The sequence below is a fragment of the Paenibacillus sp. LS1 genome, assembly GCF_026013365.1.
Lineage (GTDB): Bacteria > Bacillota > Bacilli > Paenibacillales > Paenibacillaceae > Paenibacillus.
This window is the reverse complement of sequence record NZ_JAPDOE010000004.1, coordinates 1-115,343: the sequence shown is the minus strand read 5'-3', so window position 1 is coordinate 115,343 and position 115,343 is coordinate 1. Positions and strand designations below refer to the sequence as shown.

Here is a 115,343-nt window from a genome sequence, read left to right as displayed (position 1 = left end):
GAAGTGGAATTGCCAGAGATCTCTGCATATGCTTACGGCGTGGAGCTCCCTCAAGCAGACCGAATGGCTCTCATCGTCGGATGTGATGCCGAAGTCGGCCATGAATCCAACTTGAATACTCGTATGGAATCTATTGTTGAATCACTACAATCGATGGTCGCAGATCACGTCGGAGTCGCTCCCGCAATCGGGATCGGCAACAGCTACAATTCTCCATCGCAGCTGAACCAATCATACATCGAGGCATCGACCGCACTGGAAGCATCCATGCTGCACGGACAAGGCAGCAGTACCTTCTTCAACGCGCTTTCCGGTTCTAGTGAACCGGATTCTTCCTTCTGGGTCCCTAAAGATGTACTGCTGAAGCTGGTTCAGAGCTTAAAACAGGGTAGCTATGATGTGGCGGTTCAGATGGTGTCGACCGCGTTAGACAACCTGAAAGCCGAAATGCCGTCGGTACCACTGCTACGTTGCATCTGCTTTGATATTCTGAATACCATGCTAAAAACCGCCTCGGAGCTTGGAATGCATCATGTGGTTAATCAACTCCCAAGAATCACATCCTATGACTCACTGGAGGATTTGGAGAAAAAACTGACAGGTCTTGCCGCCGAAATCTGCGCCCATGTCGAGGCAAAGAGCGAAACGGAAGAAAGCTCCATGATGAATGAAATCGTTGCTTATATTGATGCCAACTTCTCGGATTATGACCTCAGTCTCGGTACGATCTCATCTAAATTCACGATCTCTTCATCGTATTTCAGCCGTTCCTTCAAAGAAAAGATCGGTATGAATTTTACCCAATACATTTGGCAGAAAAGGATGGATGAAGTCATCCGACTACTGCTGCATACTACCGATCCGTTAAAAGATATCATCACGCGTGTCGGTTACCTGGATACACCAAACTTCATCCGCAAATTCAAGAAAGAGACGGGTTATACCCCAGGGCAATACCGTAAAATGCACCGTCCCAACGGCTCCGCCGATTCCCCGGATGATGATGACGAGGAATGTATTGGCTAAATGGAGCTATCGTCTCTGTGATGGTTACATCTCAGAACAGTAAACAGTGTATATGAGAGCGAATAACATGTGCCAGATTCAATAGACCAAAATAACGCAAACAAGGGGCCGTCCTATAAGTCATGAGCATGACTATAGGACGGCCCCTTCGTATGTTTTTAGTCCATATACATCATCTGACCCGTCGGCTCCCTGAGGTGTTTATCCTATTTTCCCAGCCGGAAGATCCTGCAGCCCTTGATGTATAGCACCCAGTAGACGGCGGGTCGGATCACAGCCGTACTCCCAGAACATGATTCCGGCCAGACCTTGTTCCTTTACGTAATCACATTTGCATTGGATCGACTCTTCATCATCATAAGATATTAGGCTGGACCCATTAAACAGAAAAGGTGCACAGGCTTCTTCATCCCAATAACGAGTGTAACCATTCTGGTTAATGTACTTCGCTTCCAGCTCGGCAAATGACGGACCGTAGCCGCCTGTGCTGCCAGCCATTTGATGGAGCCCGTGGTTTTGATCAGGAACTTCAGTCCAGATCCGGGAATAAAACGCAGCACCGATCACAATTTTCTCCTTCGGAACACCAGCGCGAACAAAAAGGTTCACAGAAGCATCCGTACTGATTCGAAACAAATCTCCTGTTGGCGTGTACAGATTCGTATGGTGCCCGGTCAGAATCTGAAAACCACCGCGCATGTCATAGGTCATCAACTGGACGTAGTCCAGGTACTGCTGCACCTCAGCCATCTCTGTACCGTCTACGTAGTATTGGTCAGCCCCTGCCGCAATGGTGAGCAGATAATGACGACCTTCCTCGGCTCCCTTGGCATCCAGTGACTCCCGCATCGTCTTGAGTAACAACGTAAAATTCCGTTTATCATCAGGACTGGATGCGATACCAGCTTCACCATAACAAGGATACTCCCAGTCCAGATCAATCCCCTCAAAAGGGTATTCCTCCAGTACCCGGACCGCAGATGCAGCCATGCTTTCCCTCCCCGCCCGGGTTGAGGCAGCCTCTGAGAAACCGCCAGCGCTCCATCCGCCAACAGACAGCAGTACCGTAAGATTCGGATGCTCCCGCTTCATGTTCCGGATAACGTGACCGTTCTTTAAATGCTCGATGGTGATTTCATCATTCTTAACATGTCCGAAGGCTACGTTCAGATGTGTTAACTTCAACAGATCCTCATGTGTCATGTTGGAAAGAACTGAATCCACGGCATAACCTACAGCAATATATTTCGTCATTCTCTTCACTCCGATCCGTTCGATGATTGAGATATCGCAGCAGCAATCTGCAGGGCTTCCTTCCCTGTACCGATCTTGTACCCGGAAGCCAAATACCGAATTTGATGCTGAGCATCCAGCACGAACAGATGCGGATAACCCGCTTCGTAAGCCGCAGGCTTTGAAATGAAACCCGACAAGGAAGCATAACTGGAATCTCGTACAAAAACCGTGCGTACAGGCAGCTTTGGATAACCAGCAGGGTCAAAGGCAGCGTTCCATTCCACATCTCCGATCATGAGTACGATTGGTATACCCAGCTTATCCAGTGGCTCTGCCAGCTCGCAAAGTTCACGAAGCAGATGTTTGGTCGGTTCACGCTCCGGTTCAATCCAGGCAGCAATGGCACCCTCGGATCCCAGAAGTTCCTCCAGCTCTACCTCTGAACCATTCAGACGAGTCAGTATGCTTCCTGGTACCAGTTTACCCAGTACAGGAATATCAACCTCAGTCTCGCGATAAGTCAATACAACCTCAGTTGTATCTCCGGTGTTCACGGTAAAGTAAACGAAGCGCACTTTTACGGTTCCATCTTTCAGGCGAATGCCTGTCGTTAAGCGATAAACGCCTGGTTCAACCTCATATGGCTCGCTATAGACATCCGCACTGCCATAAGGATAAATCAACGTCTTGTAGACACCATCTTCCAGACGGGCAAACGAGAAATTTTCGAAATAAGATGCTTCAGGTGTATCCTGCGAAGCCTTTATATCCCTACAAAGTTGGAGCATTCCCCAGCTTGTGCTCTCCTGAGTTTGAGTTGAAGTGAGACTAAACGCATCCTCCCAGCCTCTGTCACTTAGGTACTGTGGTTTCTGTGCACTCGGATGTAATCGTGCCGGAATACCCAAACTGCGGCATACAGCCACAAACAAAATATCCAGCGACTGAGCATCGCCCTTCATCAGACTAAACGTCCCGATCGGATTCCCTTTGCCTTTTAGATTAGGAAGATCTTCATAGTATTCGTATTCCTGTTCCAGCATTTGGAGAAGCATCGCAGGATTTTCCCTAAACGCTGCTGCTTTGTCAGCCGAAAAGGCATTCTGGAATACGCCTCGATAAGGAACCAGCATCTCATAGGAAATCCGCGGACACAGGATGTATCTCACAAACGTACCTTCAGACCATGATCCTTGTTGCGAGAGCGCACCGACTAGATGATCATCCAGCGTCTGGCGAAAGGTATCAGTTAAATCTTTTTCATTCATCGACTCCAGCAACCGGAGCGGCCATTCACCGTATGAATTGGAACATTCCTCTAGGAAAGCTGCAATTTCACAACTGTTCCCCCTTGCTTTCTCGAGAATAGCCCATACACGTACTGAGGGCAGTCCGACCACTTTAGCCAGCGAGACCGCTTCCTCCTCACCCAGGAATGTGTCCTCATACTCGCTCCGGGTCTGCGCCCCTTCCTCCAGACGACGATTGTGAATCTGGATCTTCTCTTCCGGTAATGCAATCACTACCTCTCCCTCCCCTTCCGGAGGAGGAACTATATCAAAATCTGTGATCCCTGTGGGCTGCTCTGACGAGTCCAATACAAGTTCTACAAGCTCGCTTTCCTGAGCCTTGAATAGGATTTCACTCCACTTGCCGCCACTGACCGCACGAATCAAAAGGTCGCCATAACCTGTCTTAAAAGCAGCTTCCCCTTGTGCGTCCGTGCTAATTTCGGCAATCGGATAGAATTCAGCCGAATTGTACAACTCAAAGCGGACGCTCGCTCCGGGTACGGGCTCTCCATGCTCATCTTTCACCTTCACACAGACTGTTCGCGTTGGCGCATAGTTCTCAAGCAAGTTGATTTCGGTAAATCCCTTCTCGGAGAGCGTAATATCCTCTGGTCCGGGATAGTCGGCATAGATCCTCGTATTAATCAGCATGGCCCTGCGGGCTGGCGGGCTGAACCATCCCTGGTTCAGACGAGCTTCCGGCTCGCATGCCCCGATGTAATACCATTGACCATCTGCCCAGGCTTCTACCCAGGCATGATTACTGTCACAGTGCGCCCAACGCGGCGTGTAGACCTGGCGAGCAGGTATACCGATGCTGCGAAGAGCGGCCACCGCCAACGTGGATTCTTCGCCGCATCGGCCACGAGCATTCCGGATCATCGTCAGCGGTGATATCGTACGCAGATCGCTGCCGATATAGGTCGCTTTCTCATGACACCAGTAATTGGTCTCCAGAATGGCATCGGCCATGGATAACTTCGTTGTCCGCTCGGCTAATTCGTCATATATCAAACCGCGGAAATCTTCAATATTTTCCGTATTTATCCGATAAGGCAACACAAAATGAAGGAACAGATGATCAGGAACGCATGCTCCCCAAGGTACACGCTTGCGGATATCCAAAGCCTGGCGCACATGGCTCAAGAACAGGTCCCCGTTATAATCAGCCATGTCGTTTACCGGCATATAGGCATATATATACTTCAATGCCCAGGTCTCTTCTTCCGTTAGCCCCTGTTGAAAGATATGAAACAACTCTGATTTGCGGGCCTCTGCAAAACGTACCTTTTCCTGAAACTTCTGCTCGATCCTCTCCAATGACTGTGCATCAAGGGAAAATACTAAGGTTTGGCTGGTCATGATTAGCTCACTCCTTCCACAGCTTTCCGTCTTCCCGAATACAGATTAAGGTAGTGCCGTCCGAGGAAGGCGTACTAATCTGAAATAAACTACGGGTTGTTTCAATTACAGGCTGACAAATCAATGATTCCTCACCCATAAGCAGCTTCAAATCCTGTGTAAATTCACCATGGGTTTCATAATAATTGCGTTCACGGTAATAAAGCCTGCGAAGCTCCCATTTAATTCGCTCGTCTTCCGGCAACTTAAACGACTGATCGGTTCCGTCATCCGAGAATACGACATAGCCCCACAACTCCGGGTAATGCATGTTGATAATACCCATAGGTGACCACACCCAGTTGTCTTCCGGATAAGGTTTGCCCGTATCTGGATTCAGCACCTTGCGGTACTCACCGTCCTGCACCTCGGTCCGCCACTCTACGCGCGAGAAGTTGACACGCCAGAACTCACCGGGTGCAGGCGGACGGTTTCCTTCGGCACACTCCTGTAGACTGGTCCAGGGTATTGCAACTTCCACGCTCCATTTCCGATTATCAGCCCCAGGATTATTCAGGTCACCATCGATATATACGGCCGTCTTGAGACCGCTGATATCCCATCCATTGACCGGAGGTCCGCCATCCCGATACGGCTTCACCAATAGCAGGTCCCATACCGTATTGAGTGCATTGATCTCGAACTCATAATATTGATGGGAATCCCCATCGGGATCGATAAAAATCTCGAAGTCATTGTCATAAAAAATAACGGAATCACGCTCAGTCAACGTAGCCCAGATCTGATCTTCAATCAGCTCGGCAGCAAAATAGAAATAGTCGTCATCCCACAGCATTTTTACCCGTGTCTGTTTCCCTGGCTTCGGACGAAGATCCCCTTCGATATCAACGAAATCATCCGTCCAAGGGGCCGCATCCCAAAATGCCTTATCCACACGGCCGTCTAAGACCAGCGGTTCCTGCGCACGATTGCATATATAATGTTTGGGAGCATACTCAATCTTGGGTTCCGGCACTCCACTTCTGTTCATGTCGCTCTCTCCAATTCGTAAGGGAGGGCATGCATCTATCAGCGCACACCCTCCCTGTAATGGTTAGTTATGGGTGACAACGGCTCCAGAGCCGCCATACATTTCCAGCTCCTCATCGAATTCGAGCTTAAGAACGGTCACCTGTTCATGTGTATCCTCCGGGGTCATCTTAATCCACGTTGTTCCCGGGATATTGAACCAAGGCACGCCCCCATGAATCTCATGATGAAGCTCTTTGCCCGAATGCAGCACGGTAATTTTCTTGATCGGATTGCAGAGACCTTTGATGCACACATTCTCTTTTGGCTCGTCATACACAAATAGGTACAATGACTTTCTGTCCTCTGATACGGTGCTTCCCCCAAAATAATAGCGAGGCATAATCCCTTCTCCCGTCCCGAAAACAGCCTCCTCATGGATCCGAATCCATGTTCCCAGCCCAAGCAGGATGTCCTCCTGCCTCTGATCGATGGTCCCGTCTTCACGCGGGCCGATATCCAGTAACATATTTCCGCCCATCGAAATACAATCACAGAACATTCGAATGATCTGATTAAGTGATTTATATTTATGATCTGTTGGCACATAACCCCAAGATGTGTTGATCGTGGTACAGAATTCCCAGAGTCCCTCTGGTCTTGTAATCGGAATGCCCTGCTCCGGCGTCTTGTAATCTCCATAACCCTGCAGACGGGAGTTGATGATGATATCCGGGTTGAAGGATTGCAGGTAATGCTTGAAGTCCGGCAGATTCCACTGCTCGGCACTTCGTTCCCAGTCCCCATCGAACCACAGCAGATCCACTTTTCCGTAATTCGTCAAAATCTCTTCCAGTTGATGGTTATTGAATTGCAGGAACTTCTGCCATTTCTCCTGATCCTGAACGCCGTCCACAGGACTTGAATGCCGGTTGACACTGCTGAGGTCCTCTGGTACTTTTCCGCCTTCATATACGCTGGGATAATCCGGGTGCGACCAATCGATCAGCGAAAAGTACATCCCCAGATGAATGCCCTTCTCCCGAATCGCTTCTGCATATTCCCTCACGATATCCCGATTCGCGGGTGTCTGTTTGACGACATTGAGGTCACTATACTGCGTATCCCATAGAGCAACACCATCATGATGCTTCGTTGTCAGCACGGCATAGCGGGCTCCAGACTTTTCAATCAAGTCCGCCCACTTCTCCGCATTGAATGCCGATGCCGTAAAACCATCCAACTGTTTCATATATTCATCATAGGATATCCTGCCATTATAGAAAGACCAGGATTCCGCAACCCCGTCTACAGCATAGATGCCATAGTGAATGAATATCCCCAGTTTGGCTTCTTCAAACCATTTCTGCATATCTGCCCACACCCTCCCCTGAGAATTCATATATGAGAAAAATCATTGAACCTAATCATTGTCCTTCTTCATGGGATATATATTGACAGACTTTTTTATTGGCCGGTATTCCAGCGGTCATATGCCCCCTGATACAGTTCGATGATACGGTCGCTGCCCATTTTCTTCAGCTGCGCAATGTATTTATCCCAGTTCTCAAGCGGTTCCTGGCCGGTCACGAACTTCGCTTCCATCTGCTTAACGTACGTATCCAGATCAGACAGTAAGGCCGTCGCTTCGCTTTGTTCTTCATTCGTCAGATAAACGTTAGGAAATGGAGCTTTTCCGATAGGTACCAACTTCTCTTGATTCTGCTGGTCAATCCACTCATCAAATTCGGTGCGAAGCCCTTTCGCTACATCCGGATCATTAATGCCCGGTGTCAAGATACCAAAGTTCGGCGTGATTTTACCCCGGTATTCCTCACGATCACCGCCGCCAGGAACAGGAAGCCACTCTTTGACATGATTTTCCTTGTCTTTGAATTGCCACAGCACGCCTTCAGGACCTTGATTGAACAGGGTCGCTCCTTCGTAACTGTATATATAGTCGATCCAGCGCATCGTCGCCTCAGGGGACGGGTTGCTGCTCGTAATAGCAAAGGTACCGCGAGCCGACATCCCCGGATGCTTGCCGTATACAGGAGAGTCTGCAACCTCGCTCTTCACGGGCGTCATCAGCGGATGTTCCGTGCTAGGTTCACCTCCGAGCGTGAAGTACGGATGGTAATCGTTGAACAGCGCAAGTTTGTTACTTTCACCTTTTGCTTTCTTCTGATCGCCTGTTTGTGAGAAGGTCTCATGATCCAGCAAATCTTCCTTCCACAAGCGGTTCATGAATGTCAGATAACCTTTGTAACCTTCTTCTTGATAAGGATAGTGAACTTTTCCGTCTTTATCGGAATAGATCCCTTCGTTGTACATTCCCCAGAAGCCGAAGAAAAACATGCGAAGATCATCCAGTTTTACAGAAGTAAGCGGAATTTCATCTTGCTGGCCATTGCCATTAGGGTCTTCTTCTTTGACACGCTTAAGATACGTATACAATTCTTCCGTAGTCTTGGGCTCATCTACATTAAGCGTCTTTAGGAATTCCCCGTTGTACCACATCGGGCCTCTGTACCACACAGCCGCCGTGTCAATGAATGGGAGTGCATACATATGCCCATCAGGCGTTGTAAATGATTTACGAACATCCGGGTTCTCATCGAGGATCTTTTTGATATTGGGCGCGTAACCTTCGTCAATGTATTTTTCCAATGGGATCAGAATCCCCTGGCTGCCATAAGTTACTTGCTCCGCTGGTTTGAGATCTGCAGCATAGAACATATCCGGCAAGTCCCCGCTCGCAAAAACCAGATTTTTCTTCGTTTCAAAGCTGTCGATCGGTGAAAGCTGGTATTCCAGCTTGATGCCTGACAGTTTCTCCATTTCTTGCAGCACAGGCATCGTGCTCCAATCAGCTACACCCGCATCCTGGGACATAACCTTCAACGTTAGCGTTTCATCTACAATGGGGAAGCCTTCTTTTTTGACCCCCTCAACCTTGGAGGTTGAGCTTCCGTCTTCATTGGTTGAACCACAAGCTGCAAGCAATGTTGCGAATAAGGTGAGACAAAGTGTAATGGATGAAGCCTTGTGAAGCTTTTTCATGACAACAACTCCCCTTGTTTAATGTGGTATATGGATTAAGATCATCCCTTAACGGAACCGATCATAACACCCTGGACAAAGTAACGCTGGAGGAATGGATAGACTGCAATGACCGGAAGGGTCGCAACAATGATGACAGCATATTTAACCAGCGCAGCGATCTCCGCTTTGGTATTCATCGCTGTTGCTGATGAGGTATCAATCGCGCCTCCCCCTTGAGCCGCCATTTCCTGAAGCACCAGAATCTGGCGCAGAAAGAGCTGCAACGGATACTTGGAGGAATCGTTCAGATAGATCATGGCACTGAAATAGCTGTTCCAGTGTCCCACTCCGTAGAAAAGCGCCATCACTGCAATGATTGGCATGGAAAGCGGGAGCACGATTTTGATGAACAACCGGGTGTTGGTACACCCATCAATATGTGCCGCTTCCTGAAGTTCCTTGGGAATGGTCGATTGGAAGAACGTACGGCATACGATAATATTCCAGATGGATGCAGCTCCTGGCAGAATAAGTGCCCACATGCTGTTGACCATGCCAAGATCCTTAACCAGTAAGTAACTCGGGACAAGCCCTCCGCTGAAGAACATCGTTACCATAAACATTGCCATGAAGAAACCTCGTCCCACAAAATCCGAGCGACTAAGCGCATAGGCTGCTGGTAGCGTGACAATCAGGTTGACGATCGTACCTACGACGGTGTAGATGACTGTATTTTTGTACCCGATCCAGATGTTGGTGTTCTCAAACACCCGGGCATAGCCTTCAAACGTTATTCCTTTTGGAAGCAGCCACATTTCACCGGAGCTTACGTATTTGGGATCACTGATTGAAGCACTGATGATGTATAGCAGCGGATACAACACAATGACGAGCGCTATCGTCAGATAGATGTAATTGCACAATAAGAATAATTTATCGCTTCTGCTTTCTTTCACTGCGGTTGACATGTGTTTTCCCCTCCTTTTACCACAGGCTGTTTTCACTGGTGCGGCGTGCAATCTGATTCACGGTAATAAGCAGAATCGCATTAACTACGGAGTTGAACAATCCCACCGCCGTAGAGAAACTGTATTGCGCATCGACCAGACCGGACCTATAAACGAATGTCGAGATGACATCGGACGAGCCCATGTTAAGCGGATTTTGCAGCAGCAAAATTTTCTCGAATCCAACGCCCAGAATACTGCCCATATTCAGAATTAACAAAATGGTAATCGTAGGGATGATCGCTGGAATGTTAATATGTAAAATCCGTTTGAACCGGCTCGCACCATCCACCACAGCTGCTTCATGCAGTTGGGGGTCCACACCCGATAGAGCGGCAAGGTATATAATGGTGCCCCAACCTGCACTTTGCCAGACTCCTGACAGCACATACACTGTCTTGAACCACGCAGGGTCCGTCAGAAATTGAGGTGCCTGAAATCCAAGGGCCTCCACCAAATTAACAATCATGCCTGACGAGGGTGACAAAAAGGTAATGATCATCCCCGACATCACGACGACCGAAATGAAATGAGGTGCATACGTGACGGTCTGCACGGTACGCTTGAAGAAGGAATCCTTTACTTCATTGAAAGCTAACGCAAGAATGATCGGCAGCGGAAATCCTATAGCCAGCTCATACAAGCTGATGCTAAGGGTATTCCATAGTAAGTCCCAGAAATAATAAGAATTGAAGAAACGGATGAAATGATCAAATCCTACCCATGGACTTCCCGTGACACCAAGTGTAGGGATAAAGTTTTTGAAAGCGATTTGTATGCCATACATCGGACCATAATGGAATATCAGAAAGTATAGAAAGGCTGGTGCGATAAAAAGATACAACTCCCAGTTTCGAATCATCCTTCTCCATAATTTATTTTTCTTGCTGTTCGGATTCGTGTTTACCGCTAAGTTTTGCGACAAGGCGGGCTTCCCATTTGGCTGCATCAGTAGTTTCCTCCTTTTCTAATGAAAATCCGGCCTTCCCACTCGATTGGTAACGCTTACATACCGAGTTTATGGTTCATTTGCGAATCCGTAAATATGCCATTTTCAATCTTCACTTCTAAAATCACGGAATATACTGTTAAAACGGGGGTTTACACTTTTGTTTCCAGCTTGTCATTGTCATTTTGGGGATGTAAAACATGTAGAATTTGACTCATTTCCTCCTACAGATGTCATTTGGAGTTTCATCACATGGACTTGGAAAGATGTAAAATCTAAACAGAGGTTAGAAAACAGGCCTTAAGTCAAAACCCACATATACTTATTGGACATGGTATTTATGTCTAAAAGCATCATACTCCAGAGAAAGACAATAAAACGTCGAACAATAATGTAATATTTTCTACCATACACATATCGCATATTACAAGCCCGTAATTGCTTGCCTTTATTCTATAATTCTCCTCTCTCTTTCGTATATATGTTGTTTTTATCTTTGCCTATAGGATACACAAAAGCTTGTAAACACTGGAGATATGGAGCTGTATATGTAGTTTTTGCACAAGGCATAGCAGCCGATATTCTTAAGATTTTTGGGAAAAGCCTATAAAAAAAGCCACTCGGGTAACTCGAATTGGCTTTATAACCTAAACAAATATTGCTTTCACTCTTCGAATACGAGAGATTTTTTTGTTAATTAACATGACATAAATAACTTATTACACTTCATACGATGTAACTTAATATATCACATTAAAGAATAGTAGTTATCTTGCAACTTGACCGAGATGAATTCGCTCCACCCTTCTTCCCGTTTCGATCACCAGGAGCCATCCGCATTCTTAGCGGTTGACAGCCTAGGTACAGCTTCCCACCTCAACTAAAAAACCCACCCTCCATGCACGCATGAAGGGTGGGTTTAAGTTAAGCTATATTCTGTTCAGGAGAATTGATTACTTCCCAGAAGGCTGAGCTTCTGCCGTATAGCCTGTTGGGATATCCGCTTCTGCAGTCACATTTGTAATGACCATTGGATACATCATGTCCGGATCAGGTTGAATAATGGAATAGAGTACGATGGCACGTCCATCCTTCTCCAATTTCACATCATCAATCTTCAGTCCATAACCAGGGTGTGGCATTTCAGCACTGAGTTTAACTTTGGTTGTTTTGTCATCAACCTTCGTCGTTGTTACTTCAGGTACAATCGCTTGTTGGCCTTCACCTGGATTGGTTGGAGTTGGCTCTGCTGAGCCGCCATTGCCGTGTTTATCCACAAATTCGAGTGCATTGAAGATCATGCTTGCAGCCTCCATACGGGTAAGCGACTGATCTGGACGGAAGTTACCGTCCTTATCCAGTTCAATGATGTTCATGTTCAGCAGGTTCTGGACTGCAGATATGGCGTCCTTACCGATTTTATTTTCGTCCTTAACAAGATTATACTTCATGATGACCGGATAATTCCCGGTTGTGTTAATTCCTTCATGCAGCAAAATAACAAACTGCTCGCGTGTCATCTTACCCTGCGGATTCACTTCTACCGGAACGGACAACCCGTTTTGCGTAGCCGCTTGAACAGCGTCAGCATACCAAGTGTCTGGACTAATTTTATCCTGAGCGGAAGACGCAGCGTATGCATTTTTCAGACCAAATGCATTCACAATCAGTTGAACACCCTGAGGCTCGGACAATGCAAGATCTGGACGGAACAGATCCGCCGTTACTCCGTTAACAATGCCTTTTGATTTCAAAGAATCCACAACCGACTTCTGCCCTTCATCCTTCACATCTGAAAAAGCGAGTACCGATGCACCTCCTGCTGTCAAAGAAACGCAGAGCGCAAGTGTTGCAGCCAATCCTTTTTTATGTTTCATTTCCTGGCACCTCCATATGATTAGTAAAGCCTATTTTTTACCTCTTCATCCCTACAGACGGGATACCCTTAGAAAATGTTTCAGTAATTTCGACAAATGGTGAATACAACACGGGAACACGACATACATCTCTTCCCCGCCGTAGCTAATCCGATCCATTTTCTTTTTGCTAACTGACTTCGTTGACATCGATTCGGATTAGCGCAAAAATAAGAATAGAGAAATCTATCGGATGACGGATAAACAACGAACTAGATCGCATACAGTAAGAGGGCACGACGCGCTAATAACAGGTGTCGGCCCTTTTCTTGACTTCACCTGCCTGAACTGACTTCACCTATAACAAAAGGAGAACAACGCTTATGTCCAAGAAAGGATTACTTCGCGGTTATGTTGTGTCGAACTGGCCTATCTATCTGGTTGCTGTTCTTCTGATCATCGCCTCCAATGTCGGGCAAGCATCCTTGCCCCGTATACTTGGCAGCTTCACGGATCAGTTGATGCAGAACACACTTCAGATGCAGACCGTCGTAAGGTACAGCCTGTCCCTTTTGGCTATTGCCATCGGGTATAATCTGCTGTTCGGTACCGGGCAATTCATGATTATGAAGCTGGGTCGACGCTTCGAATTCATGACACGTGAGCGTATATTCAGTAAGTTTTCCGAACTTAGCGAGCATTATTTCTCCAAACAGGGGAACGGAAAACTGCTCAGTTATGTCATGAATGACGTGACTTCCGTCCGTGAAGCCATATCCAACGGTGTGACACTCATGACCAATGCCACCTTCCTGCTGTTATCCTGTATTGTCATGATGCTGCTTAGCGGGATTCCGCTGACGCTTATTCTGATCAGTGTTGTTCCTTTGCTGGCGATTCCATTTCTGGTCGTGTTTTTTGGTCCTCGGATTCGCAAACGCTCTCGTGACGTACAGGAAGCTCTTGCAACCATGACGGAATCTGCAGAAGAACAGTTGGGCGGCATTCGCGTAACCAAGACGTTTGCTATTGAAGACAGTGCTCGTGCGCGCTTTGGAACTACCGTCGATGAGATCAAGAGCAAACAGCTTCGACTCGTTCGTCTGTCTTCCTTGTTTCAAGCATTGCTCCCGCTGCTGGGAGCCATCTCATTGGTCGTTTCTCTGCTTGTCGGAGGTATTATGACAATGCAAAATTCTATTACACTCGGGAGTTTTGTCGCTTTAACCTTATATCTGCGCATTATTATGGGACCGCTTCAACAGATCGGTAATGTCATTAATACCGTTCAGCGCTCGGGCGCATCCCTGGAGCGAGTGAATGACCTGCTGAGCGAAGTAGCAGATGTGCGTGAGCTTCCTGAAGCTACAGCACTCCAAACCGTACAAGAGATCACCATGGAGAATCTAACTTTCTCCTATCCTGGCAGTTCATCTCCTGCTCTCAAAAACATTCAACTGAATATCCGTGCCGGGCGAACGGTTGGGATAGTAGGCAAGACCGGCTCAGGGAAAAGCACCCTCGTTAAGCTATTGCTGCGTACATATGAACCACCTGAAGGAACAATCCGCATCAATGGTACAGACATTCGGCAATTGTCCCTTGAAAGCCTGAGATCACGCATCGCCTATGTCCCTCAGGATGGATTCCTGTTTAGCACCACCATTCGGGATAACATCGCATTTAGCGACCGGGAAGTATCGTTGGAGACAGTCGAGCATAGTGCGCGCCAAGCTATGATCTATGACAATATTGTCCGTTTTCCCGACCGCTTCAATACCCTACTTGGCGAACGAGGACTTACGCTATCTGGAGGACAACGGCAACGTACAAGTCTGGCGAGGGGATTGATCAAACAGGCGCAGCTTCTCATCCTCGATGACAGCATGAGCGCGGTTGATGCCGTCACAGAAAGTGGGATTCTGCGCAGCCTGCGTGAGATCGGCAAAGGCAAGACCACATTAATCATTTCTCACCGCATCAGCGCGGTCCGTCATGCGGACCATATTATCGTTCTGGATGAAGGACGAGTTGCTGAACAGGGAACACATGCTCAGCTGATGGCTGCCAAGGGGTTATATGCAGCAACCTACCGTTTGCAGGAGGAGGGATTACATCATGTCTAACGCTAACGCTGAACTTCGCCCAGATGAAGAGGCCGATCAAAGTAAACGAACTTCGTTTAAGGCCATGATGGCATACGCCAAACCACATAAATGGGCTTTTGCCGGTATCTTCTTCTGTTCACTGCTTGGCATATCGGCAGATCTGCTACAACCCTATCTGGTGAAGATCGCCATCGATGATCATCTGGCCGTAGGCCAGACCAGTGTCGGCTTTCTCGTTCAGCTCGCAGCCATCTTTCTCGGGCTGGCTGTCATCAGTTTTATTTTTACCTATATCCAGAATAATCTGTTGCAGCACGTGGGACAGAACATTGTATCCCGGATCAGAAAGGACCTGTTCAAGCATATCTCCAAAATGTCCATGTCCTTCTTTGACCGTTTCCATATCGGCAGCCTGGTCACGAACGTATCCAGTGATACGGAAACCATCAGTAGCTTTTTCACGCAAGTACTGCTCAGTCTGATTCGAGATGGCATGATGCTGGTACTCATTATCGTCTTTATGTTCCAGCTTGATCCGGTTCTGGCGAGTTACTCCCTGATCGTTCTGCCTGTGATTGCGGTGGTTGCGGTATTATTCCGAAGTCGACTGCGAAAAGCATATCAAAATGCTCGTATGCGTCTTTCCCGCTTGATTGCTTTTACGGCGGAAAACCTGTCCGGTATGTTCTTAATTCAAGCTTTTCATCAGGAAGAAGAACAGAAGAAACGTTTCTCGGAACAGAATGCGCTCCATCTGAAAGCCAACATCGCTCAAGCCCGCTCCAATGTCATATTCAACCGAACATTTGATATCCTTGGCAATGCGGCACTGGTCATGATGGTTTGGCTTGGAGGTCGCGCCGTACTGGGTGAGTCCCTGCAAGTTGGGGTACTGTACGCGTTTATCAGCTATATTCGCCAATTCTTTCAACCGATTAACCAGATTACGATGCAGTGGAATACATTCCAGTCTACTACCGTTTCGATGGATCGCATCTGGAACATTCTGAATACGCGACCGGAAGTTGCCGATCCCACACCCAAACTTGCATCGTCACTGGAACCTCAGAATGTAATGGGACAGATTGATTTTAATGATGTATCGTTCGGTTATCGGGCTGATCGGCCCTTGATTCAGCAGATGAACCTGCACCTCTATCCGGGTGAGATGGTAGGTATCGTGGGCACAACAGGCGCTGGCAAAAGTACATTGATCTCCCTGCTCAATCGCTTCTATGATGTAGACAAGGGCAGTATTGAGATTGATGGCACCGATATTCGCCATTTGCCACAGACCAAGCTTCATCGGATCGTGGGTCTGATTCAACAGGAACCCTTCCTGTTCTCCGGTTCCATCATTGATAATGTGAGAATGTTTCGAGAGGATATTACGCAAGAGCAGGCAATTGAGGCTTGCCGGTTTGTCGGGGCACATGCGATGATTTCACGTTTGCCTCAAGGATATGATACACATCTATCCGAACGCGGAAGCGGACTATCCGCCGGGGAGCGGCAGTTGATTTCATTTGCCCGGATCGTAGTGTTCCAGCCCCGAGTGCTCATCCTGGATGAGGCAACCGCCAATCTGGACTCACACACGGAACAGCTCGTGCAGCAGGCGCTGGAATCGGTATCCCAGGGACGCACCACCATTGTCATTGCTCATCGCCTGTCCACAGTGATGCATGCCGATCGAATTCTGGTAATGGAGAATGGCGAGATTGTGGAGGAAGGACCGCACCAGGAACTAATCGCAGCCAAAGGCGTGTATGCCGACTTATACACCCATGCGCGTGATGCAGGTAAAAATTCAGCTATATCAGGGTAATGGAACTGAGTTATAGTAAACAAAGAACGTTGAACATGCCGCTCTGCTCATGCAGGCGGCACGTTTGGCATATCGATCAGCATTGTTAATTAGGAGGAGGATCTATGCAACAACCTGAAACACCCAAGCGTAACCATCAGCAGATTCCTTACCGACGCAGCACGGCTCTATGGAAAGGGAGCCTTTGCTTCCTGTTCCTTCTCTTATGTGTAAGCCTGCTCTGGATTATCGTAGATGGACAAGCCGAACGACTGGAGACCATATACTATTCCATCGCAGCTGTACTGGGTATGTGGTTGATCGGTCCGTTGTTCTTCATGTTCCTGTCTCGACTAACCAGAACCCCCGCTGTTTTGTTGTCTTGGGATGATGAGTCTATAAGTACTGGCAAACGGAAGATTCCATGGAGCAAGATTCGCAAAGTCGAACTCGCCTCACCTGCCCGCAGCAAGTGGCTCCTGTCTGCTTCTCCCATGATCGTCCTGTATCTGAAGGATGGTACCCGTTCTCATGTCCAGACAGATCATCTGCTCAGCAAAAAAGAGCTGAACCAGGCAGTGACTTTGCTTCAGGAGACTTTGCAGGAGCAGCAGGCTCGTTGAGCATCTGGATGGATGAGGACAAGCTTCAAGCTTCCCACACATCACTGTGATTTCTCTATACCTATGGACAGGCTGACTTTGTAATTGCCGTAAGGCAGCAAGGCTTCCAGCAGTTGACCAAGCTGCTCTGTGGTGCCAGTCTGCACTCGCATCAGATAACAGCCTTCTCCGCTGACGCGATGGACTTCAACGATGTCCTTACGTTCAGCGATAAATGTACGAAAAGCGGCATGTCTGTCGCCGGAGTTCAAGAAAACCGTGACAAAGGCCTGAAGGCCGAGGCCAAGGCGTTCCGGGTTCCATTTTACCGTATACCCTTCAATTACACCCAGATCTTGCAGCTTGCGCACTCTTGCACCGACGGCCTGTCCTGTGAGGTGAACCTCTTCACCGATCTCTTTGTGAGAACGTTTGGCATCCTGAATCAGGATCTGCAAAATGCGGATATCTGTGTCATCTATCATTTCATTCATCTTGCTTCAGCAATCCTTTCACGGTGAAATTAGCGTGGCCTAATTCCATTCATCATGTTATGTACGACGTCAAACGGGTTGTATACCATATAGGGTAATACTATTCAACAACCTGAAGGAGTGCAAATATAATGAAAATTCAATTGATTCGCCATGCTACACTATGGCTGGAATACGGTGGGCTGAACATTCTCGTCGACCCGATGCTGATGGACGCCGAAGTCATGCCTGCTTTTCCGAACACCCCGAATGAGTTACGTAATCCGAGAGTGAACTTGCCCGAAACCGAAACAGACTATCTGCATCCGGATCTGATAATTGTCACACATACCCATCTGGACCATTGGGATGAAGCAGCTGCGAAACAACTTGGCAAGGACATTCCTCTAATCTGCCAGCCTGGGGACGAGAACGTATTTCTGGCAGCCGGATTCACGGATGTAACATCTGTAGATGAGAAGCATGAGCATCACTCTGTCCGATTCGCCCGCACTTCCGGGCATCATGGCACAGGTGAAATCGGTGAACGTATGGGCAAGGTGTCCGGTTTTGTACTTGAAGCAGATGGAGAACCTGTAACCTATATCGCTGGGGATACCATCTGGTGTAAAGAACCTGCTGAGGCCATTAGCCAATATGCGCCTGAAGTCATTATCGTGAATGCCGGAGGTGCGCGCTTCGTGGAGGGTGATCCCATTACAATGGACGGGCCTGACGTTGTATCCGTGAAGCGCCATGCGCCTTCTGCTCATGTCATCGCTGTGCACATGGATGCGATTAACCATTGTGTGATGTCTCGCACGGATCTCGCCACTTATCTGGCATCCGAGCAGTTGGACGGCCAGATGCTCATTCCACGCGACGGCGAGAGTTTTGAATTTTGAAGCGGAAGCGCGTACGCACCTCTGATGATTTACTTTTCCTATAAAATACAACGAAAAAAAGCTGGATGCGACGAACGCGCACCCAGCTTTTTTTGAATTCAAGGAACACGTTGAGCGGCAACATCCCTTTCGGGCATCATTCCTGCCATTGCGCTCCCACATGTCCCATCCCTTTATGCTAATCCCTTACTGCACTTTCAATCGAATCACGTTCCATGATGCTTTTGCCAAGCTCGCCGTGATCAGGGTATCGGATACAATTGCACCTCCACGATTATGAGGAGCAACGCGGTTCGGTTGTGCAGCTGTATTCGTTGCTTTGAGATCATCACTTTCCAGCACGATGTGCTCGATCACGGTACACTTCCCGAAGCTGCGCAGATCCACTTCGAGCGGAAGGGATTCTTCCAGATGGCGGTTGACTGCGAATACAGTCACTTCATCTTGCTCTTCGTTATGAACCGCAATAGCTTCCAGATAAGGAACATCTGTGATTTGTTTGGTATCGTATTTCGGAGACTGGATCAATGGCACCAATGCTGTTCCACGTCCGAAGAGGGACGTATGCATGAATGGATAGAAGATCGTCTGTCTCCATGAACCACCGCCCGTATCTGTCATGATCGGTGCAATTACGTTAACCAGTTGTGCCAGACATGCCATTTTAACCCGATCCGCATGTTTCAGCATACTGATGAGCATACAACCAACAAGCAGCGCATCCTCGTGATTGTAGATATCCTCCAGCTGTGGCGGAGCAATCTGCCAAGGGTCCATCTTCGAATCATTTTCATTGGAGTGATACCATACATTCCACTCGTCAAAGGACAGATACATCGTCTTCTTGCTGCGCTTCTTCGCTTTGATATAATCACAGGTCGCCTTCACGGTATCGATAAAACGATCCATTTCAAGCGAGCGCGCCAGGAACGTTGGCGTATCTTGCTCCTGGTTGCCGTAGTACTGGTGCAGGGACAGATACTCAACGTGGTCATACGTATGATCCAGCACCGTTGCTTCCCATTCCGGGAACGATGGCATATTCAGGTTCGAACTTCCGCAGGCTACCAGTTCAATCGTCGGGTCCGTCCACTTCATGACTTTTGCCGCTTCCACAGCTGCACGTCCATACTCTTCTGCCGTTTTGTGACCGATCTGCCACGGGCCATCCATCTCGTTACCCAAACACCATGTTTTGATCGCATGTGGCTGCTTGTATCCATGCTTGATGCGAAGATCACTATAATACGAACCTTCCGGATGGTTGCTGTACTCTACAATATTGCGTGCCGCATCGGCGCCCCGTGTTCCCAGATTGACGGCCATCATCACTTCGGAATTCGCTTGTTTCGCCCAGTCCACGAATTCGTTAAAGCCAAATTCATTGGTCTCGATCGTTCTCCAGGCCAGTTCCAATCTGCGTTTGCGTTCTGACACCGGCCCAACCGAATCTTCCCAATTGTAACCGGATACAAAATTTCCTCCAGGATAACGTACAATCGGTACGTTCAACTCCTTGACCATCTCCAGCACATCCGTGCGGAAACCCTGTTCGTTCGCGGACGGATGTCCTGGTTCATATATTCCACCGTACACGGCACGTCCGAGATGCTCAATGAATGAACCGTATAAACGCTTATCAATTACTCCAATTGTAAAATCTTTGTCTACCGTCATTTTTGCTTTTTCCATAATGAATTTCAACCCCCTAAGATTAATATAAAAATTAATTGATATTCTATGGATCAACGTTCATATTTATATTAAAATCGATTATAGCCTTAATTTCAACAGGAATTTTGCAAAATGTTATTCTTTTTACTGAATTTATGTTTAACTTAATTCTATACACGAAATTGGAGGAACACTTGTGATAAGAGCAAATACCGATGCCGAATGGCTCCCCCTATATGAAGCACTTGCCAGTGAAGTCCGTCTACAGATCATCCGCCTTGTTGCAGAGACACCTATGAATGTGAAAGACCTCGCTGCTTCACTCGGTTTGAGTAGTGCTATAGTAACCATGCATGTCCGCAAACTTCAGGATGTGGGCATTATTCAGTCCAAAATGATACGCAAAGATGGCGGCACACATAAAATGAATAGTCTTGCTGTAGACTGGATTGGCATCTCGATGCCTCAGGAAACCGGGACAGCACGAAAGCTTCATGAGGTTTCTGTACCAGTGGGGCACTACACTCATTTTGACATCTATCCCACATGTGGATTGGCTACATCTACTCAGGTCATTGGACAGTACGATGACCCTCGCTATTTTCTCGATCCCGAGCGAATGCACGCCCATATTCTATGGTTTGGTCGCGGATTCGTGGAGTACAAAATTCCAAACTATATCTTATCCGGACAACAGATCAATGCCATTGAATTGTCCCTGGAGATTGGATCAGAAGCCCCTTCGGTAAATCCGAATTGGCCCTCGGATATTACATTCATGCTTAATGGCATCCGATTGGGGGAATGGACAAGCCCTGGAGATTCAGGCAACGGGCGCGGCATGTTCACCCCGGAATGGTGGAGTGACAGTGTCAATCAATACGGCATGCTCAAGGTTCTGCGAATTACGAATGAAGGTACGTTTATCGATGGACAACACTTATCCGAGATCACACTTGCGGATATTCCGGTGGAACGCAACCAATGGACCTTGCGTCTTTCGGTGGAGGAAGATGCCCAGCATGTGGGCGGTCTGACCTTGTATGGTGAGGGATTCGGTAACTACAACCAGGATATCCTGTTCCGACTGTACTATCAGGATTGAGTTGATCAGAATAATAAATATCACAAAAACACCTTCCACTCGCCTGTCAAAGGCAGAATGGAAGGTGTTTTGTATTCATATGAACATGTGCAGAAAATCGCAGAACATCCGCGGAATATCTAAGAAGATCCTTGTTCTAACCTACAGTGCACTACCACCGAACAGGAAGCGATACTCCCAATGTTTGCCGGAGATATCACTAGTTGTTACACCACCGCCAGCGTTGGAATATGTGTGTAATACTTTTCCATCGCCCAGATAAATCCCTGTGTGCGTAATGGTTGCAGTGGATTTATTCACGCCCGAATACGATGATGCAGAACTGCCTTTATAAGACATGAAATACATCAGGTCTCCACGTTTCAGGTTTTTCCAGTTGGTCTGAACCGAACCTTTTGCTTTCACATAGGCTCCCTGTTTGCGGGAATCCGCTGGAAGTTTGATGCCCAGTGCATCGATGAAAGCCTGACGCACAAAGCTGGAACAGTCAAAAGTAGCTGTACTGTTACGACTCGCTCCGAATTCATATGGTGTACCCCAATATTTCATTCCCGCCGCAATGACTTTTTCCACAGACGCATTGCCGGTTTCCGATGTACCACTATTCGAACCCGATCCGCTCGTGCTGCCACTAATAGCTTGTGTGTATTTGGATGAAGAAGATATGTAGCCTGTCCGGTTAGCAGAATCCTTAATCTTGTACCAATCCGAACCGGATTGCTGAAGCACCGTTACCGTTTCCCCTTTAGCAACCATGCGAACAATCTTCGCAGAAGAAGTAGGTGATGTGCGTAAGTTTACGCCCCAGATTACTTTTACTTGTGAATTGTCAACAGCAGCTGCCGATACCTGTGCCGTTAGTGCTCCTGTCGTCAGACTTCCCATCAGCATCGTTGCTGTGACACTTGCCGTAATAATGGTTTTCTTCCAGTTCATGATGTCGAGTTCCCCCTGATGTTACAGAATTTTAACCTGGCTTGCTTCTCCCGGGCTTGCCCCATTGTAAACGGGCTATCCATAACGTTCATCAGTCGAAAGTCCTGTATTGATATAGGCACACTTGAGCACTAAGCATCAGGCTCTGTTCTTCATCGGCTGGTAAAAAACACTGCTGATCCCTTCTTTTTCAAAGGTTAAATTATTGTAACTATTTGATATGCTTCATTTTTCTGCGGTATACGAGCTAGGTCGATTCTCATCCAGGACATGCGTCATAAGAACTAGGTTTTAATGTTTATAATCGCAAATATGGTAAACATTACTATGGTTCATTTACCGATTAACAAGAAAAAGCCAGGGATTTCTCCCCGGCTTAACCTGTATCGTTCGTATCATTACCCTACAGCTGGTCTAATAGCTCGTTTAAGGTTCAATTCCCCATACTTTGGCGCCATCCTGATAAGCAGTCACTTTCGTCCAGGCACTGAAGGCTGTTTTGGTAGAATCAAAAGAATAATCATTGGTTTGATCAAAATTCGTCCAGTTATTTTTTGAAAAACGTCCCTGGATGATTCCGGTCTCGGCTCCCGCAGCCAAGCTGCCCGCACCCGGTTTGAATCCAATCTCCAGATACGTATCTGCCGTGCCCTTGGCCGGATCTACGGAAACAAAATGTCCTTCCACGTTACCGCTGCCAATCTGTGCATAATCACACCAGAAACTCAGATCAGCGGCACTGTCCTTCGTGAAATAATACCGGACCTTCACTTTGCTCAAATCCACAGCCGTTGTACCTGTATTCTTCACGTTAAACTGTGGTGTAATCGCATTGCCCGAAGTTCCTGAGCCACCATTACGGTATTGTACTTCGAGTGTTCCCGTTGTAACTGGAGGTGCCAATGGTGTCAACACCACTACATTCGAATTCGTCTGACCACTCGTATTGATGGCAACGACTCTGTAATTATAAGCCGTACCATTCACCGCCGTAGCATCGGTATACGTCAGTGCGGTCAAACCTGTTGCCAGATCCGCATATGCTCCACTGCCTACCGAACGTTGTACCTTATAACTTGCTGCTCCCGTCGATGCTGTCCATGTCAGTACCGCCTGAGCATTACCAGCTGTTCCCGTGAGGGTAAATACGCCTGGCACAACGATACCTGCGAGCGGTGTTGCAGATACCTGTGTCGATGGTGCAGACTCACCTACGGCATTCACCGCAGTAACGACATAATAATACGTTGTGCCGTTGGTCAAGCCTGTGTCTGTGAATGTCGATCCTGTGACCCCTGTCGCTACAGGCGTATAAGGACCACCGTTCACTTCTGCACGTTTCACGGTATACGTGGCTGCACCAGCAGCTGCGTTCCAATTCAGAACCACTTGTTCGCTTCCTCCAGTTGCTGTTACGCCAGCAGGAGCAGCGGGTACTTCCACTTCCGGACTGTCGGAATCTCCGAGAAGACGATCATACTCGCCGTACGCTGTAGCCATATCCACCTGTGACCAGAAACGGTGATACGTAAAGGTCGGTGCACCATTCTCCCATGTTTTCGTTGTCGGATTATACGACGTTTTGTACAGATTATCCAGGTAAGCCCATGCCGGATCTTGCTTGATCGCTGGACGCAGATCGGAGTATCCAATGTATACACCGTTGCCGCCTTTTGCCGGATCGGAAGGTACACCTGCTGTACCAGGAATCGTATTGCCCTGACCGAACGTTCCTGACCAGTTCGCAGGAATGTAGATCTCTTTTGCGAAGAAGCGGAAGTAGTCTTTACGCACTTCTTCCGTTACAATGCCCACGCCATCATTGTAATCCCACGCCGTATCCAGCAGTGTCTCAGCCAGATCCTTCGCTTCCTGACCTTTGGCACTGAGCGTTCCATTCTCTGCCTGGGTCCCTGCGGCAAAGAAAGTCAGCGCCTTAATGTAACTTCCCAGGACTCCTGTATCCTGTGCAGGATCTTTGGTGACCACACGGAAGTTCGGATTTTCCGTAAAGGAACTGAAGCCATTCCATTTATCCGGTTGACCTTGCCACTCCTGACTGCCTGGAATCCAGAACTCTCCTGGGGCTGGAGTTGTCGCTACCTGGGCATTCAGACCACCAAGAATCCGCCCGCCTGCTGCGTTCAGATAGTACCCTTGGGCATCCGTCACTGGACGCTCATCCACAAATACATAATCCTTGGACCAGTCGATCCACTTGGTAATGACTTTTTTGGCCATCTGGAAGTTCTCGGAACTCAGATCCCCGCTCTCGGCAAGAATATAATACATCTCAGCTACCCGCTCCAGCGACCATGCCTGGAATCCAAACCAAGTGTTGGAATCCGGGTCACGATATACTGGTGCCTCCTGATAAGCCATGTCATAGAATGTACTTACGCCCGCCGGATAGGCCTTGTATGAACCGTCCAGACTGTTCGTTGCACCTCCGCCGATCGCTCCTTCATGGGATTGCAACCATGTGTAGAACTCCAACTGACGCTTCAAAGACGCATTCCAGTCTGCCTTGGCTGTAGCTGATTTGGGAATCAAGCCACCTGCCGGATCAGACAAGGCATATGCCGCGACCGGATTCTGATAGGCCTGATGCGTATGACTCGCACCAATCCGCCAAGCCCAATCCCCACCTTGACCCAAACCACCGCCCCATGACGTATACCAGGCCATGAGATACATGTTGGAATCCTTGCCTGTACCCGGGGTTGGTGTACCATTCTTCGCACTGCCAATCTTCTGGAAGTACTTGTCGTGCATACCATAGCGCAAATAGTCACCCATCTTCTTGGCCTTATCCAGATACGCCGTATTGGTGTATCCCATCTCCTTCGCCCAGTACAACACCTGTACTGCACGTGCATCGGCATCGGTTGCATTTGTATAACGCCACTGCGCTGATGGTGCCTGCGTTTCTTTCGTAAACAGGCTCATGAAGCCCTCGTTCGGCTTACCAAATGTTTTATTATCCTGAGACGGATGCGGAATGGCTTCCCACACGGACTCCTGCTCTCCACGCTGGAACGTATTCACATAGGCAGCCGTATGGGATGGATTCAACAGGTTTCCATATCCGTACCAGTTATCCACATCCAGCAACCAGTGCATTAAGTAGGTCTGATTGTTACCATAGGCGGCCTTAAACTCCGCATCTAACGGGTCCTTCCCTGCTGCATATTGTCCATTAATAGCCGACGGATATTGATCCGGGAATGGTTTTTCCGCTGCATACGTGGCAGGGCTATTCGGATTGTAAGAACTCATGGTAGGCTGCTCTTCCTTGCCATCGCCTTCATTAACCGGAATAATGTATTTTTCCATGCTGTCCCATGCGGCTTCCAGTTTGGACCAATCTCCCGTATAGTGACCGTACATCGTCTCTAGCCATAGCCAGTAACTGTACGCCTCTGATGTCGTCATGTGCCCATAATCCGGTGCCTCGCTGAGCAGCGTTTCAATGGAGTGATACGGGATGCCCTCTGGAGAAAAATATCCGTTCGCCGGATCTTTCAACTGATCATACAATTGCAAAAACCGGGCTTCATTAATGCTGTCTGACTGAATCTCGATGGCCTGATCTGCGGCATGTGCCGTTTGTGGCCCTGCCCAGAGTCCGGTGTATCCGGTCAACATGACGGTTCCCGCCAGCATGGCTGTTAAACTTTTTTTCGCAGCTGATTTCAACATGAATATATACCTCCCTGGAATAGTGGAAATTGTATATAAGTGCGTGTTCAAAAAGAGCGGTTTTCAGTACCGAGAAGATGGGATGAAGCTAGAAATGGAGTAGCGGAGCGTAGGAAAACTACGTGAGCAACGGACATTTCAGCTGAATGCCATATTCGATGCTGATGATGCCACTAGGCATCCTTCGTAATCAAAAGCGGACTTTTTGAACAACCTCTATAAACGCTGTTGGTCTGCCCATGCTGTTCTTCGGCTTCTGATTGTACGCCAGTTACGGCTCCAAGCCCCATACTTTGGTGCTACCCTGATACCCGGTTACCTTGTTCCAAGCAGTAAAAGCCGTCTTGGTGGCGTCAAAGGAATAGTCATTACTTTGATCGAAATTGCTCCAATTATTTTTGGAAAAGCGTGCCTGGATCACGCCGGTCTCTGCTCCAGCGGCCAAACTGCCCGCTCCGGACTTGAAGCTAATCTCCAGATAGGTGTCTGCTGTACCCTTCGCTGGATTTACTGTGACAAACGTCCCTTCGATATTGGCCGTGCCCATCTGGGCATAATCACACCAGAAGGTCATATTCTCCGTACCATCCTTGGTGAAATAATATCGGATCTTCACGGTACTGAGATCAATCGCCTGTGTTCCGGTATTCTTCACGTTGAACTGCGGGGTTACCGCATTGCTCGAATTGCCAGACCCTCCGCTGCGGTACTGCACTTCGAGCGTACCCGTCGTCACCGGAGGTGCAGAAGGCGTCAGTGCCAGAACATTGGACAGCGTCTGTCCGTTCGCATTCATGGCTACAATCCGGTAATTGTACGTGGTGCCATTCACGGCTGTCGTATCGGTGTAAGTCAGCACGGACAATCCAGTTGCCACATCTGCATATGCCCCGCCTGCTACCGAACGTTGCACCTTATAACTAGTAGCGCCCGAGGCTGCTGTCCAGGTCAGGCTCGACTGCGCATTGCCAGCTGTCCCACTTAAAGTCAGCGCTCCCGGCAAAGTCGTTGCTGCTTGCGGTGTAGCCGACACCTGTATAGAATTCGAAGATTCCCCTGCTGTATTCGCAGCGGTTACCACATAATAACAAGCCTTCCCATTCGTCAGTCCCGTGTTCGTATAGGTCAATCCATTAACACCCGTCACGACAGATGTATACGGTCCTCCACTCACCTCGGAACGCTTCACCGTGTATGATTCGGCCCCAGGTGCAGCGGCCCAGGTCAAGCTAACCTGATTGCTGCCCGCCACAGCCTGCACGCCAGCAGGTGCGCCTGGAACCGTGATTGGTGTAATGCCTGGCTCCTGTCCATACACCTTCACCCCTGCATCATAGACTGGAAGGTATACGCTCTTCACAGGATTGCCAGTAGTCAACGTCTGGAACGAATGATCATTGCTTGCATTCCATGCCCCTTGTGGGCCTGTAATGCGGAATTGCACTTCTTTACGATAGTTCCCTTCCCCACCGGGATAGATCTTCGTATTACCGAAGTTCGCTGTAATGGCATAGATATGCTGGGCTGCATTGACTACAACCGGTTGGGATACCGTCGCCCCCTCCGTGTAGGAGGTCGTCACTTGCACGTCCGATACAGTACGTCCGGCAGCATACACCTCGCTCAGATCAAGGAAATACTTAAAGGACAGTTGATCTCCCATACGGGCAGGCCAAGCAGACCGATTATTAAGCTGTGCCCTGATTTCCGTATAATTGGAACCGGATGATTTGACAGCAGCCTCTACAAAGAACTCATCACCCTTCACCTCAGGTGCAGGGAAGTTCGAAAGGGGCTGATGATTCTGACCAAACAGCAGATTCATTTTGGCCAGCGCACCAGTGAATCCCGCGTTATAGTCCGTTGCCACCTCATTGCTCACATAATCCCCAATATCATCGGTATACCCGTCCGATGCATCCGGGCCACCGACCATGGCACCATACAGAATATGGCGGTGATTCGCCGGGACATCCTCATTGTTCAACCAAGAACCGTGAGCGGTCCGGTGATGCGGATGCTGGGGTGCATTTTGTCCGTACCCGACCACATAACTGCTCTGACGTGGATTATCTCCCAGAATGTAGTTCATTTGTGAGACGGCGAAATCCTGATATCTGGATTTCTTCACAGGATCACTGACCCAATCGGAGTATACAAAAGAAATAAAGGAGGCATTGGCTGCATATCGGAGTGAGCCCCACTGATCCAACCAGGCAAGACCTCCTGGCGTATACTTGACTCGTGTCCCATTAACTCCAACTGTCCAGTAATCCAGATTGCGTTCAGTCGACTGAATAAATCTCGTTGCTTCCGGCATGTTCAGACTGGACGTAATACGGGCCAGCAAAATCTGGGCACCGTAGTTTTTGTTGTCCCAGCCTTGTGTCCAGGTATATGGCCAATTGGCAGCACCTCCACTAGATGACCACTGATTGGTTGCCGCAATCGCTTTGGACAAGTAAGCGCTATCATTAGTCGCTAAATAAAGCCATGCCCCACCCCATGCCAGCTCATCATAATATCCGGACCACGAGTTATAGAACGATTGTGCATCGGTAATACAATCGGAGTATTTCCCACGGTAAGTATCTGCAAAGTGATACAACTCCTTTGCATGTTGAAGCAACTTCGCAGCATACACAGGATCATCATCGGCAAATACAATCGATGCAGCTGCCAGTGATGCCGCAGTTTCTCCCGCCAAGTCACTACCCGGACAGGAAGCATCAATCTTAAAGGCAGGTCGGTTCATCTGCATCACTTCAGCAGGTCCCCACCAGGCGTGATCCGTATTCCCCGCTCCGACTTGTCCCCATAATTCATTCGGTTTCGTATGCGCTTTCATAAAATAGTCAGTGGCCCACTTGATATTATCCTTAATCTCCTCCAGTTGCCCTGCCTGCTCATATCCTTCGCGATATTCCACGACGGACCAGGCTAGCATCGTAGCAGAATACGCCATCGGTAATCCGAATTTCACATGATCTCCGGCATCATACCATCCCCCGGTTAGATCAAAGCCTACATCAGCTCCATCCTGCATGCCCGAATTGCCACGCCATTCAACCCGATTATTCGCTGGTAATGGACCCGAACGCTGCGCCTCATAGAAATAGATGGCCTTTTGCAGTGCTTCAGCATAGTTCTGGTTTCCGGCGGCCGCATCCGCCTTACGAAGTCCTGTACCCATTGATAAACTGCCTGCCAGTAGTCCTGCCGATAACGCAATCATAGCGACTCGTCTCCACCAGCTCCCCTTCATGTTCAACTATTCATCTCCTCTTCCTGAAAATTCCGTATGCATTACTCTGAACTGCGAATGGTATCCGCTCCTTCCCATGGTGTAACTCCGTGTAACTCCCACCATTAATTACCATTATAGTCGTTTGGTTAACTTGCAATATAAGCGTTGGTGACTTCTAAAATAACATTGTTGTGACCTGCTCGGCATCATGCGACAAAAAAAGCTGCTTCTCTGACGCATATGCGCGTTAGAGAAACAACTTCTTATCGCTGCTGTAACCAACACCACAAACCAAATGGCATTTCTGACCATTCAGCCTGTGCATTCCCCACATCACCATGTGTCAGGATATCTCACTGGTTACACTTTGAATTTGTTAATTTGCTCTTGCAGTTCTTCGGCCATTTTGGATAATGAACCTGCGGATGATGCAATCTCTTCCATCGAAGCCAGCTGCTGCTGAGTTGCGGCAGATACATTATGCACACCGCCTGCTGCTTCTCCGGCAATGTTGGAGATCTGACTCACATATCCTACAACCTCAGTCGTACTCGCCGACATTTCTTCTGAACCTGCAGATACTTCCTGAATCTCACCCGCTACTTTGTTGACCGCATCCGAGATCTGCTCGAACGCTTGTCCTGCCGCAGTAACCATCTCAATTCCGGCTTCCGTCTCACTGCTGTTCACTTTAACAGCCTGAACAGCATGATCCGTATCTTTCTGAATCAATTGAACGAGATCCGTAATTCTTTGCGCAGATGTGGAAGATTCCTCAGCCAGCTTCCGTACTTCTCCCGCAACGACCGCGAAACCACGTCCATGCTCTCCTGCTCGTGCGGCTTCAATGGCTGCATTCAGTGCAAGCAGATTGGTCTGCCGGGCAATGTTGTTGATGACTTCGGTAATGGTTCCAATCTCTGCTGAACGTTCCCCCAGCCCTGTTACCAGCTCTGTCAGTGAAGCAATGGAGTTGCGAACAGAACCCATCTGTTCAACAGCTTGTTGAATGATCATATTACCTTCGGAAGATTGGTTCGCCGCATCCACAGCAGATACCGATACGCTTTGAGCAAGCTCGGCAATCTGTTCCGATCCGAGAGCCATCTCGTTCATTGCTTGTGAAGAACGCTTCACAATATCAACCTGGTCAGACGTACCTACAGCCAATTCCTCGACCGTTTCGGAGATCTGTTCCGAGGCCTGGGTATTCTGCTCTGCACTTGCAAGAAGCTCTTCCGATGAAGCAGCAACCTGTTCAGAAGTGAGGGATACCGATTCAATCATGGAGCGCAAATTGCCACTCATGGTATTGAAGGAAGTCGCCAGCGTTCCCAATTCGTCTTTGTTCTTGAGCACAATCGTCTCACCCGTCAGATCACCATTGGCGATCGCCATGGCTGCTGTGTTCATCTTTTTGATTGGACGTGAGATAATACTTGCAATGAAGAAGGCAATAAATACAGCTACCAGGAATGCAAAAATCGTCACTGCCAAAATCACATTAAATGCATTCTCGGCCAACACAACCGATTCATTCGTTGCCGCTTCCGATCCTTCATTGCTCAAGTTAATCAACTGCGCAAGTGTGTCGTTGGCTGTGTACCACATTGGGTAAGCCTCGGTATGAAGTCTGCTGGCTCCCTCATAATCATTGTCCACGCCCAATTCGATGAATGCAGGCATTTTTGCCAGATAGGCATCATAGTTGTTACTGAAACTCTCATTATATAGCTTAAGTGCTGCTTCATTGCCTCCAATGTATGTAAGCAACTGTTTGCGCTCATCCTCGATCTTGGTGAGAAGAAGCTGCAACGCTTCATTCATCTTGGTTAATTCGTCTTCGTCCTGTTCAACGATAATTGCCAGCGCCAACCGCTCTACGTCGGAGACATCACCATTCATCATCCCAAGCAAGCTTACACTCGGCATCCATGTCTGATCCACTTCATTCGCCTTGCCCGACATATTATGGATCTGGATTAACGCATAGACGCTTACAAAAACCAGCATAGCTACAACTACCAGAAAACCAGTCAGTAACTTGCCTCGAATCGTTAACTTTAATTTCCCCAACATGTTCCCCACTCCTCAAAATAATACATATTAATAGTATATCGTCACCTATCGTCATGAATTGTAGATGTCAGAATTCAATTTCTATAAATTTCATGTAACTTCGAACATAACGCAAAAGAAGTCTCCCATCTTTGGCAGAACCAGAGATAAGAGACTTCTTTATTGAACAAAACCATCACGGCTTCGCAACATATTACATCCAGACGTTAACGAAAAACACGCCGGTGTATGTTAATGAAAAAGTCGGGAATCGACTTGGTATAATTGCGGGTCGTAATCAGAATCACACTGATCAGACTGCCCAAAAGGAATCCGCTACCGCATACTCGGATGATGTAATCATCAACCAGTCCAGAAACGGAATTCGGTCTGCACACAAGATTTTTTCACATAATAAATATGCACTAACTATTTGTCAAACAATCAACCTCTTGACCGAAGTTACGAAATCAAAGAGGACATTTTGCTTTCTTTTTGTTAAACTAGTTTGGGTTACATATCAGTTCAATCATAGAAAGGTGAAGATTATGCTTAAAAAATGGTTATGGGGTACAGCCCTGACCCTGGCACTTGCTGTCACAGGTGTCATTGTATATTACGGATATTCGATTGTTCATTTTGCCAATAGCATCTCAACCGCTTCCGGGACTTCATCCAACACTTCATCTTCCGGCACAAACAGCGACTCAGACACTCCAACGACAACGATTCCCAGATGGGAGTGCCAGGAACGGGTAAACATTCTCTTGCTTGGTGGGGACTCCAGAGGTGATGATGCAGGGCGTTCGGACTCGGTCATGGTTGCTTCCATCGATCCAGTCACCAAAAAAGCCCATCTGTTCTCCGTACTGCGAGACACCTATGTCGCCATCCCCGGGCATGGCAAGAGCAGGCTCAATGCAGCCTTTTCCTACGGAGGTGCGGAGCTGACCAAACAAACCGTCAGTGATCTGCTCGGTATTCCCATTCAGCATTATGTCTACACAGACTTCACAGGTTTCATGGCACTCGTTGATGCGGTAGGCGGTATTGAGATTGATGTGGAGAAAGACATGTATTACACCAGTAAAGCAGATAAACATATGTACGACATTGATTTAAAAAAAGGATTGCAGCATATGGACGGCAAGACCGCCCTTCAATATGTTCGATTCCGTCATGATGCCACCTCGGATTTCACGCGAACCGAACGGCAGCGGATCTTCATGACCGAGCTGGCCAAGAAAATGCAGAGCACTACGTCGCTCTTCAAAATCCCGGATATCCTGGAAGCGATCGCTCCCTATATTGAGACAGACCTTAGTCCAACCCAGATGTTAAAACTCGCATCACTCGGCTTCGATATCCATGTGAACGATATCGATCAGCAGCAGATTCCACCGAACAAGCTGCTCACCAATGAACTGGTCGGCTCAGCTCAGGTACTCGGTGTCGATGTAACCAAACTCCAGTCTTATATTCAGAAACTCTTTGAAGAAGATGCCGCGTCCTCGGAGACTCCATCATCAGAGGAGCAGAACTAAAACAAGCATGAATTATATCAACAGAAAAGACGGCCGCAGCCGTCTTTTTTTGTCCTATTTTCACCATTTAATGCAGCCTTAATGTTTAACAGGTACCCTTATATGATGAACTCCGGTTCCTGGAGGGAGGATTACATGTGAAAAAACCGCGAATAGCGGAATGGACCGCACTGCGAGGCATTGCATTTCTGGCAATCGTCATGCAGCATAGTATCGCTGAGTATATCTATCGTGCTGATATTGAACAACCGGATTCCATTATGCTGACCATGATTTATCATCTGACCCGATTCGGTACACCAACGTTTGTATTTTTATCGGGTGTAATGTTGTTTTACCATCACCGTAACACCAAACCGGAATATCCTCGCTTCATTCGGAAGCGATTTGGCGATATCTATATGCCGTTTGTCGTATGGACACTTATCTATTGGCTTTCTGTACGTATTTTTACCCCTGCGTTCTGGCTTGCAGGCATACCGGACTTTCGTAGTCTTGTTCGTGAACTGTTTGTACCGCAGACGGGATATCATCTCTGGTTTGTCATTATGGTGTTTCAATTCTATATTCTGTTCCCCCTGTTCCTGGCGGGAGCAAAAGCCATTCAGAGACGTATCCAGAACGCCAAGCGTTTCACGCCCATGCAAGTCATTATGGGGCTAATTCTCTTTGCAGCCGCATTCTACGCTCTGCTAATGAAATGGTCCTACTATAATATGGGTAGCTGGACAGAAACACTGTCTGAGCCCTGGTCTACGTTGCTGCAATATCGATCCTATTCATGGATCATGTACTGGTTCTACTTTTTACTGGGTGCCGTGTGTGCCTGGTCAGTGGATAGCTGGAGGAGTTGGAGCACGAAGATATTGCCATGGACGATATGTCTGTTCATAGGGATGTACATTTGGCTTGGATACGATGTGCTGCGTGGGTCCGGGGATGTTGTTAATTTGAATATCTCTACTTATTTGAAACCAACCACATTCCTCATCATTATGGCTCAGATGCTCATGTTGTATGGTTTCCTTGTACTGATGCAGGGAAAAGATACACGGTTTCAGCGTCTGTTATCCTGGATTGGCCGCTATTCATTTGGTGGATATCTCGTTCATGCACTGGTGATCTATGCGATCGCTTACGTCACCAGACCGCTTCAACTCAGTGGATGGCATCTGCCTGTAACGTTACTCTCGTTTCTTGTAACGGTTGTTATAGCCCTTGCGATCAGTTGCACACTATCCAAACTTCCTGGCTCCCGCTTCACGGTAGGATTAATGCGTAAACCACGTTTAAGCACCCATCCATCTGCTGCTGCGGACAAAAGAAATTCACCTGACCGAACTCCGTCCCCCGGCCACACTCGTAGTCCGGGAACGAGTGAGACATTATGAATCCAAAAGAGCGTCCCCGTTGAGGAGACGCTCTTCTTTATTTCACTTCGGTTGAAGTTGATCGTCCAGGGACAGGCTCCTGAGAACCTGGGGCTGGATGCGCATTGCCCTTCTGATTCACAAACCTCTTCAGATCACCCGTCAATTGTTCCTTCAACTTGTCTACCAGCTGCGTTTCGCTAATGCCTTTTGCCTGAGCAATCTCAGCCAGGGATTTCCCTCCCTGAAGCTGCTCGTGCAGTTGAGCGGGTGTGACTCCAATAAAACGGGCAATTTCACCCTTATCTACCATGGAACGTTTGCCATGGTGGGCAAACTCACGCCGCAAATCACGAAGCGGGGTATTGATGACCTTTTTCAACTTGGTATCCATGTCCGCCTTCGTAGCTGCAGCTTGTTCCTTGGTGAGACAACCTTCGTCTACAGCTTGATCCAGACGTTGCGCCAATGTAGGCTTCAACTTCTGCAATAACTGTTCCTCACTAAGCCCCTTGCGCTCTTTGGCAATCTGGGACAACGTCTTGCCCAGCTCCATCTGTGATTTCAGATCCCGCAGGCCGATTCCAAGCAGGTCTGCCGTTTCACCAATCATAAACAAACCGTGTCCTGCCTGCATGCATGGCTTTGCTTGTTTGCCTGAGGAAGAAGCGCTAGACGCATCGTCATGTTCCTCAACTCGAAGTGCTGGATCAGCGAATGCCACATGCCCAGTTCCTGCTGTTATGACTATGGCTGCCAATCCGGCTGCCATCCATGTTTTCCATTTCATGTTCATTTTTCTGCCGCCTTTCCGATGTCGAAATCCTGTGCCTCCCTAGTTTGAGCCTAAAATCCACTTTTTTATGCCATAAAATACAAAAAGTCATCATTTTTCTCACAATTGATCACAAAAAATCCTATTTTTTTCAGTTTATTTCCGCTATACTGAGTGTAACTTCATGATCTAGTTGAACAGTCCTTAGTCACCTTATCGCAGGAAGGACGATATGTAATAATGCGGAGAGAATGGTTAGATCCGTTTAGATCCGATCTGGAGGTCGTGTTTGCTTCAGCGGAACAACTCGTACGGAAATATCCCGAACCCTTGTCAGGATATGCATTGGAACAACTTCATTCAGTTAATCCCCTGTTACGAGATTCGGGACACAGTTACATCGGGTACATCATTCCACTCTGGATGCAACACTCAGATACGCTACCTCAAGAGAAAGCACATCAGTTAAGTACAGCCTGCCTCATTCACATGTTATATTTTCTAAATCAGGACGACGTGATGGATGAACAACCTGAGGATGCCACACGGAAGTTATCTCTGGGTAATCTATACTACATGGATGCACTTCAGTCTTACTCGGGGTTATTTGAACCTTCCTCCACATTCTGGACCTATTTCAGACATTATGTCGTGGATTGGGCCGTAAGTGTTACAGGTGAGCATTCCATTGATTACTTCCAAAACAATCCCTTGTTGATTGCGCAAAAGGCTGCTCCTCTGCTTATTGGAGCTACCGGTGCACTGCTTCTGCTGAAACAGTCCGACCGGATTATCCCGGTGTGTGCTGGCATCAACATTACACTCATGACACTTCAGATGACCGATGACTTCACAGACACGCAACAAGATGCTGTGCATGGAAACTACAACAGCTACCTCTCCCACATATCCGCAGCACTGAATCATAACTATCCTGCTCATCCTCTTAGCGAACGTATACATGACAATGTATACAATACACAACTCATGAACTCTTACGTAGACATTGCATATAACTATAATCGTTCATTAACATCGTCTAACTTGGAAATATCGCATCTTGAAACGTTTAATTCTTATTTGTGCAGCACGTTGGTACAAGCTGTTCAGGAGATTACACAACGGAAGAAACGGCTCCTCCAAGGCGGGTTTCATCACTGGATCAGTGAGCAACAACTGGAATCTTGAGCATAAGGACTAAGCTGGTTCAGTTTAATTTTAAATATGAAGGGAATGTTGACGATGATGGTATCAGAGAAAACGTTGCATGAGGATATTATTGAAAAGGCCTGGACAGACGAGCACTTCAGACAACAATTGCACACCAATCCGAAGCAGGCGCTTCGTGAGGCTTTCGGTATCATAATCCCGGAGCACATTCAGGTACGTACCGTTGAGGAGCAGCAGAATGACTATGTTCTTGTCATCCCTCCCAACCCTTCCAAAGTAAATTATGATGTGAATTGCGGACCTTGGAGAAGTTAAATCGGGCGAGCTAATCTTGTAGTGTAAGAAATCAGGGGTAGGAACGAAAAAAGCCGCTGTATCTTCTGTGAGTTCGTCATTCGACGAACTCGGTAAAAGATACAACCGCTTCTGTTCCTACCCCTTTGGTGCTTGTAAAGCTAATCTGTCCTTGCATCGCTTCAACAATGCGGAAAGTCACCATCATGCCCAGACCTGTGCCTTTGATTTTATTGGAGAAATAAGGCTCGCCCAACCGGGAGAGTGCTTCCTCATCCATCCCTTCTCCGTTATCCCTGACATGCACCTTAATCATTCCATCCTGCTTATACGCCCAGATATCAATCTGGCCCTGTCCCTGCAGAGCTTCAATACTGTTCTTGATAATATTGATAAAGGCCTGTTTGAATTTCGAAGAATTGCCCCGAATATATAGATCTGGCGGAATATCGGTTGTGATTTTGCCACCTTCCAGATTAGCCATGGGTACAAGGATGCCTTCGATATGATTGAACTCATCTGAGATATTCAGCGAGATAATATGGTCAAACTCAGGTTTGGCAAAGGTAAGAAAGTCCGTAATGATGCCGGAAGCCCGATCAAGTTCCTCCAATGCAATTCGCACATACCCTTTATTTTTGTTGTCTTCCTGTTCTGTCATGAGTTGCAGGAACCCTCTTGTCACCTGAAGCGGATTACGTACTTCATGGGCAACAGAAGCAGCCAGTTCGCTAATAATCTCCATCTTTTCGGATCGCTGTAACTCATTGTTGAACAACTCCAGTTCCTTGGAGTACTCCAGCACTTTGGTGTGTTTTTCAGCAAAACGACTTCCGAGAATGGCAATCAATGAGATCACAAATGCGACCATCGACCATTTCCACCATAACAGATGATACGAACCACTCCGTTGATAGTACCACAACAATTCAGCCACACTGATCAAGGCAAATGTACCGAATCCTGTCGCAAGCAGTATCGCTTCCCGGTTTCGTTGTAGCGCTTTGGCGATGGTCCCCACCAACAGGATTGTCAGTAGGATGACCAGCACCATACCAACCACACGCTGTACGAGCAGATTATAGAGGAACTCCCATTGCCCGCCTGAAGTAACATAGATAAATAGAGAGAACACAGCGACAACTGAATATATGAATAGTATTTTTCTTAATTTGGTGAAGATCCCATGCAGTCCTGGCCCGATAATCTGTTCAAAGAAATAACAGAGCGCCGGCATGCCCAGCAGCATCGCCAGATCAAATACTACCGAATACAGGTCACCATACACCTGATAGAATGTATACAAAAATTGCGAGTATGTGATGATCATCGTGCCGATGGAGCCCATCACGATGCATAGCGAGATCCATAATCCCTTATGGAATTTGCCCAGGAAGAACGTGCAACTCAGCATCGTAATCGCTGTGAAGACAAAAGTCGCGCCCAAGATTACATCAATAAGCCCGTTATGAATATATTTCTCCTGTAACATGGCATAAGGTCCAGCCTGAACGGTACCTTGTATGCCCAGACGGCCTTTCTCATTTTGCGACCATACATAGAGCGTGTCACCTGAATTCTCATTGGATAAGGGCAGCAACACCGCATTATTATCATAATTGTAATGGTAGTTCTCGTAGACCTTGCGGTCCTCCAGATAGATAACAATATGATTTCCTTTAATGTTCTCAAATCGAATGGCTGAACTTTCCTCGCTCAATTCTGGGATGGTCAGGCGAGTCCACAAGGAACTCGATCGATCTGTATTGCTATATTCTAGCTTATCGACACCCTGCTTTTCCCATATCTCGTCTGCTCCCTTAACTTCACTGATGAACCCCTGATCGTCAACGTTCCCCCATTTTACTTCCCATCCTGCAATGGATACAGGTTGCTGAACCTCTCCTGTAGTTGCAAAGACTATCCCGTGCGGCATACTTAGAATAATCAATACACTCATCCATAAGATGACGATAGCTTTGGGCACATTTTTCATTCACAGCACCTCAAAGTTCTAATTTTCCCTATCTTAGATTCTCTCATCTATCATTCGCCACCGTTTGTCACGTCACCTTCTTGAGATAAAATGAAATTCACATTTAAGTCGATTTATAGTCTTATTTCCATTTTATTGTTAAGGATATTTGATCAATCACGCAGATCTTCGAACTGGTTCTCTATCATTTCACGTTCCTTCTTTTCAACTTGACTGCGGAATTCAAGCCACTGCTCTGTTTCTTCATCATCATAGATGGTCCAAATATCAGAAAAAAGGAAATCCCGCAGCTGGACAACTTGTCCGGACCAAATACCACCTACCCAAAACAATCCATCCGGACGACGGATAACCGTACGGGAGAACCCGGGTGTGGACGCCTTTTGCCCGATACGGATTCGTGTGATCATATTGCCCAGTGTGAACCAGTCCACTTGAAATCCCTCCCTTACATATTCATGCTTCATCATAACATAGGGAAAACAGGAAAAGCTGTAAAAACGGTGTGTGCGATTCAATCCGTTGCTTCGGGTGTAATGATTCCTCAAAGCAAACACACACCCTAAGGAGATGATTCCAATGAATGAGCCACATCGTACGGTTGAGGTGGAACATAAGGATGTTCAGCATAAATCGGATTCAAGTATGGTCGCTTCCACATTTATTAAATATGCCGCGTATATCATTATCTTTTTTGGTTTCTTATACTTCTTGGTCAAATATGTATTCCCTAAATTCTAAAGCATTCATATCGTAGCAAACACCCGGGGGATAATAACCTGTGCAAGATTACAACGTTAGCGCTTTGGGTAACTACGGGGTAAGAAGCTTTCGAGAAACCGAGATGAAAGGAAGTGCTACTCATGTCTGACAAACCAATCAGTAACGAAGAGAGCGACCGCTATTATGACCGTTATCAGAGGTCCCGCGATATTCCACCAGAGACGGAAGTTCCGGAAGGCGATATGGATACCTTTGACGAAGTTTCCGGCAGACGGATTGTAACGGAAGATTTGGATCCGGCACCCGTAGCCGCAACCGCCGTGGACGAGCCGGAATTGGATTCACGCTTGGCTGAGACACCGCTCGAATCCGTACCGGATGCAGATCTTCTGCAACCCAACAGTCCGGTTGATCCTGCTGCACCCGATCCGGATGCATTACATGGTACCGATCTGCTTAATGGTGCTGGTGCGGATGCCAAACCAGAGAATGATATTCCACCGCGACGCTAACGGCTGTGATGACATCCTGATAGAGGAGGTGCATATACGATGAAGGAAGATCGCCAAAAGCATGTGCATGAACCGGATAATCTTGTGACTGAGAGGGATATTGACCCGGACTTCGGACTGTTCACTGAGGACTCTTTCCCCGAAGCACTTGAGGATGAGGATCAACGTGATGCGGTGGAGCATGCTATTCCTAAAGAAAAGGCTTCGCATAAACCCTCTTCGGATGATCAATAATCGCTTGGACAATGATGATTCCAGACTTAGAGAAACCTCGTAAAAAGGGGTTTCTTTGGCGTTTAATAGCTTGAATCACTCGACCAACGTCATCGGATGCTTTTGTTCACTGATCGTCAGTATAGTAATAATAGTTCCCTTCCGTTATTATAAAAAGATACATATTACAAAAGTTATTACTGGTATTGAAGGAGAATGAGTATATGATCCAGTCTATTGTACATATTGCTTTGGTTGTAAAAGATTATAATGAAGCAATAGAATTTTATACAAAAAAGTTGAACTTCACATTAGTTGAAGATATATATCAACCGGAACAAGATAAACGGTGGGTAGTGGTTTCTCCCCCTGGATCTGTTGGTACAACAATCTTACTTGCCAGAGCATCTAAACCTGAACAAGAGCAATTTGTTGGTAACCAAACTGGTGGTCGGGTATTTCTGTTTCTAAACACCGATGATTTTTGGAGAGATTATAATGAGATGGTCACTAGGGGAATCGAATTTGTTAGAGATCCCCAAGAACAATCCTATGGAACAGTAGCTGTATTTAAAGATTTATACGGAAATTTGTGGGACCTTTTGGAAATGAATGAGGATCACCCCATTTCCAAGCGTGTTAAGTGACCTCCAAGCTTCCAAGATCAGACTGGTTTGACGTGTTATAAACATGTGCGTTAAATCCCTCCTAGCTGAATATGTACCAAAGAGAGATGACGACTGTACGATTACAGCGCCATCTCTCTTTACATTTCTATAGAATTCTTATTCTATTTCTCACTCCCCTTTTAACTTCAAGGATATCCGTTTTTACTGCCTGCTCCAGCTTCACCGCTTAGCGGAAACCTTACTTGCCACGGGCAGTTTGTGATCCAATCCCGACCACTTCGCCACAATCGCAGTGATTAACAGCGCAACTCCGTTAATGATAAAAATCCAGCGAATCGGCAGCCAGCCGCCGAGAACACCACCAATGATCGGCCCCGCCATCGTCCCGATCTGGGCAGCGGACTGATTCAAACTAAAGGCTCTGCCTCTAAAACTAGATGCAGTAGCCTGCACAATCATGGCGTTAATCGCCGGAAATACAGCCGCGAAGAATAAACCATATACAAATCGCAATATGCCAAATCCGATATAACCAGTTGTAAAGAACTGCAGAAGATTGCCTACAGCCCCACCAACTAGTCCAATGATCAGCACTTTACCGTATCCAATCCTTGAACCAATCTTGCCCCAACGTGGCGCCATAATAACTGTCGCTACACCAACCGCCGAGAAAATAATACCCGAGCTGAGTGAGGCACGATCAGGCTGAACGCCCATTTCCATCACATAGACCGTCAATAGTGGCTCCAGAATCATGACGGAGAACGTACATATGCCCATCATGCCAAGCACCGTCATAAACAAACGATTCGCTCTCGCTTCACGAATGTCATCCATGACATGGGAACGCGCCTTGTTCCGGTTGAAGTTCTCTTCTTTTACCCAGAAGGTTGCGATGATCGCGGAGACTAATACTACAATAGCCGAAAACAAAAATGTATTCCGGTTCCCATAATAGTGGCTCACCACGCCACCGATTAACGGCCCGATAATACCGCCTGTAGCTCCCGCAGTAGACATGATGCCCAGTGCATACCCTGTCTTCTCTTCAGGTGTATTTGTGCCCACAAGGGCAATCGCCGCTGGAACAAACCCTGCAAGCAGGCCCTGGAACAATCGAACAACAATCAGCGAATACGGGTCCTGCACGAAATAATTGATTAAATATAATACGGCAAGGCTGTATCCTGACCGGATGAGCATGGGCTTGCGCCCGTATTTGTCAGCCAGTGATCCCCAGAACGGTGACACGAGCGCACTCGCAAGAAATGTAATGCCAAAAGCCAGTCCCGCCCATAACTCCAGATGATCACGAACCCCCAGATCAGCACTTAGAAACAGGGGTAGAAATGGAATGGAGATCGAATATGCGGTGCTGCAAAAAAATACACCAATCCACAATATCACTAAGTTACGCTTCCACGAGAAGTTCATATACCCGCACGCCCTTTCCGTTACTGACGCCGGGACTGTCGTGTATTAGAGCGAACGGAACAGACCCGTACGTCCCTATGCGGAAGCATTTTCCTTATTTTACACCCATGATTCCACGAAGGCCATCCCTTGTTCACCTTAAACACATGTATTGCATTGCCATCCTGTCCACAAAAACGGTATGATAGTTGGGTAAATATCCAAATATGATTTGGAGATAATATATCATGCAGAGATGCAAGGAGGAACGTTTTCATGTCTTTACGGTGGAAAAAAAACACTGTGGTTTCGCTGGTTCTAGCGATGCTGCTTATTGTCATTAGTGGTTGTGGACGCCCTTCGAGTGGCGCTGCGGAAACACCAGCTCCAGTGGAACCAACGGGTCCCAATCCGGTAGCTACCATTGAGATGGCAGATGGACAGAAGATCGTCATTGAGCTATATCCTGAAATTGCACCCAATACGGTGAACAATTTTATTTCACTGGCGAACCAGGGTTTCTATGACGGCCTGATCTTTCACCGGGTCATTCCCGGCTTCATGATTCAGGGTGGTGATCCGGATGGCAACGGTTCAGGAGGCCCTGGATACACCATTAAGGGTGAATTTACATCCAATGGTCACAAAAATCACCTGAATCATACGCGTGGGGTTATCTCCATGGCGCGTACAAATGATTTAGATTCTGCTGGCTCCCAATTCTTCATTATGCTAGCTGACGCAGATTACCTAGATAACGCATATGCCACCTTTGGCAAGGTCACAGAAGGTATGGAAGTTGTTGATGGTATTGCAGCTCAGGAAATAGGTGAAGCTGACAAACCAGTTACCGATCAAGTCATGAAAAAAGTTACGGTAGATACCCATGGTTTGGAATATCCAGAACCAGTAAAAATGCCTTAACCAGCAGCTCTGCCAAACAGATAATAAATGATAGTCATGATTCGTTAATGACTTACTAAACAAACAAAAGCTCTGTCCTATGCGAGTGTCGCAAGGCAGAGCTTTATTTATTGAATTTAATGATAACGGTTACATAACTGACTTTATAAAAAAGGACCTCTTCCGGCATCATCCTCAATACATCCATCCCATCAAACGTAACCAGCCGATAATCGCAATCCATAACGGGCAGCTAAAGGCAACGCCCCATGCAAGCCCTTTCAGTAAACCACGGTTTACTTCCACGAACAACGACTCCTTTCTCCAGGGAATAGTCGCAGTATCGGTAATAGTATATGATTTTATACCCGTTTTCATTCGTCACGCATGCCCCGTTTTCCTGCTTTTGTTCCGCAGATTCATGGAATGAATTCCGGGAACCTGATATACTATGACTACTGTATGATAAATGGAACCTGATTCATGTTTGGAAAGGAGATTTTCCTATGGCAAAATCCAAAAAACGCACTCCTGCTCCCAAAGCAGCAGTAGCACAGGATAAACCCACAACACTTAAAGATCTGCTTAGCAGTGATGTGCTGGAGAAGCTGAAAGCTCAGGCAGATGAGGCAAAGGCTGCCGAGGCGGCACTTAAAGAGCAGGAACGTCAGCAAGCAGAAGAAGCTCGCCAAGCGGAGCAAAAGCGCCGGGATAACGACTTCGAATATTTGCTCAATAACAGCGCAATGGACTGGAAGAAACATAAGTAAGTATCGGGGGCATGACCTGAGGTAATTTCTTGCCAAAATAATATTACAGCAGACAGATCATGAAGATGATCTGCTCCCAGAACAGGGCCGCGTTGCGGTCCTGTTCTTTTGATATAGACACATATGATTCACCAGACTTGAGCCGGGTATGTAGAAGTAGAGCGTACAACGATAATCTATAACCATACGGAGGGATCAGAGATGACTGAACAACGTTTGGAAGGTAAAGTTGCGATTGTAACTGGAGGTGGATCAGGTATTGGTCAGGCTACCGCTATTCGTTTCGCCGAGCATGGAGCCAAAGTATACATGCTGGATCGTACACCCGAAAATGCGGAGGAAACGAAGCAGACGATTGAAAAGGCTGGCGGAGAAGCGTATGTGATCGAATGTGATATCTCCAAACCGGACAATGTGCAGAAGGCGATTAATCAGGCTGCAGCAGAAGCGGGTAAACTGGATATCATATTTGCAAATGCTGGCATCAACGGAACGATGGCCCCGATTGAAACGATGGAAATGGAGGACTGGGACCAGACGATGGAGATCAATATGCGCGGAACCTTCGCAACCGTCAAATATGCCATCCCCCATCTGAAAGAACATGGCGGCAGCATCATTATCACCAGTTCCATCAACGGTAACCGGGTCTTCTCAGGTATCGGGTTCTCTGCATACGCTTCCAGCAAAGCGGGACAAACCGCGTTTACCAAGATGGCTGCACTGGAACTGGCTCGTTATAAAATCCGTGTTAACGCCGTCTGCCCAGGAGCCATCGATACCAACATTGATGATAACACCTACCCGTCGGATGATCTGAAAGAAGTACAGATCCCTGTTGAATTCCCTGAGGGTCATGAACATCCGCTCAAGGGTGAACCTGGAACGTCGAAGCAAGTGGCTAACCTCGTTCTATTCCTCGCTTCCGATGAAGCCTCTCATGTTACAGGTACACGAATCTACGTGGATGGTGCGGAATCTCTGCTCCGTGGATAAACTTATAATATAAGTTGGCCCCAGTTCAGGGACAACGCCCAAACATCCCGCAAGCGATCTGAATTGGTCAGCTTACTGCGGGATATTTTATTTATAAAAAGTTCATATTCCGGCGCAGCGCAACTACAAGGATTATCACTACACCGCGGAGCTTTTACCTTTTTTCACACGATGGTTGAACCTGTCTGGAATGGCAAAGAGCAAAATGTACATCAGCGAGAACAAGACTAGTGCAAGTATCTCTTCCCCAAGGATGTACATGGGATACGGACCTAACATATCCAGCACCGAGGGTGTACTCGGCTTATATCTCAAGAACATGTAATTCGCATCAAGCAAGACATCCACAACGTATACAATTAGTGCAGCCACATTCACAAATATCATCGAACCTGCTACAGATCTCCAACTAGGTCGTAGTTGTTCCACCCAGGTCATGTAGAGTAAAGCCAGAATGATACAGGCATGAGCGACGAAAAATTGAATGAATCGAAAATGTGCATAACCATAGCCCAGATTAGGCGTCAGAATCGCCATAAGGGCTCCTGCGATGCCTGCAAATAACAGTGCTGAATGTAACAGTCGACTGCGTGTCAGTAGCAACAACGCCGATAATAGTAGAGACAGGCTACAAAGTTCAAGTGGCAGTGACGTCTGCAGGCTCCATATCCCTCCATACACATACCAGAGTTGCAGCACGATTTCACAAGCGAACATGATGCAGGCTAGAACAATCCGGAGTGTGCGACGTGCCCTCTCTGACCATGATCGAAGATGGTGTCGAAGCAAAAACATCAGGAGAATCAATGCTGTAATTAAGCTAATGGAAACGATATGTGAAGTGGAGAACAGAATAAACGGCTCTGCATCATAAGGGTCCAGCCATGGTGGATACGCCATGCATCTCTTCTCTCCTTTGCGATCATCTCACCAACATTATCTCTCTTTAATGTTAACTTTTTCATTTTGCCATTGAATGAAAGAGCTGTCCAGTTGGAATTCTAAATAAGCATTGTAATTTAAATATCTTTATGTTAAGATAATTTCAGAACCAAAACAAACTAAAAGTTAGTAACTTTCTCAATAGACAAAAAAATTAAAAATACAAAATATGTTCAACTACACTTTTACACGATAACGGAGAGGACAGAAAAAACCTGAAGAAGCGAAGCGGTCGCCTTTATCCCCGGATTTCCCCTTTCAAAAAGGAATCAAAAAATCTGGGGATAACAGCGATCGGAAGGTTGTTCTGTCATCGAAGTGCCAGTGTAAATAATCCTTTGTTGAACGTATAACCTAAATTTAGGAGGAATTATTATGCAAATCAAAGGACTTCACCACGTATCAGCTTTAACAGCACATGCCGATCAGAACTATCGTTTCTACACCAATATCATGGGTCTACGCCTCATCAAAAAAACAGTCAACCAGGACGATGTGTCCGTCTACCATCTCTTCTATGGCGATGAGAAAGGCAATCCGGGTACCGAGCTTACCTTCTTCGAAATTCCGATGGCAGGACAGACGCGTGAAGGCGTGAATAGCATTTCAGCAACGTCACTGCGTGTGCCAAATGATGCGGCACTTACTTACTGGCAGCAGCGTTTTGACGAATTCGAAGTCCCTCATGGAGAGATTGTTGAACGCGGTGGTCGTGCCACGCTCTCATTCGCAGACTTTGAAGGACAACGTCTGATTCTGGTCTCGGATGAACACAATACAGGTGTCGCTGGTGGTAAACCATGGGATCAGAGCCCTGTGCCTCCTGAGTTTGGCATTGTAGGCCTTGGCCCCATCCATCTTACGGTAAAAGATGCCTCCCTCACTGCTCCGGTTCTTACCGAACTGCTTGGTTTCAGAGCCAAAGGAAGTTACCCTGCCTTTACTCCAGGTCAACCTGATGTACTGGTCTTTGAGTCAGGCGAAGGTGGCAGCGGCTCCGAAGTGCATGTTGAAGAGCGTAATGACCTTGCCCAAGAACGTCCTGGCCGTGGTAGCGTGCACCATGTTGCGTTCCGTGTGGATAATGAAGAAGAACTGAAACAATGGGTGGAACGCGTTCATAACTTCCAATTCCCGAATTCCGGTTTTGTAGACCGCTTCTACTTCCGCTCCCTGTATTTCCGTGAAGCGAACGGTATTCTGTTCGAGCTGGCAACCGATGGTCCCGGCTTCGATACAGACGAAGAATTGGCACATCTGGGAGAATCGCTCGCTTTGCCACCATTCCTTGAAGGTCGCCGTGCCGAGATTGAAGCCAATCTCAAACCACTCGACACCGTCATCCGTTAAACATAAAAACGATTATCACAATGTGTGTGGTGGACTTGATCCAGCAACATCACCGTTGATAATCGTTTTTTATTACGTTTATTTTATTTGACCAAATACGATGAAGTCAACGGAACGAACAAGGACGAGCCTGGATCTTCTGTGACAATTTCAACAAAGATAGCATCAGTACCCGATACATCCACGTCCAGGCTTACCAAACCGCTTCCTGGCGATAGACTCAGCTTTTTAAGAACCGTATTGTCCTGGTTGATTACCTGTATCTCCTGATTCCCTGTAAGAGCAGCCAGTTCCAGATGGAGGGAAGAATACGTTTTGCCCGTCATGATCTGGAAGTCATCCCCTTGCTTCACGGAATCCGTATGCAGATATACATCTTTGTAATCTTTGCCTTTGTAAGTAGTCTCCGCAGGATCTTTGGTATGCCATGCGGATGTCCCCAGTACGGATGTTCCGAGTGAACTGAGCGTCAGTTTATCGCTTTCAGATGGCGCGGAACCATTATTCTCACCAATCAACACCGAAGAGGTTGCACTGTCATAAGTGATCTCTGTCCCGAGCAATGAACCCACGGCACGCACAGGCAAATAAGTCGTTCCATTGTACGTGATCGGCAACACCGTTTTACCATTTGCATCTTTGGCTGTCACTGTGGCACCATTCATTTTCAGCGTAATTTTGCTGTTCAGATAAGCTTTAATTTGTTCCAGTCCTGTTGCTGCGAGTGCACCTGTTCCGATCCCAAGCGTTAATGTGCCTACCATTAAACCCAGTACAACCTTCTTCTTCATCAAAATCCCTCCTGAACGTTAAATGAGTTATCCTTTATACATTTAAACGACTAAAGTGATCATGTCAATTGTTTCCTGCATTTTTAGTACACATTTCCTATGTCTGGGCAGCACAAAACGAGGCTGTATGTCACGATTTTTTTCAGCCTCGCCCTTTTCCCCACTGTCCGTAAAGACAGAAAGGGAGATATTCTGTTAACTGTTGACTAAATATCAATCAAAGGATTCATAATATTCTTCTTCATATATTTCCATGCTGTACTTCAGATCTGCGGCCTTCCATTCGCCATCTTGATACGCATAAGCAAATGTCAGATCACCAGCGTATAGACCCAAACCATAAGATCCTGCTGCTGATACGACAAGCTTACCATCCTCCACACTGTAATACGTCACTCCACCGAATCCCAACTCTTCGTTATATTCGCCACCAATTGTGTCTTCCTCGATCCGTGAAGGCTCTGCTTGTACGCCATCAACGGTGACATCAACATCTACATGGTCTGATCTAACCGTAACTTTCGACTGTACATGCTGCTTCACGATCTCTTCGAGAGATTGCATCTTCATCTCTTCCAGCGTCACTGGATTAATAATACGTGCTTGTCCCAAATAAATACCTGTTCCATGTCCTCCCGTGTACAAAACAACAATCTCTTTCTGGCCGTCTCCGTTCAGATCCAGCTCGTGTACTTCGGGTTTGTAAGACCCGCCTTCTCCTTGCCAATCACTGAATTCTCGCGTCTTGCCGTCCACTTCCAAAGTCATTCCGTTATATATATATCCTGAACCCTCAACTTTCATAGGGTATAATCTAATGTTCTCATTTTCCGATGCAACTGAAACGTACTGCTCTTTAACAGGAATCGATTCTTGCATTGTATTCGCTGCGTCATGCATTTTATCTATATTGGAAGCCTCTACCACTTCGGTCTGGCTGGATTGATCATCTATGTTAAGCTGTTTTTGCGATTCATTCATGGTTCTGGCAGCTGAAGTTGTACTAATCGTAGCTACCGCCAAAATAATCATCAGCAGGATACCTGTCCAAGTTTTCAATATACTGGGCTCCTTCTTCTGTTGTGATAATCCTATTATATCTTCATTTATCGCCTGCAAGTTGCGAATTTGTTAATCTTTCAAAAAAATTCTTTACAAATTTCTGTTTTCACGAAAGAACGTTCGGCTTTAACCAGAATAAGCAAATTCCCAAGTCAAAATTGTTTCTCAAAAAGCAAAAAAATTCCGAACACAGCTCAAGGCTGCATCCGGAATGCTTTGGTTTTGTCCATTAATCGATCCGTTAACTGTCTCAGTTCTTCAGCCGAGGAGGAAATCTCCTCCATGATGGCTGTCTCTTCGTGTGCGGCATCCATGATTCGTCTTGCCTCATCCGAGAACGATCCGGCTTTCCCCTGGATCTTCTTCACATGACCGTGGGTTTGCTCAACGCGGCCAGTCTGTTCTGCAATCTTGGAACCGATATCATGTGCACCCTTCATAAATACTTCCACCGTGCCTGTCAGTTCATGCAACGTTTGATCCACAGAGATGGTCCGTTCAGATTCATTAATCACCAGACCATGCTGCTCATGAGACAGTTGCGCTGTCTCCCTGATCCGCTGCTGTACACGACTAATCAGCTCATTAATACGATGTACCGATTCCTTGCTCTCGTCTGCCAGCTTACGGATCTGCTGCGCCACGACTGCAAAACCAGAACCTTCTTCGCCAGCTCGTGCAGCCTCAATGGAAGCATTTAGGGCAAGTAACCCTGTTTCCTCAGCAATATTTTTGACAGACTGGGTAATTACCTCGATATCGGAAGCTTCCTTCTCCAGCAACAGCATAATGTCGCGTGAACGATTGTGCGACTCGGCCAGCTCGTCCATTCCTTTCATCAGCGATGAGAAGGTCTGCTTCGTGTGATCCACGGATCGTTCCATCTGACCGGACATCTCTGTCATACCCATCGACTGGCTATGCATACGCTGGAAATCATTCAACATCTCATCCGCAGTAATCAAAGACTGATGGGAAGTAACTTTCTGCTCTTCTACTCCCACCGCTATATGATCCACCGCTTCGGACATCATCTCGATCTGCTCCGCAGCTTGGGTAATCGCTTCACTAAGCGACTGCGCGTTCTGTGAGGTGGTCCGTGTACTGTCCGCGATATCGTTTACAATACTTCTCAGATTAGAAACCATTACACGAAAAGCATCATATAATACTGTAAGTTCATCCTGTGTACGACGCTGCGGAATCTCCGTTGTCAGATCTCCGGATGAAACTTGTTGTGCCGCACGAGACAGATGAACAATCGGACGAGTCAGCCAGCGAGAGGCGACCCACCCCAGAATCCCGTTCCAACACACCCCCATAACAAGGATGATGGAGATATACAACCAGCTTGGCATGTTAAATGAGAGCCAGTCCTGGAGGAAAAATATAAAAAAGCCGCTAGTTCCGTACGTAATAATTGAGATCAGTACCAAACCCGCGACTGTCTTTGCGCCTAAAGTCCATTTCATATTTACACCCCGTAGTCCTTTTTTCCTATTTTACCAATCATGTACCAAATATCATGTGACATACATCACTGAAAACGTTCTATCCACTCTCTGCTTATGGTTCATGCATGACTTCTCTACCAAGTAGTGCATAATGAATAAGACAAGCTTTTCAGCCCCCTTTAATGATTAACTACGTGTAAAACAAATCCCTAATTTAAATTAATATCGGCAAATCAGGCGAAATGATTTAGCTTGGCATCCATTTTGCTTAAATGATATACTGAGTGCGCTTCGGCAATGCCGGAGCTGACCTATTTATTGGATGCCACTGGAGGCGAACGAAATGTCTACTATGTCCACAAGGACGGAGAAAGATTTTATCGGTGAAAAAGAAATTCCGGCTTATGCCTATTACGGCATTCAGACGGTGCGGGCCGTGGAGAACTTCCCGATTACCGGCGTTCCGGTACACCGGGAGCTGATCACAGCTCTGGCTGCGGTGAAAAAAGCTGCGGCAATTACGAATATGGAACTGAAAATGCTACCAAGCAAAATTGGCGATGTCATCGTCATGGCTGCTGAAGAAATGATGAAAGGCCATCATCTGGATCATTTTATTGTGGACTCCATTCAGGGCGGTGCAGGCACCTCCATGAATATGAATATGAACGAAATTCTCGCCAATCGCGGACTTGAACTGTTATTGCAGAGCAAGGGAGATTACTTCCACTGCAATCCCAATAATCATGTGAACATGTCCCAATCCACCAATGACGTGGTGCCTACAGCACTGCGTATTGCCGCGTATCGACTGTCCGAGACGTTACTGGCTACGATGAAAAGGCTACAGGATGCGTTCCGTAAAAAAGAAGAGGAATTCAACGATGTGGTCAAAGTAGGCCGTACCCATCTTCAGGATGCCGTGCCTATTCGCCTTGGACAAGAATTCGGAGCATATGCCCGCGTCATCGGACGGGATATCGAGCGTCTTGAATTCGCCAATCGTCGCCTGCTTACGATTAACATGGGTGCAACTGCGGTAGGTACAGGGCTCAATGCGAAACCCGAATATATCGTCAAGGTTACGGAACACCTGTCTGATGTTACTGGACTACCACTACAGACAGCAGAAGATCTTGTGGATGCGACGCAGAACACGGATGCCTATCTGGAACTTTCAGCGGCGCTCAAGGTATGTGCGGTCAGCCTGTCCAAAATCTGTAATGATATTCGCATGATGGCTTCTGGTCCGCGTGCTGGATTCAATGAATTACGCTTGCCACCGCGTCAGCCAGGTTCCTCTATCATGCCAGGTAAAGTGAACCCGGTTATGGCAGAAGTCATTAACCAGGTATCCTTCCAGGTGATGGGGAACGACCATACAATCTGTATGGCGTGTGAAGCCGGTCAATTTGAGCTGAATGTTATGGGCCCAGTTATTGCGTTCAACTTGCTGCAATCGCTGAAAATCATGAATAACGGCATTGATGTCTTCACGCGTTATGCGGTGGAAGAGATGGAAGCCAACCGTGAGCGCTGCGAATTAATCATGAAGCAGAGCTTCAGTGTGGTTACGGCGTTGAACCCGCACTTAGGTTATAATGTGGCAGCTTCCATCGTGAAGGAAGCTCTCAAGACTGGACTTACCTTGCAGGAGATCATTCTGGAACGCGGACTGCTGACACCGGAAGAGCTGGAAGAAATTCTTCATCCAGAGCAGATGACCACGCCAGGTATTGCCGGAGAACACTTCCTGCGTAATATGGAACGCTTGTAGGAATCAGGAAATCCAATGCAGGAATGCAGAAGATCAAACACGAATAACATCACAAAAGAGCCCCCGCAAACCATTTCCGGTTTGCGGGGGCTCTTTTATTTGGAGATGATAAGACACCAGCTACTCCATTAAGCCCACCGTTTGCGCTCAAGGGAAGGCAGAATGTGAAGCTCCTCCCGGTACTTGGCGACTGTTCTGCGGGAGATGATAATCCCGTCTTCGGCGAGCAATGTCGCCAATTGACTGTCCGAGTGTGGCCGATGGGCCTGCTCCATGCGAATGATTTCTTTTAATCTCCGTTTTACTGCTGAGGCGGATGTTTTATTCCCTGATGTTGTACCAATTCCCGAGGCAAAAAAAGCTCTGAGTTCATATACACCATACGGGGTGTCTATATATTTACCGTTCACCGCACGGCTTACCGTTGATTCATGCATGCCAATCTTCTCTGCAATAATAGCCAGATTAAGCGGTTTTATCACGGATGGTCCGTTGAGTAAAAATTGCTTTTGCTCTTCCATCACGGCCGCCAGCACACGCATTAACGTCCTGCGCCGCAGGTGTACACTGCGAATGATAGCCCTCGCCGCTGCCGCTCGGGTAGACCAGATTTCGTCTGGAGTCTCATCTCTGATCCAGCGGAAACATGCTTCATTCATGGATACACGTGGGTTACCTGCCGCATGTAGACTGAAATGCACCTCACCGTTACGCAATCCGACAATAGCATCCGGGATAATGTAATGTGGTCGTTCCGTACATCCGATGGATCGGCAAGGCTTGGGGTCCAAACGTGTAATATAGTCATAGGCAGTCTGAGCTTCTCGTGAAGTTATACCTAATCGACTCCCTGTTCTACCTGGGTGAAAAGGAACCAGTGCTTCCAATCCCACTTCCACCATCCGCTCCGCATTCAGCGCAGCAGATGGATCACGCCTGATCTGGAGCAACAGACATTCCTGCAAATTCCGCGCTCCTACACCAGCGGGGTCCAGCGACTGGAGAAGCTCCAGTCCTCCTGCAACCTCGCTCATCGGTAGCCCCAGTACTGCTTGCACCTCTGCCAGTTCAACCGTCAGATATCCATCATCATTAATGCAGCCTGCCAAATATACTGCCATATTTTCCAATTCATTTGGAAGTGTCATCACTCGAATTTGTGCAATCAGCAATTGTTCCAATGTAGGTTCGGCACCTTTGGCCTGAAGTAACGGATCATAGGAAGCATATCTGCGCTGATCCATTCGCCGCGGAATTCGGGCGAGAGGCGCAGCTTGTTCTTCCAGTTCAAGCAAGGGATTTTCTTCCGCCGCATCCTGCAAATAACGATTGAGATCCTGACCAGACATCGTTAGCAAATGAAAGGATTGTTTCATCTCCGGCGTGATGGACAGCCGAATACGTTGTTCCTGTACCAACTGAACACCTAACATCCGTTTCCCTCCTTATGCGTTGCTGGGTAATAAGCATATCCGAACAAAAGCATTTGCAGGGATAATAGCATACTATTCAAGCGATTGTAAGCACTCTTTTAGTCGGATTCAAGGATAATCTGTCCTAGTATTTCTCCGATACGAGCTTCGCCTGTGTAAACAGCAGCAGATAATCTCTTCCACCTGCCTTGGAATCCGTGCCCGACATGTTGAATCCACCAAATGGATGCGTGCCCACCAGTGCTCCGGTACATTTTCGATTGAAGTACAGATTACCCGCGAAGTACTCGCCTCTTGCCTGTTCCAGATGTTTACGATTACGCGAGATCACCGCGCCAGTCAGGCCATAGTCCGTATTATTGGCGATATCCAGTGCGTCCTGGAAGGATTCTGCTTTGATAAACGCAAGCACTGGTCCAAAAATCTCGTCTTGCGCAATCCGGGCTTTCGGGTCCACATCCGCAATAATGGTTGGTTCAATGAAATACCCTTCAACGTTCCCTGTACCGCCACCATGCACAAGACGTCCCTCACTCTTGCCAATTTCAATATATTCCGTAATCTTCGCATATGCCTTGTCATCGATAACCGGCCCAACCTGACTGCCCACTTCAAGCGGACTGCCCATCGTCAGTTTCTGTGTCCGTTCAATCACTTTTTGCAACACTTCATCATATACATCCTTATGAATAATGGCACGGGAACACGCCGAACATTTCTGTCCTGAGAAACCAAATGCCGAAGCTGTAATGGACTCTGCCGCCAGTTCCAGATCACTGTCACTGTCTACAACGATGGAATCCTTGCCACCCATCTCTGCAATGACCCGCTTGATCCACTTCTGACCTGGGGCCGTACGTGCTGCACGTTCATTAATTCGCAGTCCTACATCTCTGGAACCGGTAAAGCTGATAAAACGGGTAAGCGCATGATCCACGAGATAATCGCCAACTTCACTGCCTGGTCCTGGTAAAAAGTTCACGACGCCATCTGGCAAGCCAACTTCTGCGAGCAGCTCCATGAATTTAGCCGCAATCACCGGCGTTGTGCTGGCAGGCTTCAAGACCACTGTGTTGCCAGATACCAGTGCAGCCGAAGTCATGCCTGCCATAATCGCCAGCGGGAAGTTCCAAGGTGGAATGACAACACCAACGCCCAGCGGAATATAGCTCAGTTCATTATCTTCTCCTGCAATCCGTACGAGGGGCTGCGGTTCACTCAGTCGCTGCATATCCCGTGCGTAGAATTCCATAAAATCAATGGCTTCTGCTGTATCCGCATCAGCTTCAGGCCAGGTCTTGCCCGCTTCATAGACCATCCATGCGGAGAACTCATGCTTGCGACGGCGCATAATGGCCGCTGCTTTGTACAGATAACGGGCCCGTTCATTCGGGTCGGTATGTTTCCAGGTCTGGAATGTCTCCGCTGCTGTCTGAATGGCCTTTTCGGCCAATTCCTGATCTGCCTGATGGATCGTTCCGACAACTTGATTCTTGGCTGCGGGGTTCACGGAAGTTAACGTGCGACTACTTGTTATTTTTTGACCCCCAATAATAATCGGGTATTCCCGCCCAAGTTCAGCTTCTACCTGACGAAGTGCGCCTTCGAATGCTTCCTGGTTCGCCGGGACCGCAAAGGGTGTGAATGGTTCGTTAACAAAAGGGATATTCATGAATGATTCCTCCTTCAGGATGTTAGGTTTCGCTGGCTGCTCGCCTGAATTAATTTGTATGGTACTCATCATCAAATATATGTAGCAAAATCCGTGCCAACTCCGGTTGGAATTGAAATATTTTTCTCGTTAAATTCAACTAAAGAAAATTCACACGGGCCACTCCGATGACAGAATAACCTTCCACTACAGCTTTCTTTCAAATAAAAATAGTAGACCACCGCCACATCTGGCACATATCTTGCTTGAATTAAGGATACAGAAGGAATAAGGAGGAAACGAAGATGAGCGTGGGAACGGAAATATATCGCAAAACCTTATTAACCGTGGCAGGCAACAAAGCTGTAGAGAACCTGTCCATTAGATATGGTAAGAAGCTGGCAGGCAAATTTATTGCAGGAAACACCTTGGAAGAAGCTCTCGAAGAGATCCGCATACTCAACAACAAAGGCATTATGGCTACGCTCGATCATCTTGGCGAAGGCATCACCCGCCTGAGCGAAGCGGCATTATACAGAGATGAGTATGTACGACTGGTAGAAGGCATTGCACGTGAGAAGGCAGATTCCAACGTCTCGCTGAAACCAACCCAGATGGGCCTCGCACTCGACCCGGACGAGGGCTATCGAAATATCCGTACCGTTGCTTCACAAGCCAAATTGCATGATCTTTTTGTCCGAATTGATATGGAGGATAGTCCATTTACTCAAGCGACGCTGGACATCGTGCGAAGACTGCACTCGGAAGGACTGCATAATACAGGCACAGTATTGCAGGCCTACCTGCATCGCACCGAAGAAGATACACGTGATATGATTCGGGAAGGCATTCGGCTTCGGCTGGTTAAAGGTGCTTACAAAGAACCCGGATCAGTCGCCTATCAGAATACTTCTGAAGTCATTCATCAATTCAAAACGATGATTCGTAACCACCTCGATCAGGGTGTGTACACTGCGGTTGCCTCGCATGATGATCACATCATTAACTGGACGAAACAATACGCCAAGGATCGGGGAATCTCGCCGGATGCCTTTGAATTTCAGATGTTATATGGTCTGCGCATGAGCGAACAGGAACGTCTCGCCAAAGAAGGCTATCGCATTCGCTGTTACGTACCTTATGGCACCATGTGGTATCCGTACTATACCCGCCGTTTGGCCGAAAAACCGGCTAATCTCTGGATGGTCGTTAAGAATATGTTCCGCTAGTTACCTCAGCTGAATCAATATATAAATGAACAAAGACAAAATAAAAACCATGCTGCCTCTTTCTTTCGGGGCACATGGTTTTTTCTGTACGACCACCTTACCAGAGCATTCAACTTTTCTTTTTCTTCGGTTCTTCTCTTAATGTCTAAAAAATTAGCATCCTCAATTTTAAATGTCTATTTTTCTAGACACACCCATTTTTTAATATAATTTCAACCTTGAAAAGTTTAACTACTTAATTGTTGAATGAGGATAGAGGCATTGGCATTGATCTGTGTTCCGCCTACCAGGGTTTGCAGATCAACTTCTGATGCACTGGAATGATTCCGTAATGTCAGTACATCACTTGATGCAGCAGTGATAATGACCATTCCCGGATTGGGTTGGGTACCAGCACCACTACCATAGACACTGCCCCCTACAGGGGCTCCGTTTTGATAAAGGGTGAATTGGTTCGCCTGTACACCTGCAACGATGAAAAATACCGCGTAGTCCCCGGCATTGCCAATAATAATCTCAGCGGTATTAGGTGTATGAGTAATATTTGTAAGATTTTGGTTACTGTCAAAGGTTATGTCTGCTTCGGTAGCAACAGTCTGAGCTGATGTATTAAAAATATATGCATATGAGGATAAACCTTTTCCCGTTGTACTCTGTGTCTCTCCCAACAACTCCTGAGATACCAATCGGTGAGCTGCGACTAACTCGTCTTCAGTACCTTTGCCCCATATGGATATTTGGGCTTCCTCAGTAGCCGTGTCTGAGGTTGAAAATACAAACTCGAAAGCGTCAAAATTCCCATCATAATCTTTGGTTATGACCTGATTAGGTGATACATTGAGCAGTTCTTCTACATATAATGTTCTGACTCCATTAAGGTAATAGCCCCGAAGAAGCACCGTGAACATCTCTGTCTCATTCCGGTTATCAATTTTGACCGTAACGGATTGAGTAGGTCGGATACCCGTTATCCCTGAAATATTATTCTCTATGGGGCCAGTTGATAGAATAGCCATTTCATCACCCTCCTTTAATTGAATTCATTCAGTCCTTCTTATAGTATTATTCAGAAGATTTTTAATGGTGTGGACAAATTGAGGGGGCAGTCCATAGAATCACTTAACCTTTAAAAATAACCTTTCATCCCGAATTAAATGTTATGTTTAATGACTCACACCTGACTCAAATTCCCACTAACTTAATATTTTTCAGCAACTAAACCCAAATAATAAAATTGAAAGCGTATTATATATACACAAAACAAATTAAACTACTTTTTTTGATCGCGTTATGTATGCTTCATGTCAAAAAATCTATACACAGTTCATTTTGAAAGCTATAATATGGATAACTATCTTCACTCAAATATTTCCAATTACTCAAATCACAAGAATTCCTTGTAACAGGTATAGTTCTGAACGTTATACCCCAACTGAGGTGATGCCGATGAAACATTTACTTCCTGATTTAATGTCTTTATTGCGTACGGATATGGGTACTCTGGATACAGGTCTCTCCACGCCCACCATTCCATCAACAACATCTCTGGTAGATACCATCTCCTTATTCGACACATCTTCCTATCTGTTCATTCAGGATGATGGACCCCTATTGGGATATATCGTCGTATCCGATGTCTTGTATGCGATGATACATGCACATCGGCTGATGGAAGCCTATTTTGAGACCACATTGGAAACAACCGGTTCTGCCTTGACCTTGATCAATGAAGAAGCCAAGGTGGCCTACTGGACATCTGGTGCGGAGCATGTATTTTCAATTAGCAAAAATGATATTATAGGACAGCCTGCCGCAGACTTTTTTCCGCCTGATCGCCTCCAGTCCCTCAAGACGTTATATACCGGAGAAACGGTCTACCGCAAACAGCATCAGCCGAGACCAGATCTGTTCGCTCTGATCAATGCCCGCCCGGTTCAGCTGGATGGACGCATTGTGGGCGCAGTAGCTGCGGAAGTAGATATCACAACCGAAATCCGATTACATCAGGAACTATTACATATGACATCCAAAGTCCAACATCTGGAGAAAGCTGTTGCCAGACTCCGTCCTGACACTGATCCATTTGCTCGTATCAAAGGTAGCAGCCCGGTCATTCGCCAGTGTCTGGATACCATCCGCAAGATCAGCACCACCCCAGCAACCGTACTCATCCTCGGAGAGAGTGGCACCGGAAAGGAGTTATTCGCCAAAGCCATTCATGATCTTCGTGAATTGCAGACTGCACCATTTATCGCCATCAACTGTGGGGCAATCCCCGCTTCCTTGTTCGAAAGTGAGTTATTCGGCTATGAGAAGGGCGCCTTCTCCGGAGCTGATCCCAAAGGCAAAAAGGGCAAGATTGAGCTTGCCGAAGGGGGTACCCTTTTTCTGGATGAGATCGGTGAGATGCCATTGGAACTGCAAGTGAAGCTGCTTCGGGTATTGCAGGAGAAGAGTTACTTTCCTGTGGGAGGAACGCGTATGAAACAGGCCGACTGCCGGATTATCGCCGCAACCAACCAGAACCTGCTCAGCATGATTGCCCGCAATCAATTCCGCGAAGATCTGTATTATCGACTTAACGTCATTAATCTCATCATTCCTCCCCTGCGCATGCGCAAGGAAGATATATATGAATTAACCCAGACGTTCCTGCAAGAGTTCTCATTGCTCTATAATCGTCATATTGAGCTGGTTCCACCTGAGGTGTTCAAGTTGCTGTTCCAGTATGATTGGCCAGGCAACGTTCGTGAATTAAGAAATGTAATAGAACGTCTGACCATTCTGACGACAGATGGTGAGGTCAAGCCGGAATACCTGCCCGATACCCTTATCTCCCTGATCGCCCAAGAACAGTCCGAAGTGCAGCTGACATCGGAAATTCATCCACATGCCAACAGTGAACATGAGCAACGTCAGCATTTGGCGGCAAAGGGACAAGAAGCTCGAACTGCTGCCAGTGTGCATAATCCCGATGATTCCAAACTCGTCTCCAAGGATACCTATCAGCAAAAATTGGACACCTATGAGGCGAAACTTCTACTTCAATATCTGGAGTACGCAGGTGGCAACAAACGAACACTCGCGAAGCAACTCGGCATCTCCAGGGCAACGCTCTATAATCGCATGAAGAGGCTTGGTCTATGACCAGCCTCTTCTTGTCGTTATAATGAATGAAACGAAATATCGTTAGCTTCAATAAGAAGGTGAGTTGCAAAGGATGGATATCCCGAATCACATGTTGTTATGGAATCACGCTTATTGCAAAATGTATGATGTCCGCCGCGTGATGTTCAAACCAGGGCAGTCCGTACGTTCTTACGCTGTGCCTGCCAGCCTCCTGATCCTGTCGGTCCGCGGAAGCGCACAGATCATGCTGAATGAAACAGCACACAGTGCCCGACGATTCCAGGTATTCCATACCGGTAAAGGCAGCAACCTTACGATAGAGCCCGGACCGGAAGGCTACGAATATTATGCCGTTTATTATAAAGCAACACTGCCATCAGGCATAAGTCAGACACTCAAGGAAGTTGCCAGTCAGCTGCGCCCTTTCGACACCACATATAGCCTGCTTCCTTCCGATCCTGTCATGCTGTATCGCTTGTTCACCGACATGTACAAGGAATGGGAGAAGACAGATCCCGTTGCACCATTGCGTGCCAAAAGCCTGATGCTGCAATTGATCAGCGAGTTGTTGAATCAGATACAGACACAGGGCACGCGTTCACACAAGCGTGATCTAGCGGCACAGATCATTACGATCATTCAAACACGATACGCAGATGCGATAACGCTGGAATCACTCTCCGAGAGTCTGAACTACAGCGTCGCACACCTGTCTTCCTATTTCAAAAGCCGGACAGGCCTTAGTCCCATTGATTATCTCATTAAAGTCAGGATCGACAAGGCCGCAGCGCTACTGCTAGAGACAGATGCCACGTTAAAAGAAATCGCAGCCAGCATCGGGTATCAGGACCCTTTTTATCTGGGAAGGTTGTTCAAAAAATATAAAGGTGTCTCTCCCTCTCATTATCGGGCACAACAGGCAAAGCGTCCCGGACTGGAAGATTGTCCTTCTACAACCATGAGATTATCCATTGGCCCTCCCAAACCGCTCCGTTATACTGGTATAGATGATAATGATTATCAACCAGATCGTGATGGAGAGGACGAAATCAACATGTATAGCGGGTCAAGACCATCGACAGCCGTCGTATTATTATTCAGTCTCATGTTGCTGCTCAGCGCTTGCGGAACAGGAACTGTAGGGAACAACTCTTCTGCTGCAAACGAAAACGGAACTGCATCGAAGAGCACCAATCAAGAACAAGCTGCAGGTTCATCAACGTCCGAACAGCCACAGACCAAAACCGTATCCACCGTTACCGGAGACGTCGAAGTGCCCATACAGCCGAAACGGATTGTAGCCGGTGAATATCTGGGTAGCTTGATTGCTTTGGGGATAACCCCTGTCGGAACGTCCAGTCACCATATTATTAATCCTTACTTAAACGATGTGCTGAAGGATGTTGAAGATCTGGGGGATGGAAACGGCAATCTGGAGAAAATTGCTGCCATGGAGCCGGATCTCATCATTATGGACGACACGTATACCGAGATGAATGAGCAACTCGTTAAGATTGCTCCCACCGTCATCGTACCGTATGCTTCGTTCAAAAGTGTGCATGAGGAGATCACTTATTTTGGAGAACTATTAGGCAAAGAAACGGAAGCAGCATCCTGGCTTGCCGAGTACGACCGTCGTACAGCTGCCGCCAAAGAAAAAGTACTGAACGTTATTCCAGCAGACAGCACATTCTCCATATTGGAGTATATGGGTAAAGATATCTCAACCGTTGGTGCCAACTATGGCAAAGGCGGTCAACCGATATATAACGTGCTCGGCTTCAAACCTCCAGTAGCAGTCATGGCCGAGTTACAAGATCCAGGCTGGGCAAGTCTCTCGGCTGAGGTGCTGCCAAAATATGCCGGAGATTATATCATCCTGACTACGGATAACCAAACGATGGACACCCTGAAAGCAGACCCGATCTGGGGTGGTTTGGACGCTGTCAAAAATGATCATGTATACATCTGGGGAGCGGATCGTTCCTGGTATTGGGACCCCATCGCTATTCTCACACAAACGGAAGAACTGGCAGATTGGTTAGTGCAAACCAAGCAATAGTTGTTGGGCTGCATCATCAAGTTCCAACTGAATAAGAGCCCCTCATAAACCGGACACCAAAAACACGCAGTAGCGGATTAAACCACCCGCCACTGCGTGTTTTTGGTTGTAACATATTGAACCACTAATAGGCCGTACCATCGGTCCTGTTCCAATGAACTCATTCCCCTGTACTGTGCCTTTCTGGTTACAAAATCCGTGCCAATCGAGTCAGCGCTGTTCTGAGATGGCGATAGAATGTCGCCCGACTCATGGAACATGTCTGAGCTGCGGCAGTTGGATTGCCAGCATGCGTCCAGTAGGCCGCGTATAACAGCATCTGATCCTGAGGGGATAGGCCATGCACTCTGCCTTCCAACAAATCCATGATATACAGCTGTAATTGGATACCATCCCTTAAAGCTGTAACCCTGCCAGCATATTCATGCAATTCTCCCGGAGAACGAAGGTATCCCAGCATCTTGCGAACATCCTGTTCAGTCCAGACTACACCATTCGCTTCTGTTGTTCCCGGCTGTACCCGATTCTCTTGCGATTCCGGATCAAGCAGCGACATGACCCATGCTCCGAATTGCCCACTACGCAAATCCAAATCAAGTATGTCCGCCCGGTCCTCAAATCTGTCACAGACACGGGTACGCGTTCCTCGCATCTGGAAGCCAATGCTCTGCAGGAATAGCTTCAGGTCAGAATTCGTTGCAACCAGCATCGCTCGCGCACCATCGCCCAGCAGAGAGAGTCGATCCAGTGCCATGTATCCCACCAGTTCTTCTCGTGTGTAACCAGGCACGTCATCTCTTGCCGCAGCCAGCAAAGCAAAGTGCGTATCACTCTGATCCGGATCATTACCCAGCTCCTCCGGTGCGAAGCATTCATACATCTCATTTGGAAAATATTTCAGGAGCAGTTCGCTACTATCTCTATGTACAAGTACGGTAATGAACATGGCGATCGTCTCCCCAAGCTTGTCACGCATCAATACGATCCCTTCGGGATATCGTTGTGCCAGTTCATCCAGGAAGGAGCCATAGGACACGGCCTGCCATGGCTCCACACTATACTCGCACCATTGCTGTAACAAGCCGTGCAGAGCAGGCAGATCCTCTCTTCTCATCGTTTCGAGAGGCGTAAACAAGGAATCACGAGATACATCCGCGTACTTGCGGTGTTGAAGCATGGATTCCTGACAGAGCAGCAGCATCTTCCGGGCGATCTGACGGCGCTCATGAGACCCAGCCTGTTCATGCAGCAGTTTCAGCAACTTCGCGATTCGGATACGCATCGTCTGCAACCGATGCGGCTCACGTTGGCGAAAATCCCGCAGCAGATGCAACCTGCCCATGTCATGCAGAGCAAGACCATCCGGGCCGGAACGGATAAACGACATCTGTCTCAGCATGTGGTAATCTTCTTGGGTCACAGTCATATCCAGTACAGATGATAACAATTCCTGATTTGCTGTCCCAAGCAAGGTTAACACCTCCACCATGGGATGCAGACGGGGAATCGTCAGTTCCAACAGCAATCGGGCACTGATCATATGCGACAGCTCAGCCCATTCGGCATGGGGAAGATTGCGCCTCTGATCCGCAGCTTCCACAGCAAGGGCCAGACCCAACGGATGCCCATCGGTCATCCTCGTAATGGTGCCTGCCATGCCCTGATTCAAGGAACCTGCAACGGAGATATACTCCGAAATCTCTTCTACTGTAAAATGTTGAAGCCGCATCTGTACAAACCGCCGATGCAATCGGGGATGTGTCCGCCAGGCGGATGCCATTTCCTGGCGTGATGCAAGAATGACAAGTATTCCTCTTAACGGAAGTTTGGATATGAAGACTTCCATAAACCAGCTTTCCAGCAGAGCGAGTTCTTCATAATTATCCACTGCCAGCACCAATCGTTTGTCGACCGAAGTGTCCTTCAGTAAGCTCAGTGGTCTCGGGTACCCTTCACTATCCAGTGTCTCCAGCCCCAAAGTCGAGGACAAATAATCCATAAAAACGGAAGGGGTCGCTCCGCATGATCGGCCGTCCATCCATATTGCCGTTGCACCTTGATCCCGAGATATGGATAGCATTTCTGAAAGCAAGGAAGATTTACCGATGCCTCCCATGCCCGTAATTGAAAATATGGTTAAAGGGGCTTCCGGATGTTCGAACCACTGCTCCAGTGTCGTCAGTTCCTTGGCTCGACCAACGAAACGTTTGCCATCCTTAACATATTTGTCGTATTGAGCCTCACTACTATTTCCCATATATGTCCTCCGTACTAGATACTGGTACTTTTAATATATTTTTTGAATCAACTTCATAACTCAGTAAACTATCAATAAGGTATTATGAAATTGATTCTATTTTCTCACAAAATTGAGACTATATTGAGACGCGCAGTTGCGTCTGAAGTGATAGAATCTTGTTAAAAGCCAATTTATAGTAAATATTCAAAACAGCGGACATGGAAACGTTTTTACACGATATACATAGACGCCTCTGTGCTACTTCTTAACACAATGGATCATTCCGCCGATCAAGCACAGCCAACATGTACATGAGCATTTACCGATCTCGAATTCATGCTTCCCTTTCAAACCCTACTACCAGCCCGATATTCCAGGAAAGGCGGATTTGTGTGAGAATAAACCTCGATATCTGTAATCTGAGCGGACAACTCGGAATCAATCCCAAGCGACTTAATGAATGGCTGCACCAAAGTGGTATTTCAATGGCTGCCCATGAGGCAGAACCGGAAGAACGTCCCGACCGGTCATCACCCCCATATCGACTGGCTGCTCCTACCTCTCTATCTCTGGCACCATCCTCCGGTGAAACGAAACTTTATCGGGGGCGACGCTCCACTCCCACCCTGAAACACCTGACCGCTTCATTACATATTCGGAGGATCAGTAAAAACTGTTAGACTGTGCAGGAGGTCGTGTAAGACCGATGCACAGTCTGTCTTGTATCCCCTTCATCTCATCAAGAGGATTGCCACTGTCCATTCTCGATCATTGCGTGCGCGAGCAGCGCCATCTCCAGACAGATTCTTCTCCCTTGATCCATGTAATCAGGCCCCATCAGTTCTTCCAGCTTCTCCAGTCTGTTGTACAACGTTTGCCGATGAACAAATAACTGCGCCGCTGCATCCCGTTTGGAACCAAAGTTCTGCAGGTAAGCATCCAACGTCTCTACCAATCGCAGATGATGCGTTTGGTCATGTTCTATCAGCACACCCAGGTGATCCTGGACAAAAGGTTGCAGGAAGGATTGGGGTAACGCTTTTAACATTTGATATATACCCATACGTTCGTAAAAGTGGACATGTTCCATCTGATCTACCGATCTCGAAACTTCGATCACCTGATAGGCCTCTTGCAGACTCTCCGGCAGGCTGGTCAAACGACTGCGTAACTTGCCAAATCCGGCATAGATCATAACCTGCTTCAAGTTACGGCTCGCAAACCGCTTCACGTCCAGAGCGATTCCTTCCAGCAATCGTAGCAGCTGATGACGTGTAGCAGCCGAGACCGCTTCCTTCGCACAGCACAGATACACCTGATTGTTCTTCAGCATGATCAGGCTCGGCAGATTGTTCTTCTTGAGCAGGGAACGAAGCAGAACAAGAATATCCTGATGATTCGCTTCCATCCGCTCCCGGCCTGTACCCTTCAACCGATGCTCAATCTCTATGACCCCTCCCGCAAACCAGTACTGTCCCTTCACCAGCAAACGAAGTCCCATTCGGGTCTGGGCTTTTTCCTCCAGATGAATGTTGCCATTCATTAAATCCTGGATCAGCTCGTTCTGGTTGCGGACCATCTTCTCTTCTAGAAACTGGGAACGAAGCGTGAGCGCCGCCGCCGCTTTCGCCGTATAGTCGAGTAGTAGTTTAAGATACTCCACTGGAACAGACGGATGCACAATCATGCCTACAGCAGAAAATACTTGGCCGAAACAGACGACCGGATGGCAAAGCAGAACTTTCTCTTCATCCATATGGAACCATAATTCAGTATCCGAATCATTCAGATCGAGGTGCTCTACCTCCTGTTCATACCAGGTATAGATGGCCTGTTCCATCTCCGAAGCAAGTTCGGGCACAAAACTCCCCGGCTCCATGGACGAGATGTACACCACCGGTTTTGCAGCGTACTCATGCAGCAGGTTCAGCACAGCAGACATATCCGTACTCTGTAATGTTCGCTGCTGAAGCTGACGGGAGTAAGCCTCCAGACTTTTCAGCAGTTGGTGCTGATGATTAATGAGCAGAGAGTGAATATCCTGTGTGATCTCGACAAAACGAACCGGTTGTTCAAATACGATCAGCGGGAACTGGTGACTGTCCGCCAGCTCAATCAGCTCTTCCGGGATTCCGTATATGCTGGTACCAAATTCCACACATAGTCCCGCTGCCTCACTGCCAATCAGCTGAAGCAGATACTCTTCGCGCCCTTCTTCCGATTGAAGCCACAGTCCGGTGGATAAAATAAGATCATGGGGGCTTACGAATGGAGATACATTCGTAATCTCCAATACATGAACCCAGCCAACCTGACGGTTCACTCCATCCTTCCCTGCCGCAAGTCTTGCCCGGCCAAATACCGGACGTGCAAGGATATCTTTGATCGTAAACACGCGGTCATTTTGCAATGGCGATCCCTCTTCGTGTTATTTTTTCTTACATTACAATCCATGGACAAATGTCCTGAACAGTCTTTTTCGACAATATGTTGAGTTGGTCCCCTAAAAATTAGACATGAGGTAAGGTGCAAAACGATTATGCAAGTCATAAACTTGTAGTATAAGCTAACAACCAATAAATGGACGAGGTGCATGGTGATGAGAATCGGAATTCCCAAAGAAATCAAAAACAATGAGAATCGTGTAGCAATGACTCCGGCCGGGGCTGCTGATTTCATCAGAGCCGGTCACCAGGTGATAATTGAACAAGGCGCGGGGATCGGCAGCGGGTTCACGGATCATGAATATCAAGTTGCCGGCGCTGACATTCGGAATGATGCGAAGTCAGTTTGGACAGAGGCCGAAATGATCATCAAGGTGAAAGAACCGCTTTCCAGTGAATATGGATATTTTCGTCCGGGGCTGATTCTGTTCACCTACCTGCACCTCGCAGCGGAACCGGAGCTTGCCAAAGCCCTTATTAAAAGTCGGGTAACGGCTATTGCATATGAGACGTTGGAGGTTAACAGTGCTCTCCCCCTATTAACCCCTATGAGTGAAGTTGCAGGCCGCATGGCCTCCCAAATCGGAGCACAGCTACTGGAGAAGACCGAAGGTGGCAAGGGTATTCTGTTGTCTGGTGTGCCAGGCGTTAGTCGGGGGAAAGTAGCCATTATTGGTGGCGGTACGGTCGGAACAAATGCAGCCAAAATTGCCATTGGTCTCGGAGCAGATGTAACCATCCTTGACCTGAATCTCAATCGTCTGCGCCAATTGGATGATATCTTCGGCAATCAGATCCACACGTTGGTATCCAGCCCGTCCAATATTGCAGCAGCTGTTGCGGCGGCAGACCTGTTGATCTGTGCGGTGCTGATTCCGGGCGCCAAGGCGCCAACGCTTGTCAGCGAGCAGGTAGTGAAGACCATGGCACAGGGTTCAGTCATTGTGGATGTGGCGATTGATCAGGGTGGGATCGTTGAGACCATTGATCATATCACAACCCACGATGAACCGACCTATGTGAAACATGGTGTCGTGCACTACGCGGTGGCGAACATGCCGGGCGCCGTGCCGCGTACGTCCACGGTGGCGCTGACCAACGCCACCATGCCTTATGCGCTGCAGCTGGCCAACCACGGTGCAGCCGCCGCGATTCGCGGCAGTTCGTCCATTCGCAGCGCGGTTAACGTGCTGAATGGACACATCACGTATGAGGCGGTTGCCCGGGACCTCGGGCATGCCTATGTTCCTGCAGGACAGGCGCTGGAGAACACCGCCGCTGTCCAGTGATCTTGATATGATCGTTCCACCCGGCGCCTTGTCGCCAAGCCTGTGGAACGCAATAGAAGCGCGAGTCGTGCAGATGAATGTTCCGGGCTCGCGCTTCTTGATTTTTTCGCATAAGAAATAGCTCGTTAGTTGGTATAAGGCCTTATGCTCCTCAGGTTTTGGCGTTCTAGACCGCCCGTTCGCTGCACACTTCGCGGAAATTGCAATCCCGACAGGACCGGTGCGATGGCATCGCCGTGAAGTAATTGACGTCCTTGGGACGGTTGTAATACTCATCCTCCACGCAGGATCGCATCTCCTCGATGTAACGACCCACGTTCTCCTCCACCTTCCGGATATCCTCTTCCGTTGCGGTAAATTCACGATGCTTCCCGGTTAACAGGTACTCCACTCGCAGCTCAATCTGCTCCAAAGGAACCCGGTAGTGCTCTCTCACATAGGATGCGTACAGCATTAACTGATCCGAGAAGTCATCTTCCTTGCCCGTCTTCCAGTCCACTATGACAATATTGCCGTTACTGCGCCGATACAATAAGTCCATCTTCACATACACGCGTGTATCGTGCAGCATCATGGTATCCCATTTCTCGATCTCCAGAATGTCCGTACTTGCCCGGGACAAGTCCTCCCACGTAAGCGTCTGGTACAGGTTATTGACACAGGCCGAAGCCCGCTCCTTAATCGTGGCGATCCGGTCATTTAACGTATCGTCCCCGTAATAAAGCTCGGACAGCATCGTGCGATTCTTGGGGTTCAACCGCCACTGATCCGCGTCCATCGATTCCACATACGCCTGATTCAGCAGCTTGCGTATCGTCTGTTCCAGAAAAGATTCACGCGGTTTATCTTTGCCCTCTTCCCTGCTGCGTACCGCTGACTCACACATCCGATGCGCGAGATCCCCGAAGACAAGGTACAGATTGCTTAGCTGCTTCAGACGATACAGACGAACCTGCATCTCATCGGCAGAGTCTGTCTTCCAGCCGTTATGGGCACCGTAATAATGATAATAATATTTGCGCAGGCACTCATCGAACATACTCGCCCGCGACTGCGAATAAGACCATTGCGGGTATTGTGCCATAAGAACTTCTGCCTTTCTGTATGCCGGATCTGCATGAGATCCCTTAATGCTCACAGTATAAAGCCCGGGTAACATTGCCGCAAGCGCGCTTCCGTTATTTTCTTCTGACGCAACCGTTTCCGATTCGATCCGTATCGTTTATATAGTAACATCACCAAAAGATGAAATGGCGGAGCAGAACGCATAATATACTTAATAGAGGGCATCGAATTCGGGATGCTTGTAAGGGTCTTAAGGTCCAGCGCAGGCCCGACGCTAACGAATCTCACACACCTTATTACGTGGATCACGAGGTTTTTCGAAATTTAACGAACTCCAGACACTCTAATTAGTCTTTTTTTGGTTGGAGAACATGTTTACTTTATGTAAAAAAATCGTACAGGCATATCCTAAAAGGAGGCACCACCCATGAATCGACCGGATTGGTTCCAGGCGGAAGAAGCATTACAACAGATCCAAGTCATCGGAAGCGACCGGAATGAGCTCGTGAACATCATCGGCGATGTAGAAGGATTGAATTGCATTGGCACAGGTACGGATGCGGCGGTATTTACGTATGACGGCTTGCCGCAGTATGCCTTTAAGATGTACTCGGATCATGCCTTGGACAAACTAGAGAACGAAAAACAGGTATACGAGCAACTCAAAGGCCTGCCATACTTCCCTACCTATTACGGCAGCGGCCGGAATGTTCTTGTGATTAGTTTTGAACCTGGGGATACCCTACTGGAATGTTTGGAAAAAGGAATCCCCGTCCCCGAGCAGGTGATGCTCGATGTGGACGCAGCACGAGAGGCCGTTCGCAGCCGTGGGCTGAACCCCCGCGACATCCATCTGAAAAATGTACTTCTCCAGAACGGACGCGGCAAAGTGATCGACGTATCCGAATACATTCAGGACGGTAATGACAATCGCTGGGAGCATCTTGTCTGGGCCTATCACAACATCTACCCGCGGATCAAAGGGATGCCCATATCACCTCGCATGCTGCAAACGATCAAATGGGGATACAATCAGCTCGATCATGCCAATGTCAAAATGGACGACCTCTCCAAGAAAGCCAATCGTCTGTTCTCCAGATTTATGAAGTGAGTATCCAAATGCACTTCACTTTAACCTAAATTCAGATGTTGCAGTTTATCCGGATTACGCAAGATATAGATCCGCTCAACACAATCGTTTCTAAAAGCCAGGCTGACCACAGTCGGGAATGCCTCAGATGGGCTGCTTAATACAAAACCTAGTTGTCCATTAACCTTGACGAGACGTACACTACCAGCGCTGTCCCCTTTGGATAAGAGCCCCTGAATTAACGCCAGCACCCGCTGGCTTGATGTAACGGGTTTAATTGCTGCCACAACTTTACCACCACCATCACTGTACAAGGCGACATCGTGCGAAAGCATTTTTAAGAGTCCTTCCATGTCTCCACTCGATGTGGCTTGGAGGAAACGAAGTGCAAGCTGCTCGGACTGAACGCTGGGAGTCAACTCGACTTCCGGTTCGTCCTGGATTTTACGTCTAAGACGACTGTATATTTTCCGGCATCCGACCTCGGTCTTGTTCAAGAAGTCTGCTATATCGCCATAATCAAATTCAAAAGCTTCTCGCAGAATAAATACCGCGCGCTCAATTGGAGTTAGCCGATCAAGCATGACCAGGAAGGCGTACGAAATCGTATCTTCCAGTTCAATCGTTTGAAGTGGATCATGTTCCACCGCTGAAACGGATTCTCGAGCGTCCTTATAATTTTGCACCAGAGGTTCCGGCAGCCACGTCCCGACGTATAGTTCCCTTTTTTTACGTGTTGATTTCAAGTAATCGAGACAACGGTTAGTCACTATTTTGCATAAGTATGCTTTCAGATTTCGAACAGAGCTACTCTCTTGATGAATACCCTGCTGCTGTACGGTTACAAATGCGTCCTGAACCACATCCTCAGCATGAATGACAGATCCCAGCATACGATATGCGATAGAAAGAAGAAGGGGTCTGTACGTTCTGTATACCAATTCAATCTCCATAATGGATTCCTTCCTTATCTTTTCCTCTACCTTCTATTATCATTTGAGCAGCCCGTTTTGCGCTAACCAGAGAGGCATTAACCAACATCCCCTCGTCCCCTACCCAATCGCCAGCAACATAGAGTCCCGGTCTTCCTGTGATCTCAGATCCAGGTCTACCCGAAAAGCCTCCGTTCTCGGCTGTGACAATGCCATGCGAGACAAGAATTCGTGGAAGGAAACGCTGCTTAATGATATGCTCGCGCCACCCCGGCTGAATCAAATCGAGAAAGCCTTTTAGTTCGTCTTCATCCTGCCTTGGGTCCGATTTTGATGATTCCGACAAATACTTCATCACATGCACAACCTCATGTGCCGGGTTCTCTGATAAAGAGGCCGCGGCGGAATGGTTCGAGTAGTACCAAGGATGATCTACACCTAAAACAAATTTCGTTTTCGATTGAGGCATCCCGGATACGACGAGATCCAGACATGCGGCGCGAACAGGAATTAGCTTGTGATACAGTTTGGCTTCAATGAGTGAAAGAGCAGGATTAAGCAGAGCTAAGGTATCCAACGGGCCTGCCGTCGATAACACGTGACGAGTCGTCAACTGTGAACCACCTTTTAAGGAAACCGTCATTTGGGGATAACTCCTGGCAATTTCTCGCACAACCGAGCTCGTGCAGATGGATACACCTGCCTGCTGAGCTTGTTCTGTGAGCCGACTAACGAGGAATTGCCAGCCTCCATCTATATACAATACTTGGTCCTGTTTGAGTTGTTCAATGACGGCGCCAGCACTTACCTGATCAGGAGCATCGCAATAGGTGCTCAAACGAACGAGCGCAAACACGACACTACGTACACGGGGACTCGATATCAGGGTTTCCAGGTAAGTCTGCAAACTAACGTTATGCAAAACGGATGTATCTACCTTTCGGAGAGAACTGTAGAACCTAAGGAGCTGGCACTTCTCTCTCCATTTCAAAAACGATCCGAGCAAGAGCTGTGCTAGGGAAATTGTCTTTTTCCCGCCGTTTGTTCCTTCAAACACCAATGTATCTGGCGGTTTCGGTACTGATCCGATAGGTGTGACGCCTACCTCATGAAGAATGGGTAACGCCGCTTTACTGAGAGCATGAGCCCCCAGGTTTACGCGCGCTCCCGCGATCTCATTTGAAATAGCGCGTCCTCCCAGCTGTACCCCTTTGTCGAGCAACAGCACAGTCTTTCCTGCACGTGCCAGATAAATCGAGGCGGTTAATCCGGCAATGCCTGCTCCAATGATGACAACATCCCATACTGGCTCATTATGATGCTCTGTCATGTACATCAATCCCCTCCGCTTAATGCATACATGACGATGAACAGAGGACTTTTGTGACTCAGACTTGTTTCTTCATTCGCCCCCCGGAAGGAGTTACTCCCTTGTACTGTTTGTATAACTTCGTAAAATAGTTCGCATTGTCGCAGCCTACTCTGGCGGCGATCTCCGTAATGGTCAGACTGCTGCCTTGCAATAGTCGTTCTGCCTCACTCATCCTGCACCCGTTCACGTATTCCACGAAGGTACGTCCGGTCAGCTTTTTGAACATTTTACAAAAGTGATAGGCATTCAGTCCCACATGGCTTGCCGCTTCCGTGACAGACATCTTGCCTGTAGGGTCCGCTTCAATCTGTGCGATTAACTGCTTGAAACGTTCGCGGTTTGGAAAATACGATCCGACCGATTTATCCGGTAACTGCTGCGGCATAAATGTACGAGCAAGCAGGGTGAACAAAGCGTGCAGTTTGGACTTCACCACGAGCTGATAAGCCGGGGGCTGTAACGCCATTTCCTCCACAGCTTCATTCAACAAAGAATAATAGCCTGTGCAAGCTGTGTTTTCCTCTGCCGGTTTGACCGGAAACCTCACCCTTCCTTCCAGATACGGCGCGACATATTGCTCATGCACAGGATCATGGGTGAAATCATGGAACAGTGCACGGTTAACTACAACGGAATCATAATCCACATCCCCATCATCCAGAGCATACCCGACATGCAACGTGCCTCCAGGAATAATGATGACCTCGCCTGCTTGAACCACATAAGGTTTGCTATCGATATGAAACAGCGCACTGCCTTTACGCATAACAATCAGTTCAAAATGCTCATGCCAATGCAAATACAGAATACATTCTTCCTTTTTCATATCCGAACACCGATTTCGGAACAGCTGAAATGGGTGTGATTTATGATCAATTCGGGTGTTTTCGTGAAGCGCTTTCAGATCCAGCACGACTTTTCCCCCCTCTTCACAAGATCCGACTAATATTACACAAGATTGTTTAGAGCCATCCCGTTAATCCACGTCTATAATGAGTGTCACGAAGTACTATAAGCCAATATTGGAGTGAAATACAACCATGAATAAATCATTACGCATCGGTACCCTTGTAGGCGGGCAGGACGCCGTCCGCGTTATCCCGCAGATCATGCAACACGGTTTCGAATCATTCAATCTGACTTTCTGGCAAACGACAGGCGATCTGGATTTGGCCGAGACAGCCAAACGTGTCCGTGAAATCGTGGATGAACAGGGCATTGTTATTTCAGCGGTGAGTGTGTTTGGTAACCCGCTAACTGGAGCCGGAGACAACGCCGATACACTGGCAAGCTGGGAGCGAGTAATCGATCACGCACAACTCTTCGGTGCAGATATAGTCTCCGGGTTCACCGGACGTCTGACCGATCAACCCATTAACGAGTCCATCCCCCGGTTCAAGGAAGTATTTGGTGAACTGGCACGCCGGGCAGCAGACCGGGGTGTACGCATTGCTTTTGAAAACTGTGATATGGGTGGAACCTGGCAGACGGGAGACTGGAACATTGCCCATAATCCGACGGCCTGGGAGATGATGTTCGATGCTGTTCCGGATGAAAATGTAGGCCTGGAATGGGAGCCTTGCCATCAAATGTCCAGCCTGATCGATCCTATTCCGCAGCTGCGCAAATGGGCTCACAAAGTATTCCACGTACATGGCAAAGATGCCACGATTGCCTGGGATATTGTCAAGGAATATGGCGTGCACGGCCCACGTGAATTCGTATGGCACCGCACTCCGGGCTTCGGAGATAACAACTGGGCAGACATCATCACCATTCTGCGTCAGAACGGCTATCAGGGCACGATTGATATCGAAGGCTGGCATGATCCGGTGTACAAAGATGAACTCGAAATGACCGGACAGGTACATGCTTTACGATATTTGAAACAATGCCGCGGTGGCGATTTCGTACCCAATCCGGTATAGAAAACCTCATTATTTGAAGACTCCTAGGAAGAAACCATTTGAGCTGTATAACACAATTCATGCGAAGGAGATGAGAACATGAGTCATCCTTATCGGGTAATTATCGCTGGCTGCGGTGCCATGGCAAACACGTGGGCGGACTATGCCTTGCAAAGGCCGGATACAGAAATCGTCGGGCTGGTTGATCTGTATGAACAGACAGCCCGTGCTTTTGCTACAAGACATGGCCTCACCTGCCCTACGTTCACCGATATCCGTGAGGCTATTCAAGCGACTGGTGCGAATATCGTATTCGATGTCACGATTCCAGCGAGTCATTACGGCATTGCCATGACAGCGCTGAAAGAAGGCTGCCATGTGTTTGGCGAGAAACCCCTCGCAGAGTCCTTCTCCGACTGTACAGACATTGTGCAAACCGCTCGCAGTACAGGACACATTCAAGCCGTGATGCAGAATCGCCGGTTCGATCCGCGTATCCGCGCCTACCAGCATCTCATTTCCGGTGGAGCTATAGGGCAGGTAGGTTACGCAGGGGCCGACTTCTTCCTCGGGCCACACTTCGGCGGATTCAGGGATTTGATGGATAGTCCACTGCTGCTCGATATGGCGATACATACGTTTGATCAGGCACGGTACATTCTCGGAGCCAACCCGATCTCAGTATACTGCCATGAATTCAACCCTCCGGGGTCCTGGTATCAGGGCAATGCGATGGCTTTATGTATATTTGAGATGTCTGACGGTTCCGTATTCAACTATCGCGGATCCTGGTGCGCAGAAGGTGTACCCACATCATGGGAAGCAAGCTGGCGCGTAATCGGTGAAAAGGGTACTGCCATCTGGGATGGTCATGACGACATCTATGCCGAGGTGGTTACTACACAAAATCTGGATGCCGAAGGCAAACCATCCTTTTTCCAGCCAAGTGAGCGGATTGAAGCGGAACTGCCAATCATGGAGAAAACAGGACACCATGGCTGCCTAGAAGACATGTTCGCTGCACTCGAATCCGGCCGACTGCCTGAGACCGATTGCAGTGATAACCAGTTCAGCATGGCTATGGTCCTCGCATCCCTCGAAAGCGCACGCACAGGCCAGAAAGTATTCATCGCCGATCTACTAAAAAACACATAGCAAAGCGCCTGTGTTTTTCATATTAAACAAAGCCCAAACTGCAAAGTTCAGCAGTTTGGGCTTTCTTGTTTTTTTACCTAATCCCCTATTCTAAAAAATGATGTCGTTCAAAAAACAGTCGCGCTCGATAGTAAAAGTAGTGCAGGGAACGAAATCGATTCTGAAGAAGCAACGCGGTCGCCTAAAAGCTTTCTGAAAGAAAGCTGCATCGGAAGCATACGCTGATCCCCGGATTTCGACTTTACAAAAGTCGATCAGGAAATCCGGGGATAACAGCGATCAAAAGAACGATTCGTAACCGGAACGGCTGCTTCACGAGCAGTAAGAACTCTTTTTTTAAATGTATCTTTTATAGAATTCCTTTTTTCATTGCCTTATACACCAACTGCGAGAACAGGCTGTTGGACCAAGCAAACCATGGTCTGGTGAACGTGTTTGGATCATCGGCGTGGAAGCCCTCATGCATATATCCGGTACCCGCATCCGTGTTCTCCAGCAATTCAATCATCGCCAGCATCTCCTCGTCATTGTCTGCGGTGAGCCCCTGCATGGATAGCGCCATGTGCCAGATGTATCCCGGAGGGGTATGCGGGCTACCAATGCCCTTCGCTACCTGCCCTTCATAGTAGAACGGATTTTCCTTACTCAAAATGAATCGACGTGTGTTCTGATACACTCTGTCTTCAATCGAAGCATACTCCATATACGGAATGGACATCAGCCCAGGTGTGCCCGCATCATCCATCAGACAAAAGTTGCCGTAACCGTCCGTCTCATAAGCATAAATCTGCCCATACTCTGGATGACGATAAGTACCGTAAAGGGAGATACCGTGTCGTATTTCTTCTTCCAAACGAGACAGCCGGCTTACCAGTTGTTCATCGCGGAACACCCACTTCGCGATCTCCCCCATCTGCCGCAAGGTTACCGCAGCGAACATATTCGCTGGAATATTATAATGAAAATCACAAGCATCATCGCTCGGACGAAATCCGGACCAGATCATGCCCGTATAATTCACAGGCATACCCAATCCTTCATTACGCAGCGTATCATGGGCTGGACAATTGCGACGCATGAACCGATAAGGTGATTGCTCTGCGTGATGCTGTTCTGTCTCCCATAGTTGTACGATACTCTCCATCACTTTCTTGAAGCGCTCGTCAAATATATCCGTGAGTTCCGTCTCCCGCCAATATGTATAAGCCAGCTTCATGGAGAAACAGAGGGAATCCAGCTCAAACTTCCGTTCCCATACCCACGGTGACATCTCCGTCTCATCATTGGCATCCCAATGCCATCCATTCGCCGTTTCATTGAACGCATTGGCATAGATATCCATATCAGCGTAGAACGTATGCCGTTTGATTAGCCCTCCGATAATACGTTGCAACTTCTCGTCATCCTTCGCAAGCGGAACATAATGCATAACCTGCTCTACCGAATCTCTTAACCACATCGCGGGAATATCCCCTGTAATTACAAAGGTTGTCCCATCATCGAGCAGCTTCGTGGTCGTTTCCAGCGTATTGGGAAAACAATTGCGAAACTGAGCCAGTAATCTTGGTCTATGTTGCAAACGTTCCTCCGCCTCAGTCAGAATATCCTGCACAGCTTGCGGCAATTCCAGATGTGGCATAGAGATTTTCGGTAATCTGAACTGTTCCATGGATGTCGTCTCCTTATAACTCTATTGTTATTTTTGTTATGATAAATTATAATAACATTATTATTTGTAAGTGTACTGTGTCAGAAGATGATCGTCAAATGAAGGAGTAATGATATGTCACGCAAAGTATCCATTCAGACGCTGGCTGACCAGCTCGGATTATCCAAATATGCCGTCTCCCGCGCACTCAGCGGCAAGACGGGCGTCAGTGAAGCGACACGCGCACGGGTACTGGAACTCGCTCGGGCTTTGGGATATCGCCAAAGTACTCCGGGGGCTAGCAATAGTCCTGCTGCTGCAAACCATGCAGATCCGTCCGATCCACCGTTTGCTCTCATATGCATGAATCAGCTCAACCGTGGTGAACCTCACTACTGGCAACGTGTTCTGTCAGGTATGATCTCCGCCTGTAATGAGCGTGGCTGGCACCATGCCATTGTATCTCCCTCACTCGGAGTGACGGATGAGAACATCTCTCCTGAAAAAGCCATTGCTCCTCACTTGGATTGGGAACGTTGTGCCGGGATTATTGTCATGGGGGCTTTTCCTCATACGGTTCTGCAACGGCTCTCTCAGACGGGTCGGCCTATTATTCTGGTAGATCATCAGGAACCATTGCTGAATTGTGATACGATCAGCCATGATAATCTGGAAGCTGGCATCACCGTTGCAAGGTATTTAATGTCTATGCAGTGCAAGCGAATTGGCCTCATCACAGATGATGGTCGTGCTGCTAGCTTCGCGCAACGGAAGATCGGGATTGAGTTGGCTTTGAACCATTTCCATGTGGATACCAGTCATACGACCAGCTTCAGAGAATGGAATATTCCCTATGAGAACGGGGAATGGGTTAACCAGTTGGCTACCACCATTAAAAATATGCCAGATGACGAACGTCCTGACGCCTGGATCGGTGTTAATGATGATATCGCCTTGCAATGGATGCACAAACTACAGGAGATGGGCATCTCCACACCTAAAGATTGCCTTGTCATCGGTATCGACAATGTACACTCTGCAGTTACGTCCTCCCCGCCCCTGACCACGGTTAATCTGTGCAAAGAGGAACTCGGACAGCGCGCCGTTGAAGCTTTACAGCGCCGGATTGAACGCCCAGGAACGCCGAAAGAGACGGTTATGTTATCAACTACGTTGATTCCAAGGGAATCGGCATAATTCGGAAAGGGTACTGCTCTCTTCTGAAGATGAATTCGTTAGGTACTCGCATTCCCGGTAAATCTGGCGCATACGAAAAAGGCCCCGCATACCATTATGCAAGGCCTTTTCGTATATTAGGCTTATATACTTATATGTCTATACATCCACACTTAAATCTACTGATCCATCCACCCATCCTTATATCACCCATTCGAAGCTTCATTTACTTCATGTCTAAGAATTGTACTAGTGGTTATTTCAGCCAAGGCAGGCTATCGTACGACGGAAGATTCACTTCCCAATTCACATCACGATACTCACGGTTAACTGCGGTTCGTTTCAAAGTGAATTTCGTTCCATTTTCTTTTTTAAAACCATGGATAATCAACCTGAGATCACCTACGATGTATTCTTCATTTTTATTAGGCTGATCCGTAGTTCCCATCACTTCAACGGGATACTCCCTTCCTTCATGATCTATAGCCACCCATTGATCTCCATTAATATCATTTTGGAAAGTTCCTACTCCCTCCAAAACAAGAGAAGAGTTCCCTTCAAAGTTTCCTTCTGGTAACTTTAATGATTGCTGCACTGGCCAATAATTATATTTGGAAAATAAAATTTCATCTCCAAATTGTTCAAGCTGTAGTACGTAGGTGTAAAATTCAGCATCCTTACGCATCTTTTCTAAATCCACTTCCACGGACTTCTCCTCCCGCACCGGGATGGTATAGCCATCCAGGACAAAGCGAATCTTCTTCGCATCCACCGTAACATAAGCAGGATCCCATGTCTCAGAAAGCCTCATCTGACCATCATTATCCTCACTCAGTCTACTCATATCTCGGAACCGAAATTTGGCTTGACGGGCATTGGGTCTGTTCTCATTAAAGATTCGATACTCATTCGTTTCCGGAATTTCGATATGATACATTAAGTCCATATCATCCGCCCAATTCTCTCCGACTTTGGCACGAAGTTGATCTTCCAGACTGATGTTCATGTCAAGGCGGGTTCCGTTTGGCGTACGTACAAGCTGTGTCATATCGAGCTTCAAGCCCTCAGGAGTGGTGTAGGTGTTGTTTATGGGAGCCCCAACAGCCATTAATTTGGCGTTGGTCATATCGATGTTGAATTGGAAGCTCCAATCCACCGTTGTATTACTTGCTGTAATTTTCCCAGTAGCAGCATTATAATAATCAGGAATTTTCAAATAACTTAATTCCCCCCGTACAAATACGTGATCTGGAATATCATCATTCAGTTGGAATACAAACCTTTGATACTTCCCACTACTAAGTCTCGTATCTACCGCCACGGAAGCAACACTGTTCCCTTTTTCATCTGTAACATGAATTCTTCCCGCATCCAGATAAACAGCCGGTATCGTGCTGCCTTTAGGGCCGCTTTTTTCTGTTATAATAATAATTTGTGAACGATCCACTAGGACATCGCTAATCTTGAGCGTATACCCCTGATCTACAATTTGAATATTCGGATTAATTACAAGATCAAGTGGTTTCAGACGTTTGTAATCGTCCGTCAGATAAGCAGATCTTATCTCTTCTGGTACGGGTATTTCGGGAAGCCGCTGATCCACAGCATTTACCAGGGGTTGCGCTGGCTCTGTTGTGTGATCAAATGCAAACCAAGCCCCTCCCGCAAGGATCACAACAGCCGCTGCAGCAACTCCAGTCCTGCGCATCCAATGCGCTCTGATGGATTTTTTCACGAATGGATGCTCGTCTTCTCCACTTTCCATGGACACGCCATCCAGCTTCTGCATGACCTTAAGCGTGAAATCCGCATCTGGTTCCTCTTGATACAAATGCTCCTCCCACATCCGATCTTCATCCCTTGAAATAGGCTTCATACGTAGCTAAACCTCCTTTGCGTTCCATTTGCTTCCTCAGTGTCTTTTTCCCGCGATAAAGGGCGTTGCGCACTTTGGTTGAACTCATGCCTGTAATGTCCGCAATCTCTTCATAGCTCAACTCGTTTGTGTACTTCAGTAATAACACCAGGCGATACGATTCCGGTAACTGTTCAAGTTGGCGGTATATTTCACGCTGCATCTCCTTATGCAGCACACGTTTTTCCGGTGTTTCATTACTGACAGGTTCGATCCCCTGATCGACCGGAGACATGACGGGTTTCTTTTCCCGTATAAAATCCCGCATCCGATTCACCGCAATGGTGTACACCCACGACGAGAAGCTGCTTCCCTCCCGTCGCGACGGGAGATAACGATAGATGCGGATAAACGTATCCTGAGCGAGATCCTGTGCATCCGGATGACTCGCGCCCATTCCGCGCATAATGCCGTAGACTTTATTTTTATATCGATCCACAAGCACGGAGAACAACTGCTTATCCCCTGCAACAATGCGCTGAATAAGCTCCTCCTCCGGTATCTGTTGAGTCATGTAATCCCCCTTCTCTACAGCTTCCATGCATGGTTCTGTACTATATAGACGGAAGCCGTTCCCGAAACCTCTCACTTTATCCAAAAAAAAGAATTCGCCCTTATCAGCGAAGCCGACTGGGTGAACTCTGCGTACCTACATTCTGTGATCGCCGCTGCACATTCTCTACAGTTTCATAGTGAATTTTCTGGCAATCCGAATCAGACATTCCGTCGTAGCCTCTTCCTGCTACCTCTTATCTCTCCTGTCTTTCTTACCTATTCATTTTCCCCGTTCTTCTCCGCAACAAAATCAGCAAGCTGCGAATAGATCGCCACAATCTCATCCATCGACATGCGCACGAGTCCACTGGACGATGGAGCGACGAACTCCTGAATTTCCTTGACGACCGGGTCGTTCTGAAACCCCCATTGCACTTTGGCACGCTTGCTGTACTGGGTGTACACACCTTTTCCAACAAAACAGGCGATATCCGGTCGGTAGTCCTCCAGCTTTTTCTGTAAAATCTGGCGTCCTTCTGCATACTCTTCCTTCGTAATATCTTCTACACCTCTGGTGGGCCGGGCCACAATATTCGTGAATCCGTACCCCAGCTTCAGCAACTCTCCATCCTCCTGTGCATCATATAAACGCGGGGTTAATCCCGACCGTTCAAGAATGCGCCAGAACCGGTTTCCTTTGTAAGCATAGTGATGACCTGTCTCTCCAGACGTAATGCTCGGATTAAATCCGATAAACAATATCGATAAACCAACATCCAGATGATCTGGAATCATAATGGGAAGCCCCCTTATCTTTTTTAGCCAATTCACACTTTCAACTGTGTATAAAATGATATAATAAGCAAAGCATTTTCGAAATCGGATTGAAATTTTCATGAAAAAGGAAGCTGAAACTGATGATTGCAGACATCATGCTTGAAGTCGTCCTGCCCGTCTTTCTTCTGATCGCCGTCGGGTCCTGGATGCAAAAGGTGTTCAAGCTGGACTTGTACACCCTCGCCAAAATCAATTTCTATTGTATTACCCCCGCAGCCGTCTTTATGAGCATGTATCACTCGGATATGTCGGGCGAACTGCTCGGGACTGTGACACTCTTTTACGCAATATATGTATTAATTCTCTATATTGTAGGTTCTGTATTTGCGCGCTCACTTAAGATGAATAAAGGCATGAAGGCTGCCTTCAACAACAGCATCATGCTGGATAACGCAGGCAACTACGGACTGCCCATCAATGCACTGGTATTCCGCGGCGATCCACTGGCCTCTTCCATTCAGGCGCTGGTCATGTCTTTGCAGGCATTGCTGACATTCACCTATGGCGTGTTGTCCATTCAGGGAGCTAAGCTCAAGGGTAATTACCGTGCGGTAATTATTGGATTTCTTAAAATGCCCGTTCCGTATGCGCTCTTGCTGGGGATTCTGTTCCATATGTGGAAGGTTCCACTGCCTACGTTCCTGTCCATGCCGCTGACCTATGCGCAGCAAAGTATGGTTGCCGTGGCGCTGTTGACACTCGGGGCACAGATTGTAAAATATCCGATCCGGCTATACCGTCTTGATGTGTATATTAGCACATTTTTGCGTCTCCTGATTGGCCCCGCCATCGGAATTTCAATTGTGCTACTGCTTGGACTGCAAGGCATCGCTGCACAGGCACTCATTATCGCTTCGGGTATGCCTACTGGTGTCAACGCATCCATCCTGGCGGAAGAATACGATAACGAACCCGATTTTGCAGCCCAGACGGTGCTGATTTCAACGCTCTTGAACATCATTACGATTACGGCACTGATCTCTTATGCCAAAACGTTCTAAAATAAAAAAACAAGTCCATGACCCATGAGCAGGGTTGTGGGCTTGTTTTTTTGAGTGTTAAAACTATGATTCAAACGTCGTTCGTTCCGGGAACTTGCCGCCTTCCCTGAATAAACATCGTACCAGTCGCTGCGCGGCTCGGTTAAAGAAAAAACTCGGGCTTACCCCATCCACCTGGACAGGTTCCAGCTCCTTCACACTTTCCTTGATCTTATTCATCTCAATGAGCCCCATCTTGCGCTCATTCGGTCCGAATCGATAAATAACCTTCTCATCGTCCTCCGTCTGTTTCACCAGCAGAATTATGGATGCCATACAGGTTACCCCCTATCGTTACGTTATGAGATTCCATTAATCACTTGCCTACTATAATTATTACCCAGATTCTAGTGGAAGGATATAGGACTTAAGTTAGTTATACCTAAATTAAATATCCTGATATAAAGATTCTCTTAAATGAGTCGTTAGGCTTACAAACACCGCATTGACGCTATCCTTCTGGATAGTCACTGTCATGAAAGTGCGTACTGCCCAAGTCGTTTTTCTCCGTTTATACTAATCCTATCTTGAATTCCAAAGGAGAGAAACATATGTCTACAGCTCAAATCTATACCCACGGTGTACCTTGGGAAGAAGCATTTAGCGTTGCTCAGGGATACAGCGTTAACGGTACGATCTACATTGCAGGACAATTTTCGCATGATATGCAGGGGACGTTTATTGGTGTGGATGATATTGAAACACAGGTTCGCCAGACACTGGATAACTTGGATCGGGTGCTCGCAGGATTCGATGTGACCAAGTCAAACATTGCTGAACTGGAGATTTTCTTGGTTCACCCGCAGGAGCATCTTGAGGCATGTGTCGCCGTGTATAAAGAGTATATTGGTACGCATCGTCCGGCTGTTACGATGGTCGGGACGTCAGGACTCGCCTTCCCTCATCAACTGATTGAGATTCGCGCCGTTGCACATACGAACTGATTCAGGTCACCTCAATCGTTGCAGTACAAAGCACACAGGCCTGATAAGGAACTTGCTTTAACGAAGTTTATACGCCAAATAAGCCGGTTCGGATTAACTCCGAACCGGCTTCATATTCATTTCTTATTCTTTTACTTTAACAGTTTACAGTCGCGGGTCTACTCTTTCCGACTCCAACGATAGCGTGGCCAGCACGCATTCATGAATTCGTTCCACTGGCTCTCTACGTATAAAGCGCTCAATCCCCTCCATCCCCAATGCACTCTCCATTAAGGCGTGGCGTTCTTTTTTGGATGTTTTGCGTTTGCGAAGTCGGGACAGATTCTCGGGTGCCAGGTAATCCATCCCATAGATAATGTGCAAATATGCACGTCCTCGTACTTTAATCGCAGGCTGAATGATTTTGTTGTTATTCCAGGCGCGGAACGTTTCCGGTTTGATCACAATCCCCTCATGCCCTTCCGCCGTAATTTCATCCCACCAACGAATGACATCTGCTTCATCTGCCTCACTTGCAATCACACGATATTCGGTCTCCATCATCAGGGTCGACATGCGAGCGAACTCACGGTTCTGCTCCATATGCCACTCATGGGTTTTCTCCCAAAATGCTCCCGTGCTATGTGCAAGTGTGTGGAACGGTGCAATCCGAATGTCCCCGATATCCTCCACATCCCAGCAGTATTTCTGGAATACATCGCGGAACGTCTCGGCATTGGCAAGTTTACCTGCTGTCTCCTGCAACCACTCATCTACATTCCGACCTGCCACTTCAGCTTCACGAAGTTTGTCCAGCACCGTAGAGCGATCCATGAGCGAGGCTTCGGCCACGTGTGCATATTGTGAAGCAATCAGCTCACGCGCCTTCAGATTCCAAGGTACAATCTCGGCATCGAGCAGTACAAACTCTGTCTGATAACGATCAAAATAACCATCTGCGGTCAAATCCGCATGTAACCTTGAGAGCACATCCTGCTCTGTCGAAGGGTCAAAAAAGGATCGGCCCGTCCGGGTCACAATGTTCCCCAGCATCGGTCGGCCCACTCGCTGCACCGCAGCTTGCTCATCGCGGAAAAGAAGTAACATGGCCCGGCTGCCCATGTGTTTCTTCTCGGCAACCATACGGGTAACGCCCTGCGAGCGATAATACTGGAATGCATCCTGTGGATGCTCCAGGTATCCCTCTATAGAACATACACCAGGCGGAGGACTCATCGTAGGCGGGATGTAGATCAGTTCTTCCAGCGGAACAGTATAATGGGAAAACGTATCAATCGCCGTCTTCGCCACCTCACCATGCACAATCACATCAAGCTTGGATGCTGTCTGAACCGTGAAACCCTCCTTGAACTTACGTATGTTGGGTGGAGCAAAACGCCGCTGTTCCCAGCGCTTTAAAGGACTATCCGGATCTGCCGCATAATCCTGCTTGGCCGGAACACTGACTGCCTCACGTTCTGGCATTCGCCAAGCAGTAAGCATACCACCAAAAACGACGCCTTGATCAATGTTGACCGTATCATTCACAATCGTAGGATATGGACGGGGGTCATGTCCCCAGACGATGCATTCACCCGAATTGTGATCAACATACCAATCCTTGCGTACAGGCCGACCTTGCTCATCCGTGCCTTCCACATCGCCATACCGGCAGTAATCCTGAATGCGTTTGGACTGTTTTCCGATAAAATGATCTCGTATCCCTGCGTGTGCAACAACCACCTGTCTTACCCCGTTCCGGGAAAAGACCAGATGAGATGGTGCATCAAGCAGAAAGGTCTTAAGCTCTGCACGTATTCGCTTTGCTGTCTCCTGACCTTGCTCCTGCTCAAGTTGTAGCAGTTCCGTCTCCACCCGTTCGTCACCATGACTCAGCGTAACGTCACGACCATCGAGATAACGTGCGATCTTCCAGCCGTGATTACTGTCAATCATGTAGGCGAGCTCGGCGGCACAATGACGTTGCCAGAACAACAGACATTGTAACGATTCTGGCCCACGGCTCGTTACGTCACCAACGGAGACCAATTTACGTCCTTCAGGGTGACGGTACAGGCCACTTCCGTCCTCGTCCACATACCCGAGACGCACGATTAATTCCATCATTTCATCATAACACCCATGAATATCTCCGATGATATCAATACCTGTACCCATGTCGGTCACCAGCGGATTGGATGTGCGGACAAACGTAATCTCATCCGGCTGCTTCAGCACATAACTGGCATCGAAGCCATCCTCACGGATCGAGCGTAATGTACGCTTGAACTGCTGCACCTGCTGCTTCACCCGTTGACGTCCACGCGGATACTCCCGCTGGGCATCACGTTCCAGCAGTTCTTTTTCCGGGATATCCAGCACCACAGCAATTACAGGCACATGAGCTTTCCTTGCCACCTGAATCAGACGCTCGCGATCCTCGGGATACAGATGTGTCGCATCCACCCAGGTCAGCTTGTTCAGACGGCAGCGGGTGGCCAGCATGGCCTCCATCGCTTCAAATGCTTTGGCCGATACTTGCTGATACTCCGCATAGATCACATCCGCTTCGCTGCGGGGATGATGTTTCCAATCCACATACTCATCATCTCCAACCAGCATGCGGAATTGATCGGATGAGACGGCTTCCGTGCGGCGAATGACGCTCTCTGCGACGAGACGATCCAACAACGTACTTTTACCACTGTTGGACGGGCCGACGAGAACGATGATACCTGCATGGGGCAGACGAATCTCCCGCTGTCTTCCCTCCGAACCACTTTCCCGATTCTGCCGGCCTTTACCTGCACCCGCTACTTCGTTAGATTCCGTTTCTTTCCTCATGATAGACTCTCCTTTCTCCGATCAAAAATGACCAGTTGGGTAGGCTGTCCATAGCCTTCTACATGCTCACCGATACCCTTAATTTCATAGCCATAATTCCCGTTCTTCGTCCATTCCGCACACCGGGAAGCCAGCTCCGCACGAGTCCACTCAAAGCGATGATCATGGTGACGGAAACTTTCCTGCTCCATTGCATACACATCGTTATATTCCTTGTTCGGTGTAGTGACCAGCAGCACTTCTGGCTGATAGTCGTTCATGATTGTATCCATAATTCCGTTCAGACGATATTCCTCGATATGCTCAATGACTTCGCACAGAATCATAACGTCCTGGTTTTGCATCTGCTCGTCAAAATAAAAAAGTGAACCAATGATCGGCTCCGGCATAGCCACCACTTCAGAACGACCCTCCAGCTTCGCGAAGCGCTCCATGGCCCGAAGTCTTGACTGGCCTGAAGGTTCGACTGCCAGAATCGACTCCACACCGGGAATGTAGGATAAGCGAGCGGACAGCTTGCCTTCACCCGCTCCCATATCCACAATGCGCCGTTTGACTGGTAAAGCTGCAACCACATCCGTAATCGCACGATAACGCAACTCGTTTAACCGCACAGGGGGTTCAGATTGTCCGCCATCGGACTCGACCCCAGGATGCTCTTGTTCTCCTTCTTCCTGATGTCCCACGTTATTCTCCTGAATGACCGTATCGGTGACTTGACCTATTCCTCCCACCTGTCCAAGAGACGCAGACAAAGCACCTTCTTGACGCTCATACTGCCGGATCAATTCGGCAAAACGCAGCGTACGCTTCACAATGAGTTCTTTCAGTGGGTGAGCATCCAGCCACCCTTCACCATATCGTTTGATTTTATCGATCTCATCTTCACTGATGAAATAATGTTTGTAATTATCCAGTACTGGAATCAGCAGAAAGAGCTGGCGCAGTGCATGTTGTACCGTGTTACGTCCACGCAGGATGATTTGGCGAACCGTGCTTCTATTTTTCAGATCAAATGAATACGATAGCTCTCCACGTTCCACCGAAACGGCGTAACCTAATGGCGAGAATAATTCCTCTACAACCCGATCCGGCAGATCGGACGCCACCGGGCCAAAGGTCAGTTCCAACTCGAAAGCGTGTCCTACCCATTGCACATAGTCTTCCTTCGGCTTACCATTCAGGGCCGTCCCGAGCGCCGCACGTATGTAGGAGCAGAACAAGCTGCTGGTCACGAACTCACGATCATTGATATATTGCGTAATGTCATACCCGTCCGGTGTGCCTCTGACCAGATCCACAGGATCAGGCTCGGCATGAATCAGCACTTCTGTTTCGTTCTCTGTAGCCGTGGTGTACACCATTCTTACACGCACGCCTTTATCTACGCGGTCATATATATTCAGCGGGTTCTTCGCTAACAAATGGGATACAGCCCCCGCGTCAGCGCCGCTTGCTTTCAATATCAGATGCATCGGTTCTCCTCCTTTGATTCAATTCCATACCTCTTGCAATGCAAAACGGAAAATCCGGTCCAATTCTTCAAATTCAATAATCTGCTCATTCTCCATCTGTCCGGCCAGTCTGTCAAAATGTTCGATCTTCTCCGCCAAAAATGCCTGTATTGCTGGCAGCTGCGGCTCCAGATCCAGTTCCTCGCCCGCCTTTTTCCGGCGCAGTAACTCATGAATCTCCGTATACAGCGGTGTAGTGGCAGGTACAAGTTCTTGCACCAGCTCCTCGAATGCCATCGGTGGCATGGCATCATAACGTTCGATCCAGCCACAAGCGAGTAAGGGACGAAGAACATAGAAATACTTTTTAATCTTGACTCGCTCACCTTGTAAATAATCCCGAAAATTGCCCTTTGCCATATTCAGATAATGATACATGCAGGACTTGGGGGAGAAGGTCAAAGGCGACAATGCACGGATATGCTGTGCCACGCTATATTGTTCATCATACTGAATGGGGGACTGCAACCACTCCAACAGTGGTGGATTGGATTTGCGAAACAGCTTCAACGCCTTGCGCAGATCCCAACCATTGATGTCGAGCTGATCACTGATCGGGCGTTCAATAACATCCCTTTTATCCTCAATCGACAAGTACCATTCCAGCGGCCTTACATATAAGAAACGCACATCATAATCACTATCCTGGGAAGGAAACCCCCATGCCCGACTGCCGGATTCACAGGCATAGATGATCCGTACCTGCTCCTCCTGTTCAATCTGCTTCAGCTGTTGTCTGATCGTATCTTTCATTTCTTCATGAACATAGGTCATGGTCAGCCGCCTCCAAATTCTCCAAATTAAATATCCATCATCCTCACCCGGTCCGCGAGTGTATCATAGCCTGCCACAGTCTCAGCAATATACGTCAATACCGTTTCACTCCAACCGTAGATGTAAAAGGTTTTGCCATCCCGTGGCGGTACCATGGCCTGCCGATAAGGTGCGATATCCACAATAAATGCCTTCAGATCCGGATTCATCATCCGACGATATCGCTCAAGCTCGACATATAACGGGCTGCCTTCATTCTGCTGTTCATCGGTGATCATAATAATCTGATCCACTTTCTCTCCGATATCCCGAAGTTCCCGCACTGGTCGACCCGTGTCTGTTCCACCTTGTGCGCGAATACGGTGAGCTTGGGAAAGAATGCTTTCATTCATCTTTGGGCGAGCATCCTCAACCATATGGTCGAATAACCAGAACAGGGCATTACCTCTCGTTTGTTTATAAAGCGCCAGTGCCAGCACCGAACCAATCCGTAAATAATCCCCTTGCATGGAACCCGACCGATCCAGGAAAATAGCCGTTCTTCCAGGTAGCGTTGGCAGGTTGCCAATGGATAACTCCACTGCTTGCCGCAAAGCATCCCGCAACTCTTCTCTCGCAATCATTTCATACGCACTGGCGAATCGGAAAGGTAAGATGCGCGACTTGCGCAGGGCTTCTGCATCCGTTAGACGGCCCGTTACGTAATCGATATTTTTCGATTTTTCAAAAACACCCGCCCGATCCATTGCATTCAGATGGCGTAACAACGCAAAAGTCGGCATCTGAAACATTAACGCCTCCCACACCGTACGTGTCGGTTGCATAATCGATGTGACCACTGAATACGGGAGTTTGCCTTTCTCGATCAGATTCATCCGGCTTGCCGGGTTGCGGGTAGCTTTCAGCTTTTCCAGCGCCTGCAACTGCGGCAGTTCCGCAAGATCCGTCTCATGCCCGCGCAAATAACGAAACAAAGCTTGCTGCTTCATATCTATTGGCTTAGGATGTGCTGTAGCGATCATATCGCCCAGACTATATCCACGTCCGCGTCCGTTGTATTTGATGGCCCAGTATTCGCTGATTCCGTTCAAAAAGAGACTCACCTGACGCTTTACCGCTCGACCGCCCTGTCCCCGTCCCAATCCTCTCAGGATGGTCAGAAAATCAGCCGGCGTCTGTACGACTTGAGAGAACACCTTTGCAAACTGATCCGGGTCCACTTTGGACAATAGTGCCAGCCCGTATAGAGGCTGTAACCGCATCAAACCTTCATTACGAGCATAAACTAGCGCCCGCGCCATAAACCCTGCATCGACCTCAGCCATCTCCTGATGGCTGACCATCGCATCGTCCATCAGCTGCTGTGTATCTGCATAAAATGTATTATTCAATGTATTGGTCATCAACATCTGTATATATTGTTCCTCCACCAACCGCTCATAGGCTCCGTAGCCCCCATGATTACGTGTCGTTGGCTGAGGTTGATTAAATAATTGTTTCGCTCTGCTCATCACTCATGACCTCCCGGTGTGAGTCTATTTGCTATGCTTATATAATAAAATGTTCCGAGGAAAAAGGTGGGAAGGTTTATACCCGCTCTACCGCTGAGCTACACCGCCATGAACGGCGGCGATTGGATTCGAACCAACGACCTGGTCGATTAACAGTCGAAGTAACCCTCCCTGGCGCCTCGGAACCTTGATCCACAGCGCTTGTTGCCGCCCCGCTTCACAACCTCATTATGCCTCACACATCTGCACACGAACATGGCAGAAGTATGACGACAACTCCATTTCTGAAATGGAGTCAATCTTCATAAGTTTAAAATGAAACCTGCCACTCATCCTGCTACAATGAAGGGATAACAAGGAGTGAGTGTTCATGGCAAGAGAGAGCTTCGACAAAGAAATTCAGTTCTTACGCATGTTATCCCTAACAAGCGGTGCATATAACCGTAAACAGTATGCCGAGCGGCTTGGCATATCCGTACATACCTTTGATAAAACCAATCGCAGACTAAAAGAAATCATGCAGACCGTCACTGACCAGCGTTCAGGTGCCGAAGCAAGCCGGGAAATGGCCGATCTCGTCCGCTTCCAGTACGGAGAATCCGCTGAGCCCATGCTGCTCTTCCTCTTCCGCGCCAAGTCGATGAAAGAGACTGAAGTTCAGCGTCTTTCTGTCCTTTTGCATACCTTACAACATAAAGCACTGACCGCGATGGAACTGCTGGACGCCTGCTGCGCTGATCTGCCGGAAGAACTCGCGTTACCTGACGAGAAAACCATCCGTTCAGATCTGAAGTATCTGGAAGAAGTTGGAGTCATTCGGAAAGAGCCCGGTGGCAGACCGTATCGATATGCTTTGCAACAGGACGTCCTTACCGAATTGACAGTGGAGGAACAGCTGGAGTTATATGATTTTGTGGATATGATGGCGAACACCCAGGTTCCTTCCGTACAGGGATATTTATTGCGGGACAGTTTGAAAAAAGCCATTACGGCAAGTTTCCCGCAAGAAGAAGCTACCGAGCCCTATATTTATAAGTATCACTATTATTCTCGTATCCTGGACGAAGCTCATCTCTACACGCTGCTTAGTGCGATTCGTCAGCGCAAACGTGTGCAGTTCCTATACTATTCACCGAAAAAACCATCCAGCTACAGTTCACAGAATACGAATCCACGCTTTGAACGGGAAGCAGGCGGACGATCCAACCGGATCGTGCCCCTTGAAGTGATCTATGACCATCAGTATGGTCGTTGGTATGTGATTGGATATCAGGGCCGGCGCGGCTTTGTGAAATTTCGGATGGAAGGCATAACACAGTTGGAGGAACAGGATTCAGTAGAAGAGCAATACATGCTCGAGCTAAAGCAGCAGTGGACCGACATTAGTCGCTACAGTTGGCTCGTGGATACGGGGAATACCGTGACGGTTCAAGCTCGTTTTTTCCACCCGGAGCGTGGTCAGCGTAACTTCATTCTGGATCGGGTTCGTCTGCAAGGTCAATGGGGCAAGATTACACCCGAAACGGATCACACTTTTCTCTATGAAATCCAGGTCAACGGTACCACTGAGATCAAACCGTGGTTACGGAGTTTTGGCTCAAGCTGCGAAGTAATCGCACCTCAGAGACTACGCCAGGAGATGATCAAGGAATGGAAGGAGATTGGGGATTATTATGAACCTGTTCGAGAAGATGTTCAATTACCAGATGATGACGCGACTGAATGAAACCGGACTGTTCACCTGGACCTCACAGGAACGGGCCTGGCTTCGCATGATGCTGAATCACCCTGCTGCGAGAGAAGCGCTTAGCCCTGTAACGTTGGATAAGATGCACAAGATGCTGAATGGTGAGCAGGACCTGAACCTTCAGGATAACCTGACTGAAAAAGCCAAAAGCGAAGAAAATAGCGTATCCCACCCACTGCTTAGACAGTTACGGCTAATCATTCTACATCATCAGGGATTTCGCATGACGGGTCGCGTCCGCAATGGACGAACGAGCCATGATGAATTTGGCTTCCCATACAAACTGGAGTATTCCATGGTCAAAAAAGAATGGTACGTGCTCTGGTATGCGCCTCGCTTCGACAAGCTCATGTCCACCAAATTGCACAGCATCGTTACCGTGGAAGCCCAACCGGTTGATCCGGATACCTCTTCGGGCTACACTGCCCGAATTGCTGCGATAACGGAGAAACGTAAGACGACCATCACCATCGAAGTACTGCCCGAGTTCAATCAGGAGCTGTCCCGAATCCTCTATGCCTTCTCCTGCTTCGAAAAACAGGTTGAGTACCTGGAAGCCCAGCAGACGTATCGGATCGAGCTGACCGTTCCGCGGAATGAGATGGATTATGTCTTATCCAAGATGCGTTTTCTGGGCAAACGGGTTCGAATTGCTGACCACACGGTGCTGCGGGAGCGAATGTCCGAGACAGCTGCGAAGGCACTGGCCCGTTATGCGCAAAAAGATCCTGAAATGCATTCCGAACGCGCGAATGAAGTTTAGCACCGCCAACGCGAAGAGGAACCTTTTGCGAAAGCCGATGGTCATTGATGATGTAAGAGTGGGTTAACCATGCCTATTGATTAAAAGCAGACCCATATATACAAATAAGGTCTGGATGATATCATCCAGACCTTATTCTTCTATTCCTGTGAGACTATCTGTGAACCCATCATCCTGTACTACGTTGCTCCACCACTGCTAGCTGCCGAGTTCCGTCTTTTATTAATCGCATGCACACCCATGACCACTGCAATTAATTCATACGTGTCCAGTTGTTCCGACTGGTTGTCTAATACAAATGCGCCTGAACTAAACCATCCACTGGTACGACGGAAACTGGCTACGATGCGTCCACCACTGCCACTTATATCATATTCCTGCGAAAATGCTGGAGCAGACACATCATACGTTCCTCGTGATCCTGCGTCATATTCATACTTTTTGCTAAAGAAACTGAACCTCGCCCGTAATACACCCAGGTGTCTCCCATCTGCTGCCGTGATATCCCAACGATTCGTTAACATGCGAAATTTGCCGCTGCAGACCAATCCTGAGTTATCCGATACATCGAGCGAAGAGCCAAAGACACTTTTCAAATCCAGATGCCCGGCCTGTTCCTGGTTCGGATTCATAATCTCGGTGTAACCTGCGTTAAAAAAGTTATCCCTGAAATATAATTCCATAACGATTTCCCCTTTCCCTCAAGTGCCCTTTCGTTCTCTTAACCTCATCTCACACCCAGTGCACACTATATATTTATTTACGTATAATTAATGGAATTGGATTCAAAAAGTGGAACATTTCCGGATATAAAAAACGAGCAACCCTGGTTGCTCGCATCATGTTCAAGTTATCCTGTCATCAGACTTCAACTTTTTTGTTGTTCAGATAAATGGTAGCCCACACCAAGATGATCGCCACAATGACTTCAAATACAATGCTTCCCCACATGCCGTCCGACCATAATACACCATTGGCTGTGATTGCAATACCTGTACTTTCTTCCGTATACCGGAACATCTCATTTGGACTGAAGCGTCCAGTCGTAATCATATTCTCCAACCAGCCAAGCAGATTAACGAGGACAAAGAATGCAACGATTCCGATCCATGGTCCCGTTCTCCAACGGAAGCTGCCTGCAATCGAGATCGAAAGGAAGATGATGACGGTCATGAATACCATAACCCATGCGCCAAACAGCAACACACTAATATAATCCGAAACGTGCAGACCCGAAAGATCAATATTGCTAGCCATGTTCATTCTGAGCTTCATTGAAATATAGATGTAGGCATGAGTCGTAAAAATAATGACTAACCCCAACCCGCAAAGTAGTCCAAAGATCAAAGGAGACAACACATGTGACAGGCCCGTTACGGGTAAAAGACGGCGATTATAAGAGCGGATATTGGACGTGTATGTTTTGATCATTTTCACATAAATAGCCACACCAACTCCAACATAACCCATAATGCCAAGCACAATCCCTGTGACCTCAGACACGAAAAGGGAAAGCCCCACTTGAGCGATAATCAAAATAACTAGCCCAGCCAGCAGTGTATTCCAGTTCCTTCTAAAGTCATACTTCAATAATGTCATCATTCCGCATAGACCTCCTTGAACATCTCATCCACACTTTTTCCATATTTCAGCCGGAGCGTTTCCACTTCTTCCCGCATCACCAGTTCGCCCTCGCGAATAAAGACAACTTCATCAAAAATCCGTTCGATATCATTCACCAGATGCGTGGAGATGATCAGACTACTCTCTTCATCATAGAATTTGACGATCGCATCCAGAATCTTGCCTCGCGCAACCGGGTCTACTCCGCCAATCGGTTCATCCAGCAAATACAGACGAGCCTTACGAGAGAGCGCCAGTGTTAGTTGTAGTCGTTCATTCATCCCTTTCGACAGATGCCGTACCCGGTCACTCTCGACAAGGTTCATGAAGTCCAGCATCTCCCGCGCCTTCTCCTCATCAAAATCAGCATAGAAATCGCGATAGTACGCAATCGCATCCCGCACTCTCATCCACTTCTCGGTCAATGGGCGATCCGGCATGAATGAAACCAATGACTTCGTCTCCAGACCAACAGGCTTGCCTGTGACTTGAATCGTTCCACTGGTAGGATGCAGCAAACCTGCAACCAGCTTCATGAGCGTACTCTTGCCACTGCCGTTGCTACCCAGCAGACCTACGATTCGCCCTGGTGCAATATCCAATGTGATATTACTGAGCGCTTTCTTATTGCCATATGTCTTGTTAATCTGGTTCAGTTCAAGGATGTTACTCATGCGTTGTTCCTCCCTTTCCTTCCGCAACGGCATCGGCTACGATCGATAAGATATCCTGTTCTTCAATCCCCAGTTCCTGCATTCCGGTCAGAAAACGTTCCAGCAATTCACTGGCCATCTCTTTTTTGATCGTCATTATCTTCCGCTCCTCACTGGTTACGTATCTGCCCAAACCACGTTTGGTTTCGACCACTTCTTCCCGCTCAAGCTCCTGAAATGTCCGTTGTACTGTATTTGGATTGATCTGTAATTCAGCCGCGAGTTCACGAACCGAAGGAATTTTGTCACCTGCCTGAAGTGTCCCGGTTACAATCTGTCTCTTGATGTACTGCATGATCTGCAGGTAGATCGGTAAGTTGTTATCAAATTCCATAGTCACAAAGCTCTCGCTCCTCTCTGTACTGGTGTGTTAGTTACATAGTACACTAGTGATATAGCATTGTAAAGCCCAATTGTTAAAATTTAGATTCGCTCAATGGATGGGCAAGCTTCGGCTATTGATATCCATACAAAAAAGAGCAGATCGTGAAGATCTGCTCTGCATAACTTATTAATCGTATTGTTATCTTATTCATATGCTTATCCAATAAAAAAGAGCCAGCTACACGATATCTAGAGGTACCTTGCCTTTAGGCGCAGGGAATGCCTCATTCAACCGGGTCAGTTCCTCTTTTGTCAAAACGATGTTCACTGCTGCCGCATTGTCTGCCACATGATTCAGCTGTACCGCCTTGGGAATCGCCAGCACATCACCGTTCCTGATCACCCAGGCTAATGCGATCTGCGAAGTCGTAACTCCTCGACCCTGTGCAATATCCTGAATGACAGGATGCTCCAACAATTCACTTCGAAGTCTGCCACCCTGAGCCAGGGGACAATACGCCATGACCGGAACACGTCGTTCCCGCATCCAGGGAAGCAACTCATGTTCGATACCACGCGAGGCTGTATGGTACAACACCTGATTCACCATACATTGAGTACCCTCCGGCAGGCTCCATAACTCCTGCATATCCCTTGTATCCAGGTTCGATACGCCCCAACGCAGAATTTTACCGGATTGCTTCAATTGTTCCAAAGCCTGAACCGTCTCTTCAAGTGGCACTCCTCCGCGCCAATGGAGCAGATACAGATCCAGGCGATCTGTTCCTAAGCGCTTGAGACTTCGCTCACATGCTGTAATCATCTGCTTGCGATCCGCGTGATGGGGATACACTTTGGATACGAGAAAGACTTCGTCACGATAGCCCGATATAGCCTTTCCCGTAACAATTTCTGCCCCGCCTTCTGCATACATCTCCGCTGTATCAATTAGGGTCATTCCCTGTTCAATACCGGAACGCAGTGCCCGTACTTCTTCTTCCCGGCTGGATTGCTTCTCTCCCATGTTCCATGTGCCTTGTCCTATCGCAGGCAGGGCAGTTCCATCTGGAAGTAGAATCGTGCGAGTTGCATTACCATGCATCATCTATATTCCTCCATTCTGAAGACTCTATGGACAGTGTGATCTCTCTAATGACGACTATACGAATCATGAATCATGCTATCATTTACATGTCTCCAATGGCTCATCATCATGATATACAATTGATCCAGTGGCAACGTGAGGCTACTTTGGGCAACGCTGATGGTCGCATCGACCATATTGCTGTTGACCGTCATTAACTTGCGTTTCATCCCATTCTGGCGATCCAAAAAGGCTTTCTCATCCCGCAGTTTAACCCCGATCATTTTCTGTCCCATTAATTCATACATAAAAATATTCTCAACGTCTCTCCAGGCCACTGCTCCTCCTGCGGTATAAGAAGATGAATCCACAAACCCATCCTCATCGATGACAAAAGAAGGTTCCTTCTTAATCATCTTTACCAGACTGTAGCAGAAACATAGCCCGAAAAACAAAATGGAAAGAAAACCTATCACACCCGAAAGGATGGAATCATTCGTAACCGAGGAACCATCAAAAATCAAAAAAAATCCGGCTGCCACAAAAAGTGCCGCCCCTGCCGTAAGCCACGCCATTCGTTTTCGGTTTGGATATTCCACATGCTGCTCATAGGATGTGTTCAACGTGACGTTCCTCCTCCATTGCGACTGAATCATAAGTGTTATATATAAACGAAGTGCTATGAATCGAATACCTGAATATAGAACAGGAATTGCATTGTCCATTAAACCAAATTCACCCATGTTAAACATTTAGATTAAGACAATTTTTCATCATTTCTGCGGTTATTCAACATTAGGATTCGTCAACCTTCGAGCAAATCCTTTAACACACCTAAATGAATTGAACTAAAGAATTTTCACATGGGTCACTCCGATGACAGAACAACCTTCCGATCGCTGTTATAAAAGTCCCCCCTCCCACCCTTAGTCATATTGTCCTGTCCCTTGCTTTCCGTTAATATAAATGGAAAGGTTAGGAAATTAACCAATTCTAATTCATGGTGGGAGGACAAACAATGATGAGTCAGCGCGGCATCACATCGGAAGATCTTTATCAGATTACATGGGTTAACGATCCGACTCCGTCTCCTCAAGGCGGACAACTGGTATATGTAAGCCGGAAAACGAATGAAGCACGTGACGGTTATTGTTCTCACCTAAGACTGCTGCATCTGGGGAGTCAAAAGGACAGGCCCTTTACCTCTGGAGAGAAGGATCATTCCCCTGCCTGGTCGCCAGATGGGTCTCAGCTTGCTTTTATACGGGAGGTTGATGGTAAATCCCAAGTGTGGATCATCGCAACAGATGGCGGAGAAGCACGGCAAATCAGTCACCTGAAACATGGCGTCAGTTCCTTGCTCTGGTCACCAGATGGTCATACCTTACTTGTGAAATCATCCGTGGATATGAGCAGTCAAGAAGACATAGAAACTACAAATCCTAAAGTCGATGAACATAAACTACCGCAAGAACATGTTGTAGACCGGATTCGCATGAAGTCAGATGCCGGCGGATTATGGAACGGAAGACGTGCCCATCTTTTCACCATTCCATCGATCGACGCGGACGCGGAAGCAACCCCGGTAACTACAGGTCATTATGACGTTGGAGACTATGCCTGGTCACCGGACGGAACATCCATCGCATGGATCGCACAGATGCCCGAAGAAGGCGAGGAGCATAACGATTACACCCTGACCAATCATATTTACCTTGCCAAGGCAGACGGAACAGATGTGCAGCAGTTAACCCCGGAAGGATATACGTTCAGCCGACTGACTTTCGCACCGGATGGAAAATCCTTGGCACTGCTCGCCAGTGACCGTTCCTATGGAAATGCCACACTTGTGAAGCTGTACACCCTTCAGATATCAAGCGGTGAACTCGTATGTCTAAGCACCGATTGGGACGTGCAGCTAAATCACAGCATTGTTGGCGATATGCGTTCACATCTGACAACCACGGGGCCTGTATTCAGTCGGGATGGTTCATCCATCCTCTGTCTAGCGACGATCCATGGTAGCGTACGCATCGCCAAATTCGCACGAGACGGCAGCAGTGCCGACTATATATTGCCTGACGAACGGGAAATTTATCAATTTGCCGAGTTGGAAAATGGGCAAATTGTTGCCGCTGTTGCCGATACACGAAGTCCTGGTGACCTCTATCTATATAAACAACCGGCAGATTCCGGCATAAAGCCGATTCAACTCACTCGTAGCAATCCACAGCTTGAGGATGAGATCCACCTCAGTACACCAGAGACCTTCTGGTTAAATTCCTCAGATGGCCTGCGGCTGCAAGGATGGATTATGAAACCTCACGGCATGGTCGACGGGGTCAAAATCCCGACCATTCTGGAGATTCATGGTGGCCCGCACATGATGTATGGTTTTACATTTATGCACGAGTTCCAGATTCTCGCCGCACAAGGCTACGCTGTTGTATACATTAATCCACGCGGTGGCCTCGGATACGGGCAGCAGTTTGTAGACGCCTGTCGAGGAGATTACGGTGGTGGCGATTATCGCGATCTCATGGAGAGCGTGGATTATGCTCTGTCTCAATATGAGTTTATCGATGAATCCAGATTGGGCGTAACCGGGGGCAGTTATGGTGGCTTCATGACCAACTGGATTGTTGGACATACGGACCGCTTCAAGGCCGCTGTTACTCAGCGTTCCATCTCTAACTGGCTATCGTTCTACGGCGTAAGTGACATTGGATATTTCTTCACGGAAGACCAGATTGGCGGTAACGCATGGGAGGACACGGAAAAGCTGTGGAAACATTCTCCGCTCGCTTATGTCGGCAACATAAGCACTCCGCTGCTCATTTTACATGGCGAACAGGATCTGCGGTGTCCGATTGAACAGGCCGAGCAGTTATACATTGCGTTGAAACGGCGCAAGCAGACCACAAGGCTTGTTCGTTTCCCAGGTGCCAACCATGAGTTGTCTCGGGGAGGTCATCCTCACTTGAGGGTACGTCGTCTGGAGCATATTGCCGGATGGTTTAACGAGTACCTGTAACGGACTAATATTTAGACTATTAATTCAGAGTGTAGAATCATATAGGGATTTAACCCAAAAAGCCGCCCAAAGAAATCTGTTACGATTTCAACGGGCGGCTTTGGCTGTTCACTTTTTATAGAAGGGAAGATTACTCTTCGCCCCACACCACAGTGATTTCATTCAAATCCTTGTTGGTTGCAGACACCGAACCTGTGATGGTTACGGCATATTTACCATCTTCACGACCCACGATACTGAAGCCGTCTGCCTGTATATCCTGACTGTTTTGGCTCAAGTTTTTGGTCTGGTAGTAGTCTTTGTAGGATGTTCCAACCGTCAATAATGTTTCTTTGGTTGTGTACGTAAGCACTACTTTTTTATCATTGCCGCCCACATTACTCTCAATTAAGCTCGTTGCCTTGGCATCCTTTGGTAATGGGAAATCTACTGGCAGATACTTGGATTTCACGCCTGCAGCCTGTGTGTTCGTGCCTGTAGATGGCGATGTTGATCCGCTGTTGCCTGTGGATGTTGACCCACCTGAAGAGCTTGAAGAGCCAATGCTAACTTTATTGTTTTGGGAATCATACTTCACTTCGGTCTTCAACGCATCGGCAATCGAACGAACAGGCAGATATGTACTGCCTTGATACGTAATTGGCGCAAGCTTTTTGCCCTGGTCACCTGTCGGTATAAATTTCTGTCCGTTTACTTCGATGGCGAGCCCATGATTCAGATAAGCTTTGATCGTCTCCAGTTGTGTACCTGCATATACGCCTGCCGCCCCTGTCAAAACCATGCCGAACACACCCGCAGCAACCAACCACTTCTTGTTTTTCATCCCAATACGCCTCCTGAATTCAAATGTCAGCCTTTTTGCATCATACGATTCATGACGTTCGCTCGATTTATGCAAAACGCTCTTGTAATTATGCTCATCATGTATGGGTACGAGCTTATTCGGATAACAGCCCGTTGTTCCATCAAATGTTAGCAATATAATAGCATCTGGCAAGAGGATGTAAACGTTTAATGGATAAAACAGGACCAGGGGCGTACAAAAATAGTCTTTGTTGTATCTCCACTGTTCTCTGTCTCGTTAAGTTGTTCTTATATGAATAAAGTCACAAATTCCGGACCATACACATGATTTCACTCATGCACAACTATGCAACGTTCCATTCCTGAAGCAGGGCTTAACCTGTACAGTTCGTTGAAAATAAAGAGGGTGTCCCCGTAGTCATGTCCATGATTTTTGTTCATGTTTGACCACCGTGACACCCTTTTTAAATATGCATTTTTCAATTTGTATAAATCACTAGAACGCTTTCCTATCAGCAAAAAGTTGGATATAACTAATCCTGTTTCTCTATGCGCAGTATGGGGATCAGTATACTATGTTGTTGGCATCGGAATAATTCTGTCGCACAGCCTGTCCAACAAATCCCGATCATGGCTTATAATCAGCAATCCAAGATCACGCTCGCGAGCCACTCCCATCACGGTATACCAGATTTGTGCCTGAGTGATGGCATCCAGCATCGTCGTCATCTCATCTGCAATCACATAACGTGTCGCTGTACCGAGTGCTCGTGCCACACAGAAACGTTGCAGTTCTCCACCGGATAATTCACCCGGTCTGCGGTCCAGCCAGGTCTGCTGAATACCCAAAGCTTCGAGCAACCGCTCATCCTGCACAGCCGCCTCTTGAAGTACACGACGCATTCGCCAGCGTGGATTCACGGCTTTCTCCGGGTGCTGGAACACCAGCTGAACCGGACACACTCCCGTACGAGGAAGTGGTTTCCCATCCAGAAGTACTTGTCCTGCCGCCGGTTGGACGTATCCTGCAAGGATGCGCCCAAGACTTGTTTTTCCACAGCCACTTGGTCCCCACAAGCCAACGACTTCGCCTTGTTGTACCTGCATTTTCATATGCTGGAATACCCATGATTTCGGATCATAACGGTAGCTCACATCCCGTGCTTCAAGTGACATGGAAACACCTCACTTCTCCGCCCCGTATTTTACTAAGCTGAGGACGTTCGCTGGTACATGCTGAGGTTGCTGCGCTACATCGGGGAGCAAATGAACATCCTGCTGTAATCTCTTGACCCGCCAATGGCTGGGAGCCCGGGAGTGGCTGAAATCCGTTCTGCGGCAACGCATTCCAGAGGGCTTTCGTATACGGATGGCGCAAACGTTCCCCCGTTCCCGTAAAATCATCCACCTGCGCCGTCTCTACATTGGCACCCGCGTAAAATACAGCAATGCGATCGGCAGCCGTCAGGGCTGTCGTAACATCATGCGTAATCCACAGGATAGCTACGCCTTCATTCGCGAGCTCACGAAATTGCTTCATCGTCTCGGCCAGCACTTCCGGATGGATGCCTGGTGTCGGCTCATCTGCAATGATCATCTTCGGCTGACCGGAGGTCGCTGTCGCCATCAGCACTCGCCTTGCCATACCTCCGGACAACTCGAACGGGTATTTCCCAACTGTTCCCAGAGGTAGATGATACCGCTCGGTCAGCTCCTGCTCCGTCTTTTTCATATGGGATCGAGTTATGAAGCCGCGCTTTCGTCCTGAATTTCGGGTTACCGGCTGAACTTGCCTCCCCACCTTCATCAGCGGGTCCAAATAACTGACGGATTGTGGAATCAACATCAGTTCATCACCACGCAGATGAAGCTGCCGCTCTGGGGTCAAAGGCTCGCCACTATAGCTAATACGCCCCTCCAACCTGGCATTGGCAGGCAGAATGCCCATGATGGCCTGCGCCAACACACTTTTACCCGATCCGCTTGCGCCTACAACAGCCACGATCTCGCCCTCGTTTACGGAAAGATCCAGATTCTGAATAACATAAGTCTGTTCGTGCCCAAACCAGCCGCGAGCACGCCGAAATGACACCGATACTCCCTCAATATCAAGAAGAGTCATATTTACCTCACCTCCCTCGAACTACCTGTACCCGTCAACGTCTTCAGACTGTTGCCCAATACATCAAACGCACGAACAACCAGCAACAATGCCAGTCCCGGGAAAAAGGCGAGCCACCACATGCCAGCAGATAAATATCTCATCGATTCGGACAAAATAATTCCGATTGCCGGTTGCTGCGGGGACAACCCAAGCCCCAGAAACGTAATGGCTGCTTCATGCAGAATGGCATGGGGAAAGATTAGCAGTACGCCCACGAACAGTTGTGGAACCAGATGTGGCAGCATATGCTGCATGGCAATTCGTAACCTTGATTGGCCCAACTTGTGTGAAATCTGAATATATTCTGCGGATTTCAGTTGAATCATCTCCGCTCTTACAATCCGGGCCAGATTCGGCCAGTGCGTCAGCGCAATCGCTGTCGCCACTCCTGCCAAACCTCCACCGAATACAAAAGCCAGCATGACCAGCGATACCAGATGAGGCACACTGAGGAACAGGTCGATAATCCACGAGATCACCCGATCAGCAGCCTTGCTTGAAGCAGCGCCCAGTCCTAACAGCAGTGCGATCAGCCCACCACCACATGCAGCAAGTAATCCAACTTGAATGCTGGTTGCCAATCCTTTTAACGTGCGCTTGAACATATCTCTTCCGAGCCAATCTGTGCCGAATGGATGTGACCAGGCTGGAGCTAAATTCCGATCCATTAATGAAGTCAGCGTAGAACCAGCGGGAAGCAGTCTGCCTGTGAACCACACGATGACAATCCAGATCACGGCGAAACTGCCCCAGATCAAAGCCTTTTTTCGAGGATTGCGGACATGTTGGTTGCTGACACCCACATACCTTCTTCTCGTTTGACGCGTTTGTCCTGTTTCTTTTCCAGTTTCAGCTTGTAGTAATCCCTGATTAATGTTGTCCCTTGCCTCTTGAGTTGCAGTGTTCACTTTCTGTACTTCCACTGATTCTCCCGTCTGCTCGGAGGAGCGTTCTACCGTCTGCTTCATGACATCAGCTCCTCCTTCATCCGTGGATCAATCAAGCGATACAGAATGTCAGCCACCATATTACCTGTAAAAACAAAAATTGCACTGCACATCACAAGTCCAAGCAGCAGTGGAACATCTCCACGCAATCCAGCCTGAACCGTTGCCTGACCAAGGCCAGGGTATGAAAATACCTGTTCTGCAAGCACAGCCCCGCCGAACAGTTCACTGAACGAAGCAAACTGCAACGTGATGGCTGGCAGAACAACATGTCTGAACCCATGTCGACGGAACAGCTGAAATCCACGCTCACCCCGTGCTCTCGCGAACAGAATATAATCTGACTCTAGCACATCCGTAAGCTTCTGCCGGGTATGCAAAGCAATGGAAGCCACCCCAGTCAGGCTGAGGGTCAACGCTGGCAGAATCATATGAATAGCTCGATCTCCCCATGTGACCTGATCAGCTGACATCCCTGCGGGTACTCCAAGCCCAACCGGAAGCCATCCAAGCCACACACCAAATACCATCAGCAACAACAGCGCAATCCAGAATACTGGCGTGGAAGCCAACGTATAACAATACCAGCAGATCAGGCGATCCAGCTTCGAATCCCGTCTCATGGCAGCAACTACCCCAAGAGCGAACCCGAAGATACCGGATAATAGCCAGGCTACAGCCATAAGCGTGACAGAATTCATGAACCGTTCCTGAATAATATCTGCTACAGGTTGTCTGTAAATCATCGATGTTCCCAGATCTCCCTGAATCAGCGCTTGTCCCCAAGTGAGCAATCGTTCTGTAGGGGATTCATTCAATCCCCATCGTTCTTCGATAAGACTGCGCTGTTCGGCACTTACTCTAATCATGTCTCCACCAATATAGGCTTCGATCGGATCAACTGGAGAGAATTGCATTAATATAAAAGACAACACACTGACTCCGACCAATAAGGATACAAGTCGCAACATTTTAAAACCAACAAATCTGGCCCATCCATTCCTGCCTGTCATCCAATCTCTCCCCAATTCAGGCTAAAGCTACCGCTACGTTTCCTACTTTGTACTGTTATCCCAGGACCATTCCTCCAGATTGGTTGTCACCGGCCAGCCGTGACCATGGGGATGGATCTGCTGCTCGCCAATGTTCAGTCCATTCGTAACCAGGTACAGATGATCTATATTTACGAGCCATGCCCATGTCGCATCACCCTGATAACTGAAACCAGTTGTTCCATCCCATTCCGCTTTCTTCCAGAAGGGCAATGCCTCTTCTTCACTTGTTGCCTGAAGGGCTTTGCCCATCCAAGAATCCACGACAGGATTACTGTACAGTCCTACATTGTAATATCCTTCTCCCTTGTGAGTACTGCTATAGAGGTTATACGTCTCCAGAGGATCATGACTGCCCCACCCAAACAATACAGCGTTGGAGTAAGCCATCTTTTTCGTCTCTTCACGGCTTTTGCCTTCAACATTGATTTTAATTCCCGCCTGGGCAACCATATCCGCAGCAGCCAGTGCCAGAGATTGTCTTGTTAAATCACCTGCAAAATAAAGCAGATTGAATTCGGCCTTGACGCCGTTTTTCTCCATGATACCGTCACCGTCCGCATCCGCCCAGCCACCAGCGGCCAGAATTCGCTTCGCTTCTTCGAGATTGGCATCCGTAAATACAGCTTCCGCATTGCTCCAAGGCAGATCATCACTGACGGAATAAGCCGGACGACCGTACCCCTCCAGTACGCCCTCAACCAAAGCCTTACGATCAATCACGACATTCACCGCTTGGCGAATCGCCAGATCGGATGTCACATCATTCCCTGCGGGGAGACCATCGCCCGACTTGGCACCAGCAAGTTGCATGGGGAACATGATGCCCCGGTTATCTACGGTTTTCACGGCCTCTAATGTCATGCCATTCACCTGTTGTTTGCTAAACGCTGCCGGGATAGCAGCGATATCCACTGTACCTGCCTGTGCAGCGGCATAGGCGGCATCTTCATCCAGATAGAGGAAGGTGAGTTTGTGGAATGCAGACTTATTACCATAATATTCTTCATTCGCTTCCACGATGGCCTGTTGTCCTTTGTCCCACTGAACCAGCTTGTACGGTCCTGATCCGACCGGATGTTCTGCATAATCAGCACCATAGGCATGTTCAGGTACAATGCCAAGTGTCGTCAGCAGACTGATGAATGTGGACTGCGGCGACTTCAGTGTGAATACGACCGCTTGATCGTCGGGTGCCTGCACATCAGCAATATTGGTCAAATCAATCACGGACCCACTCTTGGCAGCTGTTTCAAATGTAAATTTCACATCCTCAGCCGTTAGAGGCTCCCCATCCGAAAACTTCACATCGTCCCGAAGCGTAATCGTCCAGGTCAGCCCATCTACACTAACTGAATATGCGGTAGCCAGATCGTTAACCAGTTGTAACTTGGCATCCCTCTTCAGCAAGGTACTCTGGAAAAGCGGTGACCCATATTGCCCCCATCCGGTTGTTGGATCAAACCCGCCTTCCGGCTCAGTGCCCACGGCTAATACCAATTCGTCTTTGGTTGAGGTTGTCCCCGGTTGTCCGTTCTCTACCGATGACGCTGCTGGCGCTGTCTCCTGTGCACAACCGGATAACCCAATAGAACATACAAGCAGGATCCCTAATCCTGTTCTAATATTTCGTTTTCCCCATCTCCATGAAAATCTGCCCATTCTCGTCGTTCCCCCTCTATTTTTTGTGCTACTCTGATTCATTTCGTGTTACTTTTTACGGAAATTGTAGCACAAAACACAAAACATATGTCAATAAAGTTAACTTCGAAACCCAAATATTTTCATATTTCAGAAATATATAATTGAAAATTTATATAACACAGCATTTGTACCGCTCTATAAAGTCAGGTATTATAACAAACGACAAAAAAAAACAGACGGTTGGCATCTAACCAAAGGTCTGTTTTTAGATTCGCTACATTTTTATAGAAATTACACTCGCATTTCGTCTTAATCCGCAGAGCGATGATGATGACTGTGACCATGCTGACCCGCACTGTGATTATGATCCACGCTTTGATCCGGATTGTGATTCTGGCCGCTACTCTGAGCATGGGCCAGTTTGTTGAGCTCATCTACATAAGTCACAGACAGCTCCGCATACAATACCCCTTTTTGCACCTGGATCTGTTGATGCAGATGACGCAATCGTCCCAGATTGCCTCGTACTGCAATTACCTCAAGGCATTGGTCATGGTTCAAGTGCACGTGCATATTGGAAATGATGTCATGATGCGCCTCATGCTGCAGCTCCATCAAACGAATGGGAAGATCACTGATATGGTGATCGTAGACCATTACAATGGTGCCGGCCACATCCTGATCAGATTGCAGCGCAGAGGGTTGCAGTAATGTTTTGCGAACAAGATCACGGAAGGCCTCAGATCGGTTTTTGTACCCCTTTTCCTCAATATACTGGTCAAACTGCTCAATCAAAGGTGTAGGAAACGCCACCCCGAACCGGGTCAAATCTTCTTTGTCTGCCATGCTTCTCCTCCTGCGCCCTCATTTGCTTCGAGTGTACCACAGACTTGTCTGCTCATCGACTATACTGTTGCAAAAAGCGTACTGCCGAATGCATCGCCTGTTGTCCAGCTTCACTCTCCAGATCAAATTGATAATCATGTCCCAACTTCTCTGATGAGTTCGAGAAAAACAAGGTTTCCGCATCGACATCAAGTCGCTTCAAGACTTGTGCCAGTTCAATCGATTGACTAGTCAACGGGTCATCATTGCCTGAGGTAATAAATGCAGGCGGATACTTTGCTGTGGCCTGAAACACGGTCGACATTTCATCCAGACGCGGGTACTCTTCAAATGTTTTGACTCCGGTATATGACCAGAGAAATGTCCGTATGAGCGGAAATCCCGTTTCCGCTACCGTGCTGAGATTGTAAGGTCCACAGAATAGAAGCACCCCGCGTAACTCTTCCGGCTGGGTGACTGGCGTTATATTCACTAGCTTGGCGAGGGATGGATTGGTCACCACGGCCGCGGTCTGACTTGCAATCTGGGCACCTGCCGAATTGCCTGCGAGAAATATGTTTTTCGGGTCACCCTGAAATTCACTGGCATGGTTCTTCACGTAAGTCAAAGCCTGATTCGTCTGAACCACGGGAGTGGGATATTTCGTATCCGGTGCGAGCGCATAATTCATACTGACAACAACGTAGCCCTGTTTGGCTAATTGTACGGCATAATCTGTGATGTCCGCTTTGTCTCCCAAGACCCATCCACCACCATGAATCCACAGCACGACAGGCAAAGGTTCTGATGTTACGGAAGGATAATAGATATCCATTGTACTGTCATTACGACCTTCGTCTGCATAGGGCACATCCGCAACACGAGTTACTCCTTCGGAGATAACAGCTTCGTTACTGTTCTTGTCTGCACTGGCAAGTTCAAAGCCTGATTTCAGTAAAAATATCGTGATTTTCGGTGTTAGTTGAGCACCGATTCCAACAAAACCTGTAATCAAGACTAGTACTAGAATGGGAATCCAGTACCTTTTACGTTTAAAACCTGTTCTCCCCGCCCTTTTCGTTTCCAACTTCGACTGCAACAGCTCCACCTCGTTCCCTCATCATAGAAGCGTCTTTACATCTAAAGTGGTGTACGTTGCGGAGTGAACCGGGTTTCCTCTTATTTGGGTCTCTTAGCGATTTCCTGTCTGACTTTCACGTATGTAAAGGATACTTTTTGCTCCAGTGTGTGGATATTTTGTTTCGAGCCTGCCCACTTTTCTGTTGCAGAAGCCAATGCGTTCAATGAGCTGAGTACACGTGACGTTTGACCTTGCTTTGTACTCTGTTTGAACTGTTGTAGGGCGTTTGAATAGCGTTCTTTCGCCAGGATCGCCTGTTTTTTCGCGGTTTGAATCTGTTTCTTCACTGGATCGGCCCCCGCCAGAATAGCTCGCAAACGTTTTACTTCCGTGGTCTTCCGTTTACGTGCTTCGGCAAGCTCCTTTTTCTTGATCCGAATGTCTTCTCTGGCAAGCTGTACAACGGGTCTTAATGTGTCGGCCTGCGTACGAATCGCTACACTCCATTCCTTATTTTTGATGGCTTTGGCTGCATCCAGCTGTCTATTGACTGAACTATAGAGGGCGAATAGCGGTTCATATCGGGCTTGGGTTTGCTTTACCTTTTCAGCTAGAGCTGCGATCTTAGCGTCGTCAGTTTGTCTTATTTCTACACGCAATCGTTCCAATTCCGTGGTATTGGTGGCATGAAGTGCCTTTATTTTTTGTTCCCAAGCTTGCTCTTGTGTCTTCCAGCTCCCCACTTTCTCGTACGCTCGTTGTAGGGTTAATTTAGTCTGTGCATCTGCCTTGTTCAGAACGGAATCCCAAGCTTTCTGCGCGGTTACGCCAAGATCTATACCCGCTGCCTCGGCTGTGGAAGCAAAATAAATTGTGCCTGCGCTGAACAGAATTACAAGCCCTATAAGTAGACGTGTTCCGAAAATAAGACGAGCGAACGATGGCAATTGACCACGTTGGACGTTACTTTGTTCCATCATGTGACTATGGCTACCTGTTATTGGAGGAGGAAATAGAATGTCACTCGTCTCCATTAAAGCTATATCTTCTGTAGCTATATCTTCGATATACTTTCGACCCTTCGTTCCTTCCAATAATCCGTGATGTTCAATGAAGTTATGTGAGCTTGATCGTTCCAATAGGGAACAACATGCCATTACCTCCTGTTCATTCATCGTTTCCTTCCACGCTTCTGTATGCATCCGTCCCTACACCCTTTCTTCTAAAATATTTAGCAGAATCGCAACAAAATAAGCGAACGACAAAAAAGCACCCGCAAGTCAGGCATTTGCCTGCTCTTACGGGTGCTTCCCTCATAAGCCGTTCCATATGAGATTCGATTGAACGAGTCGCTCGAACCTTTCCTTTTTCTAATATATTCCATTCATTGGATCTGGTCAAGTATATCTGGTCTCACTGGTTAAATAAAACTTTCAATCAACGGGAGAACCCTTCCCGCATTTAATCAACAACGTATACAGCTCAACTTATTGATTGACCAAAATAGCTTTCATTCCCTCGGTTAGATCTTCTTCTTTTAGCATCATATAGATGTTCTCGCCACGAGTTACATTCAACTTGATCTGGTAGATGGTATCTTTCTCTGTTTTATAACCAGACCGTTGACGTTTGAGCAAATCGCTAATGATTTCTTTGTTTTGGGTTGCGACCTGCTTCTTGATGCTTAGACTCCCATCGATATATTCTGGCTGCGGATTCGCCCACTGAAGAAAACCCGGACTGTTGATCTCCTGCTTCGCAAACTGTGCGGAGATAATCTCGTCTGCTTGGACAAGCAACTGATCGTATAATTTGTTCTCCTTCAGCCAAGCCAATACCCGATCATAGCTAGGTTTGATCTCAAAGTTCCACATCTCCCTCGGTTGAGATGGATCTTTCGAAGTAGAGTCCTGATTCATCTCCGCGTAAGCAAACGACTGCCACGGCGAGCGCTGTTCTTCATAGGTCTGGTCCAAGATGTCCTGTTTCAAGAGTTCCTTGAATTCACGGACTTGCTCCGGATTGCTAATGTACACCTTTCGGTATGAACTAGTGGAAGAGCGAATGCCAAAACTTAGTGCATCCTCTTCCAGCTTATACGTTTCAAAGGCGACTCTTTTGTAATCCTGGGACTGTTTCAGAGCCATTAATTCCTGATGGAATTCGGCTTCTGGAATATAGTATTTACGTTTCATCACCTTGCCGTTATCCAGCTTGTAGTTAATAAATACATACTCATCATTACGCATACCTGGATTGATTGGATCATTCAGTATAGGAAGATCGGAATCCACAATTTTTTGATGAAGAGCGATAACTGCCCCCATATATTCCGGATCATTGGAATAGAGGTGACCGTCATCCATCTTCTGATTGACACCGTTACTATAGATATAACGCTCCCCACCAAGCTTGATGCTGTTCACTTTGTTCAGTTCAGGCACTCGGGCAGCGTATCCATTCCAGTCGGCAATAGGGATGTACAATACCAAACCCGCGACGATACCATACAGAATCAGCTTGGGCAGCAGCCTGCTGCTCCAGATCAGCCATGTTTTGCGAATAATCATCTCGGCAACGATATAACCTACAATTCCACCAAGAACATATCCGAAGATTCCCCATCCGGCTGATCCTCTTGGAGCAATAATCGTGAAGTAAGCTCCGCCAATCAGAACCAACGTAAACATTAAACCAAATCGGAATATAGGTTTCACAAGAATAAACGTAACTGCTTGCGTAGCAGATTCAACCTGTCTTCTCGCATAGAGCACATAAGTCAGAGGAATAAACAGGATTGCGAATATCGAATAGATTATAAGTTCTCCATTAGTGATAGGAGCATAACTGATTGAAGCCATGCGAAGAACAAGTGACATTTCTTCCGCATTACGTCCTAATTCATCGTACGGATATCCAAGCAAATAATGCTGGAGATGAAGTGACATAATGAACCATACAACAACAGGTAACAAGAGGAGCGCGTACACGGTAAGCCCCTGCAACACAGATTGCCCGATGCACATGCCGACCGCCACAGTAAGCATGAACATAAATAGCGAGTAGATGCTCATGCTCAAGCCCCACATCCAGATCGTGCTGCCATCGAACAGAAAAGCAGGTTGATCCAGTACTGCCCATACCCAGCCGGTAATTGCAGTTGTAATCCAGATTGGAAGCAAAATCATGGCATATCCGGTCAACAAGTTAACCGTTAATAGATGTTTACGACGTAACGGCAAACTATGGAACAGATCAGACGGTGCACCGGACTGAATATACCGAAACAGAAAGATGCCAGCCGCTACGGGCAATGTAATGGCGAACAGAATCTGCACTTCACCATTAGCTTGAAACAGACTTGTAATCTGCTGTGGCGCGTCCCTGTATTCGGTAGCGATATATAACGGTAACGAGAATAACAATGTGATGAGATATAAAATGCCTATCCATCCATGCTGTCTGAAATTTTGGATCAGGATGCCCCGGTTACAGAACAATCGGTTGAATATCATACCCTGCGTCCTCCATTTCATAGATAAAGATTTCTTCCAGTGTTAGTGGCAATACATCCAGCAGATACGGATCATGTACACGGAATTGATCAGTTACCTGTTGTCGGTTGCCTTTGACAATGTACAGGGATACGCTTCCCCGCTTCTCTTCATGTAAAATATCAACTTGCTCATCCATGGCTTTGGCATGGTCCGGGTGGCGAAAAGCGACCTGAATTTTATGCGTATCCGCCTTCAGATCATCGAGATCCTTCTCTACAATAATTCGGCCTTTGTGCATAATCGCCACATGGTCACACAGATCTTCAATCTCACGCAAGTTGTGCGAGGAGATGACAATGGTTACCTGACGCTCAGCAGCTTCCTGGAACAGCAGGTTTTTAATCTGCTGGCGCATGACCGGGTCGAGACCGTCAATCGGCTCATCCATCAGCAGCACTTCAGGCATACAACTAAGTCCCAGCCATACGGCTGCCTGACGGCGCATGCCTTTGGACATGCGATGCAGCTTGCGTTTTACATCCAGTTTGAACACGGTCGCCAGTTGCTTGAACCGCTCCTCATTCCAGCGCGGATAGACAGAACGATAAAATGTAGCCATTTGCGTAATTGAAGATTGCGGGAAAAAGTAGGGCGAATCGGCCATAAAAATCGTGCGGCCCTTGAGATCCATATTTTCATAAATTTCAGTATCCTCGATACGAACAGTCCCGCTGTCCTGACGGTAAATGCCAGCCATCATTTTGAGCAGCGAAGTCTTGCCTGCCCCGTTGGAACCGAGCAAACCATAGATCGATCCCTTATGTATGTGCATCGTTACGCCATCCACTGCCTTTTCCTGTTCAAACGCTTTGACGACTTGATTCAGCTCAATCATGAGGCTCCTCCTTCTCTATACGGGCCATCGCTTCCTCAAACAAAAGCGTCATATCCGCCTTGGTCAAACCGGAATACGAAGCTTCTGCAATCAACTTCACCAGAGACTCTCTGATCTCATCTCTCATGGCTTCATTCGGATGTTCCACTGACGATGATACGAAGCTCCCTTTTCCCTGCAAAGAATAAATGTAACCTTCACGTTCAAGCTCACGATACGCTTTCTGAATCGTATTTGGATTCACGGTTAGCTGCGTGGATAACGCACGAACGGAAGGAAGCTGCTCGTTGGGCTTTAGAATACCGTATACGATCATTTCTTTGACTTTGTCCACCAGTTGCTCGTAGATCGCCTTACGACTGCGTACATCTAATTCGAACATCCCGCACCTCCTTTCTGTGAATGTGTGAAATAACCTATCGGTTTAAATGACTGTATCTGAGGTGTATGTGTAGTTATCTGGGTGTAAAAAAGATACAACCTAAGCTGTACTGCTGTAGAGTCTTACATATTCAACTCTTAGGTGTATTAACTGTACTACTATTATTAATACAGTTAAATCAAATTGTCAACTGTTGACTTTGACTTCTTTTTTTATTGGGAGTACGTTAAGAAAGAGATATCATATGGTTTAAATGACATATGTAGTTTTAGAAAGCAGGTTCATTCCGGCTTAGGACGCGGCACGATCAGGGTCGCGTTCACATGAAGTGAGGCAAAACGGCTATCTGAAGCGATATGGCTAGATGCAGTTGCTTGAAGTGATGTGGCTATCCGAACCTTTGTTTTACCGCTTTTGACAGAATTACATGCAAAGGTTGTTCAGGTCTTTCCCCTTCCGTTATGATGGAGATGAAGTGTTCGACAATCACTTTATATGCACAAATGAGCTACTATGTAGGGATCGACTGTAGACTGTTTGGCTTGTTGGTGAAAAACCGATGGCTGATATATGATTAGTGCTGATTGGGTAGGGACAGTCTTTAGCCTTTTTAATTGTTACTCTGTTCATTTCGTTTGGAGTGCAAGCTCTTACTGTCCTCACTGAGCATACATATTGCATATTTGTCTTTCAAAGAATGGACACGGACATGAGAAAGCACTTAGGAATTGATATTCTACATATAGAACATTTTTAATTTTATTTCTGAAATCATCTATATGTAGTGTTTCATTTTCCTGGATGGATATAGTATCTTTTTAGAAAAAGTGTCCACTCTTTGAAGGACAAAATGAAGATAAATGTCCTTTTTTAGTGGACAAATATATACCCGAATTCCATTTATGTAAGCTGAACTATACATTTACACGAAAATATAGAAGTAAGTAATAACCCTAAGAAGTGTAACTAGAAGCTTGCTGTAAGAAAGATACTATGGAGGCATATGTTACACTTCTAATACCTCATAAGGAGAATCCGAGATGAATGAACATAGACAGGATAAAGATCAGGATAATAAACCAAACGCATCATTCGAAAATAGTGGACACCACGGGGATTTAACCGGGGAAACGACCACTTCAGATATAAGTCTGGTCCAAACAAATTCATCACAACGTGTGTTAATTGTAACCGCGGTTGATGCGGAAAAAGATGCTGTCCTCCGCGGTTTGGGAGACACGGCCGCGGAACGATTTGACGTCATCGCTGCTGGCGTTGGCCCAGCCTCAGCCGCAGCAGGCACTGCCGCTACATTGGCATATGCCGTAGCGGCTGCAAGCACAAGTGCGTTGGCGCAGGTTTCCACCGCGCCAAGCGAATCCGATGTGGCACAGACATCTGCCACATCTTCAAGGCCGGGGCCCCTTGCCGGGGCCGGAAGTTCACCAGCCTACATGCTGGTGATCAGTGCCGGCATCGGCGGCGGGTTCCCCGGCCGGGCAGACGTCGGCTCCCTCGTGGTAGCCGACGCCATGGTTGCTGCCGATCTGGGCTCGCAGACGCCAGACGGCTTCCTTAGTGTGGACGAGCTCGGATTCGGCTCGTCCATTGTGGCGGCGGACGCGGAGCTTGCCGCTCGCCTGCGCCATGAGCTGCAGCGGGCCGGGCTCGCTGTCAGCGGAGGCACTGCGGTCACCGTGTCCACGGCGACCGGAACAGCGGAGACGGCCGCGGAGCTATTGCGCCGCGTGCCGGATGCCGCCGCCGAAGGCATGGAAGGCTTCGGCGTGGCAACAGCTGCCCAACAGTTCGGCGTGCCAGCACTCGAACTGCGGGCCATATCTAACTCGGTCGGTCCACGCGACCGCGACGCTTGGCGCATCAAGGACGCCCTCGATGCGCTCCAGGCTGCAAGTTCCATTTTACGGGAGGTTATTACATCATGAAAATTGCATTTTCCCCTTGTCCAAATGATACATTTATCTTTCACGCGTGGGTGCATGGGTTGATCCCGGGCGCACCTGAGCTGGATGTCCGTTATGCTGATATTGATATTACCAATGGTCTGGCGGCAAATCCGGATGGACCAGATACACCTGAAGTGATGAAAATATCTTATGCAGCACTGCCATACGTGCTATCTGACTATGCTCTGCTTCCCGCTGGAGGCGCACTCGGCAGAGGATGCGGTCCACTGGTTCTGACCGCAAATGGCACCACCGATCCCAGCTATCTCTCTGGACGACGGGTTGCTGTGCCAAGTGAACGCTCTACAGCATATATGTTGTTCCGTCTGTGGGCAGCGCAAAATGTTCCTGGGGGCGTAGGCGAAATTGTTGTCATGCCATTTGACCAGATTATGCCTGCTGTTCGTGACGGAAAAATCGATGCCGGACTTGTCATCCATGAAGCACGCTTCACATACCAGAACTATGACCTCAAATTGATGACAGATCTCGGTAACTGGTGGGAAAGTGATACGGGTCTGCCAATCCCGCTTGGAGCGATTATCGCACGTCGCAATATGGATGCTCATGCCCTCGCCGGATGGGCACGCGCCTCCGTTGAATATGCCTGGACGCACCCGGATGAGTCAAGAGCATACGTTATGGAACATGCCCAAGAAATGGACCCTGACGTAGCTGCACAGCATATCGGCCTTTACGTTAACGAGTTCAGCGCTAATCTGGGCGATGATGGTTACGGTGCAATCACTGCACTGCTTGGTCGTGCCATGAAAGAAGGACTCGTTCCCGAGTTCGACCTTGATCTGTTGCGAATCTAACAAAGTTTTTATTTGAGATACATTTATTCGTTGTATATCTAACGAACCCAACACATCTTATTTAGCCGAATATTGGTGTATGAGAATTCTAACGAATCTCAGACACCTTATTCGGCTAAATCTCGTTCAAATTGCCGATAAACTCTCACACTCAAGCACAATAACGATTCTACGATTCGTTAGAAATTGGTGAGTGCGGATTTTCGGCTAATAGCGTGCGCTC

At 47.7% G+C, this 115,343-nt stretch carries 92 protein-coding genes and 1 pseudogene (1 of these 93 running past the window's edge); 35 read left to right on the top strand and 58 right to left on the bottom strand.

Features of this window, described 5'->3' with window-relative positions:
- On the top strand, positions 1-1,026 hold the end of the coding sequence (locus tag OM416_RS17685) for a helix-turn-helix domain-containing protein (protein ID WP_264931688.1). It extends 1,275 nt beyond the left edge of the window; only the last 1,026 of its 2,301 coding nucleotides appear in the window; the start codon falls outside the window, past its left edge; the stop codon is at positions 1,024-1,026.
- A gap of 201 nt (positions 1,027-1,227) precedes the next feature.
- On the opposite strand, the gene OM416_RS17680 is transcribed toward OM416_RS17685, so the two are convergent.
- From OM416_RS17680 to OM416_RS17645, 8 genes are all read right to left on the bottom strand, one after another.
- Positions 1,228-2,280, bottom strand: coding sequence for a glycoside hydrolase family 18 protein (locus OM416_RS17680; RefSeq protein WP_264931687.1), 1,053 nt, complete (start codon positions 2,278-2,280; stop codon positions 1,228-1,230).
- Between the two features lie 5 nt (positions 2,281-2,285).
- Positions 2,286-4,916, bottom strand: coding sequence for a transglutaminase domain-containing protein (locus tag OM416_RS17675; RefSeq protein ID WP_264931686.1), 2,631 nt, complete (start codon positions 4,914-4,916; stop codon positions 2,286-2,288).
- A 7-nt stretch (positions 4,917-4,923) separates the two neighbouring features.
- Positions 4,924-5,946, bottom strand: a complete 1,023-nt coding sequence (locus tag OM416_RS17670) for a carbohydrate-binding family 9-like protein (RefSeq protein WP_264931685.1) — start codon at positions 5,944-5,946, stop codon at positions 4,924-4,926.
- 63 nt (positions 5,947-6,009) lie between these two features.
- Positions 6,010-7,296: an alpha-L-fucosidase gene (locus OM416_RS17665; RefSeq protein ID WP_264931684.1), complete on the bottom strand. Its 1,287-nt coding sequence runs from the start codon at positions 7,294-7,296 to the stop codon at positions 6,010-6,012.
- 95 nt (positions 7,297-7,391) lie between these two features.
- Entirely contained in the window at positions 7,392-8,987 is a 1,596-nt protein-coding gene (locus OM416_RS17660; RefSeq protein WP_264931683.1) for an extracellular solute-binding protein, read from the bottom strand.
- A 41-nt stretch (positions 8,988-9,028) separates the two neighbouring features.
- Entirely contained in the window at positions 9,029-9,937 is a 909-nt protein-coding gene (locus OM416_RS17655) for a carbohydrate ABC transporter permease (RefSeq protein ID WP_264931682.1), read from the bottom strand.
- Between the two features lie 16 nt (positions 9,938-9,953).
- Positions 9,954-10,925, bottom strand: a complete 972-nt coding sequence (locus OM416_RS17650) for an ABC transporter permease (RefSeq protein ID WP_264931681.1) — start codon at positions 10,923-10,925, stop codon at positions 9,954-9,956.
- 953 nt (positions 10,926-11,878) lie between these two features.
- Positions 11,879-12,802, bottom strand: a complete 924-nt coding sequence (locus tag OM416_RS17645; protein ID WP_264931680.1) for an S-layer homology domain-containing protein — start codon at positions 12,800-12,802, stop codon at positions 11,879-11,881.
- A gap of 362 nt (positions 12,803-13,164) precedes the next feature.
- Between OM416_RS17645 and OM416_RS17640 the strand changes: the two genes are divergently transcribed.
- The 3 genes from OM416_RS17640 to OM416_RS17630 all read left to right on the top strand — a co-directional run bounded on the left by OM416_RS17640 (position 13,165) and on the right by OM416_RS17630 (position 17,319).
- On the top strand, positions 13,165-14,907 hold the full coding sequence (locus OM416_RS17640; protein WP_264931679.1) for an ABC transporter ATP-binding protein: 1,743 nt from the start codon (positions 13,165-13,167) through the stop codon (positions 14,905-14,907).
- Positions 14,900-16,717 (top strand): ABC transporter ATP-binding protein, encoded by a 1,818-nt coding sequence (locus OM416_RS17635; RefSeq protein WP_264931678.1) that lies wholly within the window; start codon positions 14,900-14,902, stop codon positions 16,715-16,717. The genes OM416_RS17640 and OM416_RS17635 overlap by 8 nt, the downstream gene beginning before the upstream one ends.
- Positions 16,718-16,821: 104 nt before the next feature.
- Positions 16,822-17,319: a hypothetical protein gene (locus tag OM416_RS17630; RefSeq protein WP_264931677.1), complete on the top strand. Its 498-nt coding sequence runs from the start codon at positions 16,822-16,824 to the stop codon at positions 17,317-17,319.
- Positions 17,320-17,360: 41 nt separating this feature from the next.
- Here OM416_RS17630 and OM416_RS17625 read toward each other — a convergent pair whose 3' ends face one another.
- Positions 17,361-17,792 (bottom strand): Lrp/AsnC family transcriptional regulator, encoded by a 432-nt coding sequence (locus tag OM416_RS17625; RefSeq protein WP_264931676.1) that lies wholly within the window; start codon positions 17,790-17,792, stop codon positions 17,361-17,363.
- Positions 17,793-17,923: 131 nt separating this feature from the next.
- On the opposite strand from OM416_RS17625, the gene OM416_RS17620 reads away from it, so the two are divergent.
- Entirely contained in the window at positions 17,924-18,676 is a 753-nt protein-coding gene (locus OM416_RS17620; RefSeq protein WP_264931675.1) for an MBL fold metallo-hydrolase, read from the top strand.
- 186 nt (positions 18,677-18,862) lie between these two features.
- Here the strand turns inward: OM416_RS17620 and OM416_RS17615 are convergent, their stop codons facing one another.
- Positions 18,863-20,368, bottom strand: a complete 1,506-nt coding sequence (locus OM416_RS17615; RefSeq protein WP_264931674.1) for an alpha-N-arabinofuranosidase — start codon at positions 20,366-20,368, stop codon at positions 18,863-18,865.
- 181 nt (positions 20,369-20,549) lie between these two features.
- Here OM416_RS17615 and OM416_RS17610 point away from each other — a divergent pair, with 181 nt between their 5' ends.
- On the top strand, positions 20,550-21,455 hold the full coding sequence (locus OM416_RS17610; protein ID WP_413775807.1) for an ArsR/SmtB family transcription factor: 906 nt from the start codon (positions 20,550-20,552) through the stop codon (positions 21,453-21,455).
- 141 nt (positions 21,456-21,596) lie between these two features.
- Here the strand turns inward: OM416_RS17610 and OM416_RS17605 are convergent, their stop codons facing one another.
- From OM416_RS17605 to OM416_RS17590, 4 genes are all read right to left on the bottom strand, one after another.
- Positions 21,597-22,391 (bottom strand): C40 family peptidase, encoded by a 795-nt coding sequence (locus OM416_RS17605; protein WP_264931672.1) that lies wholly within the window; start codon positions 22,389-22,391, stop codon positions 21,597-21,599.
- Between the two features lie 426 nt (positions 22,392-22,817).
- Positions 22,818-26,093 (bottom strand): glycoside hydrolase family 48 protein, encoded by a 3,276-nt coding sequence (locus OM416_RS17600; RefSeq protein WP_264931671.1) that lies wholly within the window; start codon positions 26,091-26,093, stop codon positions 22,818-22,820.
- Between the two features lie 271 nt (positions 26,094-26,364).
- Entirely contained in the window at positions 26,365-29,358 is a 2,994-nt protein-coding gene (locus OM416_RS17595) for a glycoside hydrolase family 9 protein (protein WP_264932076.1), read from the bottom strand.
- 342 nt (positions 29,359-29,700) lie between these two features.
- Positions 29,701-31,419: a methyl-accepting chemotaxis protein gene (locus OM416_RS17590; protein ID WP_264931669.1), complete on the bottom strand. Its 1,719-nt coding sequence runs from the start codon at positions 31,417-31,419 to the stop codon at positions 29,701-29,703.
- 527 nt (positions 31,420-31,946) lie between these two features.
- Here OM416_RS17590 and OM416_RS17585 point away from each other — a divergent pair.
- A complete protein-coding gene (locus tag OM416_RS17585) occupies positions 31,947-32,942 on the top strand; it encodes an LCP family protein (RefSeq protein WP_264931668.1) in 996 nt (331 codons plus the stop codon).
- Positions 32,943-33,079: 137 nt separating this feature from the next.
- Positions 33,080-34,333, top strand: a complete 1,254-nt coding sequence (locus tag OM416_RS17580) for an acyltransferase (protein ID WP_264931667.1) — start codon at positions 33,080-33,082, stop codon at positions 34,331-34,333.
- Between the two features lie 37 nt (positions 34,334-34,370).
- On the opposite strand, the gene OM416_RS17575 is transcribed toward OM416_RS17580, so the two are convergent.
- The gene (locus OM416_RS17575; protein ID WP_264931666.1) at positions 34,371-35,108 is read right to left on the bottom strand and encodes a hypothetical protein; all 738 of its coding nucleotides are present in this window, start codon (positions 35,106-35,108) and stop codon (positions 34,371-34,373) included.
- A 219-nt stretch (positions 35,109-35,327) separates the two neighbouring features.
- Here OM416_RS17575 and OM416_RS17570 point away from each other — a divergent pair, with 219 nt between their 5' ends.
- Together OM416_RS17570 and OM416_RS17565 are read left to right on the top strand one after the other, a co-directional pair.
- Positions 35,328-36,275 (top strand): hypothetical protein, encoded by a 948-nt coding sequence (locus tag OM416_RS17570; protein ID WP_264931665.1) that lies wholly within the window; start codon positions 35,328-35,330, stop codon positions 36,273-36,275.
- A 54-nt stretch (positions 36,276-36,329) separates the two neighbouring features.
- On the top strand, positions 36,330-36,572 hold the full coding sequence (locus OM416_RS17565; RefSeq protein WP_264931664.1) for an NHLP leader peptide family RiPP precursor: 243 nt from the start codon (positions 36,330-36,332) through the stop codon (positions 36,570-36,572).
- 76 nt (positions 36,573-36,648) lie between these two features.
- Here the strand turns inward: OM416_RS17565 and OM416_RS17560 are convergent, their stop codons facing one another.
- Together OM416_RS17560 and OM416_RS17555 are read right to left on the bottom strand one after the other, a co-directional pair.
- The gene (locus OM416_RS17560; protein ID WP_264931663.1) at positions 36,649-38,547 is read right to left on the bottom strand and encodes a sensor histidine kinase; all 1,899 of its coding nucleotides are present in this window, start codon (positions 38,545-38,547) and stop codon (positions 36,649-36,651) included.
- A 152-nt stretch (positions 38,548-38,699) separates the two neighbouring features.
- The gene (locus OM416_RS17555; protein WP_264931662.1) at positions 38,700-38,981 is read right to left on the bottom strand and encodes a hypothetical protein; all 282 of its coding nucleotides are present in this window, start codon (positions 38,979-38,981) and stop codon (positions 38,700-38,702) included.
- A 145-nt stretch (positions 38,982-39,126) separates the two neighbouring features.
- On the opposite strand from OM416_RS17555, the gene OM416_RS17550 reads away from it, so the two are divergent.
- The 4 genes from OM416_RS17550 to OM416_RS17535 all read left to right on the top strand — a co-directional run bounded on the left by OM416_RS17550 (position 39,127) and on the right by OM416_RS17535 (position 40,642).
- The gene (locus OM416_RS17550) at positions 39,127-39,288 is read left to right on the top strand and encodes a hypothetical protein (RefSeq protein ID WP_017690239.1); all 162 of its coding nucleotides are present in this window, start codon (positions 39,127-39,129) and stop codon (positions 39,286-39,288) included.
- A gap of 122 nt (positions 39,289-39,410) precedes the next feature.
- Positions 39,411-39,782: a hypothetical protein gene (locus tag OM416_RS17545; RefSeq protein ID WP_264931661.1), complete on the top strand. Its 372-nt coding sequence runs from the start codon at positions 39,411-39,413 to the stop codon at positions 39,780-39,782.
- Positions 39,783-39,821: 39 nt separating this feature from the next.
- Positions 39,822-40,016 (top strand): hypothetical protein, encoded by a 195-nt coding sequence (locus OM416_RS17540; RefSeq protein WP_264931659.1) that lies wholly within the window; start codon positions 39,822-39,824, stop codon positions 40,014-40,016.
- A gap of 203 nt (positions 40,017-40,219) precedes the next feature.
- Positions 40,220-40,642 (top strand): VOC family protein, encoded by a 423-nt coding sequence (locus OM416_RS17535; RefSeq protein ID WP_264931658.1) that lies wholly within the window; start codon positions 40,220-40,222, stop codon positions 40,640-40,642.
- Positions 40,643-40,843: 201 nt separating this feature from the next.
- On the opposite strand, the pseudogene OM416_RS17530 reads toward OM416_RS17535, so the two are convergent.
- A pseudogene (locus OM416_RS17530) lies at positions 40,844-42,067 on the bottom strand (MFS transporter); the annotation flags it as partial.
- Positions 42,068-42,313: 246 nt separating this feature from the next.
- On the opposite strand from OM416_RS17530, the gene OM416_RS17525 reads away from it, so the two are divergent.
- The 3 genes from OM416_RS17525 to OM416_RS17515 all read left to right on the top strand — a co-directional run bounded on the left by OM416_RS17525 (position 42,314) and on the right by OM416_RS17515 (position 44,706).
- Complete coding sequence (locus OM416_RS17525) at positions 42,314-42,961, top strand: peptidylprolyl isomerase (RefSeq protein ID WP_264931656.1); 648 nt, start codon at positions 42,314-42,316, stop codon at positions 42,959-42,961.
- 485 nt (positions 42,962-43,446) lie between these two features.
- The gene (locus OM416_RS17520; protein ID WP_036612099.1) at positions 43,447-43,710 is read left to right on the top strand and encodes a YqkE family protein; all 264 of its coding nucleotides are present in this window, start codon (positions 43,447-43,449) and stop codon (positions 43,708-43,710) included.
- Between the two features lie 201 nt (positions 43,711-43,911).
- A complete protein-coding gene (locus OM416_RS17515) occupies positions 43,912-44,706 on the top strand; it encodes an SDR family oxidoreductase (protein ID WP_264931650.1) in 795 nt (264 codons plus the stop codon).
- 138 nt (positions 44,707-44,844) lie between these two features.
- Here OM416_RS17515 and OM416_RS17510 read toward each other — a convergent pair whose 3' ends face one another.
- On the bottom strand, positions 44,845-45,606 hold the full coding sequence (locus OM416_RS17510; protein ID WP_264931647.1) for a TIGR02206 family membrane protein: 762 nt from the start codon (positions 45,604-45,606) through the stop codon (positions 44,845-44,847).
- A 417-nt stretch (positions 45,607-46,023) separates the two neighbouring features.
- Between OM416_RS17510 and OM416_RS17505 the strand changes: the two genes are divergently transcribed.
- Positions 46,024-46,998, top strand: a complete 975-nt coding sequence (locus OM416_RS17505) for a ring-cleaving dioxygenase (RefSeq protein ID WP_264931645.1) — start codon at positions 46,024-46,026, stop codon at positions 46,996-46,998.
- A gap of 83 nt (positions 46,999-47,081) precedes the next feature.
- Here the strand turns inward: OM416_RS17505 and OM416_RS17500 are convergent, their stop codons facing one another.
- The 3 genes from OM416_RS17500 to OM416_RS17490 all read right to left on the bottom strand — a co-directional run bounded on the left by OM416_RS17500 (position 47,082) and on the right by OM416_RS17490 (position 50,323).
- Complete coding sequence (locus OM416_RS17500; protein WP_264931643.1) at positions 47,082-47,789, bottom strand: copper amine oxidase N-terminal domain-containing protein; 708 nt, start codon at positions 47,787-47,789, stop codon at positions 47,082-47,084.
- A gap of 213 nt (positions 47,790-48,002) precedes the next feature.
- A complete protein-coding gene (locus OM416_RS17495; RefSeq protein WP_264931641.1) occupies positions 48,003-48,848 on the bottom strand; it encodes a hypothetical protein in 846 nt (281 codons plus the stop codon).
- Between the two features lie 197 nt (positions 48,849-49,045).
- A complete protein-coding gene (locus tag OM416_RS17490; RefSeq protein WP_264931637.1) occupies positions 49,046-50,323 on the bottom strand; it encodes a methyl-accepting chemotaxis protein in 1,278 nt (425 codons plus the stop codon).
- 325 nt (positions 50,324-50,648) lie between these two features.
- Between OM416_RS17490 and OM416_RS17485 the strand changes: the two genes are divergently transcribed.
- Entirely contained in the window at positions 50,649-52,082 is a 1,434-nt protein-coding gene (locus OM416_RS17485) for an aspartate ammonia-lyase (protein ID WP_062832945.1), read from the top strand.
- A gap of 128 nt (positions 52,083-52,210) precedes the next feature.
- On the opposite strand, the gene rpoN is transcribed toward OM416_RS17485, so the two are convergent.
- Both rpoN and pruA read right to left on the bottom strand, forming a co-directional pair.
- On the bottom strand, positions 52,211-53,515 hold the full coding sequence (gene rpoN / locus OM416_RS17480; RefSeq protein ID WP_264931634.1) for an RNA polymerase factor sigma-54: 1,305 nt from the start codon (positions 53,513-53,515) through the stop codon (positions 52,211-52,213).
- Positions 53,516-53,639: 124 nt separating this feature from the next.
- Positions 53,640-55,187, bottom strand: coding sequence for an L-glutamate gamma-semialdehyde dehydrogenase (pruA, locus tag OM416_RS17475; RefSeq protein WP_264931632.1), 1,548 nt, complete (start codon positions 55,185-55,187; stop codon positions 53,640-53,642).
- A gap of 284 nt (positions 55,188-55,471) precedes the next feature.
- Between pruA and OM416_RS17470 the strand changes: the two genes are divergently transcribed.
- The gene (locus OM416_RS17470; protein ID WP_264931630.1) at positions 55,472-56,395 is read left to right on the top strand and encodes a proline dehydrogenase family protein; all 924 of its coding nucleotides are present in this window, start codon (positions 55,472-55,474) and stop codon (positions 56,393-56,395) included.
- Positions 56,396-56,622: 227 nt separating this feature from the next.
- Here the strand turns inward: OM416_RS17470 and OM416_RS17465 are convergent, their stop codons facing one another.
- Positions 56,623-57,411 carry a hypothetical protein gene (locus OM416_RS17465; RefSeq protein ID WP_264931628.1) on the bottom strand — a complete coding sequence of 263 codons (789 nt, stop codon included), beginning with the start codon at positions 57,409-57,411 and terminating at the stop codon, positions 56,623-56,625.
- Positions 57,412-57,841: 430 nt separating this feature from the next.
- Here OM416_RS17465 and OM416_RS17460 point away from each other — a divergent pair, with 430 nt between their 5' ends.
- Together OM416_RS17460 and OM416_RS17455 are read left to right on the top strand one after the other, a co-directional pair.
- Positions 57,842-59,542: a sigma-54 interaction domain-containing protein gene (locus OM416_RS17460; RefSeq protein WP_264931626.1), complete on the top strand. Its 1,701-nt coding sequence runs from the start codon at positions 57,842-57,844 to the stop codon at positions 59,540-59,542.
- A gap of 73 nt (positions 59,543-59,615) precedes the next feature.
- Positions 59,616-61,586: an AraC family transcriptional regulator gene (locus OM416_RS17455; RefSeq protein WP_264931624.1), complete on the top strand. Its 1,971-nt coding sequence runs from the start codon at positions 59,616-59,618 to the stop codon at positions 61,584-61,586.
- 187 nt (positions 61,587-61,773) lie between these two features.
- Here OM416_RS17455 and OM416_RS17450 read toward each other — a convergent pair whose 3' ends face one another.
- A complete protein-coding gene (locus tag OM416_RS17450; protein WP_264931622.1) occupies positions 61,774-63,843 on the bottom strand; it encodes an ATP-binding protein in 2,070 nt (689 codons plus the stop codon).
- 374 nt (positions 63,844-64,217) lie between these two features.
- Here OM416_RS17450 and OM416_RS17445 point away from each other — a divergent pair, with 374 nt between their 5' ends.
- A complete protein-coding gene (locus OM416_RS17445) occupies positions 64,218-64,505 on the top strand; it encodes a hypothetical protein (protein WP_264931620.1) in 288 nt (95 codons plus the stop codon).
- A 59-nt stretch (positions 64,506-64,564) separates the two neighbouring features.
- Here OM416_RS17445 and OM416_RS17440 read toward each other — a convergent pair whose 3' ends face one another.
- Positions 64,565-66,235, bottom strand: a complete 1,671-nt coding sequence (locus tag OM416_RS17440) for a PucR family transcriptional regulator (protein ID WP_264931617.1) — start codon at positions 66,233-66,235, stop codon at positions 64,565-64,567.
- 189 nt (positions 66,236-66,424) lie between these two features.
- On the opposite strand from OM416_RS17440, the gene ald reads away from it, so the two are divergent.
- Complete coding sequence (ald, locus tag OM416_RS17435; protein ID WP_264931615.1) at positions 66,425-67,558, top strand: alanine dehydrogenase; 1,134 nt, start codon at positions 66,425-66,427, stop codon at positions 67,556-67,558.
- A gap of 166 nt (positions 67,559-67,724) precedes the next feature.
- Here the strand turns inward: ald and OM416_RS17430 are convergent, their stop codons facing one another.
- Entirely contained in the window at positions 67,725-68,642 is a 918-nt protein-coding gene (locus OM416_RS17430; RefSeq protein WP_264931612.1) for a PD-(D/E)XK nuclease family protein, read from the bottom strand.
- Positions 68,643-69,050: 408 nt separating this feature from the next.
- On the opposite strand from OM416_RS17430, the gene OM416_RS17425 reads away from it, so the two are divergent.
- Entirely contained in the window at positions 69,051-69,734 is a 684-nt protein-coding gene (locus OM416_RS17425) for a serine/threonine protein kinase (RefSeq protein ID WP_264931610.1), read from the top strand.
- Positions 69,735-69,754: 20 nt separating this feature from the next.
- Here the strand turns inward: OM416_RS17425 and sigJ are convergent, their stop codons facing one another.
- Genes sigJ through OM416_RS17410 form a run of 3 tightly spaced genes read right to left on the bottom strand, consistent with a single transcriptional unit; the run spans position 69,755 to position 72,930 of the window.
- Positions 69,755-70,666, bottom strand: a complete 912-nt coding sequence (gene sigJ / locus OM416_RS17420; protein ID WP_264931608.1) for an RNA polymerase sigma factor SigJ — start codon at positions 70,664-70,666, stop codon at positions 69,755-69,757.
- Complete coding sequence (locus tag OM416_RS17415; protein ID WP_264931606.1) at positions 70,656-71,975, bottom strand: phytoene desaturase family protein; 1,320 nt, start codon at positions 71,973-71,975, stop codon at positions 70,656-70,658. Before OM416_RS17415 ends, sigJ begins: the two co-directional genes overlap by 11 nt.
- 58 nt (positions 71,976-72,033) lie before the next feature.
- Positions 72,034-72,930: an AraC family transcriptional regulator gene (locus tag OM416_RS17410; protein WP_264931604.1), complete on the bottom strand. Its 897-nt coding sequence runs from the start codon at positions 72,928-72,930 to the stop codon at positions 72,034-72,036.
- Positions 72,931-73,057: 127 nt separating this feature from the next.
- Between OM416_RS17410 and OM416_RS17405 the strand changes: the two genes are divergently transcribed.
- Together OM416_RS17405 and OM416_RS17400 are read left to right on the top strand one after the other, a co-directional pair.
- Complete coding sequence (locus OM416_RS17405; protein WP_076214488.1) at positions 73,058-73,945, top strand: sugar phosphate isomerase/epimerase family protein; 888 nt, start codon at positions 73,058-73,060, stop codon at positions 73,943-73,945.
- A 78-nt stretch (positions 73,946-74,023) separates the two neighbouring features.
- Positions 74,024-75,079, top strand: a complete 1,056-nt coding sequence (locus tag OM416_RS17400; RefSeq protein WP_264931598.1) for a Gfo/Idh/MocA family protein — start codon at positions 74,024-74,026, stop codon at positions 75,077-75,079.
- 349 nt (positions 75,080-75,428) lie between these two features.
- Here OM416_RS17400 and OM416_RS17395 read toward each other — a convergent pair whose 3' ends face one another.
- Positions 75,429-76,748 (bottom strand): glycoside hydrolase family 125 protein, encoded by a 1,320-nt coding sequence (locus OM416_RS17395; RefSeq protein WP_264931596.1) that lies wholly within the window; start codon positions 76,746-76,748, stop codon positions 75,429-75,431.
- Positions 76,749-76,862: 114 nt separating this feature from the next.
- On the opposite strand from OM416_RS17395, the gene OM416_RS17390 reads away from it, so the two are divergent.
- A complete protein-coding gene (locus OM416_RS17390) occupies positions 76,863-77,924 on the top strand; it encodes a LacI family DNA-binding transcriptional regulator (protein WP_264931594.1) in 1,062 nt (353 codons plus the stop codon).
- A gap of 235 nt (positions 77,925-78,159) precedes the next feature.
- Here OM416_RS17390 and OM416_RS17385 read toward each other — a convergent pair whose 3' ends face one another.
- From OM416_RS17385 to OM416_RS17375, 3 genes are all read right to left on the bottom strand, one after another.
- A complete protein-coding gene (locus OM416_RS17385) occupies positions 78,160-79,779 on the bottom strand; it encodes a hypothetical protein (protein ID WP_264931592.1) in 1,620 nt (539 codons plus the stop codon).
- Positions 79,757-80,332 carry an RNA polymerase sigma factor gene (locus tag OM416_RS17380; RefSeq protein ID WP_062832928.1) on the bottom strand — a complete coding sequence of 192 codons (576 nt, stop codon included), beginning with the start codon at positions 80,330-80,332 and terminating at the stop codon, positions 79,757-79,759. Before OM416_RS17380 ends, OM416_RS17385 begins: the two co-directional genes overlap by 23 nt.
- A 257-nt stretch (positions 80,333-80,589) precedes the next feature.
- The gene (locus tag OM416_RS17375; RefSeq protein WP_264931587.1) at positions 80,590-81,108 is read right to left on the bottom strand and encodes a mismatch-specific DNA-glycosylase; all 519 of its coding nucleotides are present in this window, start codon (positions 81,106-81,108) and stop codon (positions 80,590-80,592) included.
- A 122-nt stretch (positions 81,109-81,230) separates the two neighbouring features.
- Here OM416_RS17375 and OM416_RS17370 point away from each other — a divergent pair, with 122 nt between their 5' ends.
- A complete protein-coding gene (locus tag OM416_RS17370; RefSeq protein WP_264931585.1) occupies positions 81,231-82,151 on the top strand; it encodes an AEC family transporter in 921 nt (306 codons plus the stop codon).
- Between the two features lie 63 nt (positions 82,152-82,214).
- Here OM416_RS17370 and OM416_RS17365 read toward each other — a convergent pair whose 3' ends face one another.
- Positions 82,215-82,466 (bottom strand): hypothetical protein, encoded by a 252-nt coding sequence (locus OM416_RS17365; protein ID WP_264931583.1) that lies wholly within the window; start codon positions 82,464-82,466, stop codon positions 82,215-82,217.
- Between the two features lie 275 nt (positions 82,467-82,741).
- Between OM416_RS17365 and OM416_RS17360 the strand changes: the two genes are divergently transcribed.
- Complete coding sequence (locus tag OM416_RS17360; RefSeq protein ID WP_264931581.1) at positions 82,742-83,134, top strand: RidA family protein; 393 nt, start codon at positions 82,742-82,744, stop codon at positions 83,132-83,134.
- Positions 83,135-83,278: 144 nt separating this feature from the next.
- On the opposite strand, the gene OM416_RS17355 is transcribed toward OM416_RS17360, so the two are convergent.
- Genes OM416_RS17355 through OM416_RS17340 form a run of 4 tightly spaced genes read right to left on the bottom strand, consistent with a single transcriptional unit; the run spans position 83,279 to position 89,756 of the window.
- On the bottom strand, positions 83,279-85,957 hold the full coding sequence (locus OM416_RS17355; RefSeq protein ID WP_264931579.1) for a polynucleotide kinase-phosphatase: 2,679 nt from the start codon (positions 85,955-85,957) through the stop codon (positions 83,279-83,281).
- A complete protein-coding gene (locus OM416_RS17350) occupies positions 85,954-87,432 on the bottom strand; it encodes a 3' terminal RNA ribose 2'-O-methyltransferase Hen1 (protein ID WP_264931577.1) in 1,479 nt (492 codons plus the stop codon). Before OM416_RS17350 ends, OM416_RS17355 begins: the two co-directional genes overlap by 4 nt.
- A gap of 18 nt (positions 87,433-87,450) precedes the next feature.
- The gene (locus OM416_RS17345; protein ID WP_264931575.1) at positions 87,451-88,245 is read right to left on the bottom strand and encodes a nucleotidyltransferase domain-containing protein; all 795 of its coding nucleotides are present in this window, start codon (positions 88,243-88,245) and stop codon (positions 87,451-87,453) included.
- A gap of 26 nt (positions 88,246-88,271) precedes the next feature.
- Entirely contained in the window at positions 88,272-89,756 is a 1,485-nt protein-coding gene (locus OM416_RS17340) for a TROVE domain-containing protein (protein ID WP_264931573.1), read from the bottom strand.
- A gap of 370 nt (positions 89,757-90,126) precedes the next feature.
- On the opposite strand from OM416_RS17340, the gene OM416_RS17335 reads away from it, so the two are divergent.
- Together OM416_RS17335 and OM416_RS17330 are read left to right on the top strand one after the other, a co-directional pair.
- The gene (locus OM416_RS17335; RefSeq protein WP_264931571.1) at positions 90,127-91,482 is read left to right on the top strand and encodes a helix-turn-helix transcriptional regulator; all 1,356 of its coding nucleotides are present in this window, start codon (positions 90,127-90,129) and stop codon (positions 91,480-91,482) included.
- Positions 91,430-92,266, top strand: coding sequence for a WYL domain-containing protein (locus tag OM416_RS17330; protein WP_264931569.1), 837 nt, complete (start codon positions 91,430-91,432; stop codon positions 92,264-92,266). Before OM416_RS17335 ends, OM416_RS17330 begins: the two co-directional genes overlap by 53 nt.
- Before the next feature lie 179 nt (positions 92,267-92,445).
- Here the strand turns inward: OM416_RS17330 and OM416_RS17325 are convergent, their stop codons facing one another.
- From OM416_RS17325 to OM416_RS17300, 6 genes are all read right to left on the bottom strand, one after another.
- Positions 92,446-92,949 (bottom strand): hypothetical protein, encoded by a 504-nt coding sequence (locus OM416_RS17325; protein ID WP_091034173.1) that lies wholly within the window; start codon positions 92,947-92,949, stop codon positions 92,446-92,448.
- 178 nt (positions 92,950-93,127) lie between these two features.
- Complete coding sequence (locus OM416_RS17320) at positions 93,128-93,868, bottom strand: hypothetical protein (RefSeq protein WP_264931564.1); 741 nt, start codon at positions 93,866-93,868, stop codon at positions 93,128-93,130.
- Positions 93,865-94,563 (bottom strand): ABC transporter ATP-binding protein, encoded by a 699-nt coding sequence (locus OM416_RS17315; RefSeq protein ID WP_062832916.1) that lies wholly within the window; start codon positions 94,561-94,563, stop codon positions 93,865-93,867. The genes OM416_RS17320 and OM416_RS17315 overlap by 4 nt, the downstream gene beginning before the upstream one ends.
- Positions 94,556-94,942, bottom strand: coding sequence for a GntR family transcriptional regulator (locus OM416_RS17310; protein ID WP_076331852.1), 387 nt, complete (start codon positions 94,940-94,942; stop codon positions 94,556-94,558). Before OM416_RS17310 ends, OM416_RS17315 begins: the two co-directional genes overlap by 8 nt.
- A 222-nt stretch (positions 94,943-95,164) precedes the next feature.
- A complete protein-coding gene (locus tag OM416_RS17305; RefSeq protein ID WP_264931556.1) occupies positions 95,165-96,031 on the bottom strand; it encodes an aldo/keto reductase in 867 nt (288 codons plus the stop codon).
- A gap of 44 nt (positions 96,032-96,075) precedes the next feature.
- Positions 96,076-96,633 carry an STM3941 family protein gene (locus tag OM416_RS17300; protein ID WP_264931554.1) on the bottom strand — a complete coding sequence of 186 codons (558 nt, stop codon included), beginning with the start codon at positions 96,631-96,633 and terminating at the stop codon, positions 96,076-96,078.
- A 395-nt stretch (positions 96,634-97,028) separates the two neighbouring features.
- Between OM416_RS17300 and OM416_RS17295 the strand changes: the two genes are divergently transcribed.
- Positions 97,029-99,044 carry an alpha/beta hydrolase family protein gene (locus OM416_RS17295; protein WP_264931552.1) on the top strand — a complete coding sequence of 672 codons (2,016 nt, stop codon included), beginning with the start codon at positions 97,029-97,031 and terminating at the stop codon, positions 99,042-99,044.
- A gap of 130 nt (positions 99,045-99,174) precedes the next feature.
- On the opposite strand, the gene OM416_RS17290 is transcribed toward OM416_RS17295, so the two are convergent.
- From OM416_RS17290 to OM416_RS17235, 12 genes are all read right to left on the bottom strand, one after another.
- Positions 99,175-99,867 (bottom strand): copper amine oxidase N-terminal domain-containing protein, encoded by a 693-nt coding sequence (locus tag OM416_RS17290; protein WP_264931550.1) that lies wholly within the window; start codon positions 99,865-99,867, stop codon positions 99,175-99,177.
- 554 nt (positions 99,868-100,421) lie between these two features.
- Positions 100,422-101,024 carry an ABC transporter ATP-binding protein gene (locus OM416_RS17285; RefSeq protein ID WP_264931548.1) on the bottom strand — a complete coding sequence of 201 codons (603 nt, stop codon included), beginning with the start codon at positions 101,022-101,024 and terminating at the stop codon, positions 100,422-100,424.
- The gene (locus OM416_RS17280) at positions 101,014-101,970 is read right to left on the bottom strand and encodes an ABC transporter ATP-binding protein (RefSeq protein WP_264931546.1); all 957 of its coding nucleotides are present in this window, start codon (positions 101,968-101,970) and stop codon (positions 101,014-101,016) included. The genes OM416_RS17285 and OM416_RS17280 overlap by 11 nt, the downstream gene beginning before the upstream one ends.
- 2 nt (positions 101,971-101,972) lie before the next feature.
- Positions 101,973-102,980: an ABC transporter permease gene (locus tag OM416_RS17275; RefSeq protein ID WP_264931544.1), complete on the bottom strand. Its 1,008-nt coding sequence runs from the start codon at positions 102,978-102,980 to the stop codon at positions 101,973-101,975.
- A complete protein-coding gene (locus tag OM416_RS17270) occupies positions 102,977-103,972 on the bottom strand; it encodes an ABC transporter permease (RefSeq protein ID WP_264931542.1) in 996 nt (331 codons plus the stop codon). Before OM416_RS17270 ends, OM416_RS17275 begins: the two co-directional genes overlap by 4 nt.
- Before the next feature lie 42 nt (positions 103,973-104,014).
- Positions 104,015-105,673, bottom strand: a complete 1,659-nt coding sequence (locus tag OM416_RS17265) for an ABC transporter substrate-binding protein (protein WP_264931540.1) — start codon at positions 105,671-105,673, stop codon at positions 104,015-104,017.
- Between the two features lie 291 nt (positions 105,674-105,964).
- Positions 105,965-106,501 (bottom strand): nickel-responsive transcriptional regulator NikR, encoded by a 537-nt coding sequence (gene nikR / locus OM416_RS17260; RefSeq protein ID WP_264931538.1) that lies wholly within the window; start codon positions 106,499-106,501, stop codon positions 105,965-105,967.
- 52 nt (positions 106,502-106,553) lie between these two features.
- Positions 106,554-107,588 carry an alpha/beta hydrolase gene (locus OM416_RS17255; protein WP_264931536.1) on the bottom strand — a complete coding sequence of 345 codons (1,035 nt, stop codon included), beginning with the start codon at positions 107,586-107,588 and terminating at the stop codon, positions 106,554-106,556.
- A 71-nt stretch (positions 107,589-107,659) separates the two neighbouring features.
- Complete coding sequence (locus OM416_RS17250; RefSeq protein ID WP_264931534.1) at positions 107,660-108,763, bottom strand: hypothetical protein; 1,104 nt, start codon at positions 108,761-108,763, stop codon at positions 107,660-107,662.
- A 285-nt stretch (positions 108,764-109,048) separates the two neighbouring features.
- Positions 109,049-111,076 (bottom strand): hypothetical protein, encoded by a 2,028-nt coding sequence (locus OM416_RS17245; RefSeq protein ID WP_264931532.1) that lies wholly within the window; start codon positions 111,074-111,076, stop codon positions 109,049-109,051.
- Complete coding sequence (locus tag OM416_RS17240) at positions 111,051-111,953, bottom strand: ABC transporter ATP-binding protein (protein WP_062837373.1); 903 nt, start codon at positions 111,951-111,953, stop codon at positions 111,051-111,053. Before OM416_RS17240 ends, OM416_RS17245 begins: the two co-directional genes overlap by 26 nt.
- Positions 111,946-112,335 carry a GntR family transcriptional regulator gene (locus OM416_RS17235; protein ID WP_264931528.1) on the bottom strand — a complete coding sequence of 130 codons (390 nt, stop codon included), beginning with the start codon at positions 112,333-112,335 and terminating at the stop codon, positions 111,946-111,948. The genes OM416_RS17240 and OM416_RS17235 overlap by 8 nt, the downstream gene beginning before the upstream one ends.
- Before the next feature lie 1,040 nt (positions 112,336-113,375).
- On the opposite strand from OM416_RS17235, the gene OM416_RS17230 reads away from it, so the two are divergent.
- Together OM416_RS17230 and OM416_RS17225 are read left to right on the top strand one after the other, a co-directional pair.
- A complete protein-coding gene (locus OM416_RS17230; protein ID WP_319951917.1) occupies positions 113,376-114,281 on the top strand; it encodes a futalosine hydrolase in 906 nt (301 codons plus the stop codon).
- A complete protein-coding gene (locus tag OM416_RS17225) occupies positions 114,278-115,120 on the top strand; it encodes a 1,4-dihydroxy-6-naphthoate synthase (protein ID WP_264931526.1) in 843 nt (280 codons plus the stop codon). Before OM416_RS17230 ends, OM416_RS17225 begins: the two co-directional genes overlap by 4 nt.
- The last annotated feature ends 223 nt before the right edge of the window (positions 115,121-115,343 follow it).

What these genes read in the sequence shown, in the direction of transcription:
- OM416_RS17680 (WP_264931687.1), bottom strand. Translation starts at nt 2,280, where the DNA reads ATGACGAAATATATTGCTGTAGGTTATGCCGTGGATTCAGTTCTTTCC.
- OM416_RS17675 (WP_264931686.1), bottom strand. Translation starts at nt 4,916, where the DNA reads ATGACCAGCCAAACCTTAGTATTTTCCCTTGATGCACAGTCATTGGAG.
- OM416_RS17670 (WP_264931685.1), bottom strand. Translation starts at nt 5,946, where the DNA reads ATGAACAGAAGTGGAGTGCCGGAACCCAAGATTGAGTATGCTCCCAAA.
- OM416_RS17665 (WP_264931684.1), bottom strand. Translation starts at nt 7,296, where the DNA reads ATGCAGAAATGGTTTGAAGAAGCCAAACTGGGGATATTCATTCACTAT.
- OM416_RS17660 (WP_264931683.1), bottom strand. Translation starts at nt 8,987, where the DNA reads ATGAAAAAGCTTCACAAGGCTTCATCCATTACACTTTGTCTCACCTTA.
- OM416_RS17655 (WP_264931682.1), bottom strand. Translation starts at nt 9,937, where the DNA reads ATGTCAACCGCAGTGAAAGAAAGCAGAAGCGATAAATTATTCTTATTG.
- OM416_RS17650 (WP_264931681.1), bottom strand. Translation starts at nt 10,925, where the DNA reads ATGCAGCCAAATGGGAAGCCCGCCTTGTCGCAAAACTTAGCGGTAAAC.
- OM416_RS17645 (WP_264931680.1), bottom strand. Translation starts at nt 12,802, where the DNA reads ATGAAACATAAAAAAGGATTGGCTGCAACACTTGCGCTCTGCGTTTCT.
- OM416_RS17640 (WP_264931679.1), top strand. Translation starts at nt 13,165, where the DNA reads ATGTCCAAGAAAGGATTACTTCGCGGTTATGTTGTGTCGAACTGGCCT.
- OM416_RS17635 (WP_264931678.1), top strand. Translation starts at nt 14,900, where the DNA reads ATGTCTAACGCTAACGCTGAACTTCGCCCAGATGAAGAGGCCGATCAA.
- OM416_RS17630 (WP_264931677.1), top strand. Translation starts at nt 16,822, where the DNA reads ATGCAACAACCTGAAACACCCAAGCGTAACCATCAGCAGATTCCTTAC.
- OM416_RS17625 (WP_264931676.1), bottom strand. Translation starts at nt 17,792, where the DNA reads ATGAATGAAATGATAGATGACACAGATATCCGCATTTTGCAGATCCTG.
- OM416_RS17620 (WP_264931675.1), top strand. Translation starts at nt 17,924, where the DNA reads ATGAAAATTCAATTGATTCGCCATGCTACACTATGGCTGGAATACGGT.
- OM416_RS17615 (WP_264931674.1), bottom strand. Translation starts at nt 20,368, where the DNA reads ATGGAAAAAGCAAAAATGACGGTAGACAAAGATTTTACAATTGGAGTA.
- OM416_RS17605 (WP_264931672.1), bottom strand. Translation starts at nt 22,391, where the DNA reads ATGAACTGGAAGAAAACCATTATTACGGCAAGTGTCACAGCAACGATG.
- OM416_RS17600 (WP_264931671.1), bottom strand. Translation starts at nt 26,093, where the DNA reads ATGTTGAAATCAGCTGCGAAAAAAAGTTTAACAGCCATGCTGGCGGGA.
- OM416_RS17595 (WP_264932076.1), bottom strand. Translation starts at nt 29,358, where the DNA reads ATGAAGGGGAGCTGGTGGAGACGAGTCGCTATGATTGCGTTATCGGCA.
- OM416_RS17590 (WP_264931669.1), bottom strand. Translation starts at nt 31,419, where the DNA reads ATGTTGGGGAAATTAAAGTTAACGATTCGAGGCAAGTTACTGACTGGT.
- OM416_RS17585 (WP_264931668.1), top strand. Translation starts at nt 31,947, where the DNA reads ATGCTTAAAAAATGGTTATGGGGTACAGCCCTGACCCTGGCACTTGCT.
- OM416_RS17575 (WP_264931666.1), bottom strand. Translation starts at nt 35,108, where the DNA reads ATGAACATGAAATGGAAAACATGGATGGCAGCCGGATTGGCAGCCATA.
- OM416_RS17570 (WP_264931665.1), top strand. Translation starts at nt 35,328, where the DNA reads ATGCGGAGAGAATGGTTAGATCCGTTTAGATCCGATCTGGAGGTCGTG.
- OM416_RS17565 (WP_264931664.1), top strand. Translation starts at nt 36,330, where the DNA reads ATGATGGTATCAGAGAAAACGTTGCATGAGGATATTATTGAAAAGGCC.
- OM416_RS17560 (WP_264931663.1), bottom strand. Translation starts at nt 38,547, where the DNA reads ATGAAAAATGTGCCCAAAGCTATCGTCATCTTATGGATGAGTGTATTG.
- OM416_RS17550 (WP_017690239.1), top strand. Translation starts at nt 39,127, where the DNA reads ATGAATGAGCCACATCGTACGGTTGAGGTGGAACATAAGGATGTTCAG.
- OM416_RS17545 (WP_264931661.1), top strand. Translation starts at nt 39,411, where the DNA reads ATGTCTGACAAACCAATCAGTAACGAAGAGAGCGACCGCTATTATGAC.
- OM416_RS17540 (WP_264931659.1), top strand. Translation starts at nt 39,822, where the DNA reads ATGAAGGAAGATCGCCAAAAGCATGTGCATGAACCGGATAATCTTGTG.
- OM416_RS17535 (WP_264931658.1), top strand. Translation starts at nt 40,220, where the DNA reads ATGATCCAGTCTATTGTACATATTGCTTTGGTTGTAAAAGATTATAAT.
- OM416_RS17525 (WP_264931656.1), top strand. Translation starts at nt 42,314, where the DNA reads ATGTCTTTACGGTGGAAAAAAAACACTGTGGTTTCGCTGGTTCTAGCG.
- OM416_RS17520 (WP_036612099.1), top strand. Translation starts at nt 43,447, where the DNA reads ATGGCAAAATCCAAAAAACGCACTCCTGCTCCCAAAGCAGCAGTAGCA.
- OM416_RS17515 (WP_264931650.1), top strand. Translation starts at nt 43,912, where the DNA reads ATGACTGAACAACGTTTGGAAGGTAAAGTTGCGATTGTAACTGGAGGT.
- OM416_RS17510 (WP_264931647.1), bottom strand. Translation starts at nt 45,606, where the DNA reads ATGGCGTATCCACCATGGCTGGACCCTTATGATGCAGAGCCGTTTATT.
- OM416_RS17505 (WP_264931645.1), top strand. Translation starts at nt 46,024, where the DNA reads ATGCAAATCAAAGGACTTCACCACGTATCAGCTTTAACAGCACATGCC.
- OM416_RS17500 (WP_264931643.1), bottom strand. Translation starts at nt 47,789, where the DNA reads ATGAAGAAGAAGGTTGTACTGGGTTTAATGGTAGGCACATTAACGCTT.
- OM416_RS17490 (WP_264931637.1), bottom strand. Translation starts at nt 50,323, where the DNA reads ATGAAATGGACTTTAGGCGCAAAGACAGTCGCGGGTTTGGTACTGATC.
- OM416_RS17485 (WP_062832945.1), top strand. Translation starts at nt 50,649, where the DNA reads ATGTCTACTATGTCCACAAGGACGGAGAAAGATTTTATCGGTGAAAAA.
- rpoN (WP_264931634.1), bottom strand. Translation starts at nt 53,515, where the DNA reads ATGTTAGGTGTTCAGTTGGTACAGGAACAACGTATTCGGCTGTCCATC.
- pruA (WP_264931632.1), bottom strand. Translation starts at nt 55,187, where the DNA reads ATGAATATCCCTTTTGTTAACGAACCATTCACACCCTTTGCGGTCCCG.
- OM416_RS17470 (WP_264931630.1), top strand. Translation starts at nt 55,472, where the DNA reads ATGAGCGTGGGAACGGAAATATATCGCAAAACCTTATTAACCGTGGCA.
- OM416_RS17465 (WP_264931628.1), bottom strand. Translation starts at nt 57,411, where the DNA reads ATGGCTATTCTATCAACTGGCCCCATAGAGAATAATATTTCAGGGATA.
- OM416_RS17460 (WP_264931626.1), top strand. Translation starts at nt 57,842, where the DNA reads ATGAAACATTTACTTCCTGATTTAATGTCTTTATTGCGTACGGATATG.
- OM416_RS17455 (WP_264931624.1), top strand. Translation starts at nt 59,616, where the DNA reads ATGGATATCCCGAATCACATGTTGTTATGGAATCACGCTTATTGCAAA.
- OM416_RS17450 (WP_264931622.1), bottom strand. Translation starts at nt 63,843, where the DNA reads ATGGGAAATAGTAGTGAGGCTCAATACGACAAATATGTTAAGGATGGC.
- ald (WP_264931615.1), top strand. Translation starts at nt 66,425, where the DNA reads ATGAGAATCGGAATTCCCAAAGAAATCAAAAACAATGAGAATCGTGTA.
- OM416_RS17430 (WP_264931612.1), bottom strand. Translation starts at nt 68,642, where the DNA reads ATGGCACAATACCCGCAATGGTCTTATTCGCAGTCGCGGGCGAGTATG.
- OM416_RS17425 (WP_264931610.1), top strand. Translation starts at nt 69,051, where the DNA reads ATGAATCGACCGGATTGGTTCCAGGCGGAAGAAGCATTACAACAGATC.
- sigJ (WP_264931608.1), bottom strand. Translation starts at nt 70,666, where the DNA reads ATGGAGATTGAATTGGTATACAGAACGTACAGACCCCTTCTTCTTTCT.
- OM416_RS17415 (WP_264931606.1), bottom strand. Translation starts at nt 71,975, where the DNA reads ATGACAGAGCATCATAATGAGCCAGTATGGGATGTTGTCATCATTGGA.
- OM416_RS17405 (WP_076214488.1), top strand. Translation starts at nt 73,058, where the DNA reads ATGAATAAATCATTACGCATCGGTACCCTTGTAGGCGGGCAGGACGCC.
- OM416_RS17400 (WP_264931598.1), top strand. Translation starts at nt 74,024, where the DNA reads ATGAGTCATCCTTATCGGGTAATTATCGCTGGCTGCGGTGCCATGGCA.
- OM416_RS17395 (WP_264931596.1), bottom strand. Translation starts at nt 76,748, where the DNA reads ATGGAACAGTTCAGATTACCGAAAATCTCTATGCCACATCTGGAATTG.
- OM416_RS17390 (WP_264931594.1), top strand. Translation starts at nt 76,863, where the DNA reads ATGTCACGCAAAGTATCCATTCAGACGCTGGCTGACCAGCTCGGATTA.
- OM416_RS17385 (WP_264931592.1), bottom strand. Translation starts at nt 79,779, where the DNA reads ATGAAGCCTATTTCAAGGGATGAAGATCGGATGTGGGAGGAGCATTTG.
- OM416_RS17380 (WP_062832928.1), bottom strand. Translation starts at nt 80,332, where the DNA reads ATGACTCAACAGATACCGGAGGAGGAGCTTATTCAGCGCATTGTTGCA.
- OM416_RS17375 (WP_264931587.1), bottom strand. Translation starts at nt 81,108, where the DNA reads ATGATTCCAGATCATCTGGATGTTGGTTTATCGATATTGTTTATCGGA.
- OM416_RS17370 (WP_264931585.1), top strand. Translation starts at nt 81,231, where the DNA reads ATGATTGCAGACATCATGCTTGAAGTCGTCCTGCCCGTCTTTCTTCTG.
- OM416_RS17365 (WP_264931583.1), bottom strand. Translation starts at nt 82,466, where the DNA reads ATGGCATCCATAATTCTGCTGGTGAAACAGACGGAGGACGATGAGAAG.
- OM416_RS17360 (WP_264931581.1), top strand. Translation starts at nt 82,742, where the DNA reads ATGTCTACAGCTCAAATCTATACCCACGGTGTACCTTGGGAAGAAGCA.
- OM416_RS17355 (WP_264931579.1), bottom strand. Translation starts at nt 85,957, where the DNA reads ATGAGGAAAGAAACGGAATCTAACGAAGTAGCGGGTGCAGGTAAAGGC.
- OM416_RS17350 (WP_264931577.1), bottom strand. Translation starts at nt 87,432, where the DNA reads ATGCATCTGATATTGAAAGCAAGCGGCGCTGACGCGGGGGCTGTATCC.
- OM416_RS17345 (WP_264931575.1), bottom strand. Translation starts at nt 88,245, where the DNA reads ATGACCTATGTTCATGAAGAAATGAAAGATACGATCAGACAACAGCTG.
- OM416_RS17340 (WP_264931573.1), bottom strand. Translation starts at nt 89,756, where the DNA reads ATGAGCAGAGCGAAACAATTATTTAATCAACCTCAGCCAACGACACGT.
- OM416_RS17335 (WP_264931571.1), top strand. Translation starts at nt 90,127, where the DNA reads ATGGCAAGAGAGAGCTTCGACAAAGAAATTCAGTTCTTACGCATGTTA.
- OM416_RS17330 (WP_264931569.1), top strand. Translation starts at nt 91,430, where the DNA reads ATGAACCTGTTCGAGAAGATGTTCAATTACCAGATGATGACGCGACTG.
- OM416_RS17325 (WP_091034173.1), bottom strand. Translation starts at nt 92,949, where the DNA reads ATGGAATTATATTTCAGGGATAACTTTTTTAACGCAGGTTACACCGAG.
- OM416_RS17320 (WP_264931564.1), bottom strand. Translation starts at nt 93,868, where the DNA reads ATGATGACATTATTGAAGTATGACTTTAGAAGGAACTGGAATACACTG.
- OM416_RS17315 (WP_062832916.1), bottom strand. Translation starts at nt 94,563, where the DNA reads ATGAGTAACATCCTTGAACTGAACCAGATTAACAAGACATATGGCAAT.
- OM416_RS17305 (WP_264931556.1), bottom strand. Translation starts at nt 96,031, where the DNA reads ATGATGCATGGTAATGCAACTCGCACGATTCTACTTCCAGATGGAACT.
- OM416_RS17295 (WP_264931552.1), top strand. Translation starts at nt 97,029, where the DNA reads ATGATGAGTCAGCGCGGCATCACATCGGAAGATCTTTATCAGATTACA.
- OM416_RS17290 (WP_264931550.1), bottom strand. Translation starts at nt 99,867, where the DNA reads ATGAAAAACAAGAAGTGGTTGGTTGCTGCGGGTGTGTTCGGCATGGTT.
- OM416_RS17285 (WP_264931548.1), bottom strand. Translation starts at nt 101,024, where the DNA reads ATGTCACTTGAAGCACGGGATGTGAGCTACCGTTATGATCCGAAATCA.
- OM416_RS17280 (WP_264931546.1), bottom strand. Translation starts at nt 101,970, where the DNA reads ATGACTCTTCTTGATATTGAGGGAGTATCGGTGTCATTTCGGCGTGCT.
- OM416_RS17275 (WP_264931544.1), bottom strand. Translation starts at nt 102,980, where the DNA reads ATGAAGCAGACGGTAGAACGCTCCTCCGAGCAGACGGGAGAATCAGTG.
- OM416_RS17270 (WP_264931542.1), bottom strand. Translation starts at nt 103,972, where the DNA reads ATGACAGGCAGGAATGGATGGGCCAGATTTGTTGGTTTTAAAATGTTG.
- OM416_RS17265 (WP_264931540.1), bottom strand. Translation starts at nt 105,673, where the DNA reads ATGGGCAGATTTTCATGGAGATGGGGAAAACGAAATATTAGAACAGGA.
- nikR (WP_264931538.1), bottom strand. Translation starts at nt 106,501, where the DNA reads ATGGCAGACAAAGAAGATTTGACCCGGTTCGGGGTGGCGTTTCCTACA.
- OM416_RS17250 (WP_264931534.1), bottom strand. Translation starts at nt 108,763, where the DNA reads ATGCATACAGAAGCGTGGAAGGAAACGATGAATGAACAGGAGGTAATG.
- OM416_RS17245 (WP_264931532.1), bottom strand. Translation starts at nt 111,076, where the DNA reads ATGATATTCAACCGATTGTTCTGTAACCGGGGCATCCTGATCCAAAAT.
- OM416_RS17240 (WP_062837373.1), bottom strand. Translation starts at nt 111,953, where the DNA reads ATGATTGAGCTGAATCAAGTCGTCAAAGCGTTTGAACAGGAAAAGGCA.
- OM416_RS17235 (WP_264931528.1), bottom strand. Translation starts at nt 112,335, where the DNA reads ATGTTCGAATTAGATGTACGCAGTCGTAAGGCGATCTACGAGCAACTG.
- OM416_RS17230 (WP_319951917.1), top strand. Translation starts at nt 113,376, where the DNA reads ATGAATGAACATAGACAGGATAAAGATCAGGATAATAAACCAAACGCA.
- OM416_RS17225 (WP_264931526.1), top strand. Translation starts at nt 114,278, where the DNA reads ATGAAAATTGCATTTTCCCCTTGTCCAAATGATACATTTATCTTTCAC.